Source organism: Desulfovibrio subterraneus (genome assembly GCF_013340285.1).
Classification (GTDB): domain Bacteria; phylum Desulfobacterota; class Desulfovibrionia; order Desulfovibrionales; family Desulfovibrionaceae; genus Halodesulfovibrio; species Halodesulfovibrio subterraneus.
Map to the genome: position 1 here is coordinate 583,050 of NZ_BLVO01000016.1, position 115,343 is coordinate 698,392.

Consider the following 115,343-nt stretch of genomic DNA (forward strand, 5'->3'; position numbering starts at 1 on the left):
AAGTGTCTTCCGCCTTGAAGGCCGTGGTTACGCGGCGGGCGGCGGCAAGCATGTCCATGGTGGCGGTTGCTGGCAGCGCACAGAGCGCCAGTGCCTGTTCTTCTGATATCCCGTTGCCGCTGAGCGCCTGTTGCGCACAGACTTCAATAAGGGCGGCGGCTTCGGAGGTGGTTCCGGATGCCGCGCGGGTGGTTGTATGCGTCATGATCTGGTTGGTTCCTCGTTGTGGAATGCGATAGGGCTAGCCAAGGGATGACGTATTGTCAACCAAACTTCTCTTTATGGTTTACAATCGAAGTTGCAATTGGTGTTCAAGCATGCCGAATAACGGGCAGAACAGCTCACACGATATTCGCGGCATTCTCCGCGAGGTGCTGCGCGATGCAGGCGGTGACTGGGTTTCCGGTGAGGAACTGAGCCGCAGGCTGGGCGTTTCGCGTGCCGCTGTTTCCAAGCACATGCGCGTGCTGCGTGAAGAGGGCCACGGCATTGAATCCGTCACCCGCAAAGGCTACCGCCTTATCTGCGAGGCGGATTCGCTGCAGCCGGAGGTGGTGCGCGCGGGTCTGCGGACGCAGTCGTTCGGGCGCGGGGAATTTCTGCATCTGCCCACTACGGCTTCCACGAACATGGAGGCCATGGCTCTTGCCCTGCGCGGTGCGCCGGAAGGCACGGTGGTGGTGGCGGACGAGCAGACGCAGGGGCGCGGCAGAAAGGGGCGCGAGTGGCGCTCGCCCGCCGGTTACGGCCTGTATGTTTCGCTGGTGCTGCGGCCGGAGCTCACACCTGAGGCTGCCCCCGTTGTCACGCTGCTGACCAATGTGGTCATTGCCGAAACGCTGGCCGAACTGACCGGCATAACGCCCGTATGCAAGTGGCCCAACGATGTGCTTCTGCATGGCCGCAAGGTGGCGGGCAATCTGACCGAAGTCTTCATGGTTGCGGACAGCGTGGCACATATTGTGACCGGCGCGGGCATTAACGTGCACCCCCTGCCGGAAACCGCGCGCAGCGGCCTGCGCACCCCGCCCATATCCATAGCGGAAGCGGTGCGTGTGACAGGTGAAGGCGAAAAGCCGTTACCCGAGTCCGGTGGCGAAGAAGCGCCAGCCACCTGTGCCATATCCCGTCTATCCTTGCTCCGGGCCTTTCTTGCGCAGTATGAGCACTGGTACCGTCGCATGCAGGCAGAGGGCATTGCGCCCGTCATTGCCCGCTGGAAGGAGCTGACTGACGTGGTTGGCAGAACTCTGCGGGTGGAAGCGCGGCTTGGGGTGGTGGAAGGCGTTGTAACCGATGTGACCGCCGACGGCATGCTCGTGCTGCGCACTGCCGACGGGCGCGAAGAACAGCTTTTTTCCGGCGATATCGTAGACGGGTAATTCGAAGAATATTTTGCCTGATCGGTTAGCCGTCCGAAGAACAAAAAACAGGCCGGAAACACCCAGCTTCCAGCCTCCAAGTTCATGACAAACTGTCGTTCTCAGTAAAACTACATTCCCGTTAAGCCGGAATTGCAGTCCTAAAACGGATTGTCATCGCTTATACGAGGTGCAGGAACGTTAGGTTCCTGCCCGGCGGAGCCACCTCCCCTCCAAAAAAACTGACTTTGTCGGCAGTACAAAGGCCGGAAGCGCTCTGCTTCCGGCCTTTTTGTTATTGTATGGGGTGCTTTGCGAGCTAATCTCTGCCGTTGGCAGGGGTGAAGAACCGCAGGGCCACATAGCCCCAGATGCCTGCCACCGTGGAGGCGAACAGAATGGCGATCTTGGAGAGTTCCACCAGCTGCTGCTGGTCGGGGTATGCAAGGGTGGCAATGAATATGGACATGGTGAAGCCCACACCCGCGAGACAGCTTGCGCCGTAAATGTGCGCCAGCGTTGTTCTGTCGGGGTAGTTGGCTATGCCCAGCTTGTGCAGCAGCAGGCAGGCACCGGTAACACCTATCTGCTTACCCACGACCAGACCGAGGAACACGCCGATGGAAACGGGGGTGAACAGGTTCTGCATCAGTTCAGGCTGGAAGGTAACCCCGGCGTTGGCAAGGGCGAAGACGGGCATGATGAAGAAGGCCACCCACGGGTGCAGGGCATGTTCAATGTTCTGCAAGGGGGTGGTTGCCTGCCCGTAGGCATGCGAGATGGAATGCATGGCCATCTGCTGTTCCTGACAGGTGAGCACGGTCTTGTCGGGGCGCACGGCGTTTTCGAAAAGGCTCACTGCATGGCGCAGTTCCTTGACGAACAGAGCGCCGTCCACGCGGGTGCTGGCAGGAATGGTCATGGCGGCGAGCACGCCTGCGATGGTGGCGTGAATGCCGGACTTGAGGAAGGCAAACCACACGATCACGCCCAGAATCAGGTAGGGAATGGTGTGGCGGAAGCCCCAGCGCACGTTCATGATCGCCATGACGGCGAGACCGGCAATGCCGATGCCCAGCGCCACGAGGTTGAGGGACGAGGTGTAGAAGATGGCGATAACGAGAATCGCGCCCATGTCGTCCACAATGGCAAGTGCGGTGAGGAATATCTTCAGACCGACGGGTACTCTGCGGCCCAGCAGGGAAAGGATGCCGAGTGCAAAGGCGATGTCCGTGGCCATGGGAATGCCCCAGCCCGAAATGGAAGGCATGCCCATGTTGAAGGCGGTAAAGATGAGTGCCGGTACGACCATGCCGCCTACGGCAGCGGCAATGGGAATAAGGGCCTGGCGGGGGGTGGAAAGGTCGCCCACCAGAATTTCGCGTTTGATTTCGAGGCCAACCACGAAGAAGAAGATTGCCATGAGTCCGTCGTTGATCCAAAGCAGGGCGGGTTTGGAGAGCATCCATTCGCCGGCACCGATGGTGAGCTTTGTCTGCCAGACAGCGTGATAGGTTGCGGCCCAGGGGGAGTTGGCCCAAAGCATGGCAATGACGGTACAGAGCATAAGGGCAATGCCGCCTGCAGCTTCCATTCTGAAGAACGCGTTGAACGAGTCCAGCAGGTAGTGGATGGGCAGCTTGTTGTCCGTTTTCGTGCTCATTCCTATTGTCTCCTAGGGTCATGAGAGGGTCGTTAGTACATGCAACTGTCCGGCACTGCGGAGGTATCCGCATCAGGGGGGCTGGAAAATTGCTCCGGCAGGGGACCGGTGGTCATGGGTTCAAAGACAACCATACCACAAATACAACGACCGGCCAAAGAAAATCGGAGAACGCCAGCCTTATTAAATAGGATAGGAAGGGGTGGTGTGTGCAAATTTTTTACACCCTGTCTCAAAGGGCCGCTTCGGGCATGAAAAAAGGCTCCGGGATAGTCCGGAGCCTTCTAAAATTATACTTATAATAAAGAGTGTTATTGCTTCTTCACGATTCCAGCCGTATCAGCGGATGCGGGCAGGCACACCCGTTGCCGTGACTCCGGCGGGAATGTCGCGGACCACAGCGGCACCGGCACCGACGACACATCGTTCGCCGATGCGGATACCCTGAATGATCGATGCACCTGTGCCGAGAAGGCAACCGTCTCCCACTGTTACCGTGCCGGAAAGCGTTGTGCCCGGTGCAAGGTGGCAGTGCGCGCCGATGACGCAGTCGTGATCCACCGACGATCGGGTGTTGATGATGGTGTTTGCACCGATGCGTGCGCCCGTGATGACCATGGCCCCTGCCATGACCTGCACACCTTCTTCAAGCAGCACGTCCGCCGCCACGAAAGCCGTGGGATGCACCAGCGTGGCAAACCGGTAACCGAGGGATTTGAAGTGCTCAAAGACCCTGCGGCGGGGTGTCATGTCCTTCACTCCGCCCACGCTGTTCACCAGCATGGTGGTCTGGGCGGGAAAACCGGAAGCCAGACCGGTTTCGGCAATGATGGGCACACCGCCGACCGTCTGCCCCACCCTGTCGGGATTATTGTCCGAGCAGGCGGCAACAGGCAGCCCCAGACAGCGCAGGGTGTCCAGCAATACGCGGGCGTGTCCGCCGGAACCGATGATGAGGTACTGCGTGTTCATGCGAATGGATGACTCCGGCCTATCTGTCCAGCTGGCCCATGTACCGTTGCAGGCTCTCACGCCAGTGCGGCATGGGGGTAAAACCACCGTATTCCAGTGTGTAGCTGACAAGCCACTCGCAGTCCGGCACGTTGGCAGCGCGGGGAAAACCGGAAGAATCCGTGCGTTCCACGGTTGTCTGCAACCCTGCAAATTCGCAGATGGCGGCGACATAATCTGCCCGTGAGCACGGCTCGTCGGCCGTGTTGGCGCAGTGGAACAGCCCGTATATCTGCTCATTGAGCAGTGCGAGCATGGTGCGGGCAACATCGTCGGCATTGGTGGGGCAGCCGAACTTGTCTGCGGCGGATGCCAGCACGGCAGCGCTTTGCGCTTCGGCAAGGCGGGCTGTTACAAAGTCTTTTCTGCCGTCGAGACCTCCGCCGTAAAGCCAGCCGAGACGCAGAATGATGTGCTTTTCGCACAGCTCTCGTGCGTAGTTCTCACCGGCATGTTTCGAAGCGGCGTAACGGGTTTTGTTCACCACCGGAGCGAATTCGTCATAGGGGCGAACCTCGTCACCGAACAGGCCGCTGGTGGATATCTGCACCAGTTGCGTGCCCAGCCGGTCGCAGGCGCGGGCAAGGTTGCGCACGCCCCATGCGTTGACGCGAAAAGCTTCCTTGGGGTCTGCCTCGCAGGCTTCCACAAGCAGTGCCGCCGTGTTTATGACGGCAGTGGGGCGAATGGCGCGGACGCACTCGAATACTTCCTGCTCGTTGGTGATGTCCATCTCGCTGTGGCCGACGGGGTGCACGCCCCATCCGGCTTCGGCAAAATTGATGGCCAGCCTGCCCGCAAGCATGCCGTTGCCGCCTGTGATGAGCAGCGATTTTTCCTGCATGGTGGCTCCTTCTGTCCTAGGGGTGGTTCAGCTCGGGCCAGTGGTAGGGAATGGTATGGCTGTCTGCCGCCATGCGTTCCGATTCGTCGGGCCTGTGCGTCATGTCTGCGCAATTGCAGATAATGCCGACAGCATCGTCTGCTGCAGTAAAGCCGTACCACAGCATGGGAGGAATGCGAAGCAGCGCATAGTTGTCCGGCCTGCCCAGCAGGTATTCGGCCACAGTGCCGCGCGTGGGTGAATCTTCGCGGTCGTCGTAAATCACCACGCGAATGCGGCCCGCGGGTACGGCAAAGTTCTGGGTCATTTCCCTGTGCCGCTTCCACGCCTTGACGGAACCGGGCAGGCATTCGGAAAAATAGACCTCGCCGAACCGTGTGAAGTGCGGAGAATCAGCCCGCAGCATGTGCAGCACGGAACCGCCCTCTGTGGGAATCTCGCGCAGCGGCAGATATTCCACCCCGTGAATACTGGCTCCGGTATTGCCTATTTCGTCCATGCAATGCCCTGTGCACGCGCTTTTTCGGTGTATTCCGCAATCTGGCCCATGGTGAAATCGAACATGTCTTTACCTTCCTTGTAGAAGGCGCGGTACCATTCGGCGGTAAAGCGGATGGTTTCCGGGAACGGCATGGCCGCATGCCACTGCAGGTGGGCAAGCGCCTTGTCGCAGCAAAGCTTGAGCAGGGTGCATTCCTTCATGCCCGCGCAGCCTTCGCGGTCCATTTCGCTGGTAAAGCCCTGCCAGTGCAGTGCAAGAGCATCCACCACCTCGGCCACGGGATTGTTCACGTCTGCGGCAGGGCCGAAGTTGAAGGCCTGCTTGTCCAGCGGGAAGGGACCTTCCTTGCCTTCAAGCAGCTTGGCACCCAGCCACAGGTAGCCGGAAAGAGGCTCCAGAACGTGCTGCCACGGGCGGGTGGCCCACGGGCTGCGGATGGAAACAGGCTCGCCCTTGGCCCATGCGCGGGCGCAGTCCGGCACAATGCGGTCCGTGGCCCAGTCGCCGCCGCCGATCACGTTGCCTGCACGGGTGGTTGCCGCACGTGGTCCGTTTTTGAAAAACGAATGCATGTAGGAGTGCGCAATGATCTCGGCGCAGCCCTTGGAGGCGGAATACGGGTCCTCGCCGCCCAGATGGTCGGTTTCGCGGTAGCCCCATACCCATTCATCGTTGCGGTAGGCCTTGTCGGACGTAATGAGCACAACCGCCTGCACGGAAGGCGTGACGCGCACGGCTTCCATCACGTTCAGGGTGCCCATGGCGTTCGCCTCTATGGTGTAGGCAGGCTCGCGGTAGGACTCGCGCACCAGTGCCTGCGCGGCAAGGTGGAAGATCGCGTCCGGCGCGAAATCCTGCACAGCCTTGGTCAGCGTGGCACGGTCGCGGATGTCGCCGCAGATGTGGGTGATGCGCTTTTCCAGTCCCAGCACCTCGAAATTGGCGGGGGAGGAAGGAACATCAACCGAGTAGCCAGCTACCTCGGCACCGAGGGAGAGGAGCCACGCCGTGAGCCACGAGCCCTTGAAGCCCGTGTGGCCGGTGACGAAGACCTTTTTGCCAGCATAGATATTGCCGAAAACCATAATGGGAACTCCTGAAGAGGAAAGATTATTGTTTTTTGTTTTGAAGTTTTTGCCTCCGGCGGGCAGGGGGATAATCCCCCTGCACCCTTGGAGGCTGGTATCAAAGTCGTTCGGGAGTCTCGTATATGCGGGGTGTCCCATGGCTTTGAGAACACGGGGAGCCCCTGCTTGCATGCAAGCTGACCTGCGGTAAGCCGTACCATGAAGATCTGGGTACCAGATGCCTCGCTGTTACGGGGTACAGGGGGATTCTCCCCCAGTCGGGTGGAGGGCAGCGCCCTCCTGGCCGGAGGCCAACAACGCAAACTCTCTTGAATAAATTCTTATTACCTGAATGCTACTTGGTCCACGGCGCGTCGCCGTTGTTCCAGAGGGCGTTCAGGTTCTGGTAGTCGCGCAGGGTATCCATGCACTGCCAGAACCCCTGATGCGGATACATGGAAAGCTGCCCTTCTGCGGCGAGGCGCATGAGCGGTTCTTTTTCCAGATCGCAGTAGGGGTCTTCGGTGAGGTAGTCGAGGAACTCGCGTTTGAACACGAAGAAGCCGCAGTTGATGAACTCGTCCAGCACGGGCTTTTCCTGCCACGAGGTGATGTTGCCTTCGTCGTCGGTTTTTACGGTACCGAAGCGGGAGGGCATGCGCACGCCGGTGAAGGTGCCGATCTTGCCGGATTTCTTGTGAAATTCCACAAGCGCGTTGATGTCGATATCCGACACGCCGTCGCCGTAGGTCACCATGAACCGGTCGGTATCGATGTACTTGGCCACCTGCTTGATGCGCGCACCCTTGAGGGTGTCTTCACCGGTATCGCACAGGGTTACCTTCCAGTCGGTGCGCGGCGAGTTGTGCGCCTGCACTTCGCCGGAGGCAAGATCCACGGTAAAGTCCGTGTTGCGGATCTTGTATTCCCAGAAATACTGCTTGATGTATTCGCCGCGGTAGCCCAGCGGCAGGACAAAGTCCTTGTGGCCGTAGCGGGCGTAGCGGTTCATGATGTGCCACATGACGGGGCGGCCGCCGATTTCCACCATGGGCTTCGGCTTGTATTCGGTCTCTTCGCGCATGCGGGTGCCTTTGCCCCCGCAGAGGATTAATGTCTTCATATGCGTATTCTCGGCGCAACAGGTGAAGCTACATGTTCAATACGGCTCCCCACTTGGGGAGTTCTGCTTCCAGATTCCAGTATGAGCGGATGAACGCCTCGCTGGCGCGTGCGGCATCCTGCCTTTGTTCCGGCGTCATTTCCGTCTGCATGATGGCGAGCAGTTCCTGCCCGCATGACGCCGTTGTGTATTTTTCAGGGAAATCTATCACCGGATTCATGAGAATGCCATCGGGAACGAGCGGCAGCACAACCTTGCAACCGAAGGCAAGTGCCTCGATGGATGCCGTGCTGGTGGGAACGAACACGAATACGGCCCGTTGCAGGGCATCCGGCAGGGTGCCGGTGCATTCTTCTGTTTCCGGCATGGCGGAGCCGGCGGCAGCAAAGCGTTCCAGTATGTCCTTGAACGGACAGAGCGGATGTCCTTTGAGCAGCAGCTTCATGCCTTGTGATGCCCGCGCAGCCTCAAGGGCTATGCCGAGCATGGTTGTGTTTTCCTTCCTGTCTATGGAGCCTGCGAGCAGGATGGCGCGTGCCTCTCCTGCACCCAGTTCCGCCGCCTTGGCGAACAGACCGTTCACGTAGAGCGTGCGGATGGATTCCACCTCTTCCACGCGCGGATACCCGCAGCTGCGGAACTCTGCGGCACTGTGTGCACCCGACGCGGCAATGATGTCCGGCAGGGGCAGTTGCAGCGGCAGGCGGGCCGAGTGGGTGGATTCCGGCGCATGATAGAAGTGGAAGTAGTTGCGGGAAAAGGCCGCATGCTGAAAGCCGATGACATTGGCAACGCCGTTGTCCTGCGCGGCACGGCAGAGAGCCTTTTCCCATGCGTGCATTTCAAGGCAGTAGACGGTGCGCTCCGGTGCCGGAATGCTCCTGAACAGGGCCTCGTAGGCGGCATGAAAGAGAATGCCCTCTGCACCGGTTTTTCCGGCGGTGGAGGCAAGCCAGTCACGGCGCAGATAGGCCCTGCATGCCGGGCTGAACGGGGCGGCAACTGCGGCATCGCACAGTTGGCGTGAGAGCATAAGTCCCTTGCCGGCCAGCAGGCACCAGCGCCCGAGTACGGTAAACAGGGCAAGGGGCGGCAGGTGCTCCTGCAAAAGCGATATGCGTGTGCCGCTGGCAAAGTGCGTTGCGGCTTCGTCCACAGACTGGCTGAAACGCTTGCCCCCAAGGTTTACGTGCATATACAGCCAAGCCATTTGCGCAGCCTTTGCGGCAAAGCGGTCCTGCAGGGGGCCGTAGAAGCGGTTTCTGTAGGCTTCGGGGGTGCCTGCATGGGCGGGCGAATAGCTCACCATGAGCGTGTCACCCTTGCGCGGCAGCCGTTTGGCCAGTGCAGGCAGCTTGCGACGGGCGCAAAGCCCCTGCACGAAAAAGCGCACAATCACGGCCAGCGCCATGAGCATCTGCCATGCAACGCTGCCCTTGAGCAGCGCGGGCAGATTGCGCACCCTGCCCAGCAGCGTGCGCCTGCGGACATGGGCGAACACGCCGCATTCCGCTGCCACGCGCCGGATGGCGGCGTTCAGTGCATGGTCTGCACAGCAGGCGTGGCACGAGCCATATTCACCCGAGGCAAGCAGCGTGCGGATGGCACCAAGCTGTGCCGCCCGCAGCATGAGGTCGCTCTTGAAGGGGTTGCGTTCCGCCAGCAGAGAGAACCACCATGCGCTTGCGTCCGTTTCGCCGATGCGCAGCCACGCGCGGGCAGAGCGGGAACCCAGACGGGCCTCGCCGAGATCGTGGCACCATTGCGCCAGCAGCGGGCGCATCGCCTCTACTTCTTCATTCACCAGACGGGCAGAAGGCAGCAGGGTGGCGCTGTCGCACTTGCGCTCAAAAACGCCGTTGCAGATTTCTGCGGTGGCGGGGTCGCCCGACAGGCAGAATCCGTGCGCGGCACCGCTGAACACGGGGAGCAGAACCAGAGGCAGCCTGCTGTCGAATATGACCAGAGCGGGTTTTGTCATGGCTACATGTAACGCTGTCTGATGGTGTCTGCCTTCATGTACTGGCGGATGATATCAAGGTCCTCAGGCGTGTCCACGCTGATTTTGGCGGAGGACAGGTGCACGGCGCGTATGCGCTCGCCGTGTTCGAGAATTCTGAGATATTCGTTGTATTCGAGGGTTTCCAGCGGGGTGGGCTTCCATGCTGCATACTGGCGCAGAAACTCCGTGCGGAAGGCCACGAGGAACACCATCTTGAGCATGGTTTCCACGGGGGTGCGGGCTTCGCTGGGCAGGTCGGTGCGCGAGCAGTACATGACGTTGTTGTTCAGGTCGAGCACGGCCTTGATGTCTGAACCACGGTTCTTTTCTTTGTAGGGCGTAACGCCGAGGGCGCACTTGACCGAGGAGTCGTTCTTGATTTCGTCCACGATGCGCTCAAGGTGCTCGGGGTTCAGCAGCGGCTCGTCGCCCTGCACGTTCACCACGATGTCGGATTCCACCTTGCCTATGGCTTCGGCAATGCGGTCGGAACCGGTCTGGTGCGCGCTGCTGGTCATGATGACCTGAATGCCGTGCTTTTCCGCTTCTTCCCTGATCTTCTCGCTGTCGGTGGCAAGATAGACCGCGTCGATGTTGCGGGCGAGCATGGCGCGTTTGCAGGTGTGAATGACCATGGGCAGGCCTTCGATATCAATGAGCGCCTTGCCGGGAAGACGGCTGGATTCGAGGCGCGCGGGGATCATGGCTATGACTTTCATGAGATGTTCCTCGTATATTCCGGTGCTATTCGCCGATAACGCCTTTGAAGGTACCCACCGCGCCGCTGAAAGCCTGATGGATGGCAGCGCAGTCCGGCAGGTAGGTGATGAACTGCATGCCGATATCCACCATCCAGCGCATGTCGGCTTCGGTTCTTGCCACGTAGCCGCCTGCGGCAACGCCAGCATCGCGTATCTTGCGGATGCAGGATTCCATGTAGGCGCGCACTTCGGGGTGGTTCACCTGTCCGGGCATGCCGAGCGCCTGCGAAAGATCGTATGCACCGATGTAGATGAGGTCCAGATGCTCGGTCTGCAGCACGTCATCAAGGGCGTCTATGCCTTTTTTGCCTTCCAGAATGACACCCACGAGGGTCTTTTTGTTCTGGATGTCGGCATGGCGGGCAATGTCGCCGCCGGAATAGTTGCCTGCCCGCGTGAAGGGCGAGAACCCGCGGGTGCCGAGGGGGTGGTACTTGCAGCAGCGCACGGCGGTGCGGGCATCTTCGCCGGATTCCACGTGGGCGGTAATCACGCCTTCCACGCCGATATCCAGCGACTTGAGAATGCTCTCTTCATGCACGCTGCCAAGGCGGATGATGGGGTGGCAGCCTGCGGAGGCTGCGGCACGGGCCATGTCTTCCGCGGTCTGAAAGCTCGTGGGGCCGTGCTCCAGATCGATGATGGCAAAGTCGAAACCGGCGGCGGCCGTGACGTTCATGACCGCTGCGGAGGGGATGACGCACCAGGGGCCGAAGACCACTTTACCGGCGCGGAGTTTTTCCTTGAGGGTACCGTTGAGCATGGTTCTTACCTCACATGCATATGTGAAATGTCTTCAATGACGTAGGGGGTCAATCCTGCCAGCGTTGCCGTTGCGGTAAGGCCGCTGCCGACGCCTATGGAGGCGGCGCAGCCGGCCGCAAGCCCTGCCTGCACGTCGGAACGGGCATCGCCCACCATGACGCTGCGCGAGGCGGGAATGCCCAGCTCGTTGCAGCACAGGTGAATGCAGTCCGGTGCGGGCTTGGCTTCTGCCACTATGTCGGCCCCTGCGATGTAGTTCACATGGTCGCCGAGGCCGAGGTGGCGCATGCACAGCCACGCGCGTTCCGTCTTGTCCGTGGTGGCAAGCGCAATGGCCACTCCGTTGCCGCGCAGGGCGTCGAACAATTGCCTGAGACCCGGCAGCGGACGGATAAAGGTATCGAGCAGGTCCAGCGACTTGGTGTCCACCTCTGCAAACACGTCCACGAACAGCTGGTGCGTGTCCGTGATGCCGTTTTGCGCAAGGTAGTCAACGCCTGCCTGCAGCACGATCTCGCGCTTCTTCAGACCCACCGGTCCTTCGGGCTTTATGCGCATGGCGCGGGCGTCCACGCCCATGGCTTCCATGATGCCGGTCACGTGAGCGGAGGCAAGGCCGAGGGCCGCCCCCACGTGCTCGGCACGCAGTTTGACCATGTTGGCCCAGTAAGTGTGAATGTCAATGAGCGTGCCGTCTTTATCAAAGACGGCAAGCCCGACATTACTGATTTCGCCCTGTGGCAGAATGATGGACGCGGCCATGGTTACCTTGCGATATACTTGAGGTTGTCCTGCACCAGCTTGACGCCCTTGGCCACGCTGGAGCGGATGGCTTCGAGATTGGTGTCGAAGTCGTCCAGCGCCAGTTCTTCGCGCACAAGGTTGCGGGCAAAGGTGCCGATGGAAACGCCGTGCACGGTCAGCCCGCACATGCCTGCCAGCTCACCGGTCTTGCTGTTGGTGCCGCCGGAAAGCAGAATCTTGCAGGGAATACCGGTCTTCTCGGTCAGCTCGGCACAGGCCACGGCCTGCAGCGTGGTGCGGAAGGTATCTGGACCGCCGCTCATGGGCGCGCCGTCTGCCTGAATCATCAGGCGGTCGCCTGCCACTTCCTTCGCCTGACGCATGCGGCTGGCGAAGTGCTTGTTGGAAAGTTCGGACCTGTCGATGCACATGCTGATGAACTGGTCCGGCACAAGCGCGGCGATGGTCTTCCAGTCCTGCATCACGGCTTCGTCATCGGGAATGATGGCGTGCAGTTCCACGTTTTCCGCACCGGCGGCAAGGCAGCGGGGGATGATGTCGTTGAAATCCACCTTGCGGGTGAAGAATTCAATGGCATCGTTGGGGCAGACCTCGGCACAGTTGCCGCAGCCGATGCAGCGGGCGGTGGTGACGACGTAGGGTTCGCCTTCCTGAATGGCAAGCTGGTCGCACACGGGCAGGCAACTGCCGCAGGCGATGCAGTCGTCTGCGCGGATGAGCGCCTTGCGCACGTGCGGGTCGCCCTTGAGGCCGACGCTCACGTTGATGAAGGGGCGCACGGTCAGTTCTATGCCCAGTTCCGGTGCAAGTTCGAAGGCGCGGTCTATGCCGCGCATGCCTGCGCGGACCACTTCTTCGTTGGCGGAAAGGTCAATGCCGTGGGCACCTGCAAGGGTGTAGATGATGCACAGCTTGTAGACCTCTACGGGGTCTTCGTTGCCTGCGCCGCACACGACCTTGAAGTACCGGCCGCTATCAAGGATGGATTTGAGTTCTGCGTATCTGCTCATGGTCTCTTACAGGTATTCGGTTATGGGGGTGTAGAAAGAAGAATGGCCTGTGGGGGTGATGATATGCAGCCCCTCATGCTGTCTTCTGGTGAGCCATGCGTCTATCTGGTGCAGGAACCGTTCGTTCCAGCGGTGCCTTTCTATGTTGAGCGCATGTTCGTGCGTATCAAATCTTTCGTCATAGTGCAGCGTGGTGTCACTGTTCAGGTAGCCGTCCATGCCTGCAATGAAGATTCTGCGGGCACCCATGACAACGGCCACACCTGCCAGCAGCACCGAGATGGTGCGGCAGTTGGAGGAGATCATGCCATTGGCGATGTCGAAGTCGGCATCGAGAATATCGTTGAACACCAGCGGTTCGTACGGGCGGTCGAGATAGTCGTCTATCAGGTCGCCGGGCAGGTTGATGCCGAGCAGCAGGCTGGAATCCGGATGCACGGTTTCAATGTGCGAGACAAAACGCTTGGCGTTGTTGAACGCATGGTAGTCCGGCACAAACAGGCCGCCGAGGTTGTTGGCACCGAGCACAATGGGCTTGTGCAGCTTGATGAACTGGCGGATTTCTTCCTGCTTTTCCTTCAGGCTGGGGCCGTTGGCGAGAATGAGAATATCCTTGCCCGCATGGCGGTCCTGATAGGGCGGATGCGGTGCGGGGATGCAGTTTTCGCGTTCTTCACCGGGTACGCAGAAGTGCTTGGCACCCATGTAGCCCACAACGCCCTGACCGATGAGTTCGTCCACCAGTCTGGGGTTGAATCCCGTGGGGTTGAGCTTGCGGATGTACGACATGGCGTTCCAGATTTCGTCCATGCGGTATTCCTGCCGCTTCATCAGTTCCTTGGGGTAGTTGGGATGTACGTTGAAGATGCCGGAAATCATGTACGGCAGTTGGTAGCCCCACGGCGTCTTGCGCATGATGTCAAGGAAATAGCGCTCAATCACGTTCAGCACGGGCGAGGGATTGTAGCGTTCCATGCCCTGCACCCTGAGGTAGCCGAGCAGTATTTCCGTGGGCAGGTTGCCCGCGCCGCGGCCGATGCCGAAGATGGTGGAATCCACAATATCTATGCCTACGGCCAGCGCCTCGATGGTGCTTGCAAAGGCCATCTGCGTGTTGTTGTGGGGGTGGAAGCCGATCTTCAGATGCTTCAGTTCCAGCAGCGGTTCAAATATGGGCCGCACGTGGAAGGGGAAGATGGAACCATAGCTGTCGCCCACATAGGCGTAGTCTATGTCCGTATCGGCAAGGCGCTTGATAAGTTCCTTGCGCTCGTTTTCCGTGAAGCAGATGTAGCCCATGCACTGCAGGGAGGAGATATAGCCCTTCTGCTTGATTTTTTCGCACAGGTCCAGAGCACCGGCAAGATCGTTTTTGCCTGCTGCAATGCGGATCATGCGGGCCACGGACTCTTCTGCCGGGGGCAGGTCTTCAAGGTCAATTTTGCCGTAGTCGCCCATAAGGGCGATAGCCGGACCCTGAATGTTGCCCACGGTTTCGCGGAGCAGGTCTTCGGGCGTTAACCGCCAGATGCCTGTGCTGTTTTTGGGGAAATATTTTTCCGAGCTGCGGAAGCCGAGCTCGACGAAATCCACGCCGGTTTTGGACAGGGCCTTGTAGGACTCGCGGACAAGTTCCTGCGAGAAGTCCCAGTTGTTGACGTAGCCGCCGTCGCGGATGGAACAGTCAAGAATTTCAAAGGGCTTGTTCAGATTCATGGGAACCTCGTTCCGCAATGGGATATCTTCATATGGTTATCAGGCAGATCAGTGTACTTTCCAGTGGGGGCGCTTATCCAGCAGGTCGCTTTTTTCGAACTCCGGGGCCGACATGACCATGGTGCGTATTTTTCGTTCGAGTTTCTTTTCAATGGGCAGGGCAACGTTCTGCAGTTTCACGGGGTCCACATCGCCTATGACAAGAACGTCTATGAGGCCGGAATCTATGCCCTTTGCATAATCATCGAGAATGTAAACCTGCTGTACATCGCCAAGATGCGTGAGAATCTGGTCTATGACTCTGTCTATGCCGAAATGTTTGCGGACAATGGAGCTTATTTCAGGGAAGAATGGGTGGTTGGCGTTGGCCTTGTAGAAGATGTTTCTTCCTTTCTTCTCCTTGTCCAGGTAGCCGGCCTGACTCAGGCCGTCGAGCTCTTCCTTCAGCGCGTTGGGTGAAAGTTCGAATTCGGCAGAGAGCTCCCTAAGATACGAAGATACCTCGGGATTAAGAAAAAGTTTCAGCAGCAGTTTAATGCGCGTCTTGGATGTGAAGAGTTTGTCGAGCATGGCTTTACGTTAAGGAAAACTGTACAAAATGTCAAAGGGCGGAAATGCCGCTTTTCTTCTCCGGAGAAAGAAAATCATTGGAGTCTCCCGTTGCCTGAGTCCCGAAGGATCAGGGCTTTTCCATTGCCTGCCGCTTGTGCAGATCGTTGTAAATGAGTTCGGTGAGACGGAAGTCCCACGGGGTGTCGATGTCGAAGGCGCGCTCCACAGGAACTTCCACCGCCTTGACCACGCCGCCGAACAGGGTGTCGTATTTGAGGATGGAATCAGGGCGCGATGCGTAGCACAGCGGGGTGATGTCCCAGCACGAGGGAGCGTCCTGCCGTCTGGTGATGGTGGAATCGAGCGGCACGGCAATACGCACGTTGGCCTGCGCATCCAGCGTCACCATGTTGAAGAAGGGGCTTCTGGTGGTCTTGACCACGGTGAAAACGGTGTCCGCATCGGTGCTGACGAGCTTGTTCACGCAGGCGTCTATGTCTTCGGGGGAACGCAGGGGAGCCACCGCAGGCACGGAGACGAACACGTCAAAGTCGCCGTCCGGGTCGTTGGCACGCAGGTATTCCACGGCATGACGCCATGCCAGCCGCTCGGGGGCTGCGTCCGTTGCCAGTTCCGCTGGGCGCATGAAGGGCGTTTCCGCACCGTATTCGCGGGCGACACGGGCTATTTCTTCATCTTCCGTGGAAACGATGACCCTGTTGATGTGCGTGCTTGCAAGCGCCTGTTCCACGGCGTGGGCAATGAGCGGCTTGCCGCCCAGCAGTTTGACGTTCTTGCGGGGCAGCCCCTTGGAGCCGCCTCTGGCGAAGATGAACCCTATGGCTTTCATGTCTGTGCCTTTGCTGCGGGGCCTCCGTCTTCATGGCGGAGGCCCATTTCTTCTAGATATTGTAGATGGAGGTCTTGTAGTTCGCCAGATTCGCGGGATTGGTGAACCATTTGACGGTCTGCTCAAGGCCGTCGCGCAGCGAATACTGGTGCTTGTAGCCGCAGAGGGTGCGCAGCTTGGTGCTGTCGCACAGCAGGCGCATGACCTCGGACTTTTCCGGACGCTTGCGCTGTTCTTCCGTCACGATGGCGGCATCGCTGTTCATGATGGAGCGGATGGTCTCGAACAGTTCACCGATGGAGATTTCCACATTGGTGCCGATGTTCACTTCTTCACCGATGGCGGCATCGCATTCTGCCAGTGCTATCATGGCTGCGCAGGTATCCAGCACGTAGTTGAAGTCACGGGTGGGGCGCAGGTCGCCGAGGGCGATGTCCTTCTTGCCTGCCGCAATCTGGGAAATGATGTTGGGAATGACCGCGCGGGCGGACTGGCGGGGGCCGAAGGTGTTGAACGGGCGCGCCGTGACCAGAGGCAGATTGAAGGTGTTGAAGAAGCTTTTGGCAATGGCGTCTGCCCCTATCTTGCTGGCGCTGTAGGGAGACTGCGGCTGCAGAGGGTGGGTTTCCGCAATGGGCACGGTCAGGGCCGTACCGTATACCTCGCTGGTGGAGGTTTGCAGCACGCGGGAGCAGCCAGCATCAAGGGCGGCCTGACAGATGTTCAGGGTGCCGCGCACGTTGGTATCCACATAGGCATCGGGCGCAACGTAGGAATAGGGAATGGCGATGAGCGCGGCCAGATGGAAAACCACGTCGATATCTGCGCAGAGCTTGCGGCAGAAGTGCGGGTCGCGCACGTCGCCGGTAACGATTTCCATGTGCGCAAGCTTGTCCGACTTTTCGAGCCAGCCCCAGTTGTTGAAGGAGTTGTACAGACAGAGCGCGCGCACCTTTGCGCCGCGTTCCACCAGCATTTCCGCAAGGTGGGAACCGATAAAGCCGTCTGCTCCGGTGACGAGAACTCTTTTGTTTGCAATGCCGCTCATGAAAAAACCTCTTGTACGTCTGGTTGTCGTTTCCGGGCCCGCAAGGGTGTCTTAGCGGCGGGCCATGGCTTCCCGTATGGCGGGATGGGTTGTCAGCATGTCTGCCACGGCTTCCCAGAAGGGTTTTTCCGGAGTGCCGGGTACCTTGATGTATTGTTCGACGAACTCGCGGTAACGCTCGTTCGGGGTGACGATGAATTCCCTGAAACTGTCGGGAGAATGCACGTCAGGATTCAGCGCCCGCGCACCGAAGGTGGCAAGCAGCTTGTGGAAGTATTTGATGCCCGCGTAGCCGTGTTCCAGCTGGTCCGTGGTGGTGAAGAGCATGGGCTTGCCAAACAGCGCCCCGAAGGAAACCGAGGTGGAGTTGTGCAGAATGACCAGCTTGCACCGGCTGATGAGCTCTGCGCTGTTGCCCTTGATGATCTTGCGGTCGCCGAACACACCGGGGTGCTTTTCGTATTCCGAGCGCGGATGCGCGGCAATGACCACCCTGAGCCCTGTCTGCTGTTCCACGGCATCGAAGATGCGGCGCATTCCGGGATAATAGACCTCGGGCGTTGCTCCCATTTTCGAGCCGTGCGTCATGGCTTCGGGATGGTGGGGGAAATACTGGTCGAGGAATACGGCGGTTTCCGTTTCCGGTTGCGGATCTGCCTTGCATTGCAGGTACAGGTCGTAGTCCAGCGCATGAATGTAGGCGATGTTTGCCGAAGGGCCGAACCATTTCTGCGTGAAGCTGCCTGCGCCGAGAATGAGCAGGGGCCTGTCTATCTCCGGCTTGGGGAAGAAGGGCAGGCGCTGCACGGCCTGCATTGCCTTTTTCCATGTCAGGGAGCGGAGCAGGCGCATTGCCTTTTCGCGGCGCGTGAACTGCGGAATGGGAATGGCCATGAGCCCTGCCGTTATGTAGGGCAGGCGGTACTGCTTGAGAATGCCGAGCACCTTGCGGTCGGTCGGCGTTGCACCAAGGTAGCTCATGGCAACGGAATCCGCAGGCGCTGCGGCGATGAAGGCCCGAACATCCTGCATGGTCTGCGCCTTCATGACGGAGGCTGCCCCTTCCGGCAGGTAGTCGGTGTGCGCCACGCTGCGGCTGTAGAACAGGCGCGGCATTATCAGCAGGTGCACATTGAAGCCCCGGCGGATAAGCTCATGCACGCCGAAGCGTTCGCAATCACGCTGCGAGATGTTGAAGGGAAAGAGATAATATATGTTCATGCGCTGCCGTTGGCTGTTACGGGTACCGGCGTCTGTTGATAACGCCTGACCATGCCACCTGAAACTGTTACCTGAAACTGTAGCCTGTTACTGCTGTCTGTTTCCGTTGCCACTTCATCCCGCCAACCCATTCTGCCGTGCATGCTGCCAGCTTACGCTGCCAGTCTATGCCGACTGTCGCCGGATATGGCGTCCGTTGTGGTTTCTAGTCGTTCCCCGCGCTGAACTGGACATGGTATTCCATCTCCGCCCGTGCGAAGTCTTCCATCCTGCCGATGTCCATCCAGTATTCGCGGATGGGGAAGCAGGTGGGTACAAGGTTGTCCGCCAGCAGCACCTTGTAGAGGTCCGGCATGTCGAACATGGTGTTCTGGGGGATGTAGTCCAGCGCCACCGGTGAAAGCACGTAGATACCGGCATTCACGAAGAACTTGTGCAGCGGCTTCTCGTCAATGGAAAGCAGGTCGTTGCCGCTGGTGCTTACCACGCCGAAGGGTACCTGCATGTCATATTCGCGCACGCACATGGTGGCGGGGGCCGCCTTTTCCATATGGAATTCCATGAGCTGGTTGAAGTTCACCTTGGTGAGCAGGTCGCCGTTCATGACAAAGAACGGCAGCTCGGGGCGCTGCGGCAGCAGGGAAAGCGCCCCTGCCGTGCCGAGGCGGGTGTGCTCGTGCACATAGGTGATGCTGGCGTTCAGCTGCGAGCCGTCCTTGAAGTATTCCTGAATTTTTTCAGGCATGTAGTTCAAGGAGATGACGAAGTTGTTGTAGCCGTGCTTCTGGAAGGTGCGGATGATGGTTTCCAGAATGGGCCGCCCGCCCACGCAGAGCATGGGCTTGGGGCAGGAATCCGTGAGGGGGCGCAGGCGTGTGCCGAGTCCGCCTGCCATGAGCACCACCAGGTTGTCCCTTTTGGGCGGAGCCACAAGGTCTTTGAGCACGTGCATGCCCACAAGCTGGCCGCGGGCATTGACGATGGGCAGATGCAGAATGTCGCGCTGCGTCATGCGCAGGGCGATGCTCTCCCTGTCTTCATCTTCTGCGGCGAACATGGGGTTGCGCGACATGATTTCGGATACCGGCGTATCCAGCGCGCCGTTGCGCAGCAGCAGGGTGCGCACGTCGCCGTCCGTCACGGTGCCGAGCAGTTTCATATCTTCGTCCACCACAAGCGCAATGCGCAGAGAGCCGGTGGCGATGACCTTGAGTGCCTCGAACACGGGGGTGTTCGGGCTTATAAGTGTATTTTTCCAGTCTTTCATGTTCGGTACCTCGAATGACCCGGCAGTTGGGGAGCTATTCGGTGATCAGGGAATCTGCGGCAAAGTCGGCGCTTGCCGGAGTGCCGAGCAGCTCCCAGTAACGCATGGGTGAGATGCCGGTGCCGGGGCGTTTTACGGTCATGTTGTCCGTTGTGAGCGGCTCGCCTTTCTTGATGTCGCAGGCGGCCACAAGGCTTTTGCGGGCAATGGCGATGTTGCCGAGCTCGCTGGGCTGCGGCTTCTTTTCGCCGGTGCCGAGAGAGGCCTCCACAATGCGGATGGAGCGCACCATATCTGCCAGTTCGTGCGGTTCCAGCGAAGCCTTGTGGTCAGGGCCGGGCATGTTCTTGTCCAGCGTGAAATGCTTTTCGATCAGCACGGCACCGCGCGCCACTGCCGCCACGGGAATGGTGATGCCGGGGGTGTGGTCAGAGTAGCCCACGGGCAGGTTGAAGAGGTCGCGCAGCGTGTCCATGCCGCGCAGGTTCACATCTTCATACGGGGTGGGGTACTGCGTGGTGCAGTGCAGCAGGGTCAGTCGCTCGGTGAGCAGCGATCCGGCCCGCTGGCAGACGGTGGCAAGGTCGTTTGCGTCCGGGGCGCGCTCAGGCTCCAGCATGCCGTGGGCGAGCACGGCAATGGCCGTGCGGATCTCTTCCGGCGTGGCCATGCCGGTGGAAAGGATGAGCGGCAGGCCGGTGCGCGCAATGGCGAGTAGCAGCGGGCCGTTGGTCAGTTCGCCGGATGGAATTTTCATACGCTGCACGCCCAGTTCCATGAGCAGGTGCACGCTCTCAAGGTCGAAGGGCGTGGACATGAATTCAATGCCCAGCTCGTTGCAACGGGCCTTCAGCGCTTCGTGTTCCGCTGCGCCGAGTTCCAGCTTTTTCAGCATATCCAGCTGCGATTCGCCTTCGCCGCTGGTCTTTTTCTGGTACTCGGCCTTGCCCGCCTTGGCGCTGGCAATGCTGGACGCCTTGAAGGTCTGGAATTTCACGGCATCGGCACCGGCTGCATGCGCAGCTTCCACCAGCTTGAGTGCAAGTTCCGGCGAGCCGTTATGGTTCACGCCTGCTTCGGCAATGATGTAGACAGTATTCATGATCAGGCTCCTGCCACCATGTGAAAGGGCTTTCTGATGAGTCCGGCAAAATCAGGCACGGCGGCCAGTGTTTCCACGATGCGCTGTGCGGTGTTGCCGTTGCCGTAAGGATTGACGGTATGCGAGCAGTCCATGGACAGGGCGGTGCGCAACGCGGCAAGAATGTCGTTGCGGGCTGCGCCGCAGTCGATGACCGATGCCGCACGCAGGCGGCCCTTCTGCCGGTCGCCGATGTTGACTGTGGGTACGCGCAGGCTGGGGGCCTCGTACAGTCCGCTCGACGAGTTGCCCACCACGGCCGCGGCCAGTTTCATGGCGCTGAGATAGCGCAGATGGCCGAGTGAGGTGTGGGCGGAAACATGTTCCCGCGCTGCCGCATAGTCGCTGATGAGGCGCATCAGTTCCCGCCCGCCTGTGTCGGCGTTGGGCATGGTGAAGAGCACGCTGCAGCCCTGATCTTCGGCGCACAGGGTATCGAGCGCGGCAAAGAGTTCTCCCAGCTGATCGGCGGAAGAGCAGGTGCCCAGCGTTTCGGGGTGGTAGGTGGTAAGCAGCATGCGGGGGCGGATGGCAATGCCGAGCTGCTGTTCCAGTTCGTGGCGATCCAGCAGCGGCAGTTCCAGAATGGCGTCTATGCCTGAGCTGCCCACGTTGAACACCCTGTCGGGATTCTCGCCCATCTGCCGCACGCGGTCGGCGGCCTGCTCGTTGCTGACGAAGTGCAGGTGCGACATCTTGGTGATGGCGTGACGGATGGATTCGTCAAAGGCACCTTCCGTGGTGTCGCCGCCGCACAGGTGGGCCACGGGAATGCGTGCAATGAGCGCCGCCTGCACGGCCGCGAGCATTTCAAAGCGGTCGCCCAGCACCATGACCAGATCGGGCGCAAGGCGTGCAAAGGCATCTGCAAAGCCGATGACCCCGAGACCGATGGACTTGGTTATGCCCACGGCCGAGTCGCTGGAGAGCAGCATTTCCACCTTTTCATCTATGCGGAATCCGTCGGCGGTGATGGACTGCGCCGTATAGCCGAATTCCTGTGACAGGTGCATGCCTGTTGCCACGATCTGCAGCGTGAAGTCGTCGCGGGCCTGCAGGGCGCGCATGACGGGACGCAGCAGACCGTATTCGGCGCGGGTTCCTGTGACTATGCAAATGCTACGCATGGATTATCCTGCCATTTCGGAGGGTGCTCCGGCTGCCAGTCCGGCACCGCTGGGAATGTTGATGAGCCGTGCTTCAATATCCTGTGCCACGCCAAGGTCCATGCGGGGCGCTGCGGCGTACATGGGCAGCCTGCTCATGAGTGTCCATACCGGACGGGTCATGAGGCCTGCGGCATTGGTCTGTTCCAGCATGTCGTTGCGCAGGGTCATGTCCGCCTTGTCGAGCATGATGGCATTGAGCCAGTAGTTGCTCACGCAGTGCTCGGGTTCTCTGACGAACTGTACGCCGGAAACACAGGCAAAGGCTTTGATATAGCGCTCTGCCAGCACACGCTTCTGGGCCAGCAGGGTGGGCAGCTGTTCGATCTGGGCGCAGCCGAGGGCCGCGTTCAGGTTGGGCATGCGGTAGTTGAAGCCCACCATGTCGTGGAAATATTCCCACTTGTGCGGCAGCTTGGCCGTGGTGGTGATGTGCTTGGCCTTGTCTGCCAGCGCGACATCATCGGTGAGAATGGCTCCGCCGCCGCCCGTGGTGATGGTCTTGTTGCCGTTGAAGCTCAGGGTGCCCAGCGTGCCGAACAGGCCGGTATGCTTGCCCTTGTAGTAGGAGCCGAGCGATTCCGCGGCGTCTTCCACCAGAGGAATGTTCCAGGCCTCGCACAGGGCGCACAGTTCGTCCATCCGCACGGGGTGGCCGAAGGTGTGCATGGGCACGATGGCGGCTATGCGTCTGCCAGTGGTCTTGTTGTAGGTACCATCCTTGCGGCGTTCGGCAATGCTGTCCAGATGCGCGGCAAGCTTGTCAGGATCAATGCCCAGCGTGGTGTATTCGCTGTCCGCAAAATGGGGAACAGCGCCGATGTAGGCTGCGGCAGCGGCGGTGGCAGCAAAGGTCAGGGCGGGCATCACCACTTCCGTATCCCGCTCCACTCCGGCGAGCAGCAGGGCCACATGCAGGGCGGCGGTGCCGTTCGCCACGGCAATGGCGCGCCTGGCTCCGGTGAATTCCTGCAGCTGTTCCTCGAACTGGTTGACGTATTTACCCGCGCTGGAAACCCAGCCGGTGTCTATGGTGTCCTTCACGTATGCCCATTCGTTGCCTGCAAAGGTGGGCTCGTGCAGCACGATGCCGGACGTGGCACCTGTTGCGGTGCGGATAGCCTGAATGGTTCCTGTGATGCTGTTTGCTGACATATGCGTCTCGTATTGCCTGAATTCGGCTGGAAGCGGATCTGCCTGAAGGGCATCCGCATGCGGTTTACGGGCGTTTGTCCGCTGGCTGCTGTTCCTCGGCAGCCTCAAGACTTGCGCGGTAGTGGGGAAGCACCTCGTCGGGGGTGCCGTCCATGACGATGCGTCCGGCTTCAAGCCAGACGATGCGGTCGCAGTGTTCCACCGTGGTGAGGCGGTGGGCGATGATGAGCATGGTGAGCGATCCCGCCAGATTGCGCACGGTGTGCTGAATGGCGTTTTCGCTCTGCTGGTCAAGGGCGCTGGTGGCTTCGTCCAGCACCAGCAGTCTGGGCGAGCGGTACAGGGCGCGGGCAATGGCTATGCGCTGTCGCTGGCCGCCGGAAAGTTTGGCTGCGCGTTCGCCGAGCGGCTGTTCATAGCCTTCGGGCAGTTGCGCGATGAATGATTCAAGAGCCGCCATGGTGCAGCAGTGGGCAACCTTGTCGTGGTCCACATCTTCCGCAGGAATGCCGAAAGCCACGTTTTCGGTGATGGTGCCGTCGGTGAAGAAGGGGGCCTGTCCCACATACCCCACGTTGGCCCGCCATTGCTGCAGATGGGCGGATTCAAGCCGGGTGCCGTCAATGGTGATCCGGCCGCTGGTCGGGTGCAAAAGGCCGATGATGAGGTCCGCAAGGGTGCTCTTGCCGGAGCCGGAACGGCCGACGAGCCCCACGGTTTCGCCCGCTTCTATGTTCAGGGAAACAGCGGCAAGGGCGCTGGAATCAGCTCCGGCGTAGGTGAACGATACTCCATTTATGGCGATGTTCTTTTCAAACGGCATGGGGGTGACATCTGCCTTTGCCTGAGGCTGCTCGGGCATGTCGAGGATGGCGTCTATAACGGCCTCGGCTCTGGGCAGGTAGTCGCGCACCGACGAAAGGCTGTTCACGATGCGGTTGAACGCGGGAATGGATCGCCATGCCACAACGGCCAGCAGGGCCACGGGGCCGGATATGGCGGAGGGAGACGATTCGTCGGAGAAGATGATGGAAACGAGAATGACACCGCACAGGGTGATGAACCCTGCGGTTTCGAACGCCCATGAGGGAATGCGCGAGAGCAGATGCACCATGGACTGCGATCTGGATGAACAGGTCACGTCCTTCAGATACAGGTCAAAGAAATACGGCTGGTTGGAGGAGATGATGATCTCCTTGATGCCCTGCGTGATGTTGGAGATGCGCTTGTTGATGTTCATCTCGTAGCTGGCGCATGTTCTGGCGTGGCGGTCGATGCGCGGGCGCAGGCTGCGGTAGATGATCATGCCCATGGCCCCGAGCGGAATGACCGTGCCGATGGAGATGCCGGGGGCGGTGATGAGCAGCACAAGGCCCATCATGCTGACAAGCACGATATCGTTGAAAGCGAGCATGCCCATGTACCACACCATGATCACGTTCTTGCGCCATGATCCGGCCGTGACAAGGTCTGCGGAATGTTTGCTCACATGCCATTCATAATCGCGGCGCAGATAGTTCTGCAGCAGCAGCCCGCCGAAGTGCGCATCTATCTTGGCGGCAAGGCGGGAATAGGCATAGGTGACGCTTCCGGCCACGCCATTCTTGGCGAGCATGAGAAAGGATGCCAGAAGGCCCAGTGTGATGATGAAATTTTTGTCCGACGCAAGGACCTGTGCAGGCAGATAGCCTTTGACCCCGGCAAAATAGGGAGAATTGAGAATTGCCCCGGGATCGTTGATGGATGAGATGAAAAGCGCTATGACTCCGACTGCACCGGTCTCCACAATGGAAGACAGGATGATGCCCAGTGTTATCAGAGCCAGTCGTGTGCGCCATGCTCGAGGGATAATCGAGATGGTTTTTGCGAAAAAGTTATTTGATGACAAAGACATATATCTTTTTGCCCCGCATAGTGTTCTAGTGTTTATTGTTAAGAAAAACTGAACAAAAGTCAAGAGGGCGAGCCTGTGCTCACAGGCCGGTTCCTGATGGCGAATATGTTTTTAGCGTGAACATTGGCGGTTGTGCGTGGCTGATTGGGCGGGTTGTCATGATGCTGCCGCTGTGTGACCTGTTGTGTCTGTTGTGGTCGGTTCCGACCATTTACGACCCATTTACGACCAGTTGCGACCCGTTGAAATCTGTTACGACTGGCGGGGGCCGGTCGGGGGGGCTGTTACGGCATTTGGAGTTATGCCATCAGGCGGAATCCGATGCACCTGAATTGGTGGAAAGGCAAGAATTATAAATGACGAACCCTCCTGATGGGCGGTACTTGCCTTCTTAATGAAAAATGATTACTGATACCAGCAAAGGACGACACTCTTTGATTATAGACGAGGTAACCATGGCACCCCAGACCCGGATGACCAAACAGCGGAAAGTTATTTTGGAAGAACTGCGTAAGGTGACTTCACACCCCACAGCAGACGAAGTGTACGATATGGTGCGTCAGCGCCTGCCTCGTATCAGTCTGGGTACCATCTATCGCAATCTGGACGTGCTCGCCGAAAGCGGAGAGATTCTCAAGCTTGAAAGTGCGGGCAATCAGAAGAGGTTTGACGGTAATCCCATGCCGCATGCGCATATCCGCTGCACGCGTTGCGGAAGGGTGGGGGACGTGATGAACGTGGGTATCGAAGTGCCTCTCGACGGCATGGATGTTTACGGTTTTACCGTAACCTCCGCGCGTATCGAATTTGACGGTATCTGCGACGCCTGCCAGAGCACCAACTAGCATATCTGGTTGCCGCCGGTTGTTGTATCCGGAGGCAGGCAGGGTATCTGGCTGGAATATATGAACGCCGAAGGGCCGGATCTTGTGATCCGGCCTTTTTTCATTGTGGCCGGGCATTGTCCGGATGGGCGCAGCTGCCCTTCCGGCCGCTGATCTGCGGAAGAGCCGGAGAGAGCGGGGATCCCCCGAACGCTGTACCGGACAGTTTGCGCTGCGGGGGCGGGCATGCGGGACAGCGGATACGACATTATAAATATGCTGTGCCGGTATCCTTGCTCCACGTCCTGTAGTATTCTTGAAATACTGACGAGCGTATGTGCGCGCGCAGGCTGACATCGGGTCCATAAGGGGGCCCGAGTCCAAGGGGGAGGGAAGGACCACAGGAGGTCGCGACATGGAAGAGAGAAGAGAATACCCGCGTTATTCGGTCGGGCAGCAATACTATTGCGAACTCATAAATTCCAAGGGAGAAAGCTATTACGGGCGGGTTGACGATATCAGCCAGTACGGCGCCCGCATTGAATTCTCCAATGAGTATTACCCGGCTGAAGTACAGAACGGCGACAAGGTGTATCTGTACGGATACCGCAGCGGTGCATCGCGCGATGGTGAAAAGCTGGCCGCCAAGGCCGTATGGCGTGACAAGCAGTGCTACGGTGTGCAGTTCTATACCTCTGTCTATGAATCTGCGGAAAGCCTGATGTCCATGTATCCTGATGCAATGCCGAAGTATTATTAGCCAATGGTGAGATAAAAAAGCCCCCTGCTTGTCGGCAGGGGGCTTTTCTTTTATCCGGAGCATGGAAGTGTCCGTTATTGTAGCCTGCCGGCATAGCAGCCGGATGGCGCTGATTATGTGGATGGGATGCGTTTTGCGAAGGACGGTGTGGGGTTGGCGTATGGCCACAGGCACGCAGGCGTGCACAGAGGGCTTGCCCGGATCATTGCAAAGCGTATGGTGGCTTAAAGCCGGAAGAGTGTTGCGGGCGTTCAGGGTGTCAGCTTGGTCTGTCCGCTCCGTCTGCAAGGTCAGGCTGTCCGATCGGTCTGTCAGGCCTTTTGGACTGTCAGGTGAGGCTGCTTCGCGGCTTTGTCAGCGCAAAGAGGGCGGGGGAGCAAGTCCGCGCCGCCCCTGCCGTCCGGGTTGTGCATCGGGCAGATTTGAACCTCCAGCATACAGGGAAGAACGATCATGGCAAAGACAGATGCCGCGACAGGCAACAGAGTGCTCTACCTTTCTCACGGTGCAGGCCCCATGCCCTTGCTTGGGGATGCCGGACATGCTCAGATGCTCGCCACCCTGCAGCAGGTGGCATCCGCCATGCCGCGTCCCAAATCCATTGTGCTGATGAGCGCCCACTGGGAAGAGGCGGCTCCCACGGTCACCACGGGTACCAGCCTGCCGCTCATCTATGACTATTACGGATTCCCCGAAGAATCATACGAGATTGCCTATCCCGCACCCGGAGCTCCCGGGCTGGGCAAGGCCTGCCATGCCCTGCTGGCGGCAGAGGGGCTTTCGCCCGTGGCGGACGCTGCGCGCGGGTATGACCACGGCATGTTCGTTCCGCTCAAGATCATGTATCCGGAGGCGGATATTCCCTGCATTCAGATATCTCTGGTCAAGGGGTTGGATGCAGGCGTGCATCTGCGCATGGGGCAGGCTCTTGCCGGACTTGCGGACGAAGGCGTGCTGTTTGTCGGCTCCGGTTTTTCGTTCCACAACATGCGGGCTTTCTTTATGCAGGATACACCCGCGACACGGGCCATGAACGAAGGGTTTGATGCATGGCTGACGGAAACCTGCTCCGGCGGGAACCTTGCCCCCGAAGAACGGTTGCTGCGTCTTGCAGGATGGGAAGAAGCGCCCCACGCCCGCTATTGTCATCCCAGAGAAGAGCATCTGCTGCCCCTGCATGTGTGCTGCGGCATAGCGGGCGGAGCAAAGGCAACGCCTTTCAGTCTTGAGCTGCTAGGCAAGAAAACAAGCATGTTTCTGTGGTAGTGCGCCGCAAGGCGTAGCAGACAGATATAACAAAAGAAAAGCGGGAGGTCGGACTGATCCGGTCTCCCGCTTTGTGTATTTGCCGTGCAAGCCCCTGCAGGCTTGTATCGCGTCAGCTCGTGGCCCCCTGACGGGCGGCCCGAATAAGTATCTCCGTTACGAACTGGCTGGAGTTTCGGGTCGTCCAGTAGTCGGTCACGTAACGTTCGTACGTCTCTTCGCCGAGAATATAGCCGCATTTGGCAGCCCAGCGGCACATCTTGGCATAGGTTTCGTGAATGGTTTCGTGCGGGCCGATGTGGTAGCACGAGGCCATCAGGCACCCCCCAAGCTTTGTTCTGGCTTCTTCCGGCGCAGGCATAAGCGTTTTCTGCAGAATGCGTATGCCCTGCGGCTTATCCTGCATTCTGAGCTTGAGCGATGAAAAATTCAGTATTACGGGACCGGTGATCTCGTTCTGGCAGCTCTCTACGTAGTTGGTCCAGTCAATGTTGATGATGGAGCCTTCAATGTCGTTCTCAAACGTCTGATCCTGATACATGTAGTCGCTGGCTTCGACATACTTGATGGAAACTTCGCGTATGTCGTTTTCAATGACCATCTCCGCTTCGGAAACAAGATCGTACCAGTCCTTCACGGATTCATACTTTCTGCGGATTTCTTCCTGCTGCTGTTCCAGCTCACTGATCTTGGACGTGAAGGAATTCTTGATGGCTTTATAAACATTGGAGGGCGACTTGCCTTCGATGAAGTCGCGCATCTCTTCGAGCTTGAAGCCCATCTGCTTGTAATATTTGATAACAGGCACTGCCAGCAGAGACTGGTAGGTGTAGTAGCGGTAGTTGTTATAATCCTGCCGCTGGGAAGTGATTATTCCGATGTTATCGTAGTAACGCAGTGCCTTTTTGGAAATGTTGCAGATATGGCTGACATCCCCGATAGAGTACTTGGCCTTACTCTTCATGGTGAACCTCGTCTCGTGTTGCGCTCGCCCGATGCCGTCCGCCCGCGTCCCTCGCCGGACTCTCTGCTGCATGTCTTTCAAATGCAGGATGAACCCGTCGCGGAGTCATGAACAGCAATCGGCTGCAAAATCCCGGAACGCCCCTCGAAAAGTTAAGATGTCTTTATGTTGAAAGGCGTTATGCCTTTGCTGCACTGCCCGTTTTTTAAAAAAAAGAGGGCCCCCCGGCAGCAGGCAGCCCTCTTATATAGGTATCGCGCCTTACAATCAATCCTTGATGTAGCGGTTGATTGTGGCAGCGCCTTCTTCATGCGCTCTGTAATAGACGCGAAGCTCGTCGGCAGGGTCCATGTCGAAGCGGGCTTCTTCGAGCAGGCCGTTGGCTTCTGCGGTCATCAGGGCGTTGATGATGGAAGGCTTCTTGAAAGCCTGAAAGTGACCGTACTGATCCTTGAGGGCGGCCATCACGTCGTCTGCGCAGGCTTCCCCTACCTTGGTGAAGTGCTTCAGAATTGCATAGTTAAGCGGCTGCATGCTGTATTCTCCTACTTCTTCTTGAGCAGATCAAAGGGGTTCATGGCGATAGTGAAGATGCCCATTACCATGACGACTGCGGCAGCCCATGCGATGGGGGGCATGGACCAGCCGTCCATACCGAAGGCGAGGCCGAGCACTATCCAGCAGCAGAAGGGACCCCAGAAAGAGAAAGTGCCGTTGCAGGACATGCCGAGCGCGGCGCCGCACATGGCGTTGCCCTTGTACCAGAACATGAAGGTAAGGTAGGCGCTCAGGCCGGCAAGAACGAACCAGGGCATGGCTTCAGCATCGGTGAAGGAGGTCATGACCATGTCAAAGGCGTTAACGCCGGAGATCATGCTGAAGAGGGGTACCAGAATGATCAGGTTGGAAATACCGGAGGTCACCTGACGGATGGTAATGCCGATTTCGGGGTCGATCATGGAGGTGCCGTAACCGCAGACGCAGCCTTCAATACCCCAGCACAGGGCGGCAATAAAGCCGAAGAGCAGGCCCACAACCAGACCGTCCGGTACTTCGTCACCAAGGCCGGTGCTGCCGATCATGAAGCTTGCAAGGAAGCAGATGGCAATACCGAGCAGCATGCGGCTGTTCAGGTGCTGCTTGAAAAGGAAGCGGCCGAGAATGGCGCCGATGGCGGGGCAGAGCGCGCTGATCGGCACAACAATGGAACCGGCCTTCTGCAGGCCCACAACATATGCGGTGCTGGCGAGGGGGCCGCCGATGATGGCAGCGGCAACCATGACAAGGCCGGGCTTGGTCTTGATGCAGCGTACAAAGTCGCCGAAACGGCCGCGTGCCGAGGCAATGCTCATGGCCCAGACGGCGCTGCAGCTGTCGGTGGTGGCGGCGCCGAGGGCGCTCAGCAGGTACATGACAGCAAAGGCGGAAAGGCCGGAGTTTTCGCCGTACCACTGCAGCCATACACCCTTGGACATGCCCAGAGTCATGAATGCGGTATAGAAACCGTAGAGCAGGCCGGAAAGCAGGGCGATGACTATGCCCTTGCGTTTGAAATCGGTGGCCAGTTTGGTCTTGGCAGCAATGGCTGCCGGGTTAGGTAACACTAAAGTTTGCCCCATGTTCGTCTCCTTGCGCCTGTAGGTAGTTTCGGGTCTACCAAATTTATGTGTGTTATAGCCCACTTGTGCACGTAGGGTTTTCCAATTATTGTGATAGCATTCCCCTTAAGGGGAAGGTCAATGGGGAATTGTAAGGCAGGGCTAAAGTGATGCTTCAAAAACCGATAGGAGTTTCCTGTAACCTTACATTTTTGCTTCAACGGCGCTCGCTTGAGGGCTGCCAACGAAATTTCGAGATTGTGAAAAAAATTTTTTGAGAGAGCCACCGTTTGAGCGCACAAGCCGTAAAAACGGCCCTCTGCAGGCATCTTTCTTTCCGTATAGGGGCAGTTATGCCCCCTTTTTTTTGCGAAAAAGCTGGCCTCCGCAGCGCTTGCGAATAATTTCCCATAAAAATTTCAGGGAAAATTTCCAGCTATACCGCCACCAAAGAGCATGAATGCTGTTTTTTTGAAAAAGCCTGTTGACTTTCCCCTATGGGGGAAGGGCTACGCTTTACTCACGATGGGCAGGAGTAGGCCCGAAGGAGATGCCTCATCCCGAGGCGCAAAAGAACAGCTAAGCACTGAGGTGGTAGCGGATGGGTGAATTCAAAAGATATTACGGCGAAGAGGCGCTTGGGCTCATTGAGACCCTCGGAATGGTTCCGGCGATCAACGGCGCGGACAAGATGCTCAAGGCCGCCAACGTTGAACTCATTTCTTATGAAAACGTGGGCTCCACGCTGGTCACCGTCATGGTGAAGGGCGATGTTGCCGCAGTTCAGGCTGCAGTGGACGCAGGCAAGGTGGCCGCTTCCGAAATCGGCAAGCTCACCGCATACAATGTCATGCCCCGCCCCATCCGTCCCGTGGGCGAAATCGTATCCGTTCACGGTATCGAAGACGAATCCCTGGAATCCAACGGTGCACGTCCCCGCGCCATGGGCCTGATCGAAACCTTCGGCATCGTATATGTGCTTGAAGCTGCGGACGCAATGCTCAAGACCGCAGACGTTGAACTCATCGGCTACGAAAACGTTGCCTCCGGGTACATCTCCGTCATGGTTCAGGGCGACGTTGCCGCATGCAAGTCTGCCGTTGAAGCCGGTGTGAAGGCTGTAGAGGCCATGGGTGCCAACGTATACAGCTCACTCGTCATCCCCACCCCCCATCCTGACGTGGCACGCATCACCAAGCGCTACAGACTGGAAAACCTGCTTCCCTAACGGACAAACGAGGCAGTGAGGACTGCCGGATTTGAAGAAGGCATTCCCGCATTGCCGCTTCAAAGCCGGAACAGAGGAATCCGAAGGCCAAGGGGTACACGATAATGATAGTCGACAACGATCTGCTCTCCATCCAGCAAGCCAGAATTCTGGCGGAAAACGCCAAGATGGCTCAGCGTGCACTTGCCACCTTTACGCAGGAGCAGCTGGACGGGATTGTGGAAAGCATTGCGGACGCCGTGGAACACCACGCGGACGCGCTCGCCGTCATGTCCCGCGAAGAAACTGACTACGGCAGATGGCAGGACAAGCAGCTCAAGATACGCTTTGTCTGCGGCCATATCCGTCAGCAGCTTCGCGGCATGCGTTGCATCGGCATTATCGGCGAAGACCGCGACAGGCACCTCATGGATGTGGGTGTTCCCGTCGGGGTGATCGTGGCCTTGTGTCCTTCCACCAGCCCCGTCTCCACTGCCATTTATACTACGCTTATTGCCATCAAGTCCGGCAACGCCGTCATCTTCTCGCCCCATCCGCGGGCTTCGAAGTCCATGACCAGAGTGCTGGATATCATGATCGAGGCTGCACAGTCGCACGGACTGCCGGAAGGCTGCCTTTCCTATCTGGAAACGGTGACCAAGACCGGCACTGAGGAGCTGATGAACCATGCGGCCACTTCCCTCATCATGATCTCGGGTGTTCCGGGCATGCTCAAGGCTGCACACGCCGCGGGCAAGCCGGTCATCTTTGGCGGCACGGGCAATGGTCCGGCTTTCATCGAACGCACTGCAGATATCCGTCAGGCCGTGCGCGATATCATCCGGAGCAAGACATTTGATAACGGGATAGCCCCCGGCGCGGAGCAATCCATTGTTGTCGACTCCTGCATCGCACAGGAAGTGCGGCGTGTTCTGCAGGAGTGCGGCGCCTATTTCATGACGGAAGAAGAATCGCTGCGACTCGGCGAACTGTTCTTCTGTCCTGACGGCCGCCGCAGAACGGGCATGGTCGGCGTTTCTGCCGCAGCCCTCGCCCGCAAGGCGGGCATTACCGCACCCAGGGACGTTACCGTTCTGGTTGCGGAGCGCAAATACGTTTCTGAAGCAGATCCCTATTCAAGGGAACTGCTTTCCCCTGTTCTTGCCTTCTACGTGGAAGACGACTGGATGCACGCCTGCGAAAAATGCATCGAGCTGCTTCTCCACGAACGTAACGCCCACACCCTTGTCATCCACTCGGGCGACGCAGAGGTTATCCGCCAGTTCGCGCTGAAAAAGCCCGTTGGCAGAATGCTGGTCAATACGCCCGGCACCCTCGGCGGCATGGGAGCAACGACCAATCTCTTCCCCTCAATGATTCTGGGCAGCGGCTCTGCCGGATTCGGCATCACCTCTGACAACGTGTCGCCGCTCAATTTCATCTACACGCGCAAGGTCGGTTACGGCGAAAAATACATGGACGGCATGGCCGCAGCCGCTTCGGAAACGGAGCAGCCCCGCAAGGAAAACGGCATGCCCGATGAACATAGCAATACAAGCACGATGCAGACAATACAGCAGATCTTGGCAGAGGCGATCAAGGTCATGAACGGTTCTGCAGACAGATAAATGGAGGAAGCATAAGTGGATCTTCACGATTTTTCGACCAAACTCGCAGAGGCGACCAAGAACCTGACTCCCACAGAGCGGGCTTCGCTGAAGAAGATTTTCGAAGGCGTTTCCGCAGAACTGACGGGCAAGGCTCCTGTTGCCAAAGCTGATGACCACCATGAAGGCTGCGGCATTCCGGATGGTCCCACCGAGCGTCACCTCAAGCTGAAGGAAAAGTTCCTCACGCATGTGCCCAGCGTTACCATTCACCGTGCCCGCGCAATCACCAAGATTGCCAAGGAGAATCCCGGTATCCCTGCTGCGCTGCTGCGTGCCAAGACCTTCCGCTACTGCTGCGAAACCGCACCACTGGTGATTCAGGACCACGAACTCATCGTCGGTTCGCCCAACGGCGCACCCCGCGCCGGTGCCTTTGCCCCCGACGTGGCATGGCGCTGGCTGCGTGACGAAATGGAAAGCATCGGCACCCGTGCTCAGGACCCCTTCTACATCTCCGAAGAAGACAAGAAGATCCTGCGCGACGAAATCTTCCCCTTCTGGGAAAACAAGTCCGTTGATGAACTGTGCGAAGGCCAGTACCGCGAAGCGGGCCTGTGGGAAATGTCCGCAGAATCCTACGTTTCCGACTGCTCCTACCACGCGGTGAACGGCGGTGGCGACTCCAACCCCGGTTACGACGTCATCCTGATGAAGAAGGGCATGCTGGACATTCAGCATGAAGCGCAGGAGCACCTTGATCATCTGGATTACGCAAACCCCGACGACATCGACAAGATCTACTTCTACAAGTCCGTCATCGAGACTGCAGAAGGCGTGATGATCTATGCCAAGCGCCTGTCCCAGTATGCCTACGAACTGGCATCCAAGGAAAGCGATCCCAAGCGCAAGGCTGAACTGCTGAAGATTTCCGAAATCAACGCCCGCGTGCCTGCCCATGCTCCCAGCAACTTCTGGGAAGCCATTCAGGCTGTCTGGACCGTCGAGTCTCTGCTCGTGGTTGAAGAAAACCAGACCGGCATGTCCATCGGCCGCGTTGACCAGTACATGTATCCCTTCTACCGCGCAGACATCGATTCCGGTCGCATGACCGATTACGAAGCCTTTGACCTTGCCGGTTGCATGCTCGTGAAGATGTCCGAAATGATGTGGCTCACCAGCGAAGGCGCTTCCAAGTTCTTTGCCGGCTACCAGCCCTTCGTGAACATGTGCGTGGGCGGCGTTACCCGTGAAGGGCATGACGCCACCAACGACCTGACCTACCTGCTCATGGACGCAGTGCGCCACGTGCGTATCTACCAGCCCACGCTGGCAACCCGTGTGCACATCAAGTCCCCGCAGAAGTATCTGAAGAAGATCGTGGACGTTATCCGCTCCGGCATGGGCTTCCCTGCCGTGCACTTTGACGATGCCCACATCAAGATGATGCTCGCCAAGGGCGTAAGCATGGAAGATGCCCGCGACTACTGCCTCATGGGTTGCGTTGAACCCCAGAAGTCCGGCCGTCTGTACCAGTGGACCTCCACCGGCTACACCCAGTGGCCCATCTGCATCGAGCTGGTGCTCAACCACGGCGTGCCGCTGTGGTACGGCAAGCAGGTTACTCCCGATATGGGCGACCTGAGCCAGTTCGACACCTACGAGAAGTTTGAAGAAGCCGTTAAGTACCAGATCAAGTGGATCACCAAGAACACCAGCATCGCTACTGTTATCTCCCAGCGTGTGCACCGTGATCTGGCACCCAAGCCGCTCATGTCCCTGATGTACGAAGGCTGCATGGAAAAGGGCCGCGACGTTTCCGGCGGCGGCGCCATGTACAACTTCGGCCCCGGCGTTGTGTGGAGCGGTCTGGCCACCTACGTGGACTCCATGGCTGCCATCAAGAAGCTGGTTTACGACGAGAAGAAGTACACCCTGCAGCAGCTGAATGATGCGCTGAAGGTTGACTTTGTGGGCTACGACCAGATCAAGGCCGACTGCCTTGCCGCACCCAAGTACGGCAACGACGACGACTATGCCGACATGATCGCTGCGGATCTCGTGCACTTCACCGAAGTGGAGCACCGCAAGTTCAAGACCCTGTACTCCGTGCTCAGCCATGGCACGCTGTCCATCTCCAACAACACCCCCTTCGGCCAGCTGCTTGGCGCTTCCGCCAACGGCCGCCAGGCATGGGCGCCGCTTTCCGACGGCATCAGCCCCACGCAGGGTGCGGACTACAAGGGCCCCACGGCCATTATCAAGTCCGTTTCCAAGATGGCCAACGACAACATGAACATCGGCATGGTGCACAACTTCAAGCTGATGTCCGGCCTGCTGGACAACCCCGAGGGCGAAAACGGTCTGATCACCCTGATCCGCACCGCATGCATGCTCGGCAACGGCGAAATGCAGTTCAACTACCTGGACAACGACACGCTGATCGATGCGCAGAAGCATCCTGAAAAGTATCGCGATCTCGTTGTGCGCGTGGCCGGCTACAGCGCCTTCTTCGTCGAACTCTGCAAGGACGTTCAGGACGAAATCATCAGCCGTACCATGCTGCATTCGATCTAACCCGTCGACTGCATACTGATTGAATAAACCCTTCGGGATTCGAACTACCGCAAGCAACCGGAAACACCAGAGGCAAGACCGTGATCGAAAGAAAAGCTCTTATCTTCAACATACAGAAATACAACATGTATGACGGTCCCGGCGTGCGCACCCTGGTGTTTTTCAAGGGATGCCCCCTGCGTTGCAAGTGGTGCTCGAATCCTGAAGGGCAGCTCAGGCAGTATCAGGTGCTCTACAAGAAGAACAGCTGCGTGAACTGCGGCGCATGCGCACAGGTCTGCCCTGCAGGCGTGCACTGCATGACCGCAGGCAACAAGCACGAGATTGATGAAAAGGCCGAATGCATTGGCTGCCGCGAGTGCGAGCAGGTCTGCCCCGCCACGGCACTGGCCATTGCAGGAGAAAGCAAGACCATCTCCGAGCTTGTGGAGATCATTGAGGAAGACCGACCCTTCTACGAGGTTTCCGGCGGCGGCGTCACCCTTGGCGGCGGCGAAGTGCTCATGCAGCCCGAAGCGGCAACCAGCCTGCTCATGGCCTGCAAGCAGCGCGGCATCAACACCGCCATGGAAACCTGCGGCTACGCACGCCCCGAAGTGATCATGAAGGTGGCCGAATACACCGACCTGTTCCTCTTCGACATCAAGCACATGGATTCCGACAAGCACTACGAGCTTACCGGTGTGCGTAACGAGTGGATTCTGAACAACCTTATCTGTCTGCTCGAAAACAGGAACAACGTGAAGATCAGGGTGCCTTTGATGCGGGGCGTGAACGACAGCGAAGAAGACATCGCCCGTATGATCGAGTTTTTGAAGCCGTATCAGGATTACAAGAATTTCAAGGGAATAGATCTGTTGCCTTACCACAAGATGGGCGTGAACAAGTACACCCAGCTGCGATGGGAATACCCCATGGAAGGCAAGCCGGACCTGAGCGACGAGGAACTCGCGCGCATTGAAGGGGCAATCCGGAAGTATGACTTCCCGGTCGCCGTTATCCGGCATTGATGGAAACGCACGCACCGTTGTGAGTGAGGAGAAAACGCATGAAAGCACTTGGACTCATCGAAACAAAAGGGCTGCTCGCCGCCGTTGAAGGCGCGGACGCCATGCTCAAGACGGCGGATGTACGCCTGCTTGAAAAGAACCTCGTGGGCGGCGGGCTGGTGACCATTACCATCGCCGGAGAGGTCTCTGCGGTGCGCGCCTCTGTGGATGCAGCTGTTTCGGCCATAGGCCGCATACACGGTGCCACGCTGGTTTCCGAGCACGTTATTGCCCGTCCCGATGAGGAACTGGCACGGATTCTTTCCTTTGCCGAGCTGACTGTTGAAGAGCCGCAGGCTCCTGCCGCGTCTTCAGCACCGGCAGCCCCTGCAGCCCCTGCAACCCCCGCCGTTGCAGAAGAGCCCGCAGGCGGCAATGCACAAATTTACTCTGATAATGCCGGGAGCACCGCAAACCCCGACCCCGCGGCGGTTTCTCCGGCTATTGCGAGGGCCTTGACTGAAGAAGAGGCTGAAGCGGAAGGGGCTCCCATGCCTGCCCATCCTTCTGCCCGGCCTGAGGCAACCGCTTCAGTCAAGCCCCCGAAATCAGAGACGGTACGTCATGAAGTTTCGCAGTTGAAGAAAATGAGCGTGAACAGGTTGCGCCAGATCGCCGCATCTCTTTCCGGGCTTACTCTGAGCGCGGAAGAGGTACGCAAGGCGGTCAAGAAGGACCTGATTGAAGCAATCATCTCTGCATACAGGCAGATAGAGGAGTAGTCCCATGGTAGACAAGGACCTATTGTCCATTCAGGAAGCCCGTGCCCTGGTGCGAGCAGCACGTAAGGCACAGGCGGAATATGCCCTGATGGATCAGGAGCATATTGACGCCATTGTGAAGGCAATCGCCGACGCAGCCGTTGCCCATGCGGAAACGCTGGCAGCCATGGCTGTTGAGGAAACCGGCTTCGGCAAGGTTCAGGATAAGAAGACCAAGAACATCCTGGCCAGCGAGAAGCTGATCGAAGCCATCAAGGACATGAAGACCATCGGCGTGATCAAGGACGACAAGGAACACAAGATCGTCGAGATTGCCGTGCCTGTCGGGGTTATCGCGGGTATCGTTCCCTCGACCAACCCCACCTCCACGACCATCTACAAGTCCATCATCTCCCTGAAGTCCGGCAACGCCATTGTCTTCACCCCGCACCCCAGCGCCAAGAAGTGCATTTCCAAGACTGTGGAAATGATTCGCGGCGTACTGAACAACTGCGGCGTGAGCGAAGACCTTGTCAGCTGCATCAGCGTGCCCACCCTTGAGGGCAGCGGCGAACTGATGAAGATCGTCGACCTCATTCTGGCCACCGGCGGTCCCGGCATGGTCAAGGCTGCATACAGCTCCGGCACCCCCGCCCTCGGCGTGGGCGCAGGCAACGTGCCCGCCTACATCGAGCGTTCCGCAAATATTGAAGACGCCGTTACCAAGATCTTCGCAAGCAAGACCTTTGACAACGGTACCGTGTGTGCCTCCGAGCAGGCTGTTGTGACCGACGCGGTCATCGCCGACAAGGTGAGAGCCTCTCTGATCGCCCACGGCGCATACTTCCTTGAAGGCGACAAGCTGGAAAAGGTGAAGCGCGTCATGGAACGCGGTAACGGTTCCATGAACCCCGACATCGTAGGCCGCGACGCTGGCTACATTGCCAAGCTCGCCGGAATCGAAGTGCCCGCCGGCACCCGCCTGCTGGTTTCCGATGAAAAGGGTGTAGGCCCCAAGTATCCCTTCTCCAAGGAAAAGCTCACCGCTCTGCTGGGCTTCTACGTGGTTGAAGATTGGAAGGAAGCCTGCGAGCTGTGCCACGCCCTGCTGAAGAACGGCGGCATCGGCCACTCCCTGTCCATCCATTCCATGAACGAAGAAGTCATCCGCGAGTTCGGTCTGAAGAAGCCCGTTTCCCGCCTGCTGGTAAACACCCCCTCCACCCATGGTGCCGTGGGCATTACCACCAACCTGTTCCCCTCGTTCACCCTTGGTTGCGGCACGGTGGGCGGCAGCGCCACCTCCGATAACGTGACCCCCATGAACCTGCTCAACGTCCGCCGCGTTGCCTACGATCTGGGTACCGTATGCTGCGCTCCGCAGGCTGAACAGAAGGCAGAGGCACACAATCTCGATATCAACGCCATTACCGCGATGATTATCGAGCAGCTCAAGCAAATGGCCTGATCCGTTACGGAAACGGCTTTTAATATAGACGCAAAACACACTGTACAAGGAGATAGACATGTCATCTTCCAACGCACTCGGCATGATTGAGACCAAGGGTCTCGTAGGCGCCATCGAAGCAGCAGACGCAATGGTCAAGGCTGCCAACGTAACCCTGATCGGCCGCACCCAGGTTGGCGGCGGTCTGGTAACCGTTATGGTTCGCGGCGACGTGGGCGCAGTCAAGGCTGCCACCGACGCAGGCGCAGCCGCAGCCAAGCATGTTGGCGAACTGGTCAGCGTGCACGTTATTCCCCGTCCTCACGGCGAAGTGGAAACCATTCTGCCCAAGGTCGGCTAATCCTGTCGGTTTGGTCCGGTTCCGACGGAATCCGGATTCCGGCGGAACGGGAGCCGGTCAGGCGACCAGATCCTGACCCTGTGCAGCGATGCCATGCACCGCACGCAGGAGGCAGGAGCCACGAAAACGGCGTTTTCGCAGCACGAGGAGGGGGACGCACCCCGTCCCCCTCCGCTGCCCGCTCCCGAAAGGGGCGGACGGCATGACGATAACAGCCCCGCGGGCAACTGAAACGCAGGGCGATACCATGAACGGGCGCGTCGATAACGGCAGCACGCCCGTGAAATACCAAGCCGGTACTTCTCAAGCGGAGCGATCATGGACGAGAGAGCCATTAAAGATATTTTGGAAGGGGTACTCAAGAACGTGCTGAGCCAGATGGGTGGCCAGGCGGCGGGCCAGCCCGGATGCCAGCCCGCATACCAGCCTCACGCAGCCCCCTGCTGCGAGGGCGGCGATACCCCCATTCCGGTTGAACTTTCCGCGCGCCATGTGCACCTGAGCGAAAAGGATGCCATTGCACTGTTCGGTGCGCCTCTCACCCACGCACGCGATCTTTCCCAGCCCGGCCAGTTCCTCGCAAAGGAACGTGTGCGCCTTATCGGACCCAAGGGCGTCATGGACAACGTGGCGGTTCTCGGTCCCTCGCGCGGCAGCTCGCAGGTGGAAATTTCCAAGACCGATGCCCGTATCCTCGGCATTGACGCCCCCGTGCGCCAGTCCGGCGATACCAAATCTACCCCCGGCATCATCCTTGCCTCCCAGACCGGCATTGTGGGCCTTGAGGAAGGCGTGATCATCGCTTCCCGCCACATCCACATGCCCCCCGCAGACGCGAAGAAACTCTGCGTAGCCGACGGCGATCTGGTGAGCGTGCGCATTGACGGCGACCGTCCTCTGGTACTCGAAGATGTTCTGATCCGCGTGAACGAACAGTTCAAGCTGGCCATGCACATCGACCCCGACGAAGGCAACAGCGCCGGTTGGAACTCCAAGGTAAACGGCAGAATAATCAGCAGGAAGAATGGTGCGGTACATGGACTTTGCAGCCATTGATAGCCAGATCAGCGCCCTTGAGCAGTGCATCGCCAATACCGTTCCGGTAAGCGCCGATGAAAAGCTGCACGTGGGTGTTGACCTTGGCACGGCCTACATCGTGGTCGTGGTGCTGAACGGCGCCAAGGAACCCGTGGCCTGTGCCATGGAGTTCGCGCAGGTCATCAAGGACGGCCTTGTGGTGGACTACATCGGTGCTACCCGCATTGTTCGCAAGCTGGTGAACGAAATTGAAGAGCGGCTGGGTCGGCAACTGACCCACGCCGCCATCGCCGTGCCTCCCGGTACCGGTGAAAAGGACTGCGGCACCCACCGCCATGTGGTGGAAGGTGCAGGGCTGGAGGTCACCACCATTCTGGACGAACCCACCGCAGCCAATGCCGTGCTCGGCGTGGACAACGGCGTGATCGTGGATATCGGCGGCGGCACCACGGGCCTTTCCGTTCTCGAAGACGGCAAGGTGACCTATGTGGCCGACGAGCCCACCGGTGGTACCCATGTGAGCCTTGTGCTTGCAGGCAACATGGGCATTCCCTTCGAAGAGGCTGAAAAGCTGAAGAAGGAAGCCGACCGCCAGACCGACGTGCTGGTTGTGGTGCGTCCCGTCATTCAGAAGATGGCCTCCATCATCAACAGGCACATTCAGGGGCGCGACATTGCGGGCATCTACCTTGTGGGCGGCACTTGCTGCCTGAAGAACATGGAAGCCGTCATTGCTAAGGATACCGGCAAGCCGGTGTACAAGCCTGCCAACCCGTTCCTTGTCACCCCACTGGGCATTGCCCTGAACTGTTACGCGCAGAGCCCCGCATAGCGGGCTGCGCAGGAGATAGTCATGGATGTGAACGAACTTGTCAGCACCATAGCGCGCGAAGTGCTCAAGCAGCTGAACGGCAGACCGGAAAAGCCCTGCGTCATGATTCTCGGCGCACGCGATGCCAAGGTTGCCGCCAAGGTGCAGGCGCATCTCGATGAAGAGGCGGATTTTGTCTACTTCATGGAGCCCACCAACGGCCGCACCCCCTCGCGCTACATCCTGCCGCACCTGTGCTGCGCTTCCATGGCCGACCTTGCTCTGGGCCGCGCTTCCGGTTCCCTTATGACCGAGGTGCTGCGCCTGCTGCTCTCCGGCGTGAAGATCGAGACGCTGGAGTTCGGCTACAAGGCATACGCCGAAACCGCCCCCGACAGCCTGTACAAGCTGTATGAGTCGTACGAGAAGACGCTGGCGGGATACGGCCTGAAGGAATTCAGCAGAAAGCGCCCGGACGCTGTCCGGTTCCGCGAAAGCCTGGTGACGGAAAAAGACGTTGCCGGGGCTGCAGAAAAAGGGGCCACCACCCTCATGGTGTCTGCGGCGGCGGTGGTAACACCCCTTGCCGTGGAAGCGGCTAAGAACATGAATATCAACATTGTCAAAGGCTTCTAGGGTGGTACGCGTATGATGATCGGCAGGGTTATCGGTAATATCTGGGCCACGCGGAAGGAAGATTCCCTCAACGGGCTCAAGCTCATGATCGTGCAGCGGCTTGATACCGTGAACGGTGAGAGCCTTGAGAACTTCGTGGCTGTGGACTGTGTGGGTTCCGGTATCGGCGACAAGGTGCTGATAACCACCGGCAGCTCGGCCCGCAAGGCGCTGCGCAATCCCGAATCCCCTGTGGATGCATCCATCGTCGGCATCATCGACGAAGACAAGGACTAGGTCCGGGGCGAGGCAGGCATGGATACTCTTGGCGTGGTGGAAAGCCGTAGCATAGCAGGCGGAGCAGTGATCGCGGACAGCATGGTCAAGTCGGCGGACGTGGAACTCGTCCGCGCGTCGACCATCTGCTCCGGCCGGTACCTGATCTTTGTCGCGGGCGACAGGCAGGCCGTGCACACGGCCGTGGAAACTGCGCGCGAATCCGGCCGCACCCTTTCCGGCAGCTTTGTCATCTCCAACGTGTCCCCGCAGGTGCTGGACGCGCTGAAGAAAAGCTCTGCCGCAAACGAGCACGATGCGCTCGGTGTCATCGAATGCCGCAACGTATCGTCCGGCATCAACGCGGCAGACTGCGCCGTAAAGCGCTCCGCCGTGCAGCTGGCCCGTCTGGTCACGGGGCAGGGCATAAACGGCAAATCATATTTTGTGCTCAGCGGAGACGTTGCCTCCGTTGAGGAGGCCGCAGAGGCGGCTAAATCGGCTCTGGGCCAGAACCTTGTCGATGCGGTGGTGATTCCCCGTCCCTCCGCTTCGGTCGTCAGGGCCTTAACAAGCGGTGTGAGGTAACCATGAAAAAGAAACTGGTGGAAAAAGACGGAATCGATGCCTGCATCTGCAAGGCAACGGGAAAGGTCTATGTCGACGGCTCCATCATCCTCACGGCCGGTGCCAAGGATGAACTGAGCAAGCGCGGCATCGCCATTGTCTACGGTCCCAAGCCTGAGGCTGCTGCGTGCCCTCCCGGCTGCACCTGCGAGGCATGCGCTGCCAAGGCGCATTCCTGCCCGCCCGGATGCACCTGTGCCGCCTGCACGGCTGACCTTGAGCGGCTCATGCTCGGCGTGGCCGCCATGCTGAAGACGGAATACGGGGTTGACGATCTGGAAAAGCTGCAGGCCATCAGCTGGCAGGTTGCCAAGACCATTCGTGAAAACATCTGATTCGGAATTTACTGAGTAAAAAAGGATAGAAGGAGAAAATTATGCTTAACGCACTGGGTATGATTGAAACCAAGGGCCTTGTCGGCGCCATTGAAGCCGCTGATGCCATGGTAAAGGCTGCCAACGTTGAACTCGTGGGCCGGGAACAGGTTGGCGGCGGTCTCGTGACCGTTATGGTCCGCGGCGACGTGGGTGCCGTGAAGGCTGCTACCGACGCAGGTGCGGCTGCTGCCGACCGTGTAGGTGAACTGGTGAGCGTGCATGTTATTCCCCGTCCGCACAACGAAGTGGAACTGATTCTGCCCAAGTGCGGCAAGTAGCAGTTTTCGAGGCCCGGGCCGGAGCCTGCTCCGGCCCGCCTTGCTCCCGGTTATTCATTTGACATAATGTTTTCTACAAGTTGGAGATTTCGAGGGTGACACAGTTCTACGGAAAAACCAAAATCTGCTATGGCGAAGATGCCCTTGAGACCCTCGAGCATCTGCCTGCAAAGCAGGCCTTCATCGTGACGGACCCCTTCATGGTGAAGACCGGCTTTATCGACCGCATCAAGAGCCATCTGGACCGCGTTGGCGTAGCCCACCGCACCTTTGACGGTGTGGAGCCCGATCCTTCGCTGGAAACGGTGACCAAGGGAACCAGACTCTTCATGCAAGATCAGGCCGACGCGGTTATCGCCCTTGGTGGCGGTTCCGCCATCGATGCTGCCAAGGCCATCATGTATTTTGCTTACAAGGCGGGCGGCGAGGTGAAAAAGCCTCTGCTGGTCGCCATACCCACTACCAGCGGAACCGGTTCTGAAGTAACCGCCATTTCCGTGGTGACGGACAAGGTCAACGAGGTGAAGATTCCCCTCAACGACGAGCTCCTCATCCCCGACATGGCCATTCTGGATGCCCGCTTTACCCGTACTGTGCCTCCGCACGTGACGGCATCCACCGGCATGGACGTGCTCACGCACGCCATTGAGGCGTATACTTCCCGCAAGGCCAATGCCTTTACGACCATCTATGCGGAACACGCCATCCGTTACGTTTTCAAATATCTGCTGCGGGCCTACCGCCACGGCGACGACATGGAAGCACGCGAAAACATGCTCCTTGCCTCGTGCATGGCCGGCATGGCCTTCAACAACAGCGGTCTGGGCATTACGCACAGCATCGCGCACAGCCTTGGCGGCCTGTTCCACGTGCCGCACGGCCTTGCAAACTCCGTTGTGCTTCCCTTCGTCATCCGCTTCAACAGCTTTGACGTGGGCATGAAGTACCGCGAAATTGCCGAAATTCTCGGCCTTCCCAGCTCCTCGGTTGAAGAGGGTACCACCAGCCTTATCAAGGCCGTGTGCGACCTCAACGAGGCCATGGGCATTCCCGCCAGAATCGGTGCCCTGAAGATTGATGAATCCGCCTTCCGCGCGCATCTGGATACCATGTCCAGAAACGTGCTCGAAGACATCTGCACGGCCGGTAATCCCAGAAGACCGTCGCAGGACAATATCAGGCTGCTCCTTGAGCAGGCCTGGTAGGAGTTTGATTACATCCCCATTGCATGAATAGCCGCCGCATCCGTCAGAGCCAAGGGTCGGACAGACGGATGCGCGGCGAAACGGGCCGGTTTGCCACCGGTGAGGGCAGTTCCGTGGGAGAACAGATAGTAGATATTATCAGGAATGCAGGCGTTGTCGGTGCTGGCGGCGCGGGGCTTCCTACACATGTGAAGGCCGCCGCCACGGTTGATACCGTGTTGGTGAACGGGGCCTCCTGTGAGCCGTTGCTCATGAGCGACCCGTATCTTCTGGAAGCGGAAATTGAGAACGTCATCCGCGGTCTCAAGGCCGTTATGGACTGTACCAAGGCTTCCAGAGGCATCATCTGCCTGAAAGGCAAGCACGCCAAGGCATTTGCCGTTGTGCGTGAGGCGGTTGCCCGCCACGCCGGAGAAGGGCTGGAAGCCTTTGAACTCAGAGATTTTTACCCCGCAGGTGACGAGCATGTGCTCGTGCATGAAGTGCTGGGCAAAACCGTGCCCGAACGCGGCATTCCGCTGCAGATAGGCGCGGTGGTGAGCAACGTAGAGTCGCTCTACAACATTGCGCTGGCCATGGACGGCAAGCCCGTTACCCACCGTTATCTCACCATCACCGGCGAGATTGCGCACCCCATGGTCGTCAAGGTGCCCGTGGGCACGCTTGTTTCCGACGTTATCGCCTTTGCGGGCGGTGCCACCATTGCCGACTACCGCGTGGTGGACGGCGGCCCCATGATGGGCCGCGTGCTGCCCGATGTGCACCAGCCCGTGACCAAGACCACCAGCGGACTCATTCTGCTGCCGCCCACCCACACCGTGGTTGCGGGCAAGGTCATGGACCCTGCGCGCATCCGCCGCATCACCAATTCCGTATGCTGTCAGTGTACCCGCTGCACGGACCTGTGCCCCCGCAATCTGCTCGGACACTCCCTGCACCCGCACAAGCTCATGCGGATTCCTGAAAGCCTTGTGGCATCCAGCCCCATCGCCCGTGAAGCGCTGCTGTGTTCCGAATGCGGCATCTGCGAAAAGTTTGCATGCCCCATGATGGTTTCGCCCCGCGAAGTGAACGCCCAGATCAAAAAGGTGCTCATGCGCGAAGGCGCGAAGTGGGAATCCTCCGGCAAGGAGCTGGTGGCCAACCCCTTCCGCAACAGCCGTCAGGTACCCACCATGCGGCTCATTCAGCGGCTCGATCTTGAAAAGTACTACTCCCACACGGAGTATGCCGGAGAGTTCACTCCTTCCGTTGTGCATATCCGCCTTGGTCAGCACATCGGTGCGCCCGCAGCCTGTACCGTTGCCGTGGGCAACAAGGTGCAGCAGGGCGACCTCATCGGCGAGATTCCGGAAAAGGCCATGGGCGCCCGCATCCATGCGAGCATCAGCGGCACCGTAGAAGCCATCGCGGATGGCGTGGTAACCATCAGGGCTTAGGATCAGGTGAATACTATGAATTTGCGCACTATCGGCTGTGTAGAACTGAACAGCGTGGCTCTGGGCATGCAGGCCGCAGACGCCATGGTCAAGGCTGCGGAAGTGGAAATCGTTCTGGCGCGTCCCACCTGTCCGGGCCGCTACCTTATTATAGTCACCGGCGATACCGGTGCCGTGAAGAGCTCCGTGGAAGCAGGCCGCGCCATCAGCAAGGACATGCTCGTGGACTGGTTCACCATTCCCAGCGTGCACCCCGACGTTATTCCCGCTCTCAGCGGCACGGCTCAGACCTCTGAGATCAACGCACTGGGTATCATCGAAACCTGCACCGCCGCCTCCTGCATTCTGGCTGCGGATGCCGCCGCCAAGTCCGGTCAGGTCTGGCTGCTGGAAATCCGCATTGCCGCAGGTCTCGCAGGCAAGGCCTTCGTGGTCATGACCGGCGATGTGGCCTCCGTGGAATCTTCCGTGGAAGCCGGTGTGGCAGGCGTTGCAGAAGCAGGCCCCGTACTCAGCCACGTGGTTATTCCTTCCCCCAGCGAAGGCCTGAAGGCCCAGCTGCTGTAGGAACGGGTTTCAGTATTGTTTTCGCCTCCGGCGGGCAGGGGGCACGCGCCCCCTGCACCCGGCGGATGAGGACAGTAGTACGAGGATAACTGAACCCCACTCCGGCTTCGGCTCAATAAGGGCTGAATACGGGCTGGGGCGATGATACGCCGGGATTGGGGTATACCCGCTCAGGCGACATCCCCAATCGGGGGTGCAGGGGCCTCAGGTCCCTGCCGGGTGCGGGCAGAGCCCCCCCGCCGGAGGCATATGCATATGCACAGGTACCTTGCTCTTCAAACTGGAGAACGGACATGACCATACTTTCAGACGAACCCAAACAGCGTGTCATTCAGGAATATGTTCCGGGCAAGCAGATCACGTTGGCACATGTGATCGCCAGCCCCCAGAAGAGCATCTACCTGAAACTGGGGTTGGACAACGAGGCGTGCGATGCCATCGGCCTGCTGACCATCACGCCCAGCGAAGGCGTGATTATCGCTGCGGATATCGCCACCAAGGCGGCCGGAGTGGATATCGGTTTTCTGGACCGTTTCGGCGGCTCGCTGATGATCACCGGCGACGTTGCCAGTGTGGAAGCCGCCCTGCGCGCTGTGCTGGCATACTTTGACGGCGTGCTGCGCTATGCATCCGTCCCCATGACCCGTTCCTAGTCCCCCTCAGGCTACGTACGATGAAGAGAACCATGCTCATTGGCGAGACAGGGGCGGGCAAAAGCTCGCTCATCAGTGCGCTTTCCGGTGAGCATTTTGTTTCCCGCAGGCCCATGGCGCTGGAATTCTGTGGTCCCTTCATCAACACTCCCGGCGAGTTTCTCGAAAACCGCCGCTTCTACCACGCCCTCATCACCACCGCTGCCGACTGCGAAATCCTGCTCATGGTGCAGGATGCCACCCGCAGAGCGAGCGTCTTCCCCCCCCAGTTTGCTCCCATTTTCAACCGCACTGTCCTTGGTGTGGTCACCAATACGGATGCCCCTGACGCCAACCCTGAACGCGCAGAGCGTTTTCTGCACTCCGCCGGTGCCCGCGAGATGTACCGCGTGAGCACCGCCACCGGCGAAGGCCTTGCCGCCCTCTGGCAACGGTTGGGATAGGGGTAGGCAACAGGCTCTGTCTGCTGATACTGCCCACCGGTATTGCCCGCCGGTCGTTCGTCTCTTCATCTCCTCAATGCCTTTGCGTATGCCCGAACCCGCCGGATAATGTCGTAGGGGAGCTGTATCCGGCATGTCGTGGTGCTTTTTAGCTGTACTTTTGCCTCCGTATGTAGAACTATTCAAAATACATGTGCTCCATTGAGCATATGCATGATCACTGGAGGCGTGCATGAAATTTTCCGGCGTCAACCTGCTGGATGAACTGGCAAAAGAGGAACTTTCCGGCCTGCGGGCTGTGTTCCACGAGCGCTCTTTTCCCAAAGGGCAGGTCATCTATGCGGCTGAGACGGATGAGAACACGGTTTTCGTCATCGCCCGTGGCAGAGTGCGGGTATATCTGGCTTATGAAGACAAGGAATTCACCCTCGGGTTTCTTGAGAGGGGCGATATCTATTCCACTCACGCCGGGTGCTTTGCGCAGGCCATGGACGATACCTTGCTGCTGACAACGGACGTGCAGTCCGTGAAGCGGGTCATGGTCGAGGTGCCGTTATTCACCCGCACCATGGTCAGGGTGCTCGGCAATATTCTGAACAACTCCTTTTCCATAATCGGCGGTCTGGCCTTCAAGGATATCTACAAGCGCCTTATCGGTTTCATTCTTGATGAGGCGAAACGGAACGGCGTGCCGGAGGCGGACGGCGTGGATCTTACGATTGATCTGACCATCGAGCAGCTTGCCCAGCTGATGGGGGCGACCCGCCAGACGGTTTCCACGCTGCTGAACGACATGGTGCGTGCCGAGCTTATGCAGAAGCGCGGCAGGGGCCGATATTTCATTCCCAGCATGGCCGCTCTTGAGCGAGCGGCGGGTGCCTCAAGCATGTGATTATGGAGCCTCCCGGCAAGGGAGGCTTTTTTTATGCAATTGGCCGCTGATGTGCCTGCCGGAAGTCTGGCTTGGTGGTAATTCAAGTTTTTGCAAAACGACCATCATTAATCCGATGATTGAGCCAATAGTCCGAGATGTATCGCTTATACAGGGTGCGGGGGGATTATCCTCCCTGCCTGCCGGAGGCAAAAAAGAACAAAGCGGCCAGAGATGTCGGCTAGCCGACATACGCGGAACTGTTTTCACGATAGAGTGGGGGCTGGAATATGGATAGTGCCGTTTTTTAGACAACAGGGGGGTGGTGCTCCCTGAAGCCGAGACAAGGAGGCGTGTATGGCAAGGGAACCGAAACCTATTGATGAATTGACCATATGGGACGATGCAAAGGCCATGATCCGCAAGGGGCGGGCCGAAGGCATTGAAACCGTGCATGAGCGGCTGGCGCAGCAGACCCCGCATTGCAAATTCTGCGAGCTGGGAACGACCTGCCGCAACTGTACTATGGGGCCGTGCCGCATCAGCGAGAAGATGCCCCGCGGCGTGTGCGGCGCAGACGCTCACGTGGTGGTCGCCCGTAACTTCGGACGCTTTATCGCCGGTGGTGCGGCAGGGCATTCGGACCACGGACGCGATCTTATCGAAGTGCTGGAAGCCATTGTGGAAGGCGAAACCGGGGATTATCGCATCACCGACGAGGCAAAGCTGCGTGCCATTGCCGCCGAGGTGGGCGTGCAGACCGAAGGCCGCGCCGTCATGGATGTGGCCCGTGATGTGATGGAAGTTTTTTACGGCGACTTCGGCAGCCGCAAGAAGGAAGTTGCCTTCCTCTCCCGCGTGCCGCAGAAGCGCAAGGACATCTGGAACAAGCTGGGCATGACTCCGCGCGGTGTTGACCGCGAAATCGCGGAAATGATGCACCGCACGCACATGGGCTGCGACAACGATGCGCCCAACACCCTCATTCATGCGGCCCGCACTGCGCTGGCGGACGGCTGGTCCGGTTCCATGATCGGCACCGAGCTGTCTGACGTGATCTTCGGCACGCCCACGCCCAGAATGTCCACGGCGAACCTTGGCGTCATCAAGAAGGATCAGGTCAACATTCTGGTGCACGGGCACAATCCCGTGGTTTCCGAAATGATTCTGGCTGCCGCACGCGAGCCGGAAATGGTCGCAAAGGCCAAGGCGCTGGGCGCAACCGGCATTAATGTTGCGGGCCTGTGCTGCACCGGCAACGAGCTGCTCATGCGGCAGGGTATTCCCATGGCGGGCAACCACCTCATGACCGAGCTGGCCATTATTACCGGCGCTGTGGAAGCCATTGTGGTGGACTACCAGTGCATCATGCCCAGTCTTGTGCAGATTTCCGGCTGCTACCACACCAAGTTCATCGATACCGCCCAGAAGGCGCGCTTCACCGGCGGCATCCACTTCGACATTCATCCGCACAACGCGCTGTCAGAGGCCCGTAAGATCGTGGAAATTGCCGTCAACGCCTTTGCGGAACGCGATGCTCCCCGCGTGGACATTCCCTGCGAGCCTGTGGAAATCATGACCGGCTTCTCAAACGAGGCCATAATCGGTGCGTTGGGCGGTTCGCTCGACCCGCTGGTGCAGGCCATTGCCAGCGGCGAAATCCGCGGTGCCGTGGGCATTGTGGGCTGCAACAACCCCAAGTTCAAGCAGGACTCCATGAACGTGGGGCTGGCCAAGGAACTGATCAAGCGCGACATTCTTGTCCTTGCAACCGGCTGTGTCACCACGGCGGCGGGCAAGGCAGGGTTGCTGGTTCCGCAGGCCATAGACATGGCAGGTCCGGGGCTGAAAAAGGTGTGCGGTGCTCTGGGCATTCCGCCGGTGCTTCACTACGGGTCCTGTGTGGATAACTCGCGCATCATGCAGCTGTGCGCCGCGCTGGCCAACGCGCTTGGCGTGGATATCTCTGATTTGCCGGTGGGTGCCTCTTCGCCGGAATGGTATTCGGAAAAGGCTGCTGCCATCGGCCTGTATGCCGTGGCCAGCGGTATCTATACCCATCTCGGGCATCCTCCCAACATCCTTGGCTCCACGGTCGTGACGGATCTTGCCGTCTCCGGCCTTGAAGGGCTGGTGGGTGCCTCCTTCTTCATCGAGCCTGACCCGGTGAAGACGGCCGAGATGTTCGATATTCGCATCAGAGCAAAGCGCAAGGCGCTCGGACTGAGCGAATAGAAGGGTACTGCGGGGCGAAACCTCCTTCGCCCCGCAGTTGACCTTGCGCCCCCGTGCGGGTTGTACGGCAGGGGCCGTTCCTGCCGGGAGCCAACTCTCTGACTCTTTGTGGTAGGGAGGCGCCGGATGATACGGAATGCGGGGCGCATACAGGCGGGCAAAGCAGCCTGCGGTTCAATCAGGCGGTGGTGAATCATGAAAATAGCGTTTGCAGGCAAAGGCGGGGTGGGCAAAACTTCCCTCGCGGCGTGGACGGCAGACTGGCTGGCACGGTCCGGCAAAAATGTGTGGATGGTGGACGCGGATACGGCGCTCTCGCTCGGTCAGGCTTCCGGCCTGTCACCGCAGGCGTTGCCGGAGCCGCTCATCAGGCGGGCCGATCTGGTGCGTGACCGCATCCACGCGGACGGCTTTCTCAAACTGAATCCTGACGTGGGCGACCTGCCGGAATCCCTTGCCGTGGATGTGCCTCTGGGAGGCCCCGCCCTTGATGGCGTGACAGCAGGCCGCAAGCGGTTGCTGGTCATGGGGGCCGTTACCAATGCGGGCGGCGGATGCGCCTGTGATGCCAACGCCCTGCTCAAGGCTGTGCTGGCTCACCTGATCGTGGAACGCGACGAGTGGGTCATTGTGGATCTTGAGGCCGGTGTGGAACATCTGGGGCGCGGCACCGTTGCCCATGTGGACGGGCTGATAGTTGTGAGCGAACCTTCCATGCGCAGCCTGCAGACGGGCGCAGAGGTGGGGCGCATGGCCCGTGATCTGGGCCTGAAACGTCAGGTGCTCGCGCTGAACCGTTTTCGCGGGGGGCAGGTACCTTCTCTGGACGGCCTGCCGGAATCCTGCGTGACCATTCCGCAGATGGACGGCCTGATGGACAGGCAGATGCAGGACGCATCGGTTCTGGGACTGCCTGAAGCGGCGCAGCTGGATGGCTATGTGCAGGACTGTCTGGACAGGCTTGCGGCGCAGGCTGAGTAGGTATCCTGCAAACAGCAAGGGAGGAGTGTCCCTCGTATTCGGGGTAATGACAAACCCTCATTTTCAGTAACGCCGCATTCCCGTTAAGCCGGAGAAGAGGTCCAATAAACGGATTCTCGTCGCTTATACGAGGTGCAGGAACGTTAGGTTCCTGCCCGGCGGAGCCAAAAACTATCAGAAATGGTTTTGTCGGCAGTTTGAAAGGGAGGGTTGCCCCTCCCTTTTTCATGCCTGCAAATCGGCTGTCCGATCAGGAAAATTGTACGGCCAGACGGCGAACTGCGGTTTCTTCGTTTCTTCTTTTGGTTACGGGCAGCCGGATGGAGACCACAAAGCCCCCTTCGGGGTTGTTTTCGCCGATCACGGAGCCACCGTGCCGCATGGCCACGTGGCGGGTAATGGCGAGCCCCAGCCCTTTGCCTTCCAGCCCGTGCGATGATGAGCCTCGCACAAAGGGGCGGAAAATGCTCTGCAACTCTTCCTGCGGTACGCCTGAGCCTTTGTCAGCAATGCGGATAATGGCTTCGTCGCGTCCGGCATGTTCGGCAAATGCCATGTTTACGCTCACGGCCGTATCCTGCGGAGTGTGGCGGACGCCGTTGCGGATGACATTCTCTAACATGCGGTAGAGTGTTTCGCGGTTGCCGGTTATCTCCACATGCTCGGGCAGGGGGCCGCATTCCACACGCTTGCCGGATGCTTCTGCCTCGAAACGGGAGTCTGCCGCAACCTGCCGGACAAGATCGGTGAGGCTCACCTGTTCTTCTCTATGCGCGGGGCGCTGGCAGCGGGCAAGCTCGAGCATCTCGTTGGAGAGTGTGCCCAGTCTGTCTGCATCGCGCCGTATGCGTGTAATAAGGCGAGCGGTTTCCGGCGGAACCGAGCGGCCTGCCAGCTCAACCGCGAGCGACATGCGCGAGAGCGGTGAGCGCATTTCGTGGGAAATTTCACCGAACAATCGTTGCTGTTCCGCATGCAGCCGCCCCATGTGTTCCGCCATGGAATTGAATTCGTATGCCAGCTTGGCAAGCTCGTCGCCCTTGAACCGTTTGTCCATGTTCACGCGTGCGTCGTATTCGCCGCGTGCAAACCGCCGCAGGGCTTTGCGCATCTCACGCGCCGGATGCTCGGTAAAGCGCAGCAGCAAGAAGACCAGTCCGGCGGCCAGAACCAGGGCAAGAATGCGGAAGCCTGTCCACGAGACTGTGTATACCTCGCTTATGGCGTTGTGCCGGCTAAGACTTTCGGCAATGAAATAGAGTTCACCGTCATCCGCCGTAAAGGGCATGGCGTTGTCGAGGCGTCCCTCACGTTCCCCTGCGCTGTGATGCAGCAGGGGCATGTCTCCGGTCAGTTCGCCGGTTCGGTATGCTTCTTCGGCCAGCATGACCAGTTCCGGATCGTTATCCGTGGCATAGACGAGGTGCATGTTGCGGTCGAACAGCATGTAGGCCGCACCGTTGGTGATGGCAGATGGAAGCTGTGCCCGCAGATCATGGGGTGTGCGGGAATGGTTGAGCAGCAGGTTGCCTGCCAGAATAAGCTCCCGCATGGTATTCTGCCGCATGCGGGTGGCCATGGGGCCCCGTTCGAGCACGCGGGTGCAGAAGAACAGGGACAGGCTGAGGATGCCAATGGCAACAAGCACTGCCGTCACTATTCTGAGCAGCCACGTTCTCACTGGATGCCTCCGTTCACGCGCACGAATGCCGCAGGGCCGGAGGTTTTCTGGGCCGGTTCCGAGAAGTGGTAGAAATACCCTGCGCCCCGCACGGTGATAATGCGCTCGCCGCCGCTGGGGGCGGGGCCGAGTTTTCTGCGGATGTTGCTCATATGCACATCTATGCTGCGGTCATACGGGGCCAGCTCCCGCCCGAGGGCGCGGAGCGAAATATCCTCGCGCGAGACGGTGTTGCCGCCTGCATCAAGCAGCATTTCCAGAATGGTGTATTCCGCAAAGGTGAGCATGACGGGCTCGCCTTTGCAGTGAACGGAGCGTGCGCCTCTGTCCATGAGCAGGTCGTCTATGGCTATCTGTCTTCCCTGAACGGGGGCAGCGGCCCGTGCCAGCCTGCTGCGTCGCAGCACCGAGCGCATTCTTGCCAGCAGTTCGCGTGGAACGAACGGTTTGGGCAGGTAATCATCCGCCCCCATTTCCAGCCCCACGATGCGATCAACATTTTCCGCCCTGCCGGTGAGCATGATGACCGGAACCTGTGAGCAGGAACGAATTTCCGCCAGCACATCAAATCCGTTGGTGTCCGGCAGGCCCACATCAAGCAGGACAAGGTCGTTGTTACCGGAGCCGAGCATGGAGAGTCCGTCCAGACCCGAGCCCGCAATGCGCAGGGTAAAGCCTTCCGGTGCCAGATAATCGCCGAGCATGGAGGCAAGTTCCATGTCGTCATCAATAAGAAGTATAGTATGCATGCCGTTTCCCCTGAGATGTGGCACATTTTTCCCTGTGATCGCTTGTAAGAAAGGCGTGCAAAATCGGCACCATCCTTCCCGTTTGCAATATCAAGAATTGTTAAGGCGTATTTTGCATTGCTAAATGCATTCTTATGCGTTGCTTAAGAGACTCCGCTGCGAGAAATGCATATGTAATCAATACGGGAAACAAGTGGATATGGTTACACCAGTGTATCCATGTTCTTGAAGGAAACTCCAATAGTGGCGCATTTTTCCCGATCGCTTGCGAAAAACGTCAGTATTGGAGGCAGAAATGCACTCGTATTCCATCTCGCAGCATGATGTTGAACAACATGCACCCTGTATCTATGATACCTGCGTATCGCTGGTGTCGTCTTGTCTGCTGGGCGATTCACGGGCATGGCAGGAATTTGTGGGCACCTACAAGCCCCGTATAGTGAAGACCGTTGCATGGACTCTTTCCCGCAGCGGCGTTCGCGATTCCCTTGCCGGAGACACGGAAGACGTGGTGCAGGAGGTGTTCGTGCGCCTCGTGCGGAGCAACTACCGTCTGCTTGAAACGTGGAACCCGGAACGGGGTACCTTTCCCACCTGGCTGACGGTTGTATCCCGCAGCACCACCCTTGATTATCTGCGCGACAAACGCAGCGGCGCGACCCAACGGGCGCTTCAGACGCCTCTGGACGAGTGCCCCGAGCTGTTGCAGGAAAAGGTGCTGCCTTCCGGTGAACTGCACCTGCCGAAGGGGGTGCTGTCTCCACGCCAGCAGTCCATTCTGCATCTCATCTTTGAAAAAGATATGACGGCGGAAGAAATTGCCGCTTTTCTGGATATTCATCCGCAGACTGTACGCAGTATTCGCCACAGCGCACTGCAGAAGCTGCGTTATTACTATGAGAAAGAAGACGTGTCGTCATTTTAAGCATGCTAGATGTGTAAAGAAACGAAAAGCATCTGCTTAAGAAGTGTAAAATACAATATTTGCAACGTATATTGAGGGGTTATAGATAGTTCAAAACTTAATGCTTCTTTCATGTAAGGCCGAAGAGAAGGGAAACATCTTCGGCAAAGCATCAAGGGAATGATGCTCAACACATGACAAACTCTTCATGGAGGAAGTATTATGTCACTGGTAATCAACCACAACCTCATGGCCGCCAACGTTTCACGCAACCTTGGCACCTCGTACGGCAAGCTTGCTACGTCCACACAGCGTCTTTCATCCGGTCTGCGTGTAAACAGCGCGGCAGATGATGCTGCCGGTCTCGCCATCCGCGAACTCATGCGTTCCGACGTATCCGCATTGAACCAGGGCGTGCGTAACGCCAACGATGCCATCTCGCTCATCCAGACTGCAGACGGTGCTCTCTCCGTTATTGACGAAAAGCTCATCCGCATGAAGGAACTTGCAGAACAGGCGGCAACCGGTACCTACACGTCCGACCAGCGTATGATAATCGACTCCGAATATCAGGCCATGGCTTCGGAAATTACCCGTATCGCCAACGCTACGGACTTCAACGGCATCCATCTGCTCAACGGCAACCTTTCCAGCTCCACCCACGACGGCAGCGGGCTCAATGCCACGGGTATGCTGAAGGTGCACTTCGGTACCTCCAACGACTCGGCAGAGGACTATTACTACATTCAGGTGGGTACCAGCACTGCTTCTGCCCTCGGTCTTGGTAACCAGTCCGCTGTTGGCGGCGCAGGGTACACCATCTCTACCCAGCAGGCAGCGCAGGAAGCTCTGGACGCCATTGACCAGGCCATTGTCTCCAAGGACAAGATCCGCGCGAACCTCGGTGCTCTGCAAAACCGGTTGGAAAACACCATCTCCAACCTGCAGATTCAGTCAGAGAACCTGCAGGCTGCAGAATCCCGCATCTCCGACGTGGACGTTTCCACGGAAATGACGGAATTCACCCGCCAGCAGATTCTCACCCAGTCCGCCGTGGCCATGCTCTCGCAGGCCAACTCGCTGCCGCAAATGGCTTTGCAGCTTATCGGCTAATGGCCGATTCCATGGGGATTGGAGAATTGCGGAACTGAGAATACACGGCAAGGCCCGGCACCATATGGTGCCGGGCCTTCAGGTTAATGACAAACCTTCGTTTTCAGTAAAACTGTATTCCCGTTAAGCCGGAGCCGAGGTTCAAAAACGGATTTTCATCGCTTATACGAGGTGCAGGAACGTTAGGTTCCTGCCCGGCGGAGCCAAAAAATATCAGAAATGACTTTGTCAGCAGTCTGGAGGTCCGGAACCATATGGTGCCGGGCCTTTTGTTTTCAAGAAGCGTTTCCAAAACGGCAGATTATTCCAGCTGGGCGAGAAGCGATTCCAGCGAGGAATTGATGTTCTCGTAGTTGCCGAGCGAGGCTTCAAGCCGGGCATATTGTTCGACCAGTCTTTGTTGCAGGCGCTCTATGCGGTCTTCTTCGTCGCCTATGTCCTTGGCAGTGTTGTCTATGATGGTCTGGTAGTTCTGGATGATGATGTTGAGTGTGCCGCTTTCCGTGTCCGTCAGACGGTCGAGTTCCTTGAGTGTTTCGTTGACCTTGCCCTGACGTATGGCCACATCGCCCTGATGGGAGCCGTCCGTCCTGTCTGATACGTTCACGATGAGGCCCTGCTCCGGATTGCCCGAGATACCTGTGATGGTCCACGTGTCCGGGTCTATCTTGGCGGCATTGCCGTTGATAGTGGCCCCCGTAAGGACGCCGCCGCTGACCTGATACTGCACATCGTACAGACCGGGTGAGGTAAGATCCGCAATGGAGGATTCGTAGGCGAGTTTGCCGGAATAGCTCACCCCGTCGGACTGGGCGGAAAAGAGGCGGGCTACGGCGTCCGGGTCCTTGTCCAAAGCCTTTTGCAGCTCGTCGTAGTCCAGAATGAGCATGCCGAAGTCGATGGAGTTCTGATCCGTTTCCGTGGATATGCCTATCTGCGCAAGGCTGCTGTACGGGTCGCCTTCATTGCTGGAAGCATCAAAGCGTTTGAAGCCGAGCCCCACGTCAGCGAGAATGCTCTGCAGGTTCTGCTCGACAATGTCCATGCCGTAGTTGCCGCGAACCTGATAGAACGAGGTTTTTTCGTCGTCGTATTCCTCGTCTGAACTCGTTTCGTCCAGCTCGGCAATGGCGGTGCGTATTTCATTGGTCAGCGTAATGAAGTTTTCTATGTTCTTGATGATACTGTCAGAGTCGGTGACAACGGTAATTTTTTCACCCTTGGAGTCGGTCTCGTCATACAGGGTGAAGGTGAGCCCTTCCACCACGTCGCTTACGACGTTTGAATCGCGCTCTATCCACTTGTCCGCTTCGCTGGGGTAGCCGTCCACCTTCATCTGGGCATTCTGTGCCTTCTGCGTCTGGGTGAAGTCGGTAGAACTCAGCCCCGTGATGCCTGAGCCGGTAATGGTTATGGCGTTGTCCGCGCCAAGGTCCATGCCCCGCAACTGCAGATGGTATTCGCTGCCGTCGTTCACAAGGCTGGCGCGAACACCGTCGTTGAGGGCCGCATCGGCATTGATGAGGTTGACGAAGGTCTGCAGGGTGGTGCCTGCGGGTACATCAATGGAATAGTCCTTGCCTGCATAGTTCAGTGCGAACGTACCGCCTGTGGTGGTGATGACGTCTGACGAAGACGACCAGCCGTGTGTGCCGGACCACAGGTCGTTCTGGGCGAGCTGGTTCACTACAATGGTATGCGTGGATTCTATGGCATCTGCACCGGCAGTGACCCCGATGGTGGACGAATCGGTGCTGGTGGCTGATTTGGTGAGGAATTTTCCCATGGTGTTCAGGTCGCTCAGCGCGGTCTTGTATTCCAGCAGCTTGGTGTTGATACCCTGAATTAGCGCCTGCTTCTCGGTCCATTGCTCGGACCACGCCTCCATGCGGTTGAGACGGTGGCTTTCGAGGTTGACGGTAGCCTCGATAATGGAGTCGAAATCGGTGCCGCTGCCGAGACCGGTGAATGTGATGGAGCCGGACCAGTATTCCGTCATGTCTGCTGCCTCCTGAAAACTAGAGGTAGTCCATCAGGCTCATTTTCATGAGCTTGGACGAAGTGGTCAGAACGGACTCGTAAATATACTGGGCCCGTGCGAGGTCCGAGGTGAGTTGTGTCACGTCGGCATCCTCGATGGACGAGATATTGGTATTGGTCGATTCCTTGCTCATGGACACTGCTTCCTTGGCGAATTCCACGCGCACCTCCCGGCCGCCGATGGCGCCCTGTGCTGTGGAAAGGGTTTCGTGCGCGGCGCTCAATCCGTCGATCATCTCCGCGATACCCTTCTGATCGTTCGTTTCCAGAAAACCTATGAATTTTCCGATGGACTCGAAGAGATTTGCAGGCGTGTCCAGAATGGAACTGTTGCCGTTTTCTTCCACCCGTCCGCCAAAGATGTCTGCGCCTATGCTGTTTATCTGCACGGTGCTCGACTTGCCGATGGTCAGGTTTATGGCTGCGGAGTGCGGTTCCACGATGAACTGGTCGCCCGCCGTGATTGCCGAACCGCCGTTGGATGCCAGCTGCACAAAGCCGCCGGGGACGGCAAAGGAGGCATTGGAGGTGACGTTGCCGTCTACCCATGTGGCCCCTCTGTCGAGACTGTAGGAATAGGTTATGGGGCCGGGCAGGGAGGCGTTTGAGGCAATGCGTATGGCCACGGAAGAATCAAAGATTCCGTCAGCAGTGGCGGTAACCGTGGAACTGCCATAGTGCTGCACGGTTTCGTCGCCTTCCATATCGCCGGTATAGTAGGCGGCAGGGCGAATCCATACGGCAGTGCCGTCACCTTCGCCCGCTGTTTCCGTGGCGGTTACCACGGAACCTGAGGCCATGGTCGCCTTTGCGGTGCCGAAATCCAGTTCTGTTGCGCCTGCCGCAAGGGTGGCTGTTTGCCACGTGTTGCCGCCGTCCGAGGTGTAGCGGTATTCCAGCTCGTCCACTCCCACGGTGCCGGATTCTGCAAATTCCACATAGATTGTGGAATCTGACGAACCGGAAAAGGAGACGAAAGAGGCATCGGAAAGGGTATCGTCGCGCACGGTTGCGCCAAGGCCCATCTCGTAGGCGTTTGTGTTGGTCATGGAACCGGCGAAGATGGAATCGCCCGCATATTCGGTGTTGGAAATGGCCAGCATCTGCCCCATGAGTTCGCGGGCTTCCTTGGCGATCATTTCGCGCTGGTTGTCGGTGAGCGTGCCTGTGGATGCCTGTTCTGCAAGTTCCTGCAGCCTGGTCAGCACATCACTGGCCTGATTCAGTTCATCGTCGGCAAGCTGCAGCCAGCCGAGCGCGGTGTCCATGTTCTCGTCGTACTGGCCGAGGCGCGTCAGGTAGGTTTTCAGGTCCAGCGAGCGGGACATGCCGCCGGGGTCGTCGGACGGCCGGTTGATTTTCTTCTGCGAGGAGTTCTGCTCGTTCAGCCGGATGATCTCCGCAAGGGAGTTGTTCATGTACTGGACCGATGAATCGAAAAGCATGCTTCTGGCTATACGCATGGGAGTGCTCCTCTAAGACTTCAGGGAAAGGACAACGTCGAACATCTCGTTCGCTGTCTGAATGAGCTGGGCCGCTGCCTGATAAGACTGCTGGTAGCGCGTGAGGTTGGCGTATTCTTCGTCGAGGTTTACGCCGGAAACCTCCTGCTGCATGGAGTCCAGCTGTTTGGCCATTGAGCTTGAGTAGGTGTAACTGCGCGAGGCTGTGTCCATGTCCGTGCCGACCTTGGAAACCAGGGAGTGCAGATGCTCGCTCAGGGTCTGCGAGGCGGAAGAGTGAATGGAGTCGACGGTGACGTCTTTCTCCGCAAGATCGGTCATGGCAAGGGCGTTGGTGTTGTCGCCCGATGCGACAAGGCCCGTGCCGTCCACCACGCTGGCATTGATACGCCCCGTGTTGGCCAGAACACGCGCATCGACCTGCACATCCGAAATGCCGTTGCCGGAGAAAAAGGTGTTCATGCCCGTGGCGGCCAGAATGCCTGTTGTGTCACCCGCAAACTCGAACTGCACGCCGTCTGCTGCCTTTAGAGAGATGCGCCCGTCCGTGACGGAGGCGTTGATCTGCCCGGGGAAGGTGGCGTTTATGGCGGCGGCCACATCGTTCAGGGAGTGCTGGGAAGGATCAAAGCTGCTGAGTCCGGGGGGGACGATGGAGCTGAAATCCACGGCGGTGGTGCCGAGCGGATCGCCCGTGGTCTTGTCGTACAGGGCAAGGGAAATGCCACCTGCGGTAAGTCTGTCCGCAAAGGTGAGCTGCGTGTCCCCGAGGGGGATTGATGCGTCGTTGACCTTGTTGCCTGCCTGCACATTGGCATAATGCTCGGTGCCTGCGCCCTGACTGTGCTGGTAGTTGACCTGCCAGATCAGTTCCTTGGCCAAGGCATCCATCTCTTCCTTGTATGCGGTGATGGACTGGTCGCGCACCTGAAACAGCCCTGCAATGCTGCCGCTGCCGAGCCTGCCGTCGTCTGATGCAAAGGAATTGGCGTTGGGGCTGATGTTCACCTTGTCCGAGGTGGTCTTGTACCAGTACAGCCCGGACTTGGGCACGACATTGAATTCGTCGCCCACGGAAGCATCGTTAGTGGCTGCGGCGTTGGGATCGGTTGCGGAACCGAACCATACGGAAACGCCCTCAATGGAGACGCGGTTGTCGTAATCGCCTGCCGTGTAGGTGAGCTCGTTTCCGTTTTCATCCGTCAGCCATGTCTTGCCGCCATCCAGCGATACCCTGAACGTGGCTGCGCCTGCGGAGCCGTCCGTGGGGCCGGAGCTGACAAAGTCTATGGTCAGTTCGTTTGAGCCGGTACCTTCAAAATACACCTGTCCGTCATAGTTCGAGCCTGCGGTGAGCTGCTTGGAAGATTGCGGCCCCTCAAAGGCCAGCTTGTATGCGTGCGTGCCGTCTACCAGTGTCTGGCCGGATTGGGTGAGCACGGTATACTGGCCGTTTTCCTGATGGATGACATTCACGTCCAGCAGGGAAGAGAGCTGGCGCACGGCCAGGTCCATGGCGTCCTGCAGATCCGTGTTGGTAGAGTTGCCCACGATGCTCTTGTTGTATTCCGCAAGGGTGGCCATGAGCTGGTTGGCTGTATCTATCTGGTCGCTGAGTTCCGAATCGGCTGCCTCGCGTGCGGCGGTGAGCGAATCGTTCAGCGATCGTAACTGGTCGGAAAGCGTGGTGGCATATTCGGTCAGTTCGGTTCTGTAGGCATCGCTTGAGGCGTCCTGCGACAGGGCACCCATGCTGGTGAAGAACTGATCAAGGGCGGAGGAAATGCCGTAGTCTTTTTTTTCGTTGAACAGCTCTTCCACGCTGGAAAGGGAGCTTGCCTGCTGGCCCCAGTAGCTGGTTTCGCTGTTTGAGGCGAGGTACTGCTTTTCCACATAATAGTTGTAGTGGCGGGCAATCTCCTGCACGTCGGCCCCGTTTCCCATGTAGAGAGAGCGGAAGCGGAAGCTGTCCGAGGTGGCATAGGTGACGGTTTTCCGGCTGTAGCCCGGCGCATCGGCATTGGCGATGTTTTCGCCGGTGACGCTTATGCCCACCTGCGCGTTCATCAGGGCCTTTGTTCCCAGACTGTAGATTCCGTTCAATGTCATGGTGTCACCTCGTCATGGTGCCTGTGCGAAAATCGTTAAGGAGAAGCGCGCCGCCCGTGGCCTGTAAGCCGGGTACGGGGGAAACCGGGCGGCGCGCATCAGGGGAATGCAGGTGCCGGAAGAGCGTGACAGGTACCGTCTCCGGGCGGTGCAACACGGTTGTGCTGCTGTTCCGGACAGACCTGTCACGCCTTTTGGGTTATCGTTTGAGGGAGATGGCTTCCTGCAGCATGGAGTCGGCCGTGGTGATGATCTTGGCGTTGGCCGAGTACCCGCGCTGCGTGGTGATGAGGCGGACCATCTCGGTGGACATGTCCACGTTGGATTGTTCCAGCGTGTTGGAGGCAATGGTGCCGTAGCTGGACGAGTTGGCCCTGCCGATACGGGCGGAGCCGGAATCGGAGCCTTCCGTATACAGGGTGCCGCCTTGCAGGATGAGCCCCTGCGGGTTGTTGAAGTCCGCAAGGCCCAGCACGAACAGGTCAACGATCTGCCCGTTTGAGTACTGGCCGCTGATAACGCCGTCGCGGCTGACCTCTATGCCCTGCAGGTAGCCGGTGGCATAGCCGTCCTGACTCTGGTCATAGGTGGAAGAGGCGGATGCGTATGCGGTGCTGGCTCCGGCAATCAGTTCCGGCGAGTCGAAGGTGTCGATGGCGCTGAAGTTGTTGCCTATGGCGGCGGCGTTGGACACCATGCCGGCGGCCCAGCCGGTGCCTTCGTTCCGCAGGCCCAGATTGAGTTCAATGTTGTGGGCGGCGGTGGCATCCGGGGTGCTCGCATTGGGCGAACCGGAGAAGTTGGCCGTGAAAACGGGGTAGCCGTCTTCCGAGAACTCTGCCGGTGTCCAGTTGGCAAGGTCGTGCAGATCGCCCGTGGCAGTGGAGCCGAGGGTGAACGCCGTCATGCCCTGCATGATGCCGGAAGAATTGAAGGTGAGCGTGCCGGTCATGAGCAGGCCTGCTGCAGACGTGGTGTTGAGCTTCTGGCCGTCGATGATACGGCCGTCGTCGGCGGGGTCGCAGGTGACCACATATTCCCATACCTGCGAGCCACCGGCCTGGCTTGCCACGGCATCATCGCTGACCTTGTCGAAGTATACAGTCAGCTCATGGGCTGTTCCGGCTTCGTCATAGACAGTCATGGTGGTCTGGTAGCTGTACTGGCTGTCGCCCATGGGGCTCTCTGCCTGTCCGTCCCAGTCGTTGAAGACGGAGAAGAACGGATCGGCGGCATCGTTGTTCTTGTCTTCGGCAGCCTTGTTCAGGTTGACGGACAGGAAGACCGAAGACGTGGCCGAGGGCGGCGACTGGTATGAGGTAAGCTGCAGCGACGAGAGCGCGCCCTGTGTCTGCACCACGCCGTTGGCCTTGGTGGAGGCCGCATCCCAGCCCTGCACACGATAACCGTGTGCATCAACAAGGTAGCCGTACTGGTCGAACTGGAAGTTGCCCGCACGGGTGTAATACCGCTCGCCCGTGTTGGGGTTGTTGACCATGAAGAAGCCGTTGCCGCCGATGGCCACAGCCGTATCGCTGGTAGAGGACTCATACGAGCCCTGCGAGAAACTCTGGTAAATGGACGCCACAGTCGCGCCGTGACCAACCTGGCTGAGTCCGTTGGACGTGGAAACGGTGGAGTAGAACACGTCCTCGAACTGTGTGGTGGCCGATTTGTAGCCGATGGTGCTGGAGTTCGCGAGGTTGTTGCCTATGACCGACATAGCCTGACTGTGTACCGTCAGGCCGGAGATGCCCGCGTACATGGAACCGCTGATGCTCATGATGATGCCTCCCGGTGTGACGGGTTACTGAAGGGTTTCGGAATCTTCCGAATCTGAGGAGCCTGAGCCGGAATCTGACGAACCGGAGGAGCCGACAATCTTGCTGACGTACATGAGCTCGACAGTGCGGCCGTCGCCCAGTTCAAGCACCGTGGTGCCGTTGGAGCTGGAGATGCCTGTTACGGTGCCGGAAACCTCAGAGGCCACGTAGACGCTTTCGCCGTCGGCGTCGTAGGCTTCAAAGCCCACGGTGTAGGTGCCGTTGGCGGCCTTGCTGCCGTTGGTCTTGAGCCCGTTCCACGTGAAGGTGGTTTCTTCGCCGCCTTCAGCGGAGCCGAGGTCCACAGTGGCAACCACGTCGCCGTCTTCGTTGTAGATGTGCGCCTTGATCGATTCGCAGTCGCTGGCGGGAGTGAGGTAGACGTCTGTGCAGCCCGAGTCGCTCTTGGAAATGGAGTAGCCCGCGGCAACGATTTCCTTGCCGATGTAAGACACTGCACTGTTCACAGTGAGCATGCTCAGGGCGCTGATGGCGGAGGTCATGCTCTCGTTCATGGTCTGCAGCTCTTCAAGGCTGGAGAACTGGGCGAGCTCCGCAATCATTTCGGCATCCTCTACGGGGTTCAGGGGGTCCTGATTCTGCATCTGCGCCAGCAGCAGGGTCAGGAAATCTGCCTGCCCAAGCTCTGAAGAAGCGCTTTCCGTAGTGGCTGCGTATGACGCATTGTTGTATGTTGTTGCGTCAATGTATGACATGTCTTACCTCTCAGGCCGTTGATGTAACTACATTGTTTCCCGAATGCAGATGCGCAGTTCGAGAATGTCTGTTCTGCAGTCTCGGCATGCCGCCATGTGATTTTCAAAACTTTTTCTGAGTTTTGCAGGGAGCATTTTGTCAATGTAACCGGCTACATCGTTGTAGCCGGGGCAAAAAGTTGAATTTCTGGATAATCCTTCATCCATGGACCCGCCCCACATTTCAATTCCGGAATCATAAAGAGAGTGCTTGTTCTTCATGAAGGCGTTCCTGTTTGTTTGAATTCGTTTGTTATAGATACGAGTGGGGGAGTGCTGTTTATCCATTAAGAAATGGTAATGTATTGCAAATGTATGCAATGCTTTGTTGTGCTTTCTTGTGGAATGCAAAGCAGCGTAAAGAAGAAGGGGTTGGGAGTTGGGGAATGCTGCAGAATGCTCGGAATGTTGCGGAGGGCAGCATGTGCCAAGGCGATATTAGAGAAGAGCGGGTGTTGCTGAGAGCTGCGTGTTGCCAGCTTTGTCAGGGATAAGGAGAGGGCTGCGGGAAGACAGGACAAGCCGGACAGAAACGGGAGCGCCCGCCGGAATGACCCGAAGACATAAAAAAGGGCCCGAACATGTGTTCGGGCCCTTTCAGGGGAATGACAAACCGTTGTTTTCAGTAAAACCTTATCCCCGTTAAGCTGGGGCGGAAGCCAAAAAACAGAATCTCATCGCTTGCGCGGGGTGCAGGGGGATCATCCCCTGCTCGTCGAAGACAAAAAACTCAAAACAGTTCAGCCAGCGGCAGGCTCGAAATATGGCTGCCGTGCTACCCCAGTTCCTGCTCGGTGCGGCTGATAATTTCTTCCTGATGGTCGGCATCCAGATCGACAAAGTAGTCGCTGTAGCCCGCCACGCGTACGAGCAGGTTGCGGTATTCATCCGGAGTTGCCTGTGCCTTGCGCAGGGTCTCCGTATCCACCACGTTGAACTGGATGTGATGGCCGTTCATGGCAAAGTATGAGCGGATGAGCCTGACGAGCTTGTCGAGATCTGCGTCACCGGCGAGCACGCTGGGCAGGAACCGCTGGTTCAGCAGGGTGCCGCCGGACTTTATCTGGTCCATCTTGCTCAGCGATTTCACCACCGCTGTGGGGCCGTTGCGGTCTGCCCCGTGCGAGGGCGAGGTGCCATCGGATTCGGGCAGTTGGGCATAGCGACCGTTGGGCGTTGCTCCCAGCATCTTGCCGAAATAGACATGGCAGGTGGTGGAGAGCATGTTCAGGTGGTACACGCTGCCCTTGGTGTTGGGCTTGCCGTCTATGGTGTTGTAGAGCGAATCGTACACACGGCGCATGATGTTGTCTGCGCGGTCGTCGTCGTTGCCGAAGAAGGGCGTTTTGTTCCACAGGCGCAGGCGCAGGGCCTCGTGTCCTTCAAAGTTGGCGGCAAGGGCTTCGAGCAGGATGCGCATGCTCACCTTTTTCTGCTCGAACACATGGGTTCTTATGGCGGAAAGGCTGTCCGTGACCGTGCCTATGCCGCAGCACTGAATGTAGTTGGTGTTGTAGCGCGGGCCGCCGTCATAGTAGTCGCGGCCATTTTCGATGCAGTCGCGAATGACCACGGAAAGGAACGGGGCGGGCGAATGCGCGGCGTACATGCGCTCTATGTAATTGTTTACGCGGATCTTCAGGTCCACCACATATTCAAGCTGGCGGCTGAAGGCGGTGTAGAGTTCCTCGAAATCACGGAATTCCCGGGCATCGCCGGTTTCCGGCCCCACACGCTTGCCTGTGAGCGGGTCCACCCCGTTGTTCAGGGCAACTTCCAGCACTTTTGGCACGTTCAGGTATCCGGTGAGGATGTAAGCTTCCTTGCCGAATGAGCCTGTTTCTATGCAGCCGCTTGTGCCGCCTTCGCGGGCATCTTCCACGCTTTTTCCCACACGTATCTGCTGCATGACCACGGTATCCGTGTTGAACACGCTGGGGTAGCCGTAGCCCTTGCGGATGACCCTGGCTGCCGCCTTGAGGAAGCGGTCCGGTGTCTGGCTGCTTACATGTACGCTGGGCTGGGGCTGCAGCAGGTGCAGGTCATCCACCACTTCGAGAATGAGGTAGGAGACTTCGCTCACGCCATCGGTGCCGTCGCGTTTGAGCCCGCCGAGGTTGATCTGGGTAAAGTCGTTGTAGGTGCCGCTTTCCTTGGCGGTTACGCCCACCTTGGGCGGTGCGGGATGGTTGTTCACCTTGATCCAGAAGCAGCTGAGCAGCTCCTTTGCCGCATCGCGGGTGAGGGTGCCGTCTGCAATGCCCGCCTCGTAGAAGGGGGCGAGGTGCTGGTCAAGATGCCCTGGACTCATGGCGTCCCAGCCGTTCAGCTCGGTGATGGTGCCAAGGTGCACGAACCAGTACATCTGCAACGCTTCGTGGAAGGTGCGGGGAGCGTTGGCAGGCACATGGCGGCAGACCGAGGCCATGTGAAGCATCTCGGCCTTGCGTGCGGGGTCTGCTTCCGTCTGTGCCATCTGTTCGGCAAGGTCCGCGTGGCGGTGGGCAAACAGGATGACCGCATCGCAGGCAATATCCATGGCCTTCAGCTGGTCGGCGCGGGCTGCGGCGTGCGGGTCGTTCAGGTAGTCCAGACGGGCAATGCGGTCCGCTATGTGGGCCTTGAGTTCATTGAGTCCGGTTTCGTAGATCATGCCGTCCAGCGCGGTGTGGCCGGGGGCACGCTGTTCCATGAATTCGGTGAACAGGCCGGATTCGTAAGCATCGCGCCATTCCTGCGGCACATGGGCAAATACGCGGTCGCGCATGGACCGCCCCTGCCAGTAGGGGATGACCTCGCGCTCATAGGTGGCGATATCTTCTTCGGCCACTGTGTAGTGGGCCATTTCGCGGCTGTTGAGAATGCGCAGGTCTTCTGCGGAATGGCAGGTAAGCTCTGGGAACGTGGGAACAACCTTGGGCGCGGGACCGCGCTCGCCCACGATGAGTTCGCCGGGGCCGATGTAGATGGTCTTGCGCTCGCACAGGTGCCTGAAGAACATGGCCCGCAGCACAGGCAGCGGGTGCTTGCCGTATTCCGCCTTGTAGAATGCGGTTTCGAGCAATGCCCGTTCTATGGAGATGGCGGGCTTTGCCTCAAAGCTCTCTTTGCGCAGATTCCAGATTCGCTGATTCACGCTAGCCTCCTATGCGGACCTTGAGCCCGTATCCTTCCAGAATGCGCACGGCGCGCTGCACGTCGGCGGGGTCGGATTTGGGGATGCCTGCCCCTTTGTATTCCATGCCCAGTTTGGCGTATTTGGCTTTTGCAATGCTGTGGTAAGGCAGCACGTCTATGCTCCTTACGCCGGGCAGTCCGGCGACAAAGGCCCCTGTGGCCTTCAAATTTTTGTCATCATCGTTGATGCCGGGTATGAGAGGCAGCCGTATCTGCACAGGATGCCCCTGACGGGCCAGCGACTGCAGGTTCTGCAGAATCAGCTTGTTGGGTACGCCCGTCACCCTTTCATGTTGCGCCGTGTCCATGTGCTTGAGGTCGAAGAGAAAGAGGTCCGTCTCTTTGGCCACATGCAGCAGCAGGGTGTTCTCGGCAAAGCCGCTCGTATCCACCACACGGTGCAGACCATGTTTTCCACAGCGGCGCAGCAGTTCGAGCAGAAACCCCGGCTGGGCCAGCGGTTCACCGCCGGAAAAGGTCACACCGCCCTGAGAACCGTTGAAGAACACCTGATCCTTTTCAATGATCTCCAGCACGGCATCTGCATCCACTGTGCAGCCGGTCGTCTCGTGCGCCAGTGCGGGGCAGGTTTCCTCACACATGCCGCAGGTGGTGCAGGCGGCATCGTTTCTGCGCGGTCCGGTGGGAGACATCTTGAGGGCGGCGTTGGGGCAAACCTCCATGCATTCACCGCAGCCCACGCATTTGTCCGGCACTGTCACCATGCGTATGTCATGGCTCAATCCTTCCGGATTGTGGCACCACCAGCACGACAGCGGGCAGCCCTTGAAGAACACCGTGGTGCGCAGGTCCGGCCCGTCGTGAATGGCGTAACGCTTGATGGCGAAGATGGTTCCTTGCGTCTTGGCGGGGCACAGGCCGAGCATGCGTATTACTCCTTCATCAACTAGTAACAGCTACCAATAAAGGATAGCTCGTGCAACAGGAAAGTGCCCTTCTGCCTTCAGGAACGGAAGATGAAATAGACGGCTCCCAGCAGGCAGAGGCAGGCCCACAGGTAGTCCAGCTTGAGCGGCTGCCCCATGTACCAGACGGAGAAGGGCGCGAACACGGCAAGGGCAATGACTTCCTGCATGATCTTGAGCTGGGGCAGGGTGAAGGTGCCGTAGCCGATACGGTTTGCCGGAACCTGAACCATGTATTCGAAAAAGGCGATGCCCCAGCTTGCAAAGGCGGCCACGAACCATGCCCTGCCGGACAGGTTCTTGAGGTGGGCGTACCATGCGAATGTCATGAATACATTGGAAAGGAACAGGAGTCCAACAGTGCGGAATGCAATAGAGACCATGACAGACCTCGAAATGGGAAGGAATATGCGCCCGCTGTCCTGCCTGTGAAAAGGGCGTGGAGACAACGGGCGCATTCAAGCAATATGGCTGTTTTCAAGTTCCCGCAAGAGGGGATGAATCAGAGTTTGCGGGCCAGCAGTTCGCAGTCTACGGCGTTTGAGAAGTTCGCGGGCAGTGTGCCGTCCGGATTTTTGAAGTCGGCGTGCAGCGCTGCCACTTCGTCTGCCGAAAGATCATAGGTGTGGAGTTCTCTGTAATGCAGCAGAGCAAACCCGTTTCGGGTGAACAGCTCTTTCCACTGATCGGGAAGCACGCGGTTCTGATAGAACTTGTTCTCATTTATGGATTCCCATGAGGCAGGGGATTCATTGAGATAGCTGAACGGGTGATACCCTGAAACCGCGCTGTAAGATCGGTGGTCGCGGGTTGTGATGCGGTGGGCGGCAAAGCCGCCGGGTTTGAGCACGCGCCATGTTTCCCGTATTGCCTGCAGCGGGTCACGCACATGCTCCAGCACGGCGAACGAGCAGATGGTATCAAGGGCGTTGTCTGGCAGCGGAATGGCACTGTAGCGGGCGGGCATCATGTAGGGCAGTTTTTCCGTATCGAGGAACGCCCTGCCGTCCTGCCGGATATGCAGCACCTCGTCAAAGCGGCGGCGGATGGTTTCTTCACCCAGTGCCGCAGCCTGCGGCATGCGGAGCACATAATCCAGAACACTCCGGTATTGCTGCAGCCTGTGGGTTGTCTCGGGGTAGTGCATGGAGAAGCTGTAAGCATCCATGGAAAGGGGCCTGAACCCGAGGCAGTGGAGCGCCACCTCAAGGCTGAGAAAGCCCCCCGGCCCCACGTGCAGTACGGAATCGCCTTCTTTCATGAAGTTGAAGGCCCGCTGCATATCGTTCAGGATGAGCAGGTTCATGACGGAGGCGGCAGGGTAGGTGCCGATGCGGTGGTAATGCGTGAACTCCGCATAGCCCATTGCCTGCAGCTGTGCTGCGACCTGATCTCTGCCGGAAACCGTGGTGATGATGATCTTGCTCCACTCCGATTCGGGAATGGAACTGGGCGGGACAATGGGCAGCCCGTGCAGGCTCTTGCCCCACATGCTGCAGTCGTTGTCCACTATGCCGATCAGGTCGGGGTGTTGCTGCTGCTCTTCAAGATAGGCAAGCAGTTCCACGGTTCCCTGACCGGCACCGAACAGGAGTACCGGTTCGTTCTCCTTGAGCCAGGGAACACTTTCCGGTGCTATCCACCCGTATTCCATTGATCCTCCCGCAGTTAACTACTCCTCCATCTGGAGGTAGGCTTCCATGATCACCTTGAGTCCGAATCCGGGGAAATTTACCTGATATTTGTCCGGAGGCAAATGCTTGATAAGTTTGCCGCGGCCAAAAATCTTGTGTGTGCAGTGGCCCAGTTTACGGCTGGCGGTGCGCGGCGCAAAGGCCGGTTCGCTTTCGCCGCCGGTGGCGCGGGAAAAGGCATCCGGCGCGGCGGGTACGCTGTCGCCAAGGCGCATGGTGCGCTGTTGCTGATACTCGCGCTGCATCAGGCCGCCGGTGTAGTTTTCCTTCCACTCTTCATACAGATAGACGGGCAGGTCGCGCACAAAGGGGCTGGGCATGGCCGGTTCGTTGCCGCCGCCCCCGCGGCTGTATATGGATGATGGCACGAACAGGCCCAGATATTCCCGCGCACGGGTGCAGGCAACATACATGAGTCTGCGTTCTTCTTCCAGATCGTCCGCCTTCTGGAGCGCTTGCTTGGATGGGAAACGCTCTTCCACAAGATCAATGACCAGCACGGCGTCCCACTCCAGCCCCTTGGCAGAATGCACGGTGGAAAGCGTGATATGGTCCTCCGATGCTGCTGCGTCGGGATTGGGGTCTTCCAGCGAAAGGTCGGAGACGAAAAGGTCCAGCTCGCGGTAGGTGGCCGCGATCTGCACCAGCTGTTCAAGCCCGTGCTCGCGGCGGGGATAGTCGTCCGGATACAGCTGCATCAATCTGGGTTTGTAGACCTCCAGCACCTCTTCCAGCACTTCCACCGGCTCAAGGCGCTGTCTGCGCAGCGAATCCACCAGTTCAAGGTCCTTGGCAAAGTCGGGATACTTTTTCAGCAGCCTGTCCAGCGTGGAAGGATCGGCAAGGCGCGATGCCTCGTAAATCTTCAGGGCTGTCTTGGGACCCACTCCTTTCACGTTGGCGGCAAGGCGCTGGAAGGCGGGCAGGTCGAGCGGGTTGATGAGCAGGCGCACATAGCACATGACGTCCTTCACGTGCGCTGCGTCCGAATACTTCACGCCGCCGTACTTTCTGAAGGGAATGCCTGCCTTTGAGAGCTGCATTTCCACATGGTAGGACTGGTAGCCCGCGCGGAAGAGCACGGCAATGTCCTTGGGCTCGTAGCTGCGGCGCAGTTCCGCTATCTTGTTCACCACCTGGTTGGCCTGCGTGAGGTCCGAAAGGGGTTTTACAAGCTGGGGCAGGTTGCCGCCCGTGCGGCTGGTGAAAAGCGTTTTGTGAAAGGCCACGGGCGCTTCGGCAAGAATGGCGTTGGTCAGGTCCAGCACGGGCTGCACGGAGCGGTAGTTCTCTTCCAGCTTCACGATGCGGGTACCCGGGAACATGGCCGGAAATTCCAGAATATTCTGCACGTTGGCGCCGCGGAAGGCGTAGATGGACTGGGCATCGTCGCCCACGGCCATGACGTTGCGGTGGCCACCTGCCAGCAACTGTACAAGCCGCGCCTGCACGAGGTTGGTGTCCTGATACTCGTCCACCATGATGTATTTGAAACGGTGGCGGTAATAGTCCAGCAGGTCGGGGCGCGTACGCAGCAGGTTTTCCAGCTCAAAGAGCAGGTCATCGTAGTCCAGCAGGCCGTGCTCGCGCTTGTAGTTGCTGTAGCCGGTGGATATCTGGACAATGTCGTCGCGGTAGGCGGCAAGGTGGAATGCCTCGCGCTGCAGAATGTCGCCTATCTCGCGTTCCTTGTTGCGTGCCTTGGAGAGCATGCCCATGACCGTGGCGGTTTTGGGAAAGGACTTGTCGCCCTTGCCCAGCCCCATCGTGTCCTTGCAGTATTTGAGGGCTTCGGTGGCGTCTGCGGAATCCATGATGGAAAGGCCGCCCTCGAATCCCTGCGGAGGGTGCTGGCGGAGCACGGAGTAGGCAAAACCGTGAAAGGTGCCGCCGGAAACCGCGCCTATGCCGTGGCCGAGCAGTTCGCCCGCACGGTGCAGCATTTCCTGCGAGGCCTTGCGGGTGAAGGTGAGCAGCAGAATATCGTGTGCGGCAACGCCCTGCTCAACCATGTTGGCGAGGCGGTATACCACCGTGCGCGTCTTGCCGGAGCCTGCGCCTGCAATGCACAGCAGGGGGCCTTCCAGCGTCATGGCCGCCTCGTACTGGGCGGGGTTCAGTTCTTTCTTGTAATCGATCATGGTGGTTCCGTGTAGAGCATGCCTCCGGCGGGGAAAGGCCATGGTGGCCTTTGCAACCTCTGCCGGTGCGTTGGTTCATGTCATGCCTCTGCGGCATGTCTGCACTACTACGGATCGGCTGTGACGGCAAATGCGGGATAAGGGGCGGGCGCGGGCGAGGAAGAGGGATGGTCTGGGGTGAGAATAAGGGGCGCGTCCGGGACCTCTCTGGTATGTATGGCTCGGGCGCGCCCCTGTTCTTGTACTCTGTGTATCAGGCTGCCAGAGGCTTGGACCACACGTTCATGCTTTCCAGCCCTCCGGAGATGTTGGTGTTGTTGATGAGCGTGCCGCCGAACGTATACCCTGCGCGGGCAAAGACGCAGTTCATGGCGGTGCTCGCGGCACGGGCGATGGTGTATGCCGACAGGTAGCCCTGTTCCGCTATGGCTGCTTCCATGGCTGTGAGCAGGCGCAGGGCCGCCTTGCGGTTGCGGTATTCCGGCAGGGTGGCAAAGTCCGTCATTTCCGCGCAGCGCCAGTCGGCATCCAGCTCGGCGGAAGAGGCCGCAACAAGCTGATCTTTGCGGAAAATGCCGAAGAACCGGACATTGGACTGCATGGCGCTGATCAGAAAGTCCGGATCATGCACCGGAAAGGGATAGGACTCGAAGACGGTGCCGTAGAGCTGCGCCAGCGCCTGCGCATGTCCGGTACCGAGTGCGACCACTGCGGCCGTGTCCACCTCGTCAGGGTCAATGGCGGTTTTGTCACCGGCAATGGCCAGCACGTTGCTGATGGCCTTTCTATCCTCAGGTTCCGCGCGGGCGGCATCCAGATATTTTCCCATGAACATGCCGGAGCGTTCTCCCCGATACAGGCCATGGGCGCGGGCTTCGCGTATGAAACCGCGCTCGGTGAAGGCTTCTGCCGCAAAAGCGGGTACGCGGGCAAAGAGTTTGGAATAGCCCTCATTCCTGCCGAGCTCTTCCATGTGGTCCGCAATGTCCGGCAGGTCCACTGTGTCGAGCTTCATGAGATAGACACGGTCGTTAAGCGGGCCGTGCTGTATGTGGGTTTTGCCCCTGTGCCCCACGGTGGTGACAATATCAGGCTGCATCGTCTCTCCTTTCCATCCGCTCGTTGTTTTCGGGCGTCAGGCAGGTGGTGTCGTCCCAGTCGGAGAGCAGTTTCTCAATGCCTATGGCTTTTTCAACGGCATCATCTTCTTTCAGCTGCAGGTTGCAGCTGTCACAGTTGCGGTCGCAGTAGCTTGGCTCGTAGCTGGCCGGTTCGCTGTAGGTGGTGATGACGCCTTCATAGTTGCGCAGAATGACCTTGTTCGTGCCCCACGAGACAATGTAGTTGGGCGAAACCGGTATCTTGCCGCCACCGCCGGGTGCATCCACAACATAGGTGGGCACAGCATAGCCGCTGGTGTGGCCGCGCAGGCTTTCGAGAATTTCAATGCCCTTGCTGACCGGTGTGCGGAAGTGCGTGAGCCCTTCGGAAAGGTCGCACTGATAGAGGTAGTAGGGGCGCACACGGTTCTGCACCAGCTTTTGGTTCAGCTTCTTGATCAGGCGGGGGCAATCGTTGACGCCCGCAAGAAGCACGCTCTGGTTGCCGAGCGGAATGCCCGCATCTGCAAGGCGCTGCAGGGCCTGCCGGGATGACTGGGTGAGTTCCCGGGGATGATTGAAATGGGTGTTGATCCACAGCGGGTGGTGCTTGCGGAGCATGCTCACCAGCGAATCCGTAATGCGGTAGGGCAGCACCACGGGCATGCGCGTGCCTATGCGCACCACTTCCACATGTTCGATCTCGCGTAATCTGGTCAGAATCCAGTCCAGACGCTCGTCGGAAAGCATGAGCGGATCGCCGCCCGAAAGCAGCACGTCCCGTACCTGCGGGGTGTTGCGGATGTATTCGATGCCTTGTTCGAGCGTCTGCTTGTCGGGAACGGAGTCCTTGTCGCCCACTTTGCGTTTGCGCGTGCAGTGGCGGCAGTACATGGAGCACAGGTTGCTCACATGAAAGAGCACTCTGTCGGGATAGCGATGGGTAATGCCGGGGGCGGGGCTGTCTTCATCCTCGTGCAGGGGGTCCACCATATCCGCGCGTTCGATATTGAGCTCTTCGGAAGAAGGGAACGCCTGCATGAATACGGGGTCGTTGCGGTAATCATCGGGGTCTATCAGCGAAAGATAGTAGGGGGTTACCGCCATGGGGAATTTCTGGAGCGTGAGGTTGAAGAGGCGTTTGTCCGTGGATGAAAAGGTGATGCCGAGCACTTTTTCCACCTCGTCAACGTTCCGGACCGTATTGCGCACATGCCACTTCCAGTCTGTCCAGTCGCTGCGGGAGGCGCCGTCCTGCAGGGAGCGGGCGACTTCCCGCTGGTGGTCTGTGAATATCTTCAAAACAACTCCTTTGTTGAATGTGTCTGCCGTGAGCAACGGGCAATTCGCTGCAAAGGCAGTTCCTTCCGGCGCGCACCGCTTCAGCCGTGGTGAGAAGTAATGTGGCTCCCCGAAAATGGATGGAGCCGGCAACATGCGGGCAGTCGCGGTGGGGCGGACATCATGGGTACGAACTGGTGGTAATCGGAATACGAGTATTGTCCGGTGTGATGTCCGGCCGGAAGGGATGGAAAACCTGTTATGCAGTTTGCATCAATAGTCGCATGCGGGGAGAGTGAAAAGGGGAAGGATCAGGCACTTTTCGGGTATATGCATACCCGATCTTGAGAGAAATGGCCTGAGTGCGCTCCGGCTGTGGAGGCAGAACCGTGCGGCGAATGCCGTGCAGTGAACCTAGATCAGCAGGAGATTCTGTGATTCCGGCGTGTCTGCAATGCCGAACCAGCGCAGGATTTCCTTTCCTGCATCCCTGACCCGCGTGACGCGACAGCTCCGGGACTGGCTGGCCGGATCAAGCGGAGCGGAAAGGCTGTCGAAGAAGAACACATCGTGCACGGTATGTGTTCCTGTTCTGCCGAATGTGCCGAACACATCCCGCCGGTTGAACTTGGCCTTGAGGTCGAAGCCGGGGTGTGTTTCGCAGACAAGGTCCGGCGCGTAGGGGCGCATGGGGCCGGAATAGAGCGTATCTGCCGTATGGATGGCTTTGAAGACGGGGCGCCCGTGATGGCGGACTTCCATGAGTGCGGTGCGCAGCCGTTGCGTGAGGGATGCGGCCTCTGCCGCGTCGACACAGCCGCGGGCAAAGCGGTCGCGGCGGTGCAGGTAGATGCGGCCGGGGTCCAGCGCAAAGGCTTTGGTGGCCGGAGTTATGCCTGTGGCGTCCAGATCGTCGCAGGCTTCAGGGGGCAGCGCGGTGTGCAGCAGGCCCATGTCACGGAGCAGGGCGTTTACATCTACTTCCGTGACAAGGCGGGTGAAGCCGTGGTCGGCAAGTGCCAGCAGGCGTTTGGGCTCCGGCAGGGCATCGTATCTGTCCAGCAGCTCGCCTATGAGCACGTCCCACTCTGTAAGAAGCTCCATGCAGGGCCGGTGGAGCGGGTGGGATGCATCTTCCACCGCATCAAAGAGAAAATGGAAAAGGCGGTCGGTTTCCGTCAGCACAAAGACAAAGCAGTTCCACGCGAGGTCCGGCCACAGCATATTCAGCGCGGTGCGGCGCGATTCTATGGTGCGGCGCAGTTCTGCAAGAAGGTGCAGCGGCTCCTGCGCGGCGCGGGTGGTATCTGCTTCCAGCAGGTAGCCCCTACCGCCGAGCATGGCGGCAAGCATGGGCGGAAACACGGCGCGTTGCAGCTCTTCCGCAACAAAGCCGGAAACCATCATGCCCTTGATGGGGCGCGCAGGGTAGGTGTTCGGCAGGTTGATGCTCCGCGAGGTGAAGCCCGCATCGCCCAGCCTGTCGAAAATGGTGGGCACCTGCACATGCGTGAAGTTGGTAAGCCCCATTTCGTACGTCTGCGCGTGGATACGCGTAAAGCCGAAGATGCCGTGCTCGCCGGGGCCTGTGCCGGTCATGAAGCTGGTCCAGTTGACGGGCGAGAGCTCAGGCAATTCCGCTTCAATGGAGCAGGCGCGGTCAACGATCCTGCCGAGGTTCGGGCAGGTGCCGTCTGCTGCCAGTCGTCTGGCCAGGCTGAGGGGCAGGCCGTCCAATCCCAGCACAACAAGGCGGGGTGTGGACGGCGGGGAGGATTCGGGCATGGGGCTGCGCAGTGTCATGCCTGCGGATGTACCAGATGACCGAACGATGTGCCAGCACAGGGTATACGAGGGCTGTGGGGAAAATAATAGGCGATCAATCCATTGAGATTGCAGATGAATTGACGCAGGTGTGCGGGTGGGTGTATCTTGTTGCAAAGCGCTTGCCGCGTGCCGGCGAACGGGGCGACGGTCTTTGAGCCTGCGCTGCGCAGGCAGTGCAGGTTGCGGCAGAAACCTTCGCGTAACGCAGGGAGAACGATTGATGGTCAAGTATGATTGCGAAGTGTTCGGGCATATGCTCTACAGTCCGGAGCTCAGCTACAACGAACTCTATGCCATTGAGGCCGACCTGATTGACGAGCTGCGCTCCGCGCTTGAAGAGATCGGTGCAGAGCATATCGATCTTTCAGGGCTTGGCGATGCGCTGCGAATGCAGTGTGTTCTGCACGGCTACGATGAGGTGGTGTTCCATGGCCTGTGCGATGCTATAGCCACGTTCCTGCCCCGCAAGGTGGATGGGCGTCTTTTGTTCGTGCACAAGGACCTGTCCATCGTGCATCTGTATTGCTTCACCAACGGTGGCTGGAAAGAGGCTGCGGTGGATATTTCCATGAAGGCCTGCCGTTATGTAGAAGATGTTGCTCCGGCGTTCCTTCGTCCCGACGTTGACGGAGATTCCCCCGACGGCGAATAGTAACTAGCTTGACCTGATTGGTCAGGCTAGCCGATCTGACTGACGAATCTGACTGACGAATCTAACAGGCTAATCTGGCTGGCTAACTGGCTGACTGACAGATCTGATTGATTAGTCTGGCGGGTACGCACTGGCCCGTCTGTGCTGGCAGGCCGCGCGGGTCGCTCTATACGGGGTGATTGCAGACCTACGCGACAGGCGCCGTCGGTTGGCCCGAATTGACGCGTTCCGGCTTGAAAAGGTTGACGCACCAGCGCACTCCATACTACGAAGCGTCACTTCCCACGCCCGGGTGGTGGAATTGGTAGACACAAGAGACTTAAAATCTCTCGGCCTTCGGGCTGTACGGGTTCAAATCCCGTCCTGGGTACCAAGGAATAACAAAGGCTTACGATCAAATTGGTCGTAAGCCTTTGTGTTTGAAAACAATTCAGGCCACTACATTCCCACTGACCCGCCCCCCCCCAAAAAAAAACTGGTCCACCTGAAAAGTTAGTGTTGGGTGACACCACGGAGGAAGTTTATGGGTCGAAGAACATTCACAGCAGAGCAGATTATCTTCAAGCTTCGTGAGGTTGAAATGGGCGACCTGGTCCAAGAAGGGGCTGGATCCTAGGCGAGAGCTGGCGAGGCAAGTGGAGCTGGAGAAGCGTCGCCTGGAGACCGCAGGCATGGCGTTGCGCTACCATCACAGCGAAGACAATGAGAAGAAGCGGGCCATGTCCGGACTGGAACGCGCGTATAATCGAAACCTGAAACAGATTGCCGAACGGCGCGGAAAGCCTGACTCGAGTCGTTATCGAAATCCGGGGATTTTATGCCGAGGGGCACTGAGGTAATTCATTCTAACCGAATAATATTGATCAAAACGCAGAGGCCTTGCTAGCCAGCGCCCATGATCCTTGCCTGCTGGATGCGTTTCAGAGTGTCCATAAATTCAGCCTTGCGGTCGGGAGGCGACAGCCGCAGGGCCTCAACGGCCAATGCCTCGGCCTTGTCCAGGCGCTGTCGCTGGGTATAGAGCAACCAGGCCAGATTATTGCGCGGCTCGGGGTTCAGAGGCAAAGCGATAATGGCCTGATCATAGGCCCTCTCGGCCTCCTCCATTCGTTCAAGGCTGAACAGAACATTGCCAGCATAGAGGTAAGCCAAAGGTTCCTGATCCATGGCAGCCTGATATTCACGCAAGGCCCCCGGCAAGTCGCCCCCGGACTCGTAGGCCAGCCCGAGATTGAGGTGTTCGGCCGGACTCAGAGGGTCCTGCTGCATGGTCATGCGGGGTATAGCGCAGCCAACCAGCCCCCAAGTCAGGCACAGGGCCAACCATAAGGTCAGTGACAGGTCCGACGTTCGGCGTAGGATGCGGATGGTCTTGTTCATAAAATTTTGGCCTCCACAAGAAGCGTCCAGTTGTCGGCCCGCTCCCAGGTTCGTAAAAATTCGGCCCATGGCAAGAGCGCATATTCCCTGCGGCCGGTATTGGCGATAAGCCCTTGCGGCGAATACCCAACAGCCACCAGAAAATGGTATGTACTCACCGGGCCAATACCGAGATCCTGCATGAGCACCAGAGGCCGCCCCGCATCCACGTTCCGTACTATGTCCTCCACTTTCCCGCGCCAGAAGCGGGAAGAATGCCCTCTTTTACGCGGATACAGAGCAAGATCCAGACTCACAGAGCCACGCAGTTCGGGTCTGAACACCGCCTGCGCTATCTCGTCGGGCGAGACCGGGTCGCCAAGAAAGTTGAGCACTCCCGCTAGTGATGCGGGGCCACACTGATAATCATCCTGTGCATGAAAGGGCACGTTCGCAATGGTTTGCCGGTCCGCAGGAGGTGTGAATGCCATGGGCAACCTCATGGCACAGGAGGTCAGGCACAAAATTAAAACAAGGGCCAGAATCGCCCGCAGACGAAGCTCCGGACGATTCTGGCAAAGAGACTGGTTCACAGTTCTGTTGTTGGCTGTCATTATCAGTTTAGATCAACTGGTAAATGACGAGACCCAAAGTCACGATGACCAGAATGACAACTATCAGGCCCAAGGCACTGCCGCCGGCGTCCAGAGACCCGAGCTGAGAGGCCAGACTGTGCAGTTCCCCGTCCGAGAGCATCCCAAGGCGGGTGTTAATCTCATCCGGGGAATAGCCCAGATTAGCCAGCCGTTCCGTGACCATCTTGTTTTCCAGCGTATTTTGCACAGCGGTCATGTCCTGAGCGCGCAGTTCCACCGAACTGCTCTGGGACGTGGGTACGAAGCTGGCATCTACATCAGGAACAAAGGCCATCATGGACATGATCAAAGCCATGAATAACGCGACATGAACCACGAGATGGGATCTGATGAAAGTATTCATTCTTCCTCCTTATAGGTAGATGGGACAGGGCCGGGAGTCCGCCTGAATCGGCTTCACCGGGAAAGACCTCACACTGCTCTGAGCCCGTTGGTCCGGTCCGGGTATTTGAAGCCTGAGTACGGAAGAGGCCCAACGCCGTGCTCTGTTCCGCTAGAGTCTTCCGGTCAAAATCAGAATCACGATGACTATGACAAGGAATCCGCCAATGCCGCTGGGACCATATCCCCACCCGCGACTATGCGGCCATACCGGGATGACCCCCAACAAAATCAGAACCAAAAAGATGAGGACAATTGTTCCTAGTGACACTTTCGTGCTCCTTTGTCAGAGAGTAAAACTGCAACCGGCGGTTTCGGTATTAGTTGGAGGCCGGGACGGCGATATTGTTGATCACCTGCTTAACGCCGTGTACATCGTCAACGAGCTTGGTGGCCAAATCCCTTTCAGCACCATTTTTGGCATCACCGCCCAGAGTGACCACTCCGTTCGTGGTCGAGACTGTGGTATTCAGGGCGCTGGTCGAGTGGTGATACAGCAGGGTCATCTTGACCAATGCTGTGATCGACGCGTCATCAATTGAATCGGCCACGGTTTCCAGTTTTTCACCCATGGTGGATTCGCTGGACTTCACGAGGATGCCATGCACCGACATCTCGTTCTTGACGTATTTCACACCCTCCACGTCTCTTGCATATTCCGTGGCCAGATCTTTTTGCGCTGAGTTTATGGCTTCGCCGCGCAGGATGATGGTCCCATTTTGGGCCAACACCTCGGTCTTGGCCCCGCTCACGTTCCTATGGAACAGAAGGGTAGCCTTGACCTTGGTGATGAGCCATGCATCCGAGTAGACCTCAGAAGAGTCGCCCTCTATCTTCAGCATATTGTTGACGCTCTTGACCCCCGGCAGATTTGCGACGGTCTCCTGAGCTAAGGACCTTGATGCGTCGTCAGAAACCGTTCCGGTCAAGGTGACTTCACCATTCTCGGATTTGACATTGACGGCATCGCCCTTGAGATAATGTGTGAACACATAGGACTGTCTGGCGGCTCCAACGATGTTGTCATCAGCTTCCGATGCGTAGAGGCGACCACCCAGAAAGAACAGGGATGCAGTCGCTGCCATCAACACCAGGTAGAACATTGTTCTTGTCATATCCCTTACTTTTCCTTCAGGCGGAGGTATCCGCTCTGCGTTGGCTCAACACTATTGAGATGGAAAACTGGTCCGACTGGACTCTTTTTCCGGTAAAATTCAGTATTCATCAGTCGCGGCTTGTGGCACGCAAAAAAGCTGATGAATCGGGTTAAAGAAATGGATTCACTGGAAGAATGTTGACAGAACGGAGCGTTGCGAGTTCCAGGCCATGCCTTAGCAACCCATCGTCACTTTAGTTGCATACTGTTCTTGACAGATTTTACACCCGATACGCCACGCGCCACATTGATGGCCCGGTTGATGTCGGCTTGAGAACTTACAAAACCACTCAATTGTACATTCCCTTTGTATGTTTCCACATTGATCTCAAAAGAGCTCAGGGTAGGTTCTCTGAGAACTGCAGTCTTCACCTTGGTGGTGATGACCGTGTCGTCGACATATTCACCGGTTCCCTCTTGCTTCGTCGTTGAGGCACAGCCGAGTGACACGGCCAGCATCATGGAACAGAGAAGAATCAGCATTCGATTGCGAAGGGGCATGGCAAAACTCCTGAAAGGTATGGCGGGGCAAGTGCCCGCAGCAGTTGAAAGCACAAAAGACATGGACGCTCACGAGGACACATATCAATATGCGTGCCTACACGGCCCGAAAGACAACATGCTGATATTAAATAAGATGTAGTTGTGACGCACAAGAGGGGTCCGCGAATATCCCGCTTTATGAGAATTATGAAGCAAGAATTTCTTACATTCTAATAATCCGTTAAACACTCTGTGTATCTTTGGCTAAGGCGACTCCTCCCGTGCTGTCCCCGGTGGCAGCCGGGGAGTTCGCCCCCCGGCTGTGTTAGGCTAGCTATTTTCCTTTATGTCGCTTTGGGCGTCACCATAGGCAGCCTGTACCTTGCCCGCATTTTTTTTGATCTTGCCTTTGATTTTCATCTTCTCGTCATCCACGAGATTGGCATAGGATTCCTGAATCTTGCCGCTCACTTCTTTGGCGCGACCTTTAACTTGATCTTTGTTCATCACTCTCTCCTTTCCATTTCCATCCATTGCAAATCCACAGGAGCAGGGCATTGCTATGCCCTGCTTGCCTTAAGCGCATATCTACACGGCTCGGCGCGGCATTACGGCCTGGCGGCTTGAGGCAGTGAAAAAGCGTACTGTCAAACGGTTTATGCCAGTGCCTTTTGGATCATTCGGCATCATGAACCCGTTGAGTTTGGCTCTTCAACGCCAAGCTTTTCATTCCGTGCCTTGCCAATTCTTCTATTTCCAATCACTTCCGGTCACTTTCACATCCTTCTGATTTTCAGATGCCCGTAATAGCGGCCCAATGGGCATCCTTCGCAATTGACGCTATTGTTTGAGCTGTTGCTTCTTTACGTTTTGGGTAGGTGCAACAATGGATTCTTTGTAAAGTGCGCTTGAAGAGTCTGTAGATCCTTCGTTGAGAATCATTTCGACGTATGTTGTTAATGCTCTTGTCTTTTTAACTCAGCGGGCTGGCTGGAGGAGTACCGCTGATTCATAAAGGCAATTACAATATCCGTGCCTCAAAATGATTATCCATATCCACTGGAATAATGGAGGTTTTTGTCTTGCAATGTACCACGCACGTTGAATTTCCCGCTTCATAAGAACAATAAAGCGAGAATTCCTTGGATGTAATAAAACAGGTAGTGAGGAACTTGGAGGGAGAAAGGAGCTATTCTTTGGCGCGCAATCCGTGCTTCTTAAGCAGGCTGTAGAGGCGGGCCTGGCTAAGTCCGGAAATGGCTTTGGCCTGCTGAAAATCACCGGCGCAGAACCGCATCAGGTCGCGGAAATACGTCTTTTCGGCTGTGATTATGGCTTTGTCGTGGAACGCCTTCCACGGGCCTGGCGGGGAAAGGCGGAAGGGAGGAACCGGGATATTCTCGTATCCTGCCGCCTTGGAACGGGCGAAAAGGGCCCGCAAATCGATGGGCAAATGCCGAGGTGTCAGCTCATCAGCCGTATGTCCTGCAGCTACCAGAGCCTCGATGACCTGAGACAATTCACGCACATTGCCTGGCCAGAAATGCTCGCCCAACATCTGCATCAGGTCTGCAGATAGAGACGTGAGAGGGAGTCTGTTGGCGCGGCAGGTCCGCACCAGAAAATATTCCACGAGCTCCGGCAGGTCCTGGAGATGCTCCCGCAATGGCGGCAATTCAAGGGTAATGGCGCGGACGCGAAACAGAAGATCCTCTCTGAACAAGTTGTCGGCAACCATGGCAACGAGGTCACGGTTGCTTGCACAGACCAGGCGAAAGTCACTGTGCTGCTCATGTGCCCCCCCCAGAGCGCGAAAGGTTCGATTCTCCAGAACGCGAAGGAATTTCTTCTGCGTTTTCAAGTCGAGTTCGCCGATCTCGTCAAGGAACAACGTGCCTCCGTGCGCCTGTAGAACAAGCCCCGGCACTGTTTCAGTGGCCCCGGAAAAGGAGCCTTTGCGGTGCCCGTAGAGTTCGCTCACGGCAAGGCTATCCTGAAGCGCAGCGCAGTCGACAACGACGAATGGCTTGCCCGCCCGGGCGCTGTTTTCGTGCAATGCGTGGGCGAACAGGTCTTTGCCTACCCCGGTTTCGCCATAAATGAGGACGTTAGCACTGCTGCGCGCTGCCTTGGCCATATGCTGAATGCATTGAGTAAGCTTGGGGCTGGAACCCACAATCCGGTCTCGCTTGGCCGGTAGAAGATTCATTTTGGTGTTACGGTATTCCAGCGCTTGCCGGAAAGAGAGGCGGATATCCAGAGGTGACTGACCTTTGTCGATGTAGTCCCATGCACCACTGCGGATGGCCAGATCCGCACCCTTAGGGTCGCTAGCTCCGGTAATGATGACCACTTCGGGGTTGGAGTCCAGATTCACAAAGTGCGCTAATGCACTAAGTCCGTTCCCGTCGGGCAAAGCCACATCCAGATACACCAGGTCGAAATCCTCTCTGCGGGCCAGTTCCAGTCCTTTTGCAAGAGTGTTTACGGCGTAGGCCTCATACCCTGCTGAACGCACCATTTCTGTCAGAATCATACAGATGGCTTGTTCGTCGTCTATAATGAGCACCCGGATCATGCGCGTTCTTCTCCCTGAATATTCACTGTATAGGCTCAGCAGGCGATTGAGCCTTCTGGGAGGGACCGATGCGTTTCAGATAGGATTGCAGGATCCCGGTTAACCGTGAGGCCTCGGCCAGAAGGCGGGGCAGACACTGCCGGGCTAAAGCTAAATCCTGGTCAACTAAATGCCGTTGCATTTCCTGTGAGCAGCGCAGAAGGGGGTGCGCTTGTACGGGCCCCGAGCATCCTATCAGTGAATGGGCGCGGGAGGCCGCCTGATTAAGCTCTCCCTGCGCAAGGGCGTGCGTGAGGCCCTTCACCTGCTCTTCAAGGGAGTCTAAGGTCACTCGGAATAGTTCTTCGAGGAATTGCTCAGGGAAGGATTCCTGAAGCACCCCTAAGTCCAGAGCCTGCTCCGTGCGTACCGTGGGGGCAGCTATTACATCTGCGGGGTGTGTGAAATGTGTGGGGGAGGCGGTGATGCGGTTTGCCAGCCGGGAGATTGCGATTAAAAGCTTGTCCCGGGCGACCGGTTTTGTCAGGTAGTCATCCATGCCCGCGCTGAGGAATTGCTCTCTGTCGCCCTCCATGGCATAGGCCGTAAGCGCCCAAATGGGTATGCGGGGATCGATAGGGCCGGCAGTGGATGACCGGATACGTCGGGTGGCTTCGACACCGTCCATGCCAGGCATGTTCACGTCCATGAGCACGCAATCAAAGGGGGCGGCGGCCAGTGCATCCAGAGCCTCTTGGCCATTTCTCACGCCGACTGCCTTGTGCCCTGCCTCGGTAAGAAAATGGAGCAGAACTTTGCGGACCGGTTCGCTATCCTCGGCCACAAGTATACGCAAAGCGCGGATCGGGGACTCAACCAAGGCCTTGCCTTGCTCCGGGGCAACAGGTTGGAAGGTGCCGAATAATGACGTGAAATGGAATCTGCTCCCGTGCCTGAGCCGGCTCTCTACACCGATGGTTCCCCCCATCATTTCCACCAGCCGCTTGGAAATGGCCAACCCCAGGCCGGTTCCCCCGACCTGTTTACCTATAGAGCTGTCCAGCTGGTTGAACTCCTGAAACAGCGTCGGAATGTCTGCCGAGGCGATGCCAATGCCAGTATCTGCGACCACAAATCTGAGCTTAACCTCTGGGCCAGAGTGCGGAAGTTGGGAAATCTTCAGGTCGATATGACCGTTGGGTGTGAACTTTAATGCGTTCCACAGCAGATTCTGGAGAACTTGATCCAACCGGCCCTGGTCCCCGCACAGAAAACGGGGGCAGTCGGGGGCCACGCTTAAAGCAAGCTTCAGCCCCCGTCGTTGGGCCTCTACAGCGAAGGCACTGACGTTTTTTTCCAGAGCCGCGTGGAGGTCGAAATTCTCGGGGTGCAGCTCCAGCTTCTGAGCCTCGATTTTTGAAAGATCAAGGATGTCCCCGATCAGGCGCAGCAAGGATTCCGCCGCATTTTGAATGCTCAGGAGATTTTCGCGCACCTCCGTGGGGAGAGGGGTGTCCAAAAGCATCTCGGACACCCCGACGATTGTGGCAATGGGGGTGCGGATCTCGTGGCTCATGTTGGCCAGAAACTGGCTTTTGGCGTTATTGGCGGCATCGGCTGCAATTTTAGCCCGCTGCAGCTGATCCTCCATTTCTTTGCGCCCGCTGATGTCAGTCAGAAAAATCAGGCTGGCTAAAGAGTCTTCCCAGGTAAAGGATGCTCCGTGTGCTTCTATCCACCGTACCCGTCGGTCTCTGCATATGATACGGAAAACCAGCCTGCTTCCGGGTTTACCTGCTCGATAGGCTTCGGCCACGAGCTTTCGATCCTCGGGAAGAATGATCTTCATGAATGACTGCATCGCCAGAGTGTTATGTGAATACCCCAGGACCTCCTCGGCCCGGGGGTTCATCAGGCGCAAGCGTGTCCCCATGAGAATGATGATGCCCTCATCGGCCTTCTCGAACAGGGTGCGGTAGTTTTCCTCACTACGGGCCAAAGCCTTCGTAGTCATTTTCATTAGAGAAACGTCAGTGAGCGCCATTTCGGCTATGACTGAACCGTCTTCACCCTTCCGGACCAAGCATTTCAGAAGGACAGCGATCCGTGTACCCTGCTTCGACAGGAGGTGCACCTCGCTTTCGGAAGGGTATCCGGCGTTCAAAGACTCCCGGATGATCAAGTACAGTTTGTCTGCGTCCTGCCGGTCCATGAAACTGCTGAGGACCTTGCCTATAAGCTCCTTGCGTTGGCACCCAAGTATGGCGCAAACCGCATTGTTTACCTCGGAAATTACCCCTCGTGCATCGCTTGTTACATGCCCGACAGGCGAAAATTCGTAGAGATCTTCAAACCGTTTGCGATTCATCTCCGTCTGAAGTTCTGCCAGCTTAAGCTCGGCATTTTGCGCTTTCAACTCAGTGTGAAGCGTACTGACTTCCTGAAGCAATGCCTCCAGATCATAGCGGGAAAACTGCTCAAGATCCTTTGCATGCCCATGCAGGACTTCCTTGGCACGTTGTCTCATCCGAGTCTCAACCATTTTTTCTCACTCCTTTTCTCCGAAGTTTGCGCACCGTGTCAGGCCTAGAACTTACCGAGAATATTTGAAAAAGTATCAAAGGAGTATGTTGCCAAGGATTATTCTTCGGATGATCACCGTCAGTTGACGGACTTGAACTATTGTTACCACAATACCCCCGTAATTGTCTCTGCCAAGCGAACTCTTGAAAATTGAACTTCCGGAGTTTCCGGATAAAACCCTGAGGTACTGGGGCTCCGAAAGAGTCATGGAGGGCGGAGATTTTCCCGTTTCCGGGAGATCTGAAAAGTAGAGGTTTCATACAGCGATTCTCCGTTTACGGGTAATGGTGATCCGGGCAAGCTGCAGAACGTGCCGGCAAAGATGTGAGCAGTGCCGACGCGGGTGACCGGCCTCCGGTGATGACCCGGTGGAAGGAGACCCATACTGCCGCAGGCTGTGACTCTGCACTCCAGGCAGCATGGGCCTTCCAGAATTGAGGTGTCTAGGGCCGGGGGGCACTGTCTTCGGGGATTGTTACCCGCACCTCTGCCCAGTGCTCTTTGTGATCATCCGACAGGGGGATGCAGCCGTCCGGCTGTGGCTCACTGTCGAGTTCAACGCTGACGCCTCCGATTTTTCCGGGGAGCTGAACAACCCGGATGTGAAACATTGTTTCCCTGTACCGGTAGTGCATGGTGAAATCTTTCCATTCCGGCGGGAGTCTGGGTACAAAGCGCAGTCTATCCACTTCAAGCCTGAGCCCGAGAAGTGACTCCACCATCAATCGATACATCCACGCGGCAGACCCTGTGTACCACGTCCAGCCGCCGCGGCCGATATGAGGCGGTACCGCATAGACATCTGCTGCCATGACGTACGGCTCCACTTTGTAAATGGCGTTTTTTTCTGCTGAGCTTGTGTGGTTTATGGGATTGATAATGTTGAAAATTTCCCATGCCCGACTGCTGTCGCCCAGCTTGGCAAAAGCCATGGCTGTCCATATGGCAGCATGTGTGTATTGTCCGCCGTTTTCTCGCACTCCGGGTGCATAGCCTTTGATGTACCCGGGATTGAGTGGAGACACGTCAAAAGGCGGATCCAGCAGCTGTACCAATCCGCTCTTGCGGCGAACCAGCCACTGGTCCACGGCATCCATGGCCTGACGTGAGCGTTCTGCATCTCCGGCTCCGGAGAGCACTGACCAGCTTTGGGCAATGGAATCAATCTGGCACTCCTCATTTGACGAAGAGCCGAGCGGCGTCCCGTCATCAAAGTACGCTCGCCGATACCATTTTCCGTCCCATCCGTTGGCCTCGATAGTGCGGCGTAGTTCCTCCGCCTGTTCTGTGCAGCGCTCTGCAAACAGGGCATCACCGTAGATTCGGGCAATATCGGTGAACTGTGTGAGCACTTCAAAGAGGAAAAAGCCCATCCACACGCTTTCGCCACTCCCCAGCCTTCCGACAAGGTCCATGCCGTCGTTCCAGTCACCTGATCCTATAAGGGGCAGGCCGTGGGCACCAAAGCGCAGTCCGTGTTTTATGGACCGGCTGCAGTGTTCATACAGGCTGGCCACTTCACCTGACAGTGCGGGCAGGTCATAGTAGGAGTCCTCGTCTGATTTCAGTGCTCTGCCCTGAAGAAAACCAACGGGTTCGTCCAGCACTCCGGTGTCTCCGGTGGCATGGATATAGCGGGATACAGCGAGCGGCAGCCAGAGATAATCGTCCGAGCATTTGGTTCGCACTCCGCGGCCTGTCGGGGGGTGCCACCAGTGTTGAACGTCGCCCTCCTCAAATTGCCGGCTGGCACAGAGCAGCAAATGGTCGCGAACGAGTTGCGGCTGGGTATGGATGAGGGCCATAACATCCTGTAGCTGGTCACGGAAACCGAACGCACCACCGGATTGATAGGTGGCGCCGCGCGCCCAAAGTCGACAGGCAAGAGTTTGGTAGAGCATCCAGCCGTTTGCCAAGATGTTGAAAGCCCGATCCGGAGTTTCCACATGAACTGTTCCCAGCGTATGCGACCAATGTTGCCAAACCTTGTCCAGGGCTGCTTGCGCAGCCTGAGGGCCACGGTAGCGATGCACCAGACGTCTGGCTTCCTCCGTATCCCGCCCGATGCCGAGCCTGAAGACAATTTCGCGCTCTTGACCGGGATCGATGGTAAAGGCCACCTGAATTGCCCCGCAGGGGTCCAGAGCGGCACCCACCCTGCCTGAAAGTCGCGTGCGAGTCATGGCTGCCGGCGACTTGAGCGTGCCACCGCGTCCCAGAAATTCCAGACGGTCGCCACTTATGGTGCGTATACTCTCATCCACATCAATAAAAGCGGTCCGATCGCTGAATTCTGTATTGTATGGGTTGCGGGCAAAGAGTGCGCCGCTGTCCGGATCTACCTCGGTAATCACATACCCTGCGGTCTTGCTGCGCAGATCGCCTAGCACCCATTCGACATAGCCGGTGGCCGACATTTTGCGGGAGTGGCCCGATTCGTTGCGCATCTTCAGCACTGCAAATTTTACGGGAGCGTCGAGTGCCACGTATACCCAAAGCTCGGAAGCGATACCTCGTTCCACATGTTCAAAGACGCTGTAACCGAAGCCATGACGGGTGGCGTAAGGCGTGGTGCCACGGCACGGTAACGGCGTTGGCGACCAGAAGTGGCCGCGCTCTTCGTCTCTGATGTAGAAGGCTTCACCACGAAAATCACTGACGGGGTCGTTGTTCCAGGGGGTCAGTCTGAATTCGTGTGCGTTCTCGCTCCATGTACTGGCCATGCCGCTTTCAGATATGACACTTCCAAAACCGGGATTCGCAAGCACGTTGACCCATGGAGTGGGCGTAACCTGGTCGGAGCCCGTGGAAATGACATATTCATTGCCGTCCGGTGTAAAGCCTCCCAACCCGTTGTTAAAGATCAAATCTCTGCGGGGTAAGGGAGCCACGGCAGGAGGCGGGGCCCGAAGTGCGCGCACCGGATTGAGAAGCGGCGTTGGAGGAGCGGGCAATATTCTGCCGTCAATCTGTTCTTCCAGCGTCCCCAGAGTATCGGAGATGATGATACGGGCCACTGTATGGAAGAGGATTCGATCTTCCTCGGCTATACGGTCAGCAGAGCGGACGAATATCCCCCCGCGCTGGTCGTTCAGTCCGGTTTTATTATCTGCGGCTATAAGTCCCATTATTTCGTCGTGGAGGGACTGCCTGTATCCTTCATGGTCTTCATTCCAGATAACGAGGTCCACCGTCAGTCCCTTGAGTTTCCAATACGTATGGGCTTGCACCATTTGCCGCACCAGCTCAATGTTGGCAGGACTTTCAATCTTCAGCAGCACGATGGGCAGATCGCCGGAAATGGAATAGCCCCAAAGTCCGGACTGGCCCCGGTGATTTTTGATAAGATCTTCCGTTTGGGCCCGTAGAGCAGCATTGGTGTAAATGATTGAACCTGCCAGCCTGCCGTAGAGTTTTGCTTCTGCTTCAGAGGCATTCAACTGGCGCAGCTGTACCTGGCTGTGAGTCCAGGCAAGGTCAAAGACCCGGTCGGCCATACGCCTGTCCTGATATTTATTCACCAGCTCCAGAGCCGTTCCGCGGGTGTTTGAAATACCGTAGATCATGTCTATGGTTACAAATTCGCCCGGGTTGAGAACTACTCGCTGGCGAATGGCCGCGACGGGGTCGAGTACAGATCCCTCGCTGCCGGAGAGTGTGGCTGAATACCCCGAATTCCTTCCGTTGAGAGCCTGGGGGTCGGCAGTCGTGTTGCCTCGACCGATGAAACGCATGCGGTCTGTCTCATAAGATGCCTCCCCGATCACTTCACCCCGGACAGTCATCATGTGCAGCATGAAGGGGGGCACTTCGTCCTGCGACCGGGGCCTGCGTGTGCAGAGGATCGCCCTGTTGTCACGGAGGATTTCGGTTTGCACAAAAAGGTTGCTGAAAGCCGGATGCAGTTCATCCGCTGCTTGCGTTGTCAGCACTACTTCCGTGTAGCTGGTCACATCTATGAAACGGCGCGTACGGGTATGGTTGGTGATGCGTACGCGTCGCAACTCTATGTCGTCCTCGGGAGAAACGGCGATTTCGGTATGTGAGCCATAGCCGTGGTCGCGGCGTTGGAATTCGGCTTTGCCTTCCGAGAAGACCACCTCGAACTGTTTGGCGGGAGTTCGTGTCGGCTGATGTGTGGTGGACCAGAATGTACCACTGTCCACGTCACGCAGGTAGCAGAACGTGCCCCGGTCATCACAGGTAGGGTCTTCGCGCCAGCGGGTCAGGGCCAGATCCTCACAGCGGCTATAGCCGCTGCCTGAAGTTGTAATCATGACATGGTAGCGGCCGTTGGAGAGCAGATGAACCTGGGGGGTAGGAGTGTCCGGGGTGTTGTAAAACCGTATGGGCGTTTCTGCCGGTTCAGTGGTGAGATCCCTTTCGGCCAGTTCGGTGGTGTGCGCATAGAATGCAGCTGCCTTGGGAATGCTCTCCTGCAGTAGCGGGAGTGTGGCCTGGAATTGGGCCTCTGACTCGAAGCGTCGTTGCATCGGATGATTAAGCAGTACTCCGGCCAGAGCCAGAAAGCTCATGCCCTGATGATGTGCCATGAAAGATTGGACTACGGCGCTCGCACGCCCGTGAGGCAAGCGCATGGGAGTAAAGTCGATTGCCTCGTAAAATCCGTAGCTGGCATAGAGCCCTTTGTCGGTCAGCAGCATCAGATTTCTGCATGCTTCCTGCGGGAAAACCAGAAGGGCCAGAACGGTGGCATAGGGCGCTATGACCAAGTCTTCGGTAAGGCCGCGCTTGAGTCCCAGCCCGGGGACGCCAAATGCCCGATATTGATAGTTCTGGTGTATGTCTATGGCGTTATAGCCGCATTCTGAGATACCCCAGGGCACGCCCTTCTTTTTCCCATATTCAATTTGTCGAGTCACAGCAGCCTTGCAGGTCTGGTCGAGCAGGGTATTCGGATAACTCGGCATGACCAGATTCGGCATCAGATATTCGAACATGGACCCGCTCCAAGAGAGCAACGTCGGTCCACCTCCGGCAGTGGTGAGCAAGCGTCCCAGGGCAAACCAGCTTTCCTGCGGCAGCCGTCCCTGGGCAATGCCCACGAATGTGGCGAAGCGCGCTTCCGAGGCCAGCAGATCATAACAGCTCTGGTCTTTGCGGCATTCATCAACATTGTAACCGATGGTCAGCAGGCGCCGCGCTTCATCATAGAGGAATTCATATTCCATCTGGGTCAGAGAGTCGCAAAGATCGGCAAGGGTGGTAAGGGTGGCGATTCTGGATTTTGCCTGCAGGCTGGCAGCCTGGACCAGGCTGTTCAACCCGGTAAGATCGATATCGTGGCTTGCGGTTATGGTAGGGTTGAATTTTGTTTGTAGCGCAACCAGTTCTTTCAAGGTCGGAATTTCATCCAAAAAAGCGAGGCTATCCGGGAGTTCTTGAACGTGGGCACACCATGGTGTCAGCATGTCCAGTTCCTCCAGATAGTCATGGCATTGCGCGATAAAGGCGCTGAGCCACCAGTGGACTGAACTGTCGGGAGCTTCGTTATTCAGGGTGGTGTTTACCTCCGTTGCAGAAGCAGCGAGTCGTTCCAGACATCGTCGGGATGCTCCCAGTGTGTGGGGCGGAGCTTGTATGACTGCATCCATTTCCCGGCACAGCGCGGACAGCAATGCGGGTGTATTGGCCGGCAGCGGATTCGGGGGAATGGTTTGTGAGCTTTCCATTGCCAGCTCTAAGGCATCTTTCAAGCTTTCGAACAGCCCCGGAGTGATGATCCTGTCGTTGGGCAGGGAGAGCAACCCCGCACGCAGGGTCATGATGTGACCTGCCAGATTGCCGGAATCAACGGTGGAAACGTAGCGAGGCGACAAGGGCTTCAGGGTAATGGTGTCATACCAGTTGAAGAAATGGCCCTCATGTCGTTCCAGTTGGCTCATGGTTTTAAACGCTTGCATGGTGCGATCCAGCAGGCGTCCGCACGAGATAAATCCGAAGTCGTATGCGGTAAGATTTGCAAGAAGCGCCAGCCCCATATTGGTGGGGGATGTACGGTGTGCGATAACAGCTACGGGCTGCTCCTGATAATTGTCAGGAGGCAGGAAGTGGTCTTTGGGGCCAACAAAAGTTTCGAAAAAACGCCAGGTACTGCGGGCAAGTTTACGTAAAAACGTACTCTGAAGGTCTGTAAGCTTTTCTTCAGGGGGAGAAAACGGCAGGCTCAGCCACCATGCGAGTATCGGCGAAATGAACCACAGGATAAGCACCGGACCGGCTACCAAAAGGGAGGACGGTACGGTCGTGGCAAGAAAGAGGGCCAGTGTTGTCGCCAGGATGGGGCCTATCCACATGCTCCGGTATACACTGAGCAGGGTTGTGCCGGTGCCGGTTCTGTCTCCGCTTGCCGGCTCCCACTCCAGAAGGCCTTTATGGGTGATCACAAGCCGCCAGAGAGTGTTTCCCACGGCAGAGAGGCTGTAGAAGGACTCATAAGGCAGGCAGATCAGTGTGAACGTGGCCTGCGCGAAGTGTTTGGGAAGCAGAAGTACTGCGCTTGAGAGGTGCTCTCGGAAGGGTATGTCCGCAGGTTTATGCAGAACATTCTGCAAACTCGTGATGATTGAGGGCAGCAGAATGATGCCGCACCCTGCCAGTGTCCAGAACCATGGAGAAGCGGCGATGGTCCAACCGTACAACAGAAGCAGGGTCAGCGACGCGGCGGTCAGGCTGCGCCGTAAGTTGTCCATGATCTTCCAGCGGGAAAGGAGCGTAATTGGATTCTTCCGGGAGCGGCCATCTTTAGCGGGGATGCCGGGCAACAACCAGCGTGCAATCTGCCAGTCGCCACGAATCCATCGTGCCCTGCGGCTCACATCCGCCATGTAGCTGACGGGCGGGGGCTCAAACAATTGCACGTCACTCAAGAGTCCGGATCGGGCATAACAGCCTTCCAGAAGGTCATGACTCAGGATTCGATTTTCCGGGAAGCTGTCCCCAAGAGTGTGCTCAAAGGCGTCGACGTCGTAAATGCCTTTGCCTATGAACGAACCTTCTCCGAACAAGTCCTGATACACGTCTGAGACGGTGCGGGTGTATGGGTCTATGCCTATCTCGCTGGCGCACATCCTTGCATATCGAGACCTGCCGATACCAGCCAGACTGGCTGCAATACGCGGTTGCAGGATGCCGTAGCCGCCGGTTACACGCAGCCTGTCAGAGCCGTATTGCGGACGGTTTAACGGGTGGGCCATGGTACCCACGAGCTGCCGGGCGCAATCCCGCCCCATGTGGGTATCGGTGTCTAAGGTGATAACGTATGCAACATCGTGTAATAATGTTGTGTTTCCGAGAATCAAGGCAAAGGGTGAAGAATCGCCGCCACGTAGCAGTCTGTTCAGGTCTGCAAGTTTGCCTCGCTTGCGTTCATATCCCATCCATCTCTGTTCCCGGGCATTAAAGCGGCGTGGCCTATGGAATAGATAAAACAGGTCTTCTGTCGGGGTGTTATATTTCTTGTTCAGCTCCTCTATGCCCTGTCGGGCCTGAGACAGCAGAAGGGCATCCCCGGGGAGTGTTTGTTCATCTGCATCGGTAAAGTCTGTGAGAAGTCCGAAATGCAGATACTTGTCACGGTTTCCAAGGAAGCGGACCTCCAGAGCTTTGATCAGCTCCTCAACCGCCGCGGTGCTCGTGAGCATGGCGGGAACCACAATGAGGGTTCGCCGGTTTTCAGGAATGCCCTTGGAGAAATCAAGGCGCGGGAGAGGCTGCGGGGTGGTCAACATGGTCGTAAGCCAATTCGCCAGGGCCACCGCAGGATGGCTGGTGCATATCAGAGCGAGCAGGCACAGCAATGCCAGCTCCCACTCCTGCAGTCCATCAGCCTGCGCCTTGAACGCAAAGCCTCCGGTGAAAAGTATCGTGAGAAGTAGTACTCCCCCGCCATAGAGCAACAGAGGAAACCGGTTCCCCAGTGCACGCAGCGATAGAATGGGTGGTTCGCTCGCATGTACCGTTTTTTTGAAATGCGCCACCCCGTTGGAAATGAGATGGAACCCCACGTGAGCGGCCAAGGTATTGATGCCATCTCCGGTCGCGCATTCCCGAGCCAGGTTGATGGCTATGCGTGCCACTTCGGCCTCTGATAACGGGCTTGTTTTGGCCGTTTCTTCCACAACGTGACGATAGCGGTCACGCGTTACAAAATCCATTGCGCCATGCACTCCGGCCGGGTCTTCTCTGAGGATGCTCTCGACGATGCTTGTGGCTTCAACAAACTCGCGCCAATCCATGATGCCAAGGAATCTCAAGCTGCCGATACTGTTGCTCATAGTGACCTGATCAACGGATTGCCGCTGACTTTCCAGCTCCACCATCTGAGTGATGGTCAGGCCGGATTCGGACAGCCGTTGTTCAATCCATGTAAGCGGTAGGGCCAGAGCTTGACCTTGACCGTGAAGCCGGCGCGAGAGCTCTGCTACAAACGAACTATCCATGGGGGGGTTGGAGCTGGCCATGTCGGCAATGGTCAGAATGAGCTCCTGCGGATGACTGGCGGCCACTTGGAGCATTTTGTCGGACCAGAACGCGGCATGATTGCGTTCGAGTCTTTGACTGGCAATACGGGCGGCCACTCGGCGCAGGTTTTCGATGAGTGCAAGGCGGAGCATGATCGGGATAGCCCAGAGTTCGCCTAACTTCAAAGGGCTGACGGACTGATATGCATCCACCATTCCTTTCAGGCTTTCCGGGTCCACCTGTCCGTCACGATGAGAGATGCTTTCGAGGGCGAGATCATACACTCGCGGTAACTTGGCGGAAGGGCCGTTGGCCAGACAGGGCAGCTCGCGGCTGTACCCTTTTGGAAAATGCTGGCGGGCGGTGCGGATTTGATCCTCAATCACATAGAAATTGTCCAGCAGCCATTCTCCGGCCGGAGAGAGCCGATGGTCCGCTTTCACGTCATTCGTCAGTTGAGTGTGTACGCCTTGAAGGAATGTTTCATTTTCGGCAAGCCGCACAAGCAGCTGATTTTGAGATCTCCCCTTCGCCAGTTTGTGCGAATGGGCAAGAAATCTACCATGTTGCTGCATTCTTTCCGAGCTGAACAGATCCGACCGTAAGGGAGCTTCTTCTTTGCTGCTTCCTCCGCGTAGCCGGGACCATGCATGAGATACTTTGTAAAGGATCGCATTGCGGATATCCATTGCTGCCTCCTGTTATAGAAAACGGGGCGAACTTCGTACTCATTATGGCGGTTCAAATTCGAGAAAAGACAGATCGACAGTACAAGGGCAGTGAAATTATGTGATGAGCTCTGGACGCCCTGGCGTTGCGGAATTGGAAGGAATATATGCCAGCCGGTGCAGGAGATATTGTAAATGTATTTGCGGATGTTGCGGATGTTGTATTGTCTTGTTTCGGGATATGATAACACACATCTGTGCATGTAGATAGGAGGAGAGCGTAGAATTAACTACATTGCGTGGCATACGCTCTCTTTATGGATGAGATTGCATGTATGTTGCTATAGTTGTTAGAGATGTGATGGTAAAACTTTCATTCCTTTAAAGTCGTTAAATACTGTTTTCACATTGTTATTGCGGGTATATATCATGTCATTATTATATCCATAATGGTCCTTAATATTTGTTTTGCTGATGCCGGAGGCGGAGTCGCCCCCCTTGGTCTGTCCAAGCATTTCAAGCGCAGACCGCGTTGCGTCTTCATTGCCATGCATGTGACGTAGGGCCATTGCGGGAACTCTCCAGCCCATTACATCCATCAGCGAACGTAAATTCAGAGATTTTGCCAATTCCGTAGCAACGGCGTGCCGAATGGAATGTTGTCCTGTCGAGCGGTGTGCGCCCTTCATTTAAGCCAAGCGCCTTGACCGTGGTTGCAAAGGCCGAAGGAGCTTCCCTATAGGGCTTGCCGTCAGTCTTAACAAAGACTGGAGCCGTGGAATTTCCACGAGGAATTTCAGCGAGCAAATCTGCCAGATGGTCTGGGAGAGGAATCTTCCGTGTTTCCGAATTTTTTGTCCCCTCAAAGATAATGTTCGTTGACGTTACGTTCCTCCATTCCAATAAAAACGCTTCGCTCGCACGGCACACTGTAAGGAACGCAAAACGAGTCATCCACCACGCGTGTTTGTCCGCAGCTCTGGCTCTTCAAGGATCGCTTCCTTCTCATGCGCAGAGGTCACACGTTGCCGCCTGTTGTCTTTTGGTGATGTAGCCCCGATATCTCCGCTGGGATTACTAAGGTCAAACGGGTGTTGTCGACGACGGAGAAAGTTGCTGATGGGCGGAAGGTTGCAAAGGAGGTCATTCGTGTTGCCAATCCGGAGAAGATTGCCGATAACGTTGCCTCTGCAATTGAAAATAATCCAAATTTATTGTCAAAACTCCTTAAAAAGTCTGAAAAGGTTGGTGATCAGTACGAAATTGTCTTGGATGACCTGTCAAAGCTGATAGTTAGGCGCGATTTTGGAGATAAGGCGCATCCTTTGAAGCCTAGAGGTCAAAAAATCGACCATTACAATATTGAGATACATCTTCTTGATAGAAAAGGTCGTTGCTCTCCTAAGTCAAATGCGCATGTTTTTATTGAAAATAGCAAACCTGTCGTAAAGTGGAGTAAGTAGATATGGATTTCAATTTTTCTTTAGATCGTCAAGAGGATGAGGTGTTTGATAAGAATGATGATAATATTTTGAAAGTTAGCGTGACAGTGGCTGGCGTACCTGTTGAAAATAAGGATAATTGTTTTGTTTTTCTTGATATGACGCGAGATGCAATGATCGGCCTTGGTGTTGAATTGATAAGAAAAGCAATGGAAAGTGATTTGGAGTGTGGCTATTGCGAATTATATCCCGTTCGATATCCATTAAGGAGGATGGGGGTGTATCTCCACCCAGATAGCTGTCGCTTATTCTTGGGAATGGCTGCAGAGTTTTCTGAGAAATTTGAAGAAATGTTCCCTGACGATTAGCCCGGCTGCGGTTAAGGTTGGTGATAAGTGTGAGATTGTCTTGTGAGACCAGGCGAAGTTGATATCTAACTGCGGCTTTGGAGATAAACCACATTATTTACAAAGATTTTGACAGGATGTTGACAATTATAATATTGAATACACTATCAGGCGCGTAGTAGAAGAAATAAGCTTGCTTATAGTTATCACATTGTCACAACAGAAAAAGGGCCTTGCAAAATTATCTATGATAAGAAGTAATGCATAAATATGTCATTGAGTCGGATTCTGCTTCTGATGTGTTTGAAGGCGCAGGCAGTAGTATTTTATGGTGTCTGGCGCTATCAATAATGTGATTAGATTGCTGGAGAAAATAGTCACGTTTTTATTGAGTTGACACTCGATGGAAAGTTTGGATTGGGTGCCAAGGTTATTCTCTTAGTATTGCGATAAGGCGGTGTCTCTGAGCGCTTTGAATTGTAACCTGCTGCGTACAGGCTTATGGTTTTTTGTGTCCGAATAGTTGAGCGCGTATCGGATTGCTTGAGCCAATCAACGAAACGATTGGTGAATTGTTTCCTGAAGAAGATTGAATATACAGAGACGGTATCTACCTGTCCCCGCCATCTCCGGTATAATGACTAATCGGCAGCCCCATTGTGGGCCGCCTTTTCATTTTTTGTTCTTTTTGCTCTCAGGCTGCCATCAGCCTTGCAAATAACAAGGGTGACCTCGGAGGCGTGTTCAAGGATTTGATGTCTGAGCGCGCCATGCGTTCCCTTGCCACCTCCGACCTCGCCGCTTCCATCATTGCGGTGTGGATGCCACTTTCTTCAAGCCGGAGGTTGCCAGCGCCGCTGACAAGGCGGCGACAATCTCGGACCATGTCTCCAATGTCGTAAGCAACCTGCCTTCAGCGATTACGGAAGGTGTTGTCCACGGCACTATCTCCGGTGCTGTAGATACTGCCATCAATGGTGGTGATATTGGGCAGAATCTGCTTTCCGGCATTCAGGGAGCTGTTGTTTCGGAGATTGGTGAGGTGATGGCGACGGAAATTGGTGCGGCGTACAAAAATGGCGACATTAATCAGGCAAGCCGTTACATCGCACACGCTGCTCTTGTTGCCGGAATGGATTTGGCAACTGGCGGTGACGGAGTGTCGGGTGCCGTTGGCGCTGTGGTCGGCGAGGCAACCGCAGAGCTGTATCTTTCTCAGTATGTTGAGGAGAAGCTCCGTCCTGACAGATTAAAAGGGATGACTCGAGAGCAGTTTGCAGCTGAAGCCCATCATTTGAAAGAGCTTGGAGTCAATTTGTCAGCTCTAAGTGCTGGCATCGCTGCCGCGGTGATAGGAAAAGATGTTGATGCCGCCGCGATGACAGGAAAGAACGCGGCCCGCAATAACGAAATGGTCATATTGATCATCGCCATAGCTCTTGTAGCTCTGGAAGTTGCGGATAAGGCTATGATTGCAGTGGATGCATGGGAGCTTGCTCAGGCAGTTGCGGAGAATGACCAAGAGAAGGTGGAGGCCAAAGCCCTTGAAATAGGGGTTGGCTTGGCAACGGATGCCGTCCCCGGTAATGTTGTAACAATAAAGATTGGCAAACTCTTGCACGGGTTTGGCGTGGCTACTGTTGGGGCGAAGGTCGTCGCCAAGGCTGGCGGGAAGGTTGATGAGGCGGTTGAGGTTGTTGAGCGGATTGTAACTTTTTCGGATAAACAGTTGCAGCAAAAATTTAAGCACGCTGTTGATTTTGGGATAGATGGTAATTTTAATCCTCAAAAAATGCTTGAATATAAAGATGTTATCGCTAGGCATATTAATGATCCAAACGTGTTAAGGATACAAGGAAGCTATAGGGGGGATAGCGTCGTGCATTATTTCAATAAAAAGACTGGGGTGAACGTGATGACTAAATCGAGTGGAGAGTTTATTAGTGGGTGGAAATTAAATGAAAAACAAATAGAGAATATTATATCAAGAGGAAGCTTGTGATGGCGGTAGTTGATACAACACCTGCATATATACAGTTGCTTGGTGTGTTTATCTCGTCGAGAATTACTGGAGATGAGTTTGAAAAAGAGTTTTTGAAAATGTGGCGAACGGATAGGGATTCTTCAAATATTCATGACGATATAGTTGATGACATATTTATTGATGTAGATTGTTATTGTTCAGACGAAAGCTGTTTTGAGAACGACTATGCAATAAATAGTATGGAGTTGCGAAAAAGGTGTGTAGAACATTTGGACAGTTTAAAGAAAAGGTTAAAATGCAGAGTTGGTTAACTGCTGTGCTGATGTAACAAAAAATGAAATTCGGCTGCCACATGTGGCAGCCTTTTCTTTTGCCGTTTCTTCCTGCTCTCCGGAACTTACGAAAACCGAAACTCCCGTCATTCCATCATTCCCACATCCCCCCCCTACACTTCACGCAGCATATGAATGCGCCTGATAAGGGTTGAGGGCACCCATATGCGGAAGATGCTGATGGTACCGTAACGACGGGAAAGAACGCTGCTGAGAATAATGCGCTGTGCGGCGGTGTTTGCCTTGCTGTTACGACTAGCTGCACGTAGAACTGTGACTGCAACTGAGAAAGTAACGGATGGTGTAATGCTTGAATTGAGCGAATATGTTTATTCAACAGTCTGTCAACAAGTCGGTGTTTTTAAGATGGTTGGTGATAAAGGTATCCCCGAGGTTGATCTTTCAGAGTTTAAAGATGATAGGATGGGGCTGTATAGCGGCCTGTTTTATAATGAGAAAACGAATGAGTATGCTTTGGCGTTCCGGGGCACGGATGATGCCAAAGATTGGATAATAAATATTGTTCAGGGTGCGGTCGGCGGGGGAGAGCAGTATCAACGTCTGGGGGCTGTCAGAGAGTTGAAAGAGCTTTCAGCTTATGTAAAAAGTCAAGGCGGGTCGTTAATTGCTACGGGGCATTCGCTTGGCGGTGGCTTGGCAACCGCAGCTAGTTCAACGGGGTTATTGATCGTGCAGTTGTTTTTTGCCCTGCCGGATTGCATTTGTTGACCGCCAGCAAGCTAGACGGGTCAATAGAGAAAGCGACTAGAGTGACCAAGGCGTATGTTAGCGACATTGATGTGTTAAACCTTGCTCAAGAGATAATTGCATCTCCTTTCACATCAACAAGGGGCGAGGTTGTGTATGTTGAGAACGGTGGGCTACATTTTATAGATGGTCTAAAGCGCGCCTTTTCTGAGGAGTAATGGGTATGATTGTATCGCCACTGCGTAATATAGCTCTTTTATTTGCCATTCTGATTCTCTGCGCATGTAGCGGAGGGCCGGGGGAAGATGGTCAAAATAAGCCTTTATATCGTATGAGTGTGGAAGAGATGTTTCCGAATCAGCCGCTGGAGCAGCAGTTGCTAAAAGCCGCTGTAGCAGGGGATTTAAAGAAAGTTGATGCGCTGATAGAGAATGGTGCAAATATAAATGCCCGAGGTGCATATGGGGTTACCCTGCCTGTTTGGCTTACCCTTCATCCTAATATTGAGGGGTTCAAGCACCTGTTGATGCGCGGAGCTGATCCGAATATTCCATGGGACAAAGATAAATCCTTAATAGCTTGGTGTACCCTCTTTGCTCCGGAGCTAGGAATAGAGTACCTGAAGGCGATTTTGGAAATAGGCAACGGCAACCCTAACATGGTTCATCCTGAAGATGGCAGTAGGCCCCTTGATTATGCCAGCGCAAGGGATAATGTCGAAGCGTTTGTGCTGTTGTATAATGCGGGAGCTGAAATCGATTTTTATGATAAATATGGAAACCCATATGTTGATGACCTTATCAGCGCCCACAATTTTGAGGTTGCCCGTTTTGTGCTAGGCTCCGGTGTGGATTTTAAAAAAGAAGGACCTTTAGGATCTATGGTGAAGTTTGTCACAGAGATCAAAGCCAATGAGCTGTCGCAGTATTTTAAAGGGGAAGAACGGAAATGGTTTTGGAGTTGCGTTCGCTATATGGAAGAGAATGGAATGGAGTTTAACTTTTCTCAAGAGGCTGATCGTCCTGCCATTATCAGTGATGACCTTCCTGATATATTCAATAAGAGCTACAAGAAAGTTGTCTATAGTAAAGTGATGTATATGCATGGTGCTAAAGTGACATGTCCAACGCCTTTGTGGACGCAGCGTGCTGAAGATTTTGATGATTTTATTGTGAATAATAAAGAAGAGCCTGGTCGAATAGTTGTGAAGTATGTTCCACGGCGTGGTGGTGATGGGTATAGCATGATTATATCATCTTGTTATTCCAAAGATGAAGCTGGTGGTGTTGATGGTGTCTTGCTGGATAGCGTGATGGGGCAGTATGGGGAAGGTGTTCCGCTGCAATTAGAATGGAGTTCCGAAGGAAAAAGGTTGTTCTCTTTTTACGGTTCAGGTGAGAAGCCGATCGATGGATACGTGTTTATTGGCAGTGTGGGTAACACCTTTGTTTGCATAAGTCAGTCTTTCCCCTCGAATGGTGCCGACACGGAAAAATCTCGGGAGATAATACTTGAGCAGATGAAGAATATAAAGATTGAGAACGGATTTAGGGTATTCGGTGAGGATGATTTGGTCCATTAATTTAGGGGTGTTTGGAAGTGGTATGAATAGAATGTCTGTTAAAATTCGTTTGGCGAGTATTGGGGTTTTCTTGGCTGTGCTGGCGTTTCAGCCTGAGGAGTCTTTTTCTCAGGCCAATCAGGGCAAGCTGGTGCAGACTGTGCCGGTTTATGAAGCCATGCTTACATTTCCATCTCCCAGTTGAATTAAGAATATTGGCCAGATTGATGATCTTAAGACGACTCAGGAGCATGGGGGGGGATAGTGTTTCTTTAGAGCAAATTCCTAAAGAGCAATTGTTCTCTGATTGGTCAAACTTGTATGGAGTATATGGGGGTATCTTGATGGGTATAATTTTGATCAATTTATAGAGGAATCTTTGAATTCTTTGATTGTTGGATGTGAAGGTGTTCCAAAGATAACTCCGTTTGATCGTACTTATAACGCTATATTGTTAATATACCACTGTCCAAAGCTGTGCCACAGCTTGTCGAAACAAATAAATATATTGAGAGTGGTTTTTTATTTATGGGGTGAGTGAATAATGCTTTTGTGAAGGTCTATCAGGCTTGGCGTGGGAAAACAGAGGATGCTAAAACCGATAAGTAGCCTTCAAATGAAGAAGTATTGGTGGAAGCTGTGAGGCGGATGAAAAGCATTCACCTGCAGAAGAGGTAGAAGGCGAGAAGGCTTTTAAGTTCTTATATTTATTGATTGCTTAAGGCTGCCCTAACGTGGGCAGCCTTTTCTTTTGCCGTTGCTTCCTGTTCTTCGGAATACGCAAAAACCGAAACTCCCTTCAGCCCATCATTCCCCCATCTCTTCCTATACTTCACGCAGTATATGAATGCGCCTAACAAGGGTGGAGAGCACCCCTATGCAGAATATGCGATGTCGCCGCAATGACAGGAAAGAACGCGGCCCGCAATAACGAACTGGTCACATTGACCATCGCCATAGCTCTTGTAGCCCTGGAAGTTGCGGATAGGGTTGTGACTGCTGTGAATGCATGGGGGGCTTGCTCCGGCGGTTGCGGAGAACGATCAAGAGAAGGTGGAGGCTAAAGTCCTTGAAATAGGAGCTGGCTTGGCAACGGATGCCATCCCCGGTAATGTTGTAGCAATAAAGATTGGCAAGCTCTTGCACGGGGTTGGCATGGCTACTGTTGGGGCGAGGGTCGTCGCTAGGGCTGGTGGGGAACTGGTGGCCAAGGGTGACGATTTATTGGGTGCTGCTAATGATGTTGAAAAATTACTCAAAAAGCCTAATCTGTGGTCCGCTACAAGTCGCAAAACTGCCATTGAAAATGCCCTTGGGCACTGGGAAAAACATAAAGGAGAATTCCCCGAGCTGTCTGACGCAAAATCGTATATTGAGAAGGTGCATTTGTTTGTTTCTAACGCCCCTGCTGGTGCTTTGGTGAAGAAAGATGTTAAGGGAAATACTTCGATGTATCATGAATCTTCAAATCCGTTTGTTGTAATTAGTAAAGATGGTTCTCCAAGGACAATGTTTAGGCCAATAGATTAGATTGATTATTGGAAGCGACAATAGGTATTTTTATGAAGTGTAAGTGTCCATGCTGCGGGTTTATGACGTTTGATGAAGAGGTTGGATCAAGTTACGAAATATGTCCAGTGTGCTTTTGGCAAGATGATTGTGCTAATGTGCATACCAATATTGAAGTAATAAGTGGGGCAAATGGTATGATCTTGCTCGATGCTCGTAGAAATTTTTTGCTTTTTGGTGCTGTTAAAAAAGAGTTTGCTGGTGTTGTTCGTAGGCCTCGTGAGGATGAGCTTGGCGATTGGTGTTTAGAATAGTCCACGGTTGGTTGTTTTTCTGAAATTATACGGCGCTGTTGTCTCCGGTGTCGCCCTCTCATTGAGCAGTGGTGGCAAGGTTGTCCTATTGGGACTACGTTGCCGCTTTTGATGATTTTCTTTTGCCTTAAAATGCTTTGGCCTTCTTCGTATTGGTAATAAATTGTGGATTTGAAAACTCATCAGAGAGGCTGTATTGACGGTGCATAGGTATATGCTAGCAACAGCGGAAAGCTGGGTGCTTAAGTTGAGTCTCTATGTCTATATTCCCTCATTCCCTTGCCCTAAGCTCCACCCAAAGTTCCATAGGCCTTCCAAGCAACCCCCTCCCCCCCCCATCTCTCCCTGCACTTCACGCAGCATATGGATGCGCCCGATAAGGGTTGAGAGCACCCATATGCAGAATATGCTTATGGCACCGTAGAAGGCAAAACTCCCGTCACTTCCACCATCACGGCCGGAAATGACGTAAGCATGAAGGCTGATCAGGATATCGGCATTGAAGGCGCACAAGTTCATGCCGGCAACAATGTTACGCTGGATGCCGGGCGCGATCTGGCTGTGGAGTCCGCAACCGGTGCCATACGTCAGGATACGGACAGCATGTCCGTTGCCGCAGGCGGTGGTATCAAAGGAAGTGTTGGAGCTAATGGTCGTAAGTAAGGGGCAACTGGAGGCTTTGAAAAAAGGGGGGGGGGCTAGGTTTGGAGGGTGGGCTACGTCGGAAGCGGTTCCAAACCAAGCGTACGCCCGAAATCAACTGTCTATTCTCCCAGAATTTAAAGAAGATGTGTCTTATGTGGTAACAGTCAAAACAACTGCACCACAAACCATCAATAGAGGTATTGTTGGCCCGTTGGGAGCAGCCTCTGGTGGAGGTTCTCAAGTGGAGTTCGTTGGTGACAGAAATCTGCAACTGGTTGGCAAGCCGAGGCTCTTGCCTGTGAGATAAAATGAATAAAATTACGCAGCTTATAGAGATTTGTCGTGATGGCACAGTCATAGATGAAGCAATGACGATTGAAGACGTCATTGCGCTTGAAGGTAATGAAAAAGTTGTTGAAGTTAGATGGAGGAATGGATCTCATTCTATTTCTATTCGTGACGATTGTGGATTGTGGGTGAAAATCGTTGCTGGAGGGAGTTTTGTGGCGGTAAGTAGATATGATGAATCCGGTAAGCATGCCATGTTTGTTTTTAATGCTAATGGAACACAACGATTTCAACTGCCTAACGTGCAGATTATAAATGGCAAAAGTGAAGACGGTGAGTTTCTTTGGATAGAAGAGCCATACACCAAGTCGGCAAATGTATTCAGAGCTATTTTTGAACGTGTTAGTGATCATAGTCAGTGGTGGCTTGATATTAATGCAGAAAGCGGTGAAGCGGTTCGTGTGCATGAAGCTCGGTAAGTTTTCATATATAAGATGTAGGTGATAATATAAAATTTTTTAATCTGATTGAATTGAGAGTATTTGCATAGATTTATAAAAACTGAATAGGTAAGGTTTGTGATGTGTTCATTATAATAATAATATATAAATTTTTGCGCTATGTGAGAATTGGTATTGGAAGAGCATGGCAAAGGATTTTATAAAGTGAATATGTATTGTATAGGTAGTGCTATTGACTGCGTTGTCATGCTTGCAAAGGAAAATGCTTTAAGACCTCCGTGTCCTAGTGATTTTATTATTGATAAATTTCAAGCGAAATATGGAGTGAATATTCATAAGGACCATAGAGCACTATTGTCTAGAGTCTCAAATATATTTTTCAGACATTATGAATTGTTGACAATTACAGAGCGTGAGGATTCTGCATCAGAGCTTTCTGAAGCTTTGTTGTTTCTTAGGGAGAACGGCGTTCCCAAAGATTGGGTTCCAGTATGTGAAAGCAACGGGGATTATTTTTGCGTTGACAGCGATGGAGTAGTGCATTTCTGGTCGCACAACGGGCCCACGGATGAAAAATGGGAAAGCTTAGCCCATTGGGTTAAACAGGTCTGGATTGATGGTGAGTAATCTGGATAGAGATATGAATGGAGAACGGGTGTCCCATCTCGTTTGTTAAGAATTTGCACGAGGGTAGAATGGGTGAAGTAACCAGAGGCTATTGGGCGGCAGTTGTATGCAATGCCGATTTTATTTGCGTAGATACGTGGTCGGGATATCGGGGGGGGACAGATCGTGACCCCAAGGGCAAGCAGCATCTCTTATCATCTGATGCCTGTGATCTGGCGCTAGGCGAAGCCGTGCTGGATGCACTTGCGCATAGTCGCTGGGTTCTTCCTGCTCCTCGTGAGGGGGTAACATTTCCTGAAGGCGTTGAATTTGATATGGCTGTCTGTGATTTTAAGGTGAATTATCCTGCGTGTGTGAATGCCTTGATGGAGATTTGCGGTTACAAAAACAAACGGGCATTGTTCAAAAATATGAAAAGGGTGAGTCTCGAGAGCAAAAACGGCGTGCTGACATTGACTCCTTGGCACCATGCTAAATTGGAAGCATGGGACGGTGTTGGCGATGAAGCAACAGTGGTGATTCCTGCCACAAGCACCCCTGAAGAAATAGGTGCGGCGTTGCGTCTTGCTCTGAGCCGTTGCACGTAGCGGTTGGCCCCGGCCCGTGTTGAGCTTTTGGCATCTGCCCGTCGTTATTTGTCTAAGACGGTAGAACGCGCTTTTCTGTTCATTGGGCAGGTGGAACATACCTTTGTGAAGGTCTATCTGGCGTGGCGCGGCACGGAAGAAGATGTGAAGAAAAAAACGTGGACATCTCACGAATCTGTTCTGCTTGATGCTATCGCTCAGATAAAAAGCATCCACCTGCAGAAGAGGTAGCCGCAGGCTGTGCATGGTTAAAATTAATGGACGCCTTTTAGGGCGGCCACTCTTTTGCTTGTGCGTATTGGTTTGCTAATTTAATGGAATGTAACCGATTGTTTATATCAATCAGGGCTATGAGTGAGGGGCGTTGTGAAGTGGGTGAAGGGCTTTAGTTTACTATTTGTTTTACTTGTTTTTATTTTGAAATGCTCAAATGTTCTTGCAGATAAAGTGGACTGGGTTGTGTATCTTGTTGCAACTCCAACTAGTTATGAGTTTGTTAATTATAGTAGCGACGGCCTTGAGAAGTATTCGTTCCCATTGTATTTAGGATATATATATTCTCCTGATTCAAAGACTATAAAATGGAAGTCATTTCATGGTTTTGCAGAGAGGGAGATGAGGAGTTGGTCTAAGAGTTACATGAAGTATTTCTTAAATAGTGATTACCCCTTATTTGAATCTGGGAGAACGTATTGGGAGCTGTCTGATCCTGAGTTTTTTGATGCTGCCGTACTGCTGATATCGGACGAGTCTGGCATGTTTCCAATCAGGTATGAGAGAAACGCAACGATAGATCCGGATTGGAAGCCGGTTTTCCCGAAGCAATATCGTTATACAAAGGAAGATGTCGAGAGCGGACGCGTAAAATCCTTACCGCGAGAGGCTTTCACTCCTTTGAACTGGGACCAAGAATCTTATAATCAACGAATGAACAAGCGATAGGAAGAGGCCGCAAAACGCGGCCTCTTTGGCTTTGAACCCCAGCATAGTTGCAACAGACAAGGCTTGACCACTGCCTCCAAAGATAGACGCCAGATCAACCGTGCCACCATCGGTGAAGGCACCATCATCATCCGCTCCGACCCCAATCCAGGGCTTGAAGGTCTGAACCGCGACCTTGCCCGTGCGTAGGAGATTGCCAAGGACTCAGAAGCGGCTGTGTCGGTGTATGTTGATCCGGCTGTAATTAAGGAGATTGCGAGCGGGTTTGAGGGGATTACCCAAGGATTCAAGAGCGCGGGTGAAGAGATTCAGCAGCGAGCTCGGGAATATAAAGCGTTCACAGCCGCCCTCCCTCCTGACATGAAGACTTGGGGGATGCAGGCCTTACGGCCATGCAAAATATGATACGCGGAGGAGCAAAAGATGAAGGCATTGCTGCTTTGATGCGTGATGCCGAGTTTCAACAGGTGCTAACTCAAGTCCCTGGCCTGCAATACGCTCTGTAGCACGGCGGTCATGAGTCGTCAGTCCAAGAAAAAGGTTCTCCGCGTGACGAAAAAAAGGAGGGGGTAGTAAATGTCAGCTGTAGGAATGCATTCGGGCCATCTTTCTGAAACTCAGAATCTTAGCCTTGCTATTACTATGCTTTTGGGGTTCGGGGAGAGTGCCTCTCCCCAACATAACGACGGAAAGGTTGTTGAGGCGTTTGGCCATGCATTGTTCGCAAAAGCTTTGATTGTCCTTGGTGAAGTCGACCGTTTGGAAATTAACTGGCCACCTGGTTTGACGCTAGATGGTGCAGGTCTGTTGGTCCGTAGTGAAATACAGCGCAGATATTCAGGACTAAATGACTTGGCATTGGATGCGATAGCTTGGAAATATACTTTTGGTTGGCGGTAACAATGCAAAGTGCAAGTGTGAAACTTTGAAAATAGAGTGGTCGCGCAATACGTTTTTGTAGAGCAAGGTCGCCTTGAGCATTCCAAGGTTACGTATAAGGATAATCACTCCGTGTTTAGTGTTCCCAAAGATCAGGTTCTTGGTCTGCTCGATGAGGCATGGGCAAGAAAAAGCCCAGCGTTTAACGACAATGGGCTTGATGTCCGTATCGTTGATATGGGCAAGGTGATCGGAACACATGGTGAGAGAAGTGTACGCATGGCAACTCGACCGGGGACTGCTGAGATTGTTTCTGCATATCCAGTAAAATAGGGCTTAGAATAATGAAAAAACAATATGGATCGACAAGAATCGTATAGTCTACTGCTCTCGATTGATGGATGGAAGAATAGAAAAAGTTCTATTGAAAAAATAAATACCATTATCTACGTTTGTGAAGAGTGCGAGGCTGCATGGCTTAGTTTGGATGGTATTTTCACAGAAGAAGATGCTACAGCATTTATATCTTACATTGAGTCCCTTGATTTAATAACACGAGGTGTCGCTCCGGACTGGAGGCGTGTGCTTGAAGTTATTGATTTTGTCCGCTTAGATGATGTTGAATGTATTATTGAAAAATACGGAATTGAGATTGTAGGGTCGTATTGTTAAGTTCTTGAGGATGCCTGAAAGTGAAGATGTGGACATGTCTGTTCTGCTTGATGCTATCGCTCAGATGAAAAGCGTTCACCTGCAAAAGAGGTAGTCACAGGCGGTGAATGGTTAAGATCAATGGCCGCCTTTTGTGGCGGCCATTCTTTTGCTTGTGGGCCCCCGAGGGGGCATGATGTCGTTTTGGTCGATGGCGGGAGGTGACTTCCAATGGAAACGGTTTACCCTGGTTATACCTACTGTCCGATTGATATACTGTTGAAAAAATACATGGGTTGACGGCAACGAGGCTGTCTTTTGCTTAAGTTGGGAGATGGGGGGGCTGGCAATGGTTGAGCTTACCTGTATTTTAGAGGTAAGGCTCCTTGATCAAAGTTGGGATAAAGAAAATTGCCGATCCGTTGGCTATTCCTGCTTGCAAATGGTCAACGGGCACCGCTTGGCGTGCATGCGCTCAAGAAAATATAAGAGCTTGTCTCTGGCGGAGGCGTCGTCGACATAGTTGGTGATGATTGTCTCCACGTCGCTTTGGCTGTAACTGCCAAGCATAATGTCCATGGCTCTCCGGAGTTCGGCTTTTTTCCAGTTGCCGATGAAGTCTTCAAGGTGGTCGGTGACCATGTCCCAGTTTTCATGCCTCAGGGCCTTTCGGAAGGCGTAGCGCTGGCGCCACAGTGGAACTGGAACAAGCGTGCCGAGAAACACTCCCAGAAAGACGGTGAGGCCGTTTATCACCTTGCCTTCAAACAGGTTGTAGCGTCGCTCCATGTCCCTGTCTGTCAATGCCTCCTGCGTCAGTCTGGTCTGTTCGATAAGCTGCTGGGCGACCATGGTGGTGCGGTCTATCTTGAATGCCTTCTGAAATTCTTCTTCCGCACGTTTATATTCACCGGTAAACATCAGTGTTCTGCCAAGGTCGGCGCGAAGCACATTGGATTCGGGGAATTCTTTTACAGCCTTTTCAAGCAGGCGCACGGCGTTGTCGTACTCCTTTTTTTGAATGAGCTCTCTGCCTTGCTCAATATAGAGCACTTCGCTCTTGTTGCTGCCGGTAGCAAGTGCTCCGCATGCCGTAGAGAGGATTAGTATGGTAGCCACAGTGAAGGAAATGACGTGCTTCTTCATTACAATACCCGGGTGATGTTCAGAGGATGGAAGTTGGGGGCGACGTGTCTTTGTCTCACCTATTGCGAGCGTGCCAGCCTGAAACCTACATTGCGATAATGCTTTTCCGGACGATTGGCCTCGCGCTTGCTCGTGCGGACGCTGTCTGGTCCGTTATACCAGCTTCCTCCGCGGTAGACTCTTCTGTTGGATTGTTCCGTACATACGGGGTTGCGTTTGGCGTGCCGTGCGTAGGCATCTGCCGTGTACGTGTCGTGTGTCCATTCCCATACGTTGCCCGCAAGGTCATACAGGCCATAGGCATTGGGGGAGAATGAGCCTGCCGGTGCGGGGGATTTTCCATCCCAGCTGGAACCGCATCCCAGACAGTTGGCATTGTTCTGCCCAAGATCATCACCCCACCAGTATGTCGTGGTGGCGCCTGCACGCGCGGCGAATTCCCATTCGGCTTCGGTGGGAAGGCGGTACTTTCCGCCGCTTTTTCCATTGAGTTTGGCAATGAAGCGTTGGGTATCGTTCCAGCTTACGTTCTCTACAGGATTCTTCGGGTTGACGAAATGGGAAGGGTTGTTGCCCATCACGCTTTGCCACTCGGCCTGTGTGACTTCAAACTGGCCGAGCCAGAATCCGTCCACGCAGACCTTGTGCGCGGGTGCATCGTTCTGCTTGCCGGGCTTGGCGTCACCCATCTGGTAGCAGCCACCGGGGACCCAGACCATGGACATGCCGGTCGTTGGTTCCACAAGCGGTAGTTGGCGCACGGCTTTAATGAACGGATCATCCGGATAGGCGTCCCACGACAGGTAATCAACCTGACGCTTTCCGTTTCTGTTTTCCCACAGGATGGATGTGTCCTCAGCCGCACATAAGGATGCATCCAGCATCCAGAATATGCAGCACGCCGTGAGCATGATTCGCAGATAGTTTGACGAGGAGGTATGCGGCATAGTTCCTGCTCCCTAATACGAGATCAGAGAGTGCTGGTCGGCTCCCAGCACTTCCGGTGTTTGTTCGGCGTCAAATTGCTTGCGGGCGGTGGTGCTGACAGCGTTCGTCAGGTACTTGCGCAGTTCGGCTACCGTTATCTTGTTGTCCTTGGTGGTGTCCGCTTCACCAGAAAGGCCTTTGAGAAGGTACAACGTCATAAGGCTCATTCCTTCTTCCGGCAGCATTCTGGATATCTGGTTTGCGCTGCTGGCAGAAATGAGCGTCACGGCCTGAGGCAGGCTGGCATTCTGCGGCTTGCGGTACACCGGTTTGGCCATGATGAGCGGGGTGCTGTCCTTTGCGGTGCCGCTGAAACATGCATCCAGAATGACTATGACACTGCGCGCTTCCAGCGCAGCCAGCTGCTTGAGCAGTTCGTCTCGTGAGTAGCCTGCTATATCGGCAGTTTCCGGTCGCGCATCGGAAGGAAGGAGCAGGGCTTCGTTCTCCACGGGCATTCCGTGACCGGAGAAGTAGACGATGACGTCTGTTTTGCCGGGAGTCACACGCATGGGAAGGGTGCGGCGGAACAGGCCCTCCATTTCCCCTTTTGTGGCGTCTTTCTGGAACAGAATATTTTCCTCCGGTACTCTGGCGCCTTCAATGAGAAACTTTTTGACTGCAAGTGCGTCGTTGTATGCGTAGTGAACGAGCGGAATGCCCTTTTTGTAGGCGCGATTGCCGATAACAACGGCAACGGTATCCGAAGCGGCCTTCTTTGCCGGACAGAAGGTCCATTGTATTTTTTCATCCAGCCCTTCGTACTGCTGGCCATAGGTGCCGCCCAGCGCAGCCAGTTCCTTTTGCTGCAGACGGATTTCATGCTCCAGCCGTTCTCGTTCCTCTTCCCGTTTTTTCTCCTGCTGGGCCAGTTGCAGCTGGCGACGGGTCTCTGCCTGCTCCTGACGGAGTCTGGCGAGCTTGGGGTCGTCCTGTGTTGAAAGTGCAGCGCCGAAATATTCTTCATCTTCTGTCAGCATCTGCTTCATGTCCTGCCTGGAAACGACCATCACGCTGGCTTCTGTTCCGGCGGGCAGAACCGCGTCCGCAGCAGCCGTCATGGTCACAGGGGTGAAGCCCTCGTCAGTGAACATGGCGTTATACTGGTCTTTGCCGAGGGTGACGTAAGGAACCCCGCGTTCAAGGCGGTCGCCTTTGAGCGAATACGGTACCACAGGCCGTACATCCTCAATGTGCTCTTTGAACGATCGTGCAGCGTCAACCGGTACAGAAATGGTTATCTTCTCCGCCACGGCTCCTGATCCGGAGACCAGCAGGGCATAGAACCGCTCTGTTTCCGGATCATACACCGGAGATGTCACGGAAGGATTTCCCAGCACGGCGTGCATGGCTTCTGTCACGAACTGTGCGCGCCTGGCCGGAAGCTGGGCAAGCCGTTCCTGTTTCTCTTTTTCGAGAGCTGCATTGTGGTTAGCGACAGCAGCATTGTAGGCACTCACTTCTTCCGCATATCGGTCTTCAATGGTCTTCAATGCCCGCAGGCGTTCTTCCCGTGCCTGCTCCACCCGCATCTGGAATGCTGCAGCTTTTTCATATTCCCCCTTAACCAGTTCCGGCAAGGGCGGGGGGACGGATTTAACGGGCTTGGGAGTGTTGAAGGTCAGGTCGCTGCCGCGCATCAGCCATTGTTTGAGCTTGGCGTCAGCAAGGCTGCCTATGGCTGCAAAAGGGTCTTTGAGCTGTTCACCCAGTTGCTGCAGAGGCAGAAAGTCCGGATGCAGAGAGCCGGCTTCGGCAACAATGGCCCGGGCCTGCTCCACCCTGCCGTTTTTCAGCTCCTGAATGGCGTGGTTGTATCCGGCAACGGGGCTGGCGGGGCAGAGTGCCCACATCTTTTTCCAGTCGAGTGAGTTCCTTGCCAGATCATCGGCCTGCAGTGTTGCGGTATCGCATTGCAGAATGCCCGCCGCCGGTTTTTGCGCAGAGGTGTCCGCTGTTGCCTGCTTGCCTCCCTGGCACCCGCTCAGCAAGAGGGTGCCAACTACCATGCCCATGGTCAGATGCTTTGAAATGCTCATGTAATTACCCTTGTGCCTCAGGTGCTGATCCGGAATGCCGAATGGTGGAGGGTATGCGCCCGGGCGCGTTATTCTTGAAATACTTCATACGGCAGCACCACCTCTTCCCCTGAGCTTGCAAGCTCCATGTATGCGGCAAAGAAGGTGCTCAACGGCATTGTCTCTCCCGGTGTGAATACGTCGCGCCAACGTCGCGTGTCCGAAGCCGGAATTCCCGCGACCAGAATGGCCTCCGTATCTCTGTTCACGCCGGGAAGCGTGCAGAGGTACATCGGGTCTTCATCAGGGTTCGGAAGCTGTAACGGTTTGCCCCCGCCGGTGCGGAGCGGTTCGCCCCTGTAGGGATAGAGCATGGCGACTGTGTCGTCGGCCATGATGTTGAATATGGCAATGTGGGCATCGGCTCCTGATCGTATGTCGATGACCAGCGGCTCCGTATGCGCCCGGAAAATGGATTGGTTCAGCTTGGCAGAGAGGCCGAGAGATGCGTGGGTTCGCCGGGGGACGGCGACAGAAGCAACCAGTTGCACTCTGTATTCAACGATCGGCGGGGTGGACGGGTCTGCCTGATATTCGCGGACCGGAAGCCATGTCGTTTTTTCCTGCGTGATGTAGCCCCGCGAGAAGGAGCGGATGAAATCAGCTGCAAGCCTGCCGTCTGTAACAAGCGTCGAAGAGACTACATTAACGCCTGCAACCTGTTCTATGGCGAGAGATCTTGCCTGCCGCAGGGCCATCCTCTGGGCCTGCTGGGCAGTGTATCCCTCAATGGCACAACTTCCTTCAACAGTAACGATACTGCATGGATCTGCTGCATGAATTTCGTGTGTCAGTGTCATACTCAAAAGTATGATGCAAGCTGCAAACGCAATTCTTATTACGATCATGGCCCCCCCGTAACAAAAATCGGCAATGCCTCATGTGATGCCGTGTTATCATCGGATGGCACAAAATACGATAACAATCAATAAAGGTATGGTATATTTTGCAATGAAAATGCAACAAGGTCCTGTTGGAAAATAGGCAAAGTCCCTGATGAACATCCTATCTTCATAGTGAATTTTCAGGGATGTCTACAAATCCTTACAGGATGAGAAAAGGAAGATGATGTGCATGCTTTTGCCTGAATGTGTCCTATAAGGCGATGGACTATAAAATAATATTGTATTAAGCAATATTTTTCTTGTGCCATAATGCGCCGATAGTCCTGTTGTTTTCATTTTTTAGTGGTCACATGCGGGGGTGCTGGCCGCGTTGACATGAATGATGAGGGCATTTGTGCTGTGGCACGTCTGATGATGTTTTCTGAACTGTTTGTAGTACTTCTGGCGATGTATGGTGTGTGAAATAAAGATAGGCAATTTATGTAGGGGAAAGTTGTTTGTTCACGTGATTATATATTCCTAGAGCGTGCAGGAGGCCATCATGAACCGTTTGTCAGTTGCTGTTCTGATATGTCTTATGTGGGTGGGGTCGGCTGTTGCCGGGCTCGAGATACATGAGGTTAAAGCAACCTCTGCCGTGTTTGAAAACGGCTACATCCTTGTTGTGGGAGAATCCGAAGGAGGACAAACCCGCTATAAGGCAAAGCGTGCGGCCACGGTGATAGCCCAGCGGGCCATGGCAGAAACCGTGAAGGGGCTCAAGCTCTTTGGGGCCAGTACCGTGAGTCAGGGAATGCTGCTCGAAGACTCCATTCAGACCTCGGTGCAGGGTTTTCTGCAGGGGGCGGAAGTGGTCGCTGAAGAATACGTTGATCAGGGCGGATACGCCCGGGTGGCAATGCGGCTTAACCTGCGGGGAGAAAATTCTCTGTATGCGACCCTTGCGCCGACCTTGCAGGACCCCCCTTCCGTGTTGAAAGTCTCCGCTCTGGAGACCTTTATTCCGGCAGAACAGATCGTTGAATTGCCCCCACAGGCCTACGACGGACTGATTGTCCTTGTAGAGGGGACTGATTTTTCTCCGGCACTTGGAAACAGGATTTTGACGGAGGATATGAAAGTGCTTTTTGAGCCTTCCATGGTTTCTCCCAAAATGCTCATGGACCGTGGATGTGGTTCTTTTGCGACGACCGAGGAAAAGGCAAAGGCTTTGCTGTCTTCCTGGGGATCAACCAACCCCATGGTGGTGAAGTGCACCAAGGTGTTGCAGAAGACCGAGGCCGTAATATCCGAAAGTGATGCCTCGCTGTTATTCAATCAGAATAAGCAGACCAACATTCTGCCTCAGGCAAAGGTTGTGTTTGTTCTTTAAATTACGCTGAAAAGGGCTGTGGTATCACGGCCCTTCCTGTTGTGTCGCCGTCAGCCTTTGGGGGGCTTTGGTTGCTGTATTTCATTCACCTGATACGCCGGAATGCGACAGTCATCCTGACGTTTCTGCTCGTACTGCTGGTTGTCTCCGTGCCTGCCAAAGCGCGCGCGGAGATAGACGTGCAGACGGAGCAGCTTGCCCGTTGGCAGCTGAAT

Annotated in this window: 105 protein-coding genes, 1 tRNA gene and 2 pseudogenes (2 of these 108 cut by a window edge); 51 read left to right on the plus strand and 57 right to left on the minus strand. The window is 56.3% G+C overall.

Going from position 1 to position 115,343, the window contains the following annotated elements; translation table 11 throughout:
- Positions 1–205: the beginning of a biotin synthase BioB gene (bioB, locus tag HUV30_RS16805; RefSeq protein ID WP_174406656.1), read on the minus strand. Its footprint begins 848 nt before the window's first position; 205 of the gene's 1,053 nt are visible here — the first part of the coding sequence; the start codon lies at positions 203–205; the stop codon falls past the left edge of the window.
- Between the two features lie 112 nt (positions 206–317).
- Here bioB and HUV30_RS16810 point away from each other — a divergent pair, with 112 nt between their 5' ends.
- Positions 318–1,382 (plus strand): biotin--[acetyl-CoA-carboxylase] ligase, encoded by a 1,065-nt coding sequence (locus tag HUV30_RS16810; RefSeq protein ID WP_174406657.1) that lies wholly within the window; start codon positions 318–320, stop codon positions 1,380–1,382.
- 298 nt (positions 1,383–1,680) lie between these two features.
- On the opposite strand, the gene nhaA is transcribed toward HUV30_RS16810, so the two are convergent.
- The 21 genes from nhaA to HUV30_RS16915 all read right to left on the minus strand — a co-directional run bounded on the left by nhaA (position 1,681) and on the right by HUV30_RS16915 (position 24,884).
- Positions 1,681–3,024, minus strand: a complete 1,344-nt coding sequence (gene nhaA, locus HUV30_RS16815; protein ID WP_174406658.1) for a Na+/H+ antiporter NhaA — start codon at positions 3,022–3,024, stop codon at positions 1,681–1,683.
- 339 nt (positions 3,025–3,363) lie between these two features.
- Positions 3,364–3,996 (minus strand): acetyltransferase, encoded by a 633-nt coding sequence (locus tag HUV30_RS16820; RefSeq protein WP_174406659.1) that lies wholly within the window; start codon positions 3,994–3,996, stop codon positions 3,364–3,366.
- A 19-nt stretch (positions 3,997–4,015) separates the two neighbouring features.
- Positions 4,016–4,879, minus strand: coding sequence for an SDR family oxidoreductase (locus HUV30_RS16825; RefSeq protein WP_174406660.1), 864 nt, complete (start codon positions 4,877–4,879; stop codon positions 4,016–4,018).
- Positions 4,880–4,895: 16 nt separating this feature from the next.
- Complete coding sequence (locus HUV30_RS16830) at positions 4,896–5,378, minus strand: dTDP-4-dehydrorhamnose 3,5-epimerase family protein (RefSeq protein ID WP_174406661.1); 483 nt, start codon at positions 5,376–5,378, stop codon at positions 4,896–4,898.
- Positions 5,366–6,466, minus strand: a complete 1,101-nt coding sequence (rfbG, locus tag HUV30_RS16835; RefSeq protein WP_174406662.1) for a CDP-glucose 4,6-dehydratase — start codon at positions 6,464–6,466, stop codon at positions 5,366–5,368. The genes HUV30_RS16830 and rfbG overlap by 13 nt, the downstream gene beginning before the upstream one ends.
- 337 nt (positions 6,467–6,803) lie before the next feature.
- Complete coding sequence (gene rfbF / locus HUV30_RS16840; RefSeq protein WP_174406663.1) at positions 6,804–7,571, minus strand: glucose-1-phosphate cytidylyltransferase; 768 nt, start codon at positions 7,569–7,571, stop codon at positions 6,804–6,806.
- Positions 7,572–7,599: 28 nt separating this feature from the next.
- The gene (locus HUV30_RS16845; RefSeq protein ID WP_174406664.1) at positions 7,600–9,552 is read right to left on the minus strand and encodes a hypothetical protein; all 1,953 of its coding nucleotides are present in this window, start codon (positions 9,550–9,552) and stop codon (positions 7,600–7,602) included.
- Between the two features lie 2 nt (positions 9,553–9,554).
- The gene (gene kdsB, locus HUV30_RS16850) at positions 9,555–10,292 is read right to left on the minus strand and encodes a 3-deoxy-manno-octulosonate cytidylyltransferase (RefSeq protein WP_174406665.1); all 738 of its coding nucleotides are present in this window, start codon (positions 10,290–10,292) and stop codon (positions 9,555–9,557) included.
- A gap of 25 nt (positions 10,293–10,317) precedes the next feature.
- Positions 10,318–11,097: an HpcH/HpaI aldolase family protein gene (locus tag HUV30_RS16855; protein WP_174406666.1), complete on the minus strand. Its 780-nt coding sequence runs from the start codon at positions 11,095–11,097 to the stop codon at positions 10,318–10,320.
- Between the two features lie 5 nt (positions 11,098–11,102).
- Entirely contained in the window at positions 11,103–11,861 is a 759-nt protein-coding gene (locus tag HUV30_RS16860) for an HAD family hydrolase (RefSeq protein WP_174406667.1), read from the minus strand.
- Between the two features lie 2 nt (positions 11,862–11,863).
- The gene (locus HUV30_RS16865) at positions 11,864–12,874 is read right to left on the minus strand and encodes a 4Fe-4S binding protein (RefSeq protein WP_174406668.1); all 1,011 of its coding nucleotides are present in this window, start codon (positions 12,872–12,874) and stop codon (positions 11,864–11,866) included.
- Positions 12,875–12,880: 6 nt separating this feature from the next.
- Complete coding sequence (locus HUV30_RS16870) at positions 12,881–14,590, minus strand: hydroxymethylglutaryl-CoA lyase-like TIM-barrel protein (protein ID WP_174406669.1); 1,710 nt, start codon at positions 14,588–14,590, stop codon at positions 12,881–12,883.
- A 48-nt stretch (positions 14,591–14,638) separates the two neighbouring features.
- The gene (locus HUV30_RS16875) at positions 14,639–15,160 is read right to left on the minus strand and encodes a winged helix-turn-helix domain-containing protein (protein WP_174406670.1); all 522 of its coding nucleotides are present in this window, start codon (positions 15,158–15,160) and stop codon (positions 14,639–14,641) included.
- A gap of 109 nt (positions 15,161–15,269) precedes the next feature.
- Positions 15,270–15,992, minus strand: coding sequence for an acylneuraminate cytidylyltransferase family protein (locus tag HUV30_RS16880; protein WP_174406671.1), 723 nt, complete (start codon positions 15,990–15,992; stop codon positions 15,270–15,272).
- Between the two features lie 52 nt (positions 15,993–16,044).
- Positions 16,045–17,040 carry an NAD-dependent 4,6-dehydratase LegB gene (locus HUV30_RS16885; RefSeq protein WP_174406672.1) on the minus strand — a complete coding sequence of 332 codons (996 nt, stop codon included), beginning with the start codon at positions 17,038–17,040 and terminating at the stop codon, positions 16,045–16,047.
- Positions 17,041–17,091: 51 nt separating this feature from the next.
- Positions 17,092–18,261 (minus strand): hypothetical protein, encoded by a 1,170-nt coding sequence (locus HUV30_RS16890; RefSeq protein ID WP_174406673.1) that lies wholly within the window; start codon positions 18,259–18,261, stop codon positions 17,092–17,094.
- A 205-nt stretch (positions 18,262–18,466) separates the two neighbouring features.
- On the minus strand, positions 18,467–19,528 hold the full coding sequence (locus HUV30_RS16895) for a nucleotidyltransferase family protein (protein WP_174406674.1): 1,062 nt from the start codon (positions 19,526–19,528) through the stop codon (positions 18,467–18,469).
- Between the two features lie 34 nt (positions 19,529–19,562).
- Positions 19,563–20,630, minus strand: a complete 1,068-nt coding sequence (gene neuB, locus HUV30_RS16900) for an N-acetylneuraminate synthase (RefSeq protein WP_174406675.1) — start codon at positions 20,628–20,630, stop codon at positions 19,563–19,565.
- 2 nt (positions 20,631–20,632) lie between these two features.
- Positions 20,633–21,796, minus strand: a complete 1,164-nt coding sequence (gene neuC / locus HUV30_RS16905; RefSeq protein ID WP_174406676.1) for a UDP-N-acetylglucosamine 2-epimerase — start codon at positions 21,794–21,796, stop codon at positions 20,633–20,635.
- 3 nt (positions 21,797–21,799) lie between these two features.
- On the minus strand, positions 21,800–22,990 hold the full coding sequence (locus tag HUV30_RS16910) for a LegC family aminotransferase (protein ID WP_174406677.1): 1,191 nt from the start codon (positions 22,988–22,990) through the stop codon (positions 21,800–21,802).
- Between the two features lie 64 nt (positions 22,991–23,054).
- Positions 23,055–24,884: an ABC transporter ATP-binding protein gene (locus HUV30_RS16915; protein ID WP_174406678.1), complete on the minus strand. Its 1,830-nt coding sequence runs from the start codon at positions 24,882–24,884 to the stop codon at positions 23,055–23,057.
- A gap of 455 nt (positions 24,885–25,339) precedes the next feature.
- Here HUV30_RS16915 and HUV30_RS16920 point away from each other — a divergent pair, with 455 nt between their 5' ends.
- From HUV30_RS16920 to HUV30_RS16930, 3 genes are all read left to right on the plus strand, one after another.
- Complete coding sequence (locus HUV30_RS16920; protein ID WP_174406679.1) at positions 25,340–25,729, plus strand: Fur family transcriptional regulator; 390 nt, start codon at positions 25,340–25,342, stop codon at positions 25,727–25,729.
- A gap of 394 nt (positions 25,730–26,123) precedes the next feature.
- Positions 26,124–26,468 carry a PilZ domain-containing protein gene (locus HUV30_RS16925; RefSeq protein WP_174406680.1) on the plus strand — a complete coding sequence of 115 codons (345 nt, stop codon included), beginning with the start codon at positions 26,124–26,126 and terminating at the stop codon, positions 26,466–26,468.
- Positions 26,469–26,921: 453 nt separating this feature from the next.
- Positions 26,922–27,734, plus strand: a complete 813-nt coding sequence (locus tag HUV30_RS16930) for a DODA-type extradiol aromatic ring-opening family dioxygenase (RefSeq protein ID WP_174406681.1) — start codon at positions 26,922–26,924, stop codon at positions 27,732–27,734.
- 112 nt (positions 27,735–27,846) lie between these two features.
- On the opposite strand, the gene HUV30_RS16935 is transcribed toward HUV30_RS16930, so the two are convergent.
- The 3 genes from HUV30_RS16935 to HUV30_RS16945 form a co-directional block, all read right to left on the minus strand.
- Positions 27,847–28,698, minus strand: coding sequence for a choline utilization transcriptional activator (locus HUV30_RS16935; protein WP_174406682.1), 852 nt, complete (start codon positions 28,696–28,698; stop codon positions 27,847–27,849).
- A 267-nt stretch (positions 28,699–28,965) separates the two neighbouring features.
- Complete coding sequence (locus HUV30_RS16940; RefSeq protein ID WP_174406683.1) at positions 28,966–29,232, minus strand: hypothetical protein; 267 nt, start codon at positions 29,230–29,232, stop codon at positions 28,966–28,968.
- An 11-nt stretch (positions 29,233–29,243) separates the two neighbouring features.
- Complete coding sequence (locus tag HUV30_RS16945) at positions 29,244–30,317, minus strand: DMT family transporter (RefSeq protein ID WP_174406684.1); 1,074 nt, start codon at positions 30,315–30,317, stop codon at positions 29,244–29,246.
- A 580-nt stretch (positions 30,318–30,897) separates the two neighbouring features.
- Between HUV30_RS16945 and HUV30_RS18585 the strand changes: the two genes are divergently transcribed.
- From HUV30_RS18585 to HUV30_RS17055, 22 genes are all read left to right on the plus strand, one after another.
- Positions 30,898–31,524 (plus strand): BMC-T shell protein, encoded by a 627-nt coding sequence (locus HUV30_RS18585; protein ID WP_174406685.1) that lies wholly within the window; start codon positions 30,898–30,900, stop codon positions 31,522–31,524.
- A 104-nt stretch (positions 31,525–31,628) separates the two neighbouring features.
- Positions 31,629–33,131: an aldehyde dehydrogenase family protein gene (locus HUV30_RS16955; protein ID WP_174406686.1), complete on the plus strand. Its 1,503-nt coding sequence runs from the start codon at positions 31,629–31,631 to the stop codon at positions 33,129–33,131.
- Between the two features lie 15 nt (positions 33,132–33,146).
- The gene (gene cutC, locus HUV30_RS16960; protein WP_174406687.1) at positions 33,147–35,687 is read left to right on the plus strand and encodes a choline trimethylamine-lyase; all 2,541 of its coding nucleotides are present in this window, start codon (positions 33,147–33,149) and stop codon (positions 35,685–35,687) included.
- A gap of 80 nt (positions 35,688–35,767) precedes the next feature.
- Positions 35,768–36,697, plus strand: coding sequence for a choline TMA-lyase-activating enzyme (gene cutD / locus HUV30_RS16965; protein ID WP_174406688.1), 930 nt, complete (start codon positions 35,768–35,770; stop codon positions 36,695–36,697).
- A gap of 38 nt (positions 36,698–36,735) precedes the next feature.
- Positions 36,736–37,458, plus strand: coding sequence for a BMC domain-containing protein (locus tag HUV30_RS18490; protein WP_174406689.1), 723 nt, complete (start codon positions 36,736–36,738; stop codon positions 37,456–37,458).
- A 4-nt stretch (positions 37,459–37,462) separates the two neighbouring features.
- Positions 37,463–38,905, plus strand: coding sequence for an acetaldehyde dehydrogenase (acetylating) (locus HUV30_RS16975; protein WP_174406690.1), 1,443 nt, complete (start codon positions 37,463–37,465; stop codon positions 38,903–38,905).
- Between the two features lie 58 nt (positions 38,906–38,963).
- Complete coding sequence (gene eutM, locus HUV30_RS16980) at positions 38,964–39,245, plus strand: ethanolamine utilization microcompartment protein EutM (RefSeq protein WP_174406691.1); 282 nt, start codon at positions 38,964–38,966, stop codon at positions 39,243–39,245.
- A gap of 318 nt (positions 39,246–39,563) precedes the next feature.
- Positions 39,564–40,301, plus strand: a complete 738-nt coding sequence (locus HUV30_RS16985) for a phosphate propanoyltransferase (protein ID WP_174406692.1) — start codon at positions 39,564–39,566, stop codon at positions 40,299–40,301.
- Positions 40,270–41,115: an ethanolamine utilization protein EutJ gene (eutJ, locus tag HUV30_RS16990; protein WP_243452230.1), complete on the plus strand. Its 846-nt coding sequence runs from the start codon at positions 40,270–40,272 to the stop codon at positions 41,113–41,115. Before HUV30_RS16985 ends, eutJ begins: the two co-directional genes overlap by 32 nt.
- Before the next feature lie 21 nt (positions 41,116–41,136).
- The gene (locus HUV30_RS16995) at positions 41,137–41,730 is read left to right on the plus strand and encodes a hypothetical protein (protein WP_243452231.1); all 594 of its coding nucleotides are present in this window, start codon (positions 41,137–41,139) and stop codon (positions 41,728–41,730) included.
- Between the two features lie 12 nt (positions 41,731–41,742).
- Complete coding sequence (locus tag HUV30_RS17000; protein WP_174406693.1) at positions 41,743–42,006, plus strand: EutN/CcmL family microcompartment protein; 264 nt, start codon at positions 41,743–41,745, stop codon at positions 42,004–42,006.
- Between the two features lie 18 nt (positions 42,007–42,024).
- A complete protein-coding gene (locus tag HUV30_RS17005; protein ID WP_174406694.1) occupies positions 42,025–42,573 on the plus strand; it encodes a BMC domain-containing protein in 549 nt (182 codons plus the stop codon).
- A 2-nt stretch (positions 42,574–42,575) separates the two neighbouring features.
- The gene (locus HUV30_RS17010) at positions 42,576–42,947 is read left to right on the plus strand and encodes a hypothetical protein (protein ID WP_174406695.1); all 372 of its coding nucleotides are present in this window, start codon (positions 42,576–42,578) and stop codon (positions 42,945–42,947) included.
- A 38-nt stretch (positions 42,948–42,985) separates the two neighbouring features.
- Entirely contained in the window at positions 42,986–43,267 is a 282-nt protein-coding gene (gene eutM / locus HUV30_RS17015) for an ethanolamine utilization microcompartment protein EutM (RefSeq protein ID WP_243452247.1), read from the plus strand.
- Positions 43,268–43,362: 95 nt separating this feature from the next.
- Positions 43,363–44,472, plus strand: a complete 1,110-nt coding sequence (locus tag HUV30_RS17020) for a 1-propanol dehydrogenase PduQ (protein ID WP_174406697.1) — start codon at positions 43,363–43,365, stop codon at positions 44,470–44,472.
- Between the two features lie 68 nt (positions 44,473–44,540).
- On the plus strand, positions 44,541–45,911 hold the full coding sequence (locus tag HUV30_RS17025; protein WP_243452232.1) for an SLBB domain-containing protein: 1,371 nt from the start codon (positions 44,541–44,543) through the stop codon (positions 45,909–45,911).
- A 15-nt stretch (positions 45,912–45,926) separates the two neighbouring features.
- Positions 45,927–46,478, plus strand: a complete 552-nt coding sequence (locus HUV30_RS17030; RefSeq protein ID WP_174406698.1) for a BMC domain-containing protein — start codon at positions 45,927–45,929, stop codon at positions 46,476–46,478.
- A gap of 293 nt (positions 46,479–46,771) precedes the next feature.
- Positions 46,772–47,131 (plus strand): BMC domain-containing protein, encoded by a 360-nt coding sequence (locus HUV30_RS17035; RefSeq protein ID WP_174406699.1) that lies wholly within the window; start codon positions 46,772–46,774, stop codon positions 47,129–47,131.
- Positions 47,132–47,151: 20 nt separating this feature from the next.
- Positions 47,152–47,574, plus strand: coding sequence for a EutP/PduV family microcompartment system protein (locus HUV30_RS17040; RefSeq protein WP_174406700.1), 423 nt, complete (start codon positions 47,152–47,154; stop codon positions 47,572–47,574).
- A gap of 232 nt (positions 47,575–47,806) precedes the next feature.
- The gene (locus tag HUV30_RS17045; protein ID WP_174406701.1) at positions 47,807–48,466 is read left to right on the plus strand and encodes a Crp/Fnr family transcriptional regulator; all 660 of its coding nucleotides are present in this window, start codon (positions 47,807–47,809) and stop codon (positions 48,464–48,466) included.
- A gap of 336 nt (positions 48,467–48,802) precedes the next feature.
- The gene (gene cooS / locus HUV30_RS17050; RefSeq protein ID WP_174406702.1) at positions 48,803–50,680 is read left to right on the plus strand and encodes an anaerobic carbon-monoxide dehydrogenase catalytic subunit; all 1,878 of its coding nucleotides are present in this window, start codon (positions 48,803–48,805) and stop codon (positions 50,678–50,680) included.
- A gap of 195 nt (positions 50,681–50,875) precedes the next feature.
- Positions 50,876–51,661 (plus strand): ATP-binding protein, encoded by a 786-nt coding sequence (locus HUV30_RS17055; protein WP_174406703.1) that lies wholly within the window; start codon positions 50,876–50,878, stop codon positions 51,659–51,661.
- A gap of 250 nt (positions 51,662–51,911) precedes the next feature.
- Here the strand turns inward: HUV30_RS17055 and HUV30_RS17060 are convergent, their stop codons facing one another.
- Positions 51,912–53,342, minus strand: coding sequence for a HAMP domain-containing sensor histidine kinase (locus HUV30_RS17060; protein ID WP_174406704.1), 1,431 nt, complete (start codon positions 53,340–53,342; stop codon positions 51,912–51,914).
- Positions 53,339–54,091: a response regulator transcription factor gene (locus HUV30_RS17065; protein WP_174406705.1), complete on the minus strand. Its 753-nt coding sequence runs from the start codon at positions 54,089–54,091 to the stop codon at positions 53,339–53,341. The genes HUV30_RS17060 and HUV30_RS17065 overlap by 4 nt, the downstream gene beginning before the upstream one ends.
- A 295-nt stretch (positions 54,092–54,386) precedes the next feature.
- Here HUV30_RS17065 and HUV30_RS17070 point away from each other — a divergent pair, with 295 nt between their 5' ends.
- Together HUV30_RS17070 and HUV30_RS17075 are read left to right on the plus strand one after the other, a co-directional pair.
- Positions 54,387–55,016: an RNA polymerase sigma factor gene (locus HUV30_RS17070; protein ID WP_174406706.1), complete on the plus strand. Its 630-nt coding sequence runs from the start codon at positions 54,387–54,389 to the stop codon at positions 55,014–55,016.
- Positions 55,017–55,217: 201 nt separating this feature from the next.
- Positions 55,218–56,108 (plus strand): flagellin N-terminal helical domain-containing protein, encoded by an 891-nt coding sequence (locus tag HUV30_RS17075; RefSeq protein ID WP_174406707.1) that lies wholly within the window; start codon positions 55,218–55,220, stop codon positions 56,106–56,108.
- A gap of 301 nt (positions 56,109–56,409) precedes the next feature.
- On the opposite strand, the gene fliD is transcribed toward HUV30_RS17075, so the two are convergent.
- The 14 genes from fliD to HUV30_RS17145 all read right to left on the minus strand — a co-directional run bounded on the left by fliD (position 56,410) and on the right by HUV30_RS17145 (position 76,420).
- Positions 56,410–58,107 (minus strand): flagellar filament capping protein FliD, encoded by a 1,698-nt coding sequence (gene fliD, locus HUV30_RS17080; protein WP_174406708.1) that lies wholly within the window; start codon positions 58,105–58,107, stop codon positions 56,410–56,412.
- A gap of 19 nt (positions 58,108–58,126) precedes the next feature.
- Entirely contained in the window at positions 58,127–59,611 is a 1,485-nt protein-coding gene (flgL, locus tag HUV30_RS17085) for a flagellar hook-associated protein FlgL (RefSeq protein WP_174406709.1), read from the minus strand.
- 12 nt (positions 59,612–59,623) lie between these two features.
- Complete coding sequence (flgK, locus tag HUV30_RS17090; RefSeq protein WP_174406710.1) at positions 59,624–61,720, minus strand: flagellar hook-associated protein FlgK; 2,097 nt, start codon at positions 61,718–61,720, stop codon at positions 59,624–59,626.
- Between the two features lie 199 nt (positions 61,721–61,919).
- Positions 61,920–63,503, minus strand: coding sequence for a flagellar hook protein FlgE (locus tag HUV30_RS17095; protein ID WP_174406711.1), 1,584 nt, complete (start codon positions 63,501–63,503; stop codon positions 61,920–61,922).
- Positions 63,504–63,527: 24 nt separating this feature from the next.
- A complete protein-coding gene (locus HUV30_RS17100) occupies positions 63,528–64,259 on the minus strand; it encodes a flagellar hook assembly protein FlgD (RefSeq protein ID WP_174406712.1) in 732 nt (243 codons plus the stop codon).
- A 27-nt stretch (positions 64,260–64,286) separates the two neighbouring features.
- Positions 64,287–64,520, minus strand: coding sequence for a zf-HC2 domain-containing protein (locus HUV30_RS17105; protein ID WP_174406713.1), 234 nt, complete (start codon positions 64,518–64,520; stop codon positions 64,287–64,289).
- A gap of 553 nt (positions 64,521–65,073) precedes the next feature.
- Positions 65,074–67,434 carry a trans-4-hydroxy-L-proline dehydratase gene (hypD, locus tag HUV30_RS17110; protein ID WP_174406714.1) on the minus strand — a complete coding sequence of 787 codons (2,361 nt, stop codon included), beginning with the start codon at positions 67,432–67,434 and terminating at the stop codon, positions 65,074–65,076.
- A gap of 1 nt (position 67,435) precedes the next feature.
- Entirely contained in the window at positions 67,436–68,362 is a 927-nt protein-coding gene (locus HUV30_RS17115) for a glycyl-radical enzyme activating protein (protein WP_174406715.1), read from the minus strand.
- A 77-nt stretch (positions 68,363–68,439) separates the two neighbouring features.
- Entirely contained in the window at positions 68,440–68,784 is a 345-nt protein-coding gene (locus tag HUV30_RS17120) for a DMT family protein (protein WP_174406716.1), read from the minus strand.
- 119 nt (positions 68,785–68,903) lie between these two features.
- Entirely contained in the window at positions 68,904–70,055 is a 1,152-nt protein-coding gene (locus HUV30_RS17125) for a class I SAM-dependent methyltransferase (RefSeq protein ID WP_174406717.1), read from the minus strand.
- Between the two features lie 18 nt (positions 70,056–70,073).
- On the minus strand, positions 70,074–72,236 hold the full coding sequence (locus HUV30_RS17130) for an ATP-dependent helicase (protein WP_174406718.1): 2,163 nt from the start codon (positions 72,234–72,236) through the stop codon (positions 70,074–70,076).
- 253 nt (positions 72,237–72,489) lie between these two features.
- Positions 72,490–73,335 carry a putative beta-lysine N-acetyltransferase gene (gene ablB, locus HUV30_RS17135; RefSeq protein WP_174406719.1) on the minus strand — a complete coding sequence of 282 codons (846 nt, stop codon included), beginning with the start codon at positions 73,333–73,335 and terminating at the stop codon, positions 72,490–72,492.
- The gene (gene kamA / locus HUV30_RS17140; RefSeq protein ID WP_174406720.1) at positions 73,325–74,638 is read right to left on the minus strand and encodes a lysine 2,3-aminomutase; all 1,314 of its coding nucleotides are present in this window, start codon (positions 74,636–74,638) and stop codon (positions 73,325–73,327) included. Before kamA ends, ablB begins: the two co-directional genes overlap by 11 nt.
- Positions 74,639–75,031: 393 nt before the next feature.
- Positions 75,032–76,420 carry an alkaline phosphatase family protein gene (locus HUV30_RS17145; protein WP_174406721.1) on the minus strand — a complete coding sequence of 463 codons (1,389 nt, stop codon included), beginning with the start codon at positions 76,418–76,420 and terminating at the stop codon, positions 75,032–75,034.
- 244 nt (positions 76,421–76,664) lie between these two features.
- Here HUV30_RS17145 and HUV30_RS17150 point away from each other — a divergent pair, with 244 nt between their 5' ends.
- Positions 76,665–77,096 (plus strand): hypothetical protein, encoded by a 432-nt coding sequence (locus HUV30_RS17150; protein ID WP_174406722.1) that lies wholly within the window; start codon positions 76,665–76,667, stop codon positions 77,094–77,096.
- A gap of 286 nt (positions 77,097–77,382) precedes the next feature.
- A tRNA-Leu gene (locus tag HUV30_RS17155) sits at positions 77,383–77,469 on the plus strand.
- Between the two features lie 509 nt (positions 77,470–77,978).
- Here HUV30_RS17155 and HUV30_RS17160 read toward each other — a convergent pair.
- The 12 genes and pseudogenes from HUV30_RS17160 to HUV30_RS18555 form a co-directional block, all read right to left on the minus strand.
- Entirely contained in the window at positions 77,979–78,476 is a 498-nt protein-coding gene (locus HUV30_RS17160) for a tetratricopeptide repeat protein (protein ID WP_174406723.1), read from the minus strand.
- Positions 78,473–78,946: a C39 family peptidase gene (locus HUV30_RS17165; RefSeq protein WP_174406724.1), complete on the minus strand. Its 474-nt coding sequence runs from the start codon at positions 78,944–78,946 to the stop codon at positions 78,473–78,475. The genes HUV30_RS17160 and HUV30_RS17165 overlap by 4 nt, the downstream gene beginning before the upstream one ends.
- A 130-nt stretch (positions 78,947–79,076) precedes the next feature.
- Complete coding sequence (locus HUV30_RS17170) at positions 79,077–79,454, minus strand: PA2779 family protein (RefSeq protein ID WP_174406725.1); 378 nt, start codon at positions 79,452–79,454, stop codon at positions 79,077–79,079.
- Positions 79,455–79,604: 150 nt separating this feature from the next.
- Complete coding sequence (locus HUV30_RS17175; protein ID WP_174406726.1) at positions 79,605–79,763, minus strand: DUF3309 family protein; 159 nt, start codon at positions 79,761–79,763, stop codon at positions 79,605–79,607.
- 49 nt (positions 79,764–79,812) lie between these two features.
- Positions 79,813–80,607, minus strand: a complete 795-nt coding sequence (locus HUV30_RS17180; RefSeq protein ID WP_174406727.1) for a BON domain-containing protein — start codon at positions 80,605–80,607, stop codon at positions 79,813–79,815.
- Between the two features lie 230 nt (positions 80,608–80,837).
- Positions 80,838–81,149 carry a BON domain-containing protein gene (locus HUV30_RS17185; protein WP_174406728.1) on the minus strand — a complete coding sequence of 104 codons (312 nt, stop codon included), beginning with the start codon at positions 81,147–81,149 and terminating at the stop codon, positions 80,838–80,840.
- Between the two features lie 312 nt (positions 81,150–81,461).
- Positions 81,462–81,638: a CsbD family protein gene (locus tag HUV30_RS17190; RefSeq protein WP_174406729.1), complete on the minus strand. Its 177-nt coding sequence runs from the start codon at positions 81,636–81,638 to the stop codon at positions 81,462–81,464.
- A gap of 682 nt (positions 81,639–82,320) precedes the next feature.
- Positions 82,321–83,709 (minus strand): sigma-54-dependent transcriptional regulator, encoded by a 1,389-nt coding sequence (locus HUV30_RS17195; protein ID WP_174406730.1) that lies wholly within the window; start codon positions 83,707–83,709, stop codon positions 82,321–82,323.
- Between the two features lie 22 nt (positions 83,710–83,731).
- Positions 83,732–86,230, minus strand: a complete 2,499-nt coding sequence (locus tag HUV30_RS17200) for a PAS domain-containing hybrid sensor histidine kinase/response regulator (protein WP_174406731.1) — start codon at positions 86,228–86,230, stop codon at positions 83,732–83,734.
- Positions 86,231–86,714: 484 nt separating this feature from the next.
- Positions 86,715–95,444, minus strand: coding sequence for a glycoside hydrolase family 94 protein (locus HUV30_RS17205; protein ID WP_174406732.1), 8,730 nt, complete (start codon positions 95,442–95,444; stop codon positions 86,715–86,717).
- Positions 95,445–95,773: 329 nt separating this feature from the next.
- Positions 95,774–96,112, minus strand: coding sequence for a hypothetical protein (locus HUV30_RS18420; RefSeq protein ID WP_243452233.1), 339 nt, complete (start codon positions 96,110–96,112; stop codon positions 95,774–95,776).
- A 10-nt stretch (positions 96,113–96,122) separates the two neighbouring features.
- Positions 96,123–96,377: pseudogene (locus tag HUV30_RS18555) on the minus strand (site-specific integrase); the annotation flags it as partial.
- Positions 96,378–96,514: 137 nt separating this feature from the next.
- Here HUV30_RS18555 and HUV30_RS17215 point away from each other — a divergent pair.
- The 19 genes and pseudogenes from HUV30_RS17215 (at position 96,515) to HUV30_RS17300 (ending at position 108,721) form a co-directional block, all read left to right on the plus strand.
- Entirely contained in the window at positions 96,515–96,886 is a 372-nt protein-coding gene (locus tag HUV30_RS17215; protein ID WP_174406734.1) for a hypothetical protein, read from the plus strand.
- Between the two features lie 2 nt (positions 96,887–96,888).
- The gene (locus tag HUV30_RS17220) at positions 96,889–97,233 is read left to right on the plus strand and encodes a hypothetical protein (protein WP_174406735.1); all 345 of its coding nucleotides are present in this window, start codon (positions 96,889–96,891) and stop codon (positions 97,231–97,233) included.
- A 638-nt stretch (positions 97,234–97,871) separates the two neighbouring features.
- Positions 97,872–98,114, plus strand: a complete 243-nt coding sequence (locus tag HUV30_RS18560; protein ID WP_174406736.1) for a DUF637 domain-containing protein — start codon at positions 97,872–97,874, stop codon at positions 98,112–98,114.
- Complete coding sequence (locus HUV30_RS18495) at positions 98,030–99,214, plus strand: colicin D domain-containing protein (RefSeq protein ID WP_174406737.1); 1,185 nt, start codon at positions 98,030–98,032, stop codon at positions 99,212–99,214. The genes HUV30_RS18560 and HUV30_RS18495 overlap by 85 nt, the downstream gene beginning before the upstream one ends.
- The gene (locus tag HUV30_RS17235; RefSeq protein ID WP_174406738.1) at positions 99,214–99,507 is read left to right on the plus strand and encodes a colicin immunity domain-containing protein; all 294 of its coding nucleotides are present in this window, start codon (positions 99,214–99,216) and stop codon (positions 99,505–99,507) included. Before HUV30_RS18495 ends, HUV30_RS17235 begins: the two co-directional genes overlap by 1 nt.
- Positions 99,508–99,834: 327 nt before the next feature.
- Entirely contained in the window at positions 99,835–100,257 is a 423-nt protein-coding gene (locus HUV30_RS17240) for a Tle-like phospholipase domain-containing protein (RefSeq protein WP_174406739.1), read from the plus strand.
- Positions 100,258–100,459: 202 nt separating this feature from the next.
- Complete coding sequence (locus HUV30_RS17245; RefSeq protein WP_174406740.1) at positions 100,460–101,818, plus strand: ankyrin repeat domain-containing protein; 1,359 nt, start codon at positions 100,460–100,462, stop codon at positions 101,816–101,818.
- A 22-nt stretch (positions 101,819–101,840) separates the two neighbouring features.
- Positions 101,841–102,002 (plus strand): hypothetical protein, encoded by a 162-nt coding sequence (locus HUV30_RS17250; RefSeq protein ID WP_174406741.1) that lies wholly within the window; start codon positions 101,841–101,843, stop codon positions 102,000–102,002.
- A gap of 881 nt (positions 102,003–102,883) precedes the next feature.
- On the plus strand, positions 102,884–103,327 hold the full coding sequence (locus tag HUV30_RS17255; protein WP_174406742.1) for a hypothetical protein: 444 nt from the start codon (positions 102,884–102,886) through the stop codon (positions 103,325–103,327).
- 32 nt (positions 103,328–103,359) lie between these two features.
- Complete coding sequence (locus HUV30_RS17260; protein ID WP_174406957.1) at positions 103,360–103,620, plus strand: CPCC family cysteine-rich protein; 261 nt, start codon at positions 103,360–103,362, stop codon at positions 103,618–103,620.
- 432 nt (positions 103,621–104,052) lie between these two features.
- Positions 104,053–104,283, plus strand: a pseudogene (locus HUV30_RS17265) (hemagglutinin repeat-containing protein); the annotation flags it as partial.
- 290 nt (positions 104,284–104,573) lie between these two features.
- On the plus strand, positions 104,574–105,032 hold the full coding sequence (locus HUV30_RS17270; RefSeq protein WP_174406743.1) for a hypothetical protein: 459 nt from the start codon (positions 104,574–104,576) through the stop codon (positions 105,030–105,032).
- A 156-nt stretch (positions 105,033–105,188) separates the two neighbouring features.
- Positions 105,189–105,641 (plus strand): SMI1/KNR4 family protein, encoded by a 453-nt coding sequence (locus HUV30_RS17275; RefSeq protein ID WP_174406744.1) that lies wholly within the window; start codon positions 105,189–105,191, stop codon positions 105,639–105,641.
- Between the two features lie 68 nt (positions 105,642–105,709).
- Complete coding sequence (locus HUV30_RS17280) at positions 105,710–106,228, plus strand: contact-dependent growth inhibition system immunity protein (protein WP_174406745.1); 519 nt, start codon at positions 105,710–105,712, stop codon at positions 106,226–106,228.
- A gap of 366 nt (positions 106,229–106,594) precedes the next feature.
- Entirely contained in the window at positions 106,595–107,170 is a 576-nt protein-coding gene (locus HUV30_RS17285) for a hypothetical protein (RefSeq protein ID WP_174406746.1), read from the plus strand.
- Positions 107,171–107,233: 63 nt separating this feature from the next.
- A complete protein-coding gene (locus HUV30_RS18500; protein WP_276512326.1) occupies positions 107,234–107,359 on the plus strand; it encodes a hypothetical protein in 126 nt (41 codons plus the stop codon).
- Positions 107,360–107,746: 387 nt separating this feature from the next.
- A complete protein-coding gene (locus tag HUV30_RS17290) occupies positions 107,747–108,070 on the plus strand; it encodes a hypothetical protein (RefSeq protein WP_174406747.1) in 324 nt (107 codons plus the stop codon).
- 111 nt (positions 108,071–108,181) lie between these two features.
- The gene (locus HUV30_RS17295; protein ID WP_174406748.1) at positions 108,182–108,382 is read left to right on the plus strand and encodes a hypothetical protein; all 201 of its coding nucleotides are present in this window, start codon (positions 108,182–108,184) and stop codon (positions 108,380–108,382) included.
- A 24-nt stretch (positions 108,383–108,406) separates the two neighbouring features.
- On the plus strand, positions 108,407–108,721 hold the full coding sequence (locus HUV30_RS17300; RefSeq protein WP_174406749.1) for a hypothetical protein: 315 nt from the start codon (positions 108,407–108,409) through the stop codon (positions 108,719–108,721).
- Positions 108,722–109,126: 405 nt separating this feature from the next.
- On the opposite strand, the gene HUV30_RS17305 is transcribed toward HUV30_RS17300, so the two are convergent.
- The 4 genes from HUV30_RS17305 to HUV30_RS17320 form a co-directional block, all read right to left on the minus strand.
- Positions 109,127–109,846, minus strand: coding sequence for a tetratricopeptide repeat protein (locus tag HUV30_RS17305; RefSeq protein WP_174406750.1), 720 nt, complete (start codon positions 109,844–109,846; stop codon positions 109,127–109,129).
- A 59-nt stretch (positions 109,847–109,905) separates the two neighbouring features.
- Positions 109,906–110,793, minus strand: a complete 888-nt coding sequence (locus HUV30_RS17310; RefSeq protein WP_174406751.1) for a formylglycine-generating enzyme family protein — start codon at positions 110,791–110,793, stop codon at positions 109,906–109,908.
- 12 nt (positions 110,794–110,805) lie between these two features.
- Positions 110,806–112,872 (minus strand): caspase family protein, encoded by a 2,067-nt coding sequence (locus HUV30_RS17315; protein ID WP_174406752.1) that lies wholly within the window; start codon positions 112,870–112,872, stop codon positions 110,806–110,808.
- Between the two features lie 68 nt (positions 112,873–112,940).
- Positions 112,941–113,609 carry a hypothetical protein gene (locus tag HUV30_RS17320; RefSeq protein ID WP_174406753.1) on the minus strand — a complete coding sequence of 223 codons (669 nt, stop codon included), beginning with the start codon at positions 113,607–113,609 and terminating at the stop codon, positions 112,941–112,943.
- 688 nt (positions 113,610–114,297) lie between these two features.
- On the opposite strand from HUV30_RS17320, the gene HUV30_RS17325 reads away from it, so the two are divergent.
- Both HUV30_RS17325 and HUV30_RS17330 read left to right on the plus strand, forming a co-directional pair.
- On the plus strand, positions 114,298–115,128 hold the full coding sequence (locus HUV30_RS17325; RefSeq protein ID WP_174406754.1) for a TP0624 family protein: 831 nt from the start codon (positions 114,298–114,300) through the stop codon (positions 115,126–115,128).
- A 71-nt stretch (positions 115,129–115,199) separates the two neighbouring features.
- Positions 115,200–115,343 carry the beginning of a SpoIID/LytB domain-containing protein gene (locus tag HUV30_RS17330; RefSeq protein ID WP_174406755.1) on the plus strand. The gene runs 1,452 nt beyond the window's last position, so 144 of the gene's 1,596 nt are visible here — the first part of the coding sequence; it begins with the start codon at positions 115,200–115,202; the stop codon falls past the right edge of the window.

Coding starts and splice junctions, on each gene's coding strand:
- HUV30_RS16810 (WP_174406657.1), top strand. CDS start 318: ATGCCGAATAACGGGCAGAACAGCTCACACGATATTCGCGGCATTCTC.
- nhaA (WP_174406658.1), bottom strand. CDS start 3,024: ATGAGCACGAAAACGGACAACAAGCTGCCCATCCACTACCTGCTGGAC.
- HUV30_RS16820 (WP_174406659.1), bottom strand. CDS start 3,996: ATGAACACGCAGTACCTCATCATCGGTTCCGGCGGACACGCCCGCGTA.
- HUV30_RS16825 (WP_174406660.1), bottom strand. CDS start 4,879: ATGCAGGAAAAATCGCTGCTCATCACAGGCGGCAACGGCATGCTTGCG.
- HUV30_RS16830 (WP_174406661.1), bottom strand. CDS start 5,378: ATGGACGAAATAGGCAATACCGGAGCCAGTATTCACGGGGTGGAATAT.
- rfbG (WP_174406662.1), bottom strand. CDS start 6,466: ATGGTTTTCGGCAATATCTATGCTGGCAAAAAGGTCTTCGTCACCGGC.
- rfbF (WP_174406663.1), bottom strand. CDS start 7,571: ATGAAGACATTAATCCTCTGCGGGGGCAAAGGCACCCGCATGCGCGAA.
- HUV30_RS16845 (WP_174406664.1), bottom strand. CDS start 9,552: ATGACAAAACCCGCTCTGGTCATATTCGACAGCAGGCTGCCTCTGGTT.
- kdsB (WP_174406665.1), bottom strand. CDS start 10,292: ATGAAAGTCATAGCCATGATCCCCGCGCGCCTCGAATCCAGCCGTCTT.
- HUV30_RS16855 (WP_174406666.1), bottom strand. CDS start 11,097: ATGCTCAACGGTACCCTCAAGGAAAAACTCCGCGCCGGTAAAGTGGTC.
- HUV30_RS16860 (WP_174406667.1), bottom strand. CDS start 11,861: ATGGCCGCGTCCATCATTCTGCCACAGGGCGAAATCAGTAATGTCGGG.
- HUV30_RS16865 (WP_174406668.1), bottom strand. CDS start 12,874: ATGAGCAGATACGCAGAACTCAAATCCATCCTTGATAGCGGCCGGTAC.
- HUV30_RS16870 (WP_174406669.1), bottom strand. CDS start 14,590: ATGAATCTGAACAAGCCCTTTGAAATTCTTGACTGTTCCATCCGCGAC.
- HUV30_RS16875 (WP_174406670.1), bottom strand. CDS start 15,160: ATGCTCGACAAACTCTTCACATCCAAGACGCGCATTAAACTGCTGCTG.
- HUV30_RS16880 (WP_174406671.1), bottom strand. CDS start 15,992: ATGAAAGCCATAGGGTTCATCTTCGCCAGAGGCGGCTCCAAGGGGCTG.
- HUV30_RS16885 (WP_174406672.1), bottom strand. CDS start 17,040: ATGAGCGGCATTGCAAACAAAAGAGTTCTCGTCACCGGAGCAGACGGC.
- HUV30_RS16890 (WP_174406673.1), bottom strand. CDS start 18,261: ATGAACATATATTATCTCTTTCCCTTCAACATCTCGCAGCGTGATTGC.
- HUV30_RS16895 (WP_174406674.1), bottom strand. CDS start 19,528: ATGAAAGACTGGAAAAATACACTTATAAGCCCGAACACCCCCGTGTTC.
- neuB (WP_174406675.1), bottom strand. CDS start 20,630: ATGAATACTGTCTACATCATTGCCGAAGCAGGCGTGAACCATAACGGC.
- neuC (WP_174406676.1), bottom strand. CDS start 21,796: ATGCGTAGCATTTGCATAGTCACAGGAACCCGCGCCGAATACGGTCTG.
- HUV30_RS16910 (WP_174406677.1), bottom strand. CDS start 22,990: ATGTCAGCAAACAGCATCACAGGAACCATTCAGGCTATCCGCACCGCA.
- HUV30_RS16915 (WP_174406678.1), bottom strand. CDS start 24,884: ATGTCTTTGTCATCAAATAACTTTTTCGCAAAAACCATCTCGATTATC.
- HUV30_RS16920 (WP_174406679.1), top strand. CDS start 25,340: ATGGCACCCCAGACCCGGATGACCAAACAGCGGAAAGTTATTTTGGAA.
- HUV30_RS16925 (WP_174406680.1), top strand. CDS start 26,124: ATGGAAGAGAGAAGAGAATACCCGCGTTATTCGGTCGGGCAGCAATAC.
- HUV30_RS16930 (WP_174406681.1), top strand. CDS start 26,922: ATGGCAAAGACAGATGCCGCGACAGGCAACAGAGTGCTCTACCTTTCT.
- HUV30_RS16935 (WP_174406682.1), bottom strand. CDS start 28,698: ATGAAGAGTAAGGCCAAGTACTCTATCGGGGATGTCAGCCATATCTGC.
- HUV30_RS16940 (WP_174406683.1), bottom strand. CDS start 29,232: ATGCAGCCGCTTAACTATGCAATTCTGAAGCACTTCACCAAGGTAGGG.
- HUV30_RS16945 (WP_174406684.1), bottom strand. CDS start 30,317: ATGGGGCAAACTTTAGTGTTACCTAACCCGGCAGCCATTGCTGCCAAG.
- HUV30_RS18585 (WP_174406685.1), top strand. CDS start 30,898: ATGGGTGAATTCAAAAGATATTACGGCGAAGAGGCGCTTGGGCTCATT.
- HUV30_RS16955 (WP_174406686.1), top strand. CDS start 31,629: ATGATAGTCGACAACGATCTGCTCTCCATCCAGCAAGCCAGAATTCTG.
- HUV30_RS18490 (WP_174406689.1), top strand. CDS start 36,736: ATGAAAGCACTTGGACTCATCGAAACAAAAGGGCTGCTCGCCGCCGTT.
- HUV30_RS16975 (WP_174406690.1), top strand. CDS start 37,463: ATGGTAGACAAGGACCTATTGTCCATTCAGGAAGCCCGTGCCCTGGTG.
- eutM (WP_174406691.1), top strand. CDS start 38,964: ATGTCATCTTCCAACGCACTCGGCATGATTGAGACCAAGGGTCTCGTA.
- HUV30_RS16985 (WP_174406692.1), top strand. CDS start 39,564: ATGGACGAGAGAGCCATTAAAGATATTTTGGAAGGGGTACTCAAGAAC.
- eutJ (WP_243452230.1), top strand. CDS start 40,270: ATGGTGCGGTACATGGACTTTGCAGCCATTGATAGCCAGATCAGCGCC.
- HUV30_RS16995 (WP_243452231.1), top strand. CDS start 41,137: ATGGATGTGAACGAACTTGTCAGCACCATAGCGCGCGAAGTGCTCAAG.
- HUV30_RS17000 (WP_174406693.1), top strand. CDS start 41,743: ATGATGATCGGCAGGGTTATCGGTAATATCTGGGCCACGCGGAAGGAA.
- HUV30_RS17005 (WP_174406694.1), top strand. CDS start 42,025: ATGGATACTCTTGGCGTGGTGGAAAGCCGTAGCATAGCAGGCGGAGCA.
- HUV30_RS17010 (WP_174406695.1), top strand. CDS start 42,576: ATGAAAAAGAAACTGGTGGAAAAAGACGGAATCGATGCCTGCATCTGC.
- HUV30_RS17025 (WP_243452232.1), top strand. CDS start 44,541: ATGCGCGGCGAAACGGGCCGGTTTGCCACCGGTGAGGGCAGTTCCGTG.
- HUV30_RS17030 (WP_174406698.1), top strand. CDS start 45,927: ATGAATTTGCGCACTATCGGCTGTGTAGAACTGAACAGCGTGGCTCTG.
- HUV30_RS17035 (WP_174406699.1), top strand. CDS start 46,772: ATGACCATACTTTCAGACGAACCCAAACAGCGTGTCATTCAGGAATAT.
- HUV30_RS17040 (WP_174406700.1), top strand. CDS start 47,152: ATGAAGAGAACCATGCTCATTGGCGAGACAGGGGCGGGCAAAAGCTCG.
- HUV30_RS17045 (WP_174406701.1), top strand. CDS start 47,807: ATGAAATTTTCCGGCGTCAACCTGCTGGATGAACTGGCAAAAGAGGAA.
- cooS (WP_174406702.1), top strand. CDS start 48,803: ATGGCAAGGGAACCGAAACCTATTGATGAATTGACCATATGGGACGAT.
- HUV30_RS17055 (WP_174406703.1), top strand. CDS start 50,876: ATGAAAATAGCGTTTGCAGGCAAAGGCGGGGTGGGCAAAACTTCCCTC.
- HUV30_RS17065 (WP_174406705.1), bottom strand. CDS start 54,091: ATGCATACTATACTTCTTATTGATGACGACATGGAACTTGCCTCCATG.
- HUV30_RS17070 (WP_174406706.1), top strand. CDS start 54,387: ATGCACTCGTATTCCATCTCGCAGCATGATGTTGAACAACATGCACCC.
- HUV30_RS17075 (WP_174406707.1), top strand. CDS start 55,218: ATGTCACTGGTAATCAACCACAACCTCATGGCCGCCAACGTTTCACGC.
- fliD (WP_174406708.1), bottom strand. CDS start 58,107: ATGACGGAATACTGGTCCGGCTCCATCACATTCACCGGTCTCGGCAGC.
- flgL (WP_174406709.1), bottom strand. CDS start 59,611: ATGCGTATAGCCAGAAGCATGCTTTTCGATTCATCGGTCCAGTACATG.
- flgK (WP_174406710.1), bottom strand. CDS start 61,720: ATGACATTGAACGGAATCTACAGTCTGGGAACAAAGGCCCTGATGAAC.
- HUV30_RS17095 (WP_174406711.1), bottom strand. CDS start 63,503: ATGAGCATCAGCGGTTCCATGTACGCGGGCATCTCCGGCCTGACGGTA.
- HUV30_RS17100 (WP_174406712.1), bottom strand. CDS start 64,259: ATGTCATACATTGACGCAACAACATACAACAATGCGTCATACGCAGCC.
- HUV30_RS17105 (WP_174406713.1), bottom strand. CDS start 64,520: ATGAAGAACAAGCACTCTCTTTATGATTCCGGAATTGAAATGTGGGGC.
- HUV30_RS17115 (WP_174406715.1), bottom strand. CDS start 68,362: ATGCTCGGCCTGTGCCCCGCCAAGACGCAAGGAACCATCTTCGCCATC.
- HUV30_RS17120 (WP_174406716.1), bottom strand. CDS start 68,784: ATGGTCTCTATTGCATTCCGCACTGTTGGACTCCTGTTCCTTTCCAAT.
- HUV30_RS17125 (WP_174406717.1), bottom strand. CDS start 70,055: ATGGAATACGGGTGGATAGCACCGGAAAGTGTTCCCTGGCTCAAGGAG.
- HUV30_RS17130 (WP_174406718.1), bottom strand. CDS start 72,236: ATGATCGATTACAAGAAAGAACTGAACCCCGCCCAGTACGAGGCGGCC.
- ablB (WP_174406719.1), bottom strand. CDS start 73,335: ATGCAGCCTGATATTGTCACCACCGTGGGGCACAGGGGCAAAACCCAC.
- HUV30_RS17145 (WP_174406721.1), bottom strand. CDS start 76,420: ATGACACTGCGCAGCCCCATGCCCGAATCCTCCCCGCCGTCCACACCC.
- HUV30_RS17150 (WP_174406722.1), top strand. CDS start 76,665: ATGGTCAAGTATGATTGCGAAGTGTTCGGGCATATGCTCTACAGTCCG.
- HUV30_RS17160 (WP_174406723.1), bottom strand. CDS start 78,476: ATGAACAAGACCATCCGCATCCTACGCCGAACGTCGGACCTGTCACTG.
- HUV30_RS17165 (WP_174406724.1), bottom strand. CDS start 78,946: ATGGCATTCACACCTCCTGCGGACCGGCAAACCATTGCGAACGTGCCC.
- HUV30_RS17170 (WP_174406725.1), bottom strand. CDS start 79,454: ATGAATACTTTCATCAGATCCCATCTCGTGGTTCATGTCGCGTTATTC.
- HUV30_RS17180 (WP_174406727.1), bottom strand. CDS start 80,607: ATGACAAGAACAATGTTCTACCTGGTGTTGATGGCAGCGACTGCATCC.
- HUV30_RS17185 (WP_174406728.1), bottom strand. CDS start 81,149: ATGCCCCTTCGCAATCGAATGCTGATTCTTCTCTGTTCCATGATGCTG.
- HUV30_RS17190 (WP_174406729.1), bottom strand. CDS start 81,638: ATGAACAAAGATCAAGTTAAAGGTCGCGCCAAAGAAGTGAGCGGCAAG.
- HUV30_RS17195 (WP_174406730.1), bottom strand. CDS start 83,709: ATGATCCGGGTGCTCATTATAGACGACGAACAAGCCATCTGTATGATT.
- HUV30_RS17200 (WP_174406731.1), bottom strand. CDS start 86,230: ATGGTTGAGACTCGGATGAGACAACGTGCCAAGGAAGTCCTGCATGGG.
- HUV30_RS17205 (WP_174406732.1), bottom strand. CDS start 95,444: ATGGATATCCGCAATGCGATCCTTTACAAAGTATCTCATGCATGGTCC.
- HUV30_RS18420 (WP_243452233.1), bottom strand. CDS start 96,112: ATGAAGGGCGCACACCGCTCGACAGGACAACATTCCATTCGGCACGCC.
- HUV30_RS17220 (WP_174406735.1), top strand. CDS start 96,889: ATGGATTTCAATTTTTCTTTAGATCGTCAAGAGGATGAGGTGTTTGAT.
- HUV30_RS17235 (WP_174406738.1), top strand. CDS start 99,214: ATGGCGGTAGTTGATACAACACCTGCATATATACAGTTGCTTGGTGTG.
- HUV30_RS17240 (WP_174406739.1), top strand. CDS start 99,835: ATGCTTGAATTGAGCGAATATGTTTATTCAACAGTCTGTCAACAAGTC.
- HUV30_RS17245 (WP_174406740.1), top strand. CDS start 100,460: ATGATTGTATCGCCACTGCGTAATATAGCTCTTTTATTTGCCATTCTG.
- HUV30_RS17250 (WP_174406741.1), top strand. CDS start 101,841: ATGAATAGAATGTCTGTTAAAATTCGTTTGGCGAGTATTGGGGTTTTC.
- HUV30_RS17260 (WP_174406957.1), top strand. CDS start 103,360: ATGAAGTGTAAGTGTCCATGCTGCGGGTTTATGACGTTTGATGAAGAG.
- HUV30_RS17270 (WP_174406743.1), top strand. CDS start 104,574: ATGAATAAAATTACGCAGCTTATAGAGATTTGTCGTGATGGCACAGTC.
- HUV30_RS17280 (WP_174406745.1), top strand. CDS start 105,710: ATGGGTGAAGTAACCAGAGGCTATTGGGCGGCAGTTGTATGCAATGCC.
- HUV30_RS17290 (WP_174406747.1), top strand. CDS start 107,747: ATGTCAGCTGTAGGAATGCATTCGGGCCATCTTTCTGAAACTCAGAAT.
- HUV30_RS17300 (WP_174406749.1), top strand. CDS start 108,407: ATGGATCGACAAGAATCGTATAGTCTACTGCTCTCGATTGATGGATGG.
- HUV30_RS17305 (WP_174406750.1), bottom strand. CDS start 109,846: ATGAAGAAGCACGTCATTTCCTTCACTGTGGCTACCATACTAATCCTC.
- HUV30_RS17310 (WP_174406751.1), bottom strand. CDS start 110,793: ATGCCGCATACCTCCTCGTCAAACTATCTGCGAATCATGCTCACGGCG.
- HUV30_RS17315 (WP_174406752.1), bottom strand. CDS start 112,872: ATGAGCATTTCAAAGCATCTGACCATGGGCATGGTAGTTGGCACCCTC.
- HUV30_RS17320 (WP_174406753.1), bottom strand. CDS start 113,609: ATGGCCCTGCGGCAGGCAAGATCTCTCGCCATAGAACAGGTTGCAGGC.
- HUV30_RS17325 (WP_174406754.1), top strand. CDS start 114,298: ATGAACCGTTTGTCAGTTGCTGTTCTGATATGTCTTATGTGGGTGGGG.